Raw genomic sequence first — 103652 nt, forward strand, 5'->3', positions numbered from 1 at the left:
CCTTTTCGGATGTGTCTATAGACGGTTGAGGAGCTGACATCAAGGTTATGGGTTTTGAGAATATGATAGATGTGTTGTCCCTTTTTAACACCATCAGAAATGACTTTGTCCATATCCCAGAAGGTCTGAGAGTTGAGAGGAGTGCCTTCATGAGCTTCGACAAGAGTTTGTTCGTACTGCTTTTGAGCTTGTTTAGCGAGGTAGAAGATTTTCTGATAGCCACAGTTTTGTCTTCTTTTAGAGCAGCCATTACAGACAAAGGGAGCTTTATCAAGTAGAGGGCAAGGAAGGTTGTTAGAGGTAGAGTCTCTAACTTGTCTGTTTCGCTTGACTTCTTTAGAAACAGTAGTCGGGTCTTTTAGAATAAGTTGCCCAATAGCTTTGAAGGTTTCACCGCGTTCTAAGCCTAGTTGGATATCGTTACGGTCTGAAAGGGTAAGGTGTTTATGTTTGGTCATAGTAGGCCTCATTTCTACCACAAACGTCTCACACTTAATTCCACCATAAAAATCCGTTTTAGACTAATTTCCACTTTGGTCAGGAAAGTGGAAGTTACTTTGAGAAATTACCTTCATCGAAAAACTAACAAAATTACTTGAAAAAAAGATTCAACTATGGTAGAATGAAACTTGTCGTGTAAACGATAATACTCATTCTTGATGAATTGTGAAACTGTTGCCTTTGGGTCGTTTTGCAAGCTGAAATCAAGAAGAGGAAAAAACAAAAAGGAGAAATACTCATGGCAGTAATTTCAATGAAACAACTTCTTGAGGCTGGTGTACACTTTGGTCACCAAACTCGTCGCTGGAACCCTAAGATGGCTAAGTACATCTTCACTGAGCGTAACGGAATCCACGTTATCGATTTGCAACAAACTGTAAAATACGCTGACCAAGCATACGACTTCATGCGTGATGCTGCAGCTAACGATGCAGTTGTATTGTTTGTTGGTACTAAGAAACAAGCAGCTGATGCAGTTGCTGAAGAAGCAGTACGTTCAGGTCAATACTTCATCAACCACCGTTGGTTGGGTGGAACTCTTACTAACTGGGGAACAATCCAAAAACGTATCGCTCGTTTGAAAGAAATCAAACGTATGGAAGAAGATGGAACTTTTGAAGTTCTTCCTAAGAAAGAAGTTGCACTTCTTAACAAACAACGTGCACGTCTTGAAAAATTCTTGGGTGGTATCGAAGATATGCCTCGTATTCCAGATGTAATGTACGTAGTTGACCCACATAAAGAGCAAATCGCTGTTAAAGAAGCTAAAAAATTGGGAATCCCAGTTGTAGCGATGGTTGACACAAACACAGATCCAGATGATATCGATGTAATCATCCCAGCTAACGATGACGCTATCCGCGCAGTTAAGTTGATTACAGCTAAATTGGCAGACGCTATCATCGAAGGTCGCCAAGGAGAAGATGCTGTTGCAGCAGTTGAAGCAGAATTTGCAGCTTCAGAAGCTCAAGCAGATTCAATCGAAGAAATCGTTGAAGTTGTAGAAGGCGACAACGCTTAATTCATATAAATAGTAATTACCTAGGAGGGCGGGGCTTAGCCCGGCTCTCCTATTTTTAAAAAATATAGGAGAATCAAAATGGCAGAAATTACAGCTAAACTTGTTAAAGAGTTGCGTGAAAAATCTGGTGCTGGTGTTATGGACGCTAAAAAAGCATTGGTTGAAGTTGAAGGCGATATCGAAAAAGCGATCGAATTGCTTCGCGAAAAAGGTATGGCAAAAGCAGCTAAGAAAGCTGACCGTGTTGCTGCAGAAGGTTTGACTGGTGTTTATGTTGACGGTAACGTTGCAGCAGTTGTTGAAGTAAATGCTGAAACTGACTTCGTTGCGAAAAACGCTCAATTTGTTGAGTTGGTAAACGCAACAGCTAAAGCGATCGCAGAAGGAAAACCAGCTAACAACGAAGAAGCTCTTGCTTTGACAATGCCTTCAGGTGAAACTCTTGAAGCAGCTTATGTGTCTGCAACAGCAACTATCGGAGAAAAAATTTCATTCCGTCGCTTTGCTTTGATTGAAAAAACAGATGCACAACACTTCGGAGCATACCAACACAACGGTGGACGTATCGGTGTTATCTCTGTAATCGAAGGTGGAGACGAAGCACTTGCTAAACAAATTTCAATGCACATCGCTGCTATGAAACCAACAGTTCTTTCATACAAAGAATTGGATGAGCAATTTGTTAAAGATGAGTTGGCACAATTGAACCACGTTATCGACCAAGATAACGAAAGCCGTGCTATGGTTGGTAAACCAGCTCTTCCACACTTGAAATATGGATCAAAAGCTCAATTAACTGATGAAGTGATTGCTCAAGCTGAAGCTGATATTAAAGCTGAGTTGGCTGCAGAAGGCAAACCAGAAAAAATCTGGGATAAAATCATCCCAGGTAAAATGGATCGTTTCTTGCTTGACAACACTAAAGTTGACCAAGCATACACACTTCTTGCACAAGTTTACATCATGGATGACAGCAAGACAGTTGAAGCTTACCTTGAATCAGTTAACGCTTCAGTAGTTGAGTTCGCTCGCTTTGAAGTTGGTGAAGGTATCGAAAAAGCTGCAAACGACTTTGAAGCAGAAGTTGCAGCTACAATGGCAGCAGCCTTGAATAACTAATAAAAAAGTAAGGAAGCAAATCTGCTTCCTTTTCTTTTGTTAGAGGGGACTCATAGGAATCCTTTTTTTATTTTAAACGGTAAACAAAAAGCCCTATACAAGGGCTTAGTGTATTTAGGAGACTATACTTCGAATTCATAGAGTGCTGTAGATAGGTAACGTTCTCCGTTATCTGGTGCAAGCGCAAGGACTTTTTTACCTGCTCCAAGTTTTTTAGCGACTTCAATTGCTGCATAGATAGCTGCTGCAGAAGAAATACCGACTAAGAATCCTTCTTTTCCACCGATTTCACGGCCAAGTGCAAGAGCGTTATCTGATGTTACACGAACGATACCATCGTAAGCTTTTGTATCAAGTGTATCTGGAATGAATCCAGCAGAGATACCTTGAATTTTGTGAGGACCTGGCTTTTCACCAGACAAGATAGCTGACTCGTCTGCCTCAACAGCAAAAACTTGAATGTTTGAGTTAGCAGTTTTAAGAGCATGAGAAACACCAGAAATAGTTCCTCCAGTACCAACACCAGCAACAAAGGCGTCTAAACCATCAGCTCCGAAATCAGCTAGAATTTCAGCTCCTGTTGTTCTTTCGTGAACCTCTGGGTTAGATTGGTTATTAAACTGTAATGGTAGGAAACCATCACGCTCAGCAGCAATTTCCTGCGCTTTTGCAATTGCACCTTTCATTCCTTCGCTACCAGGAGTGAGGACTAGTTCAGCTCCATAAGCTTGGATAATTTTACGACGTTCCACGCTCATTGTTTCAGGCATAACGATGACAACTTTGTAACCTTTAGCGGCACCAACCCATGAGAGACCAATACCAGTGTTTCCACTAGTTGCTTCTACAATGGTAGAACCAGGTTTGAGTTTACCCTCTTGTTCTGCTTTTTCAATCATGCTTAGGGCGATACGGTCCTTAACTGACGATCCTGGGTTAAAAGCTTCAAGTTTTACATAAACATCTGCTGCACCTTCTGGTACAATGTTATTTAATTTAACAATCGGTGTTCTACCGATGAGTTCTGTGATATTGTTATAAATTGCCATATTAGCACCTCTTTATATAAGATGCTACTAGTATAACGCTAACTTTAACTTTTGTAAAATATAGAAATCCTATCGGAGTGATAGGATTTTTTTATATCAGTGATTCAAACCATTCATATTCAAACGATTATGATAAGCTAAGTCAAATAGATAGGTGTAAAGAGGTACAATATCAGTTTTCTTTGGAAATTCAAATTTGTGAGAATTAAAATGCTCATTGTGAGATTTTAAAAAGGCATTTTCTAAATAAGTAATCGTAATCTCGCTATCATCAATCCCAAGACCAGCGGTCTCCATCTCAACATTGACAATGTTCATGAGGAAAATTGATTTGATAGACATCTTTCGTCCAGTTGCCCCTTGTTTATCTGTAAAGATGATTCGGATATTTGTAAAGATAATTGAGTCACGAATGAGTTTATATCCGCTTTGAATGTCTTCATTTTCTAATAAATATTGTCCAAACTCTCTGGTAAGAGCTTCTTTACTTTGCTCACTGAAGTTTCCAGCGAGTCCCTGAATTAATCTTCCAAAAGCCATATGATATTTCCTTTCTTTACGATAGGTTTACAGGTACTTCAACTTCACGTAAACCTTTATCAGTTAGAGTAACTTTTCCATTGAAAAATTCAATGAGATCAGCCTTGATATCGTCCTTCATTTCTTTGTCAACGAAAATCATCGTGTCAACCTGATCTGTAAAGTTTGTCTCTAATTCTATGAGATTATGCTCTTTAAGAAAATTACCGTATTCTTGATATTGGGCATAAGACATTTGAATGGAGATGCCAGCTTGCTCTTTGATTTCGACAATCCCAATTTCCTTAACTGCTAGAGCAACGCTACCAGCATAAGCGCGAATCAAACCACCAGCCCCTAGTTTGATACCACCAAAATAACGAGTAACTACAACACAGACATTAGTAAGGTTGTGATTCTCCAGAACTCCTAGCATAGGAACGCCAGCAGTCCCACTAGGTTCTCCATCATCACTAGTTCGCTTGATTTCACTACGCTCACCGACAATAAAAGCAGAGCAGTTGTGGGTAGCTTTATAGTGTTCTTTTTTAATAGTTGTGATAAAATCACGAGCCTCTTCCTCACTATAGACACGTTTGGCATGACAGATAAAGCGTGATTTTTTGATTTCTTCTTGGACTTGTCCGTCCTCTTTTATAGTTTTGTATTCCATATTTTTATTGTACTAAAAAATAGCGTAAAGTTCTACATTTTACGAATAAAGAAATATGAAAGTAAATCCAAATTATCTCGGTCGCCTTTTTACCGAGCAAGAATTAAGTCATGAGGAGAGACAACAAGCAAAACAAATTCCATCCATGAAAAAAGAAAAGGGGCAACTATCTTGTCAGCGTTGTGGTAGTCAGATAGAAGAAGAATGGCATTTGCCTATTGGTGCTTTTTATTGTCGAGAATGCTTGATTATGAAGCGAATAAGAAGTGATCAAAAACTCTATTACTTTCCGCAAGAAAGGTTTCCACAGCAAGATGTACTAAAATGGTCAGGTCAACTGACTCCATTTCAAGAGCGGGTATCACAAGGACTCCTTCAGGCGGTAGATAAGAAGGAGGCCACCTTGGTACATGCAGTGACAGGAGCTGGTAAGACAGAGATGATCTACCAAGTTGTCGCTAAGGTGATTGATCAAGGTGGAGCTGTTTGTTTGGCCAGTCCAAGGATAGATGTTTGCTTAGAGCTACATAAACGACTACAAAATGATTTTTCATGTGAGATTGCACTATTACATGGGGAGTCGGATCCCTATTTTCGTACACCTTTAGTTGTAGCAACCACTCACCAACTATTAAATTTTTATCAAGCTTTTGATTTATTGATTGTGGATGAAGTGGACGCCTTTCCTTATGTTGATAACCCAGTACTTTACCATGCTGTCAACAATTGTGTAAAGGAAAATGGATTGAGAATATTTTTAACAGCAACGTCAACAGATGAGTTAGATAGAAAAGTTAAACAAGGGGAGTTAAAGCGTCTCAGTTTACCTCGTCGCTTTCATGGAAATCCTCTCATTGTTCCCAAGCCAATCTGGTTATCGCATTTTAATAGATATTTAGAAAAAAATGGCTTACCTCCAAAATTAAAACTTTACATTGAGAAACAGAGAAAGACGGCCTATCCCTTACTAATCTTTGCCTCTGAGATTAAAAAGGGAGAAAAGCTAAAAGAAATTTTGCAGGAGAAGTTTCCGAATGAGAAGATAGGATTTGTATCTTCAATCACAGAAGACCGATTAGAGCAGGTACAAGCCTTTCGAGATGGAGAGTTGACGATATTAATAAGCACAACTATATTAGAGCGTGGAGTTACCTTCCCTCGTGTAGATGTTTTTGTGGTGGAAGCCAATCATCAACTCTTTACCAAGTCAAGTTTAGTACAAATTGGTGGGCGAGTTGGAAGAAGCATGGATCGTCCTACTGGAGAATTGATATTTTTCCATGACGGACTCAATCTGTCCATTAAGAAAGCCATAAAGGAGATTAAGCAAATGAATCAGGAGGCAGGAGTATGAAGTGTTTATTGTGTGGTAAAAGGTTGCAAACAGAGATAACCTTTACTAACCTGCTCTGTTTTAAAAAGGAGGAGGAACTAGTCTGTGAATCCTGTATTTCGTCTTTCGAGAGCATTGGTGGTAATCATTGTCCTACTTGTTTTAAAAAAGGAATGTCAATCATCTGTCAAGATTGTCAATTTTGGTGTAAAAAAGGTGTAAAGGTTGATCATGTGGCTCTTTATTCCTATAATCAGGCTATGAAAGAATATTTTAGTCGCTATAAATTTGATGGTGATTATCTTCTTAGAAAGGTATTTTCTGAGATATTGCAAAAAGAGTTAAAGAAGTATAAGGACTATCAGATTGTGATTGTTCCTCTGAGTGACCATCGTTTAAAAAGCAGAGGCTTTAATCAAGTTGAAGGTTTGATAAAGGATACTGGGTTAGCATATCTGGATATTTTGGTTAAAAAAGAAGTGGAGGCTAGTTCTTCAAAAAATCGATCGGATCGCTTACTTGCAGAATTTCCCTTTTTGCTGAAAGATGGCGTGAAGCTTCCAGAAAATATCTTACTATTTGATGATATTTATACGACTGGTACCACGCTGAATCGTCTTAAAAGTATGCTATTAGAGGCTGGTTGTCAGAATATTAAAACTTTTTCCCTCGCAAGATGAGGAAAAAGTTTGCAAAAAAAATATGAAAGCGTTATAATATAATTAGAAAAACAAATATGTTTAGAAAGAAGGTACTTATATGATTAAATATAGTATCCGTGGTGAAAACCTAGAAGTAACAGAAGCAATTCGTGATTATGTAGTTTCTAAACTCGAAAAGATCGAAAAATACTTCCAAGCAGACCAAGAATTGGATGCGCGTGTTAACTTGAAAGTTTACCGCGAAAAGACTGCTAAAGTAGAAGTAACCATTCCGCTTGGATCTATTACTCTTCGTGCAGAAGATATTTCTCAAGATATGTACGGTTCTATTGATTTGGTGACAGATAAGATTGAGCGTCAGATTCGTAAAAACAAAACTAAAATTGAACGTAAGAACAGAAATAAAGTATCAACAAGTCAACTCTTTACAGATGCTTTAGTTGAGGACTTAGATGTAGCACAACCAAAAGTTGTTCGTTCAAAACAAATTGATTTGAAACCAATGGATTTGGAAGAAGCTATCTTACAGATGGATTTATTGGGGCATGACTTCTTTATCTATGTAGATGTTGAAGATGAAACAACAAATGTTATTTATCGTCGTGAAGATGGAGACATTGGTCTTCTAGAAGTTAAATAATCAAAAAAATTAGTTTGTAAAAGTGGTTTACACTAGTGTAAACCACTTTTTATTTTGGATGTTTTACTATTATTTGAAAATAGTGTTTCCTCTTTAAAAGTCGCATTTTGGCTACATTTATGGTATAATAATGCGCAAGAGGTTTGTAATGAAAAAAAATGAAATAAATCCCTTTTTTATGTATCTGATTGCTATGGTAACCTTTACGATTATGACCATTTTGATTGTGTCAGTAAAGGATAATCTTATCACTATAGCAAGTCTATTTTTATTTATCGTATTCTATGTTCTGCTATTTAATTTCCAGAAAAAATATTACAAAAAAACAGATATCGAGCAAATCCAGTATGTCAATCATCAGGCTACGGATAGTTTGAGTGCTCTGTTGGAGCAAATGCCTGTCGGGGTTGTTAAATTAAATATGGACAGCAGTGAGATTGAATGGTTCAATCCCTATGCGGAATTAATTTTGACAACTGAGGATGGAGAAATTGATTTTCCTCAATTTCAAAAGATTTTAAAGAGTTCGATTTCTTCCCCAGGGTCTTATGCCATTGTTGGGGAGAAACGTTATGCAGTGCATTTAGATAGAAATTCAGGTGTCTTATACTTTTTTGATGTTTCTGGTGAGTATGAGGCGACTGCTGAATTGGTAACAAGTCGTCCTGTAATTGGAGTTATTTCAGTTGATAACTATGATGATTTGGAAAATGAAACGTCTGAATCAGACATTAGTCATATCAATAGTTTTGTTGCAAATTTTGTTTCCGAATTTGCTGGGAAATATGCCATGTTTTCTCGTAGAGTAAGTATGGATCGTTTTTATCTATTTACGGATTACACTGTGCTTAATCACTTGATGCAGGATAAATTTTCTGTGATTGATACCTTTCGTGAAGAAGCCAAGCAACGGAATTTACCACTAACGATGAGTATGGGAGTTTCCTATGGTGATGGGAATCATGATCAGATTGGGAAGGTGGCTCTTCTTAATCTCAACTTAGCTGAAGTTCGTGGTGGTGACCAAGTTGTCGTAAAAGAGAATGATGAAACCAAAAATCCAATCTACTTTGGAGGAGGTTCAGCTGCATCTGTTAAACGTACTCGGACACGAACTCGTGCCATGATGACAGCTATTTCAGATAAACTTAAAAGTGTCGATCGAGTTTTTGTTGTTGGTCACAAGAATCTTGACATGGATGCTCTTGGTTCAGCAGTTGGAATGCAGTTGTTTTCGAGTAATGTACTAGAAGATAGTTATGTGGTTTATGATCCTACACAGCTGTCTCCAGATATCGCTCGAGCGATCAATTATTTGGAAGATGAGGGTGTTTCAAAACTTCTTCCTTTAAATCAAGCGATGACAATGGTTACCAAACGCTCCTTACTGGTGATGGTTGACCATTCTAAGACAGCTTTAACATTATCCAAAGAGTTTTATGACTTGTTTACACAGACAATCGTCATTGACCATCACCGTCGGGACCAAGATTTTCCAGATAATGCAGTCATTACTTATATAGAAAGTGGAGCTAGCAGTGCCAGTGAGCTGGTGACGGAGTTGATTCAATTTCAAAATTCTAAGAAAATACGTTTGAGTCGTATCCAGGCTAGTATTCTTATGGGTGGAATGATGTTGGATACAAAGAATTTCACCTCTCGCGTAACAAGTCGTACCTTTGATGTAGCAAGCTATCTCAGAACAAGAGGGAGTGATAGCATTGTCATTCAGGAAATTTCGGCCACGGATTTTGAAGAATATCGATTAGTAAATGAGTTAATTTTACAAGGGCAGATGGTACAACCATCAATTCTGGTTGCTCAAGCTTTGGAGGATAAAGAGTACGATACGGTTGTTATTAGTAAAGCTGCTGATGCTATGCTTGCCATGTCTGGTATAGAGGCCAGCTTTGTACTTGCTAAGAATAGTCAAGGAGCAATCTCCATTTCTGCACGAAGCAGAAGTAAGATCAATGTCCAGCGAATTATGGAAATGTTAGGTGGCGGTGGTCACTTTAACTTAGCTGCGGCGCGGTTGACAGATATGAGCCTGCAAGAAGCAGGAGATAAACTAAAAACAGTTATTTTTAATGAAACAAAAGAAAAGGAGTCAGAAGAATGAAAGTAATCTTTTTAGCAGATGTTAAAGGTAAAGGAAAAAAAGGTGAAATTAAAGAAGTGCCAACTGGATATGCACAAAACTTTTTAATTAAGAAAAACCTTGCTAAGGAAGCGACAGCTCAAGCTATTGGTGAGTTGCGTGGTAAACAAAAATCAGAAGAAAAAGCACATGCAGAGATGCTTGCAGAAGCTAAGGAAATTAAAGCAAAACTGGAAGCAGAAGAAACAATCGTTGAGTTTGTCGAAAAGGTTGGTCCAGATGGTCGTACATTTGGATCTATTACCAACAAGAAAATTGCTGAAGAATTGCAAAAACAATTTGGTATTAAAATTGATAAACGCCATATTCAAGTTCAATCACCAATTCGAGCAGTTGGTTTGATTGATGTTCCGGTGAAGATTTATCAGGATGTGACAAGTGTAATCAATCTCCGTGTCAAGGAAGCATAATTTACGATTGGTTGACAATTTTGTAAAAGGAAGGAAAGTCTGATGGCAGAAGTTGAAGAACTACGTGTTCAGCCTCAAGATATCCTAGCAGAGCAATCTGTCTTGGGAGCTATTTTTATTGATGAGACTAAACTCGTTTTTGTCCGGGAATATATCGATTCACAGGACTTCTTTAAGTATGCTCACCGTTTGATTTTTCAAGCTATGGTTGATTTGTCTGATCGTGGAGATGCTATTGATGCAACCACAGTTCGGACGATACTAGATAGCCAGGGTGATTTACAAACTATTGGAGGCTTGTCTTATCTGGTTGAGATTGTCAATTCGGTGCCAACCTCTGCCAATGCGGAATACTATGCTAAAATTGTAGCAGAAAAGGCTATGCTTAGACGTCTGATTGCTAAGTTGACAGAGTCTGTAAACCTAGCCTATGAAGCTTCTCAACCTGCTGACGAAATTATTGCTCGTGCAGAAAAAGGCTTGATTGATGTTAGTGAGAATGCCAATCGAAATGGCTTTAAAAATATTCGCGATGTATTGAATATCAACTTTGGGAATTTAGAAGCTCGTTCGCAACAGACTTCAGATATCACGGGTATTGCGACAGGTTATCGAGATTTAGATCACATGACGACAGGTCTGCATGAGGAAGAATTGATTATTTTGGCAGCTCGTCCTGCGGTTGGTAAGACAGCCTTTGCTTTGAATATTGCGCAAAATATCGGAACCAAACTAGACAAGACAGTTGCTATTTTCTCTCTGGAAATGGGTGCTGAAAGTTTGGTCGATCGTATGCTGGCTGCGGAAGGCTTGGTAGAGTCGCATTCTATTCGTACAGGTCAATTGACCGAGGAAGAATGGCGTAAGTATACGATTGCTCAGGGTAATCTGGCTAATGCAAGTATCTACATCGATGATACACCAGGGATTCGGATCACAGAAATTCGCTCTCGTTCCCGTAAACTGGCTCAAGAAACAGGTAATCTAGGCTTGATATTGATTGACTATCTTCAGCTGATCACAGGGACTGGTCGAGAAAATCGTCAACAAGAAGTATCTGAGATTTCCCGTCAGTTGAAAATCTTAGCAAAAGAACTCAAAGTTCCAGTTATAGCTCTTAGTCAGCTTTCTCGTGGTGTAGAGCAACGCCAAGATAAGAGACCAGTTTTGTCTGATATTCGTGAATCTGGATCTATTGAGCAGGATGCTGATATCGTAGCCTTTCTCTATCGTGATGACTATTATGAGCGCGGTGGTGAAGAGGAGGAAGGCATTCCAAATAATAAAGTAGAAGTGATTATCGAGAAAAACCGTAGCGGTGCTCGCGGAACGGTAGAATTGATTTTCCAAAAAGAATATAATAAATTTTCAAGTATTTCTAAGATGGAGGAACCAAGATGACAGACGCATTTACAGATGTGGCTAAAATGAAAAAAATTAAAGAAGAGATTAAGGCGCATGAGGGACAAGTGGTGGAAATGACCTTAGAAAATGGTCGTAAACGCCAAAAAAATCGTTTAGGAAAACTAATTGAGGTTTATCCATCGCTCTTCATCGTTGAGTTTGGAAATGTTGAAGGAGACAAACAGGCTAATGTTTATGTTGAATCTTTCACCTATTCAGATATTTTAACAGAAAAGAACTTAATTCATTATTTGGATTAAGGCTAATCATGAAAGTGAGAAGATTTCTCACTTTTTTCTTTTTCTTTCGAATGATATAGATGAGGTCAACCTCAAAAATCTAATTATTTGAAGGAGAATGAATGACATTTACTAAAGCAGGACATAAAAAGGGAACTTTTCTCAGAAAGACAGCTGTAGGATCAGCTTCACTATTACTAGCAGGAGCTTTTTTATTTGGTGGAGGAACTGTTCATGCCAACCAGGCAAACAATGGATCACTGGCACGAGGAGACGATTATCCCTATTATTATAAAAATGGAAGTCAAAAAATTGATAAGTGGCGCATGTACTCAGGACAGTGTACCTCTTTTGCTGCTTTTCGTTTAAGTAGTGTCAATGGTTTTGAGCTACCAGCTGCTTATGGGAATGCCAATCAATGGGGTTATCGAGCCCAAAAAGAAGGCTATCGTGTGGACCAGCAACCAGCAATTGGTGCGATTGCTTGGAGTACAAAAGGGCAATATGGTCACGTAGCTTGGGTATCTAACGTGATTGGAGACATGATTGAAATTGAGGAGTACAATTACGATTATACAGAAACGTATCATCGTAGAATTGTAAAGGCGAGTTCTATGACTGGTTTTATTCATTTTAAAGATGTTGGGAATGCTAGTGTAGGGCCTCATCAGTCTCTACTAGCTTTCAGTGGAACTCATCACTTCACAGAAAAATCAGCTATTATGGATCAGCCGACACTGACAGCTACTGTCATTGATTACTACGAAGCTGGAATGAGTGTTCATTATGATCAAACCTTTGAAAAAGAAGGATATAAATGGATTAGTTATATTTCACGAAGTGGAAACAGACGCTATATCCCCTTAACTAAAACAAGTAGTTCTAAAAATGGTTGGGAAAAAGAGGGAACAAGTTGGTACTACTATGACAATGGTCAAAAAGCAGTCGGTTGGAAGAAGATTAATGGGAACTGGTATCATTTGCAAGCTGATGGTAGAATGACGACAGGCTGGTTAAAAGAAGGTTCGAATTGGTATTACTTGAAGTCATCTGGTGAAATGCAGACAGGTTGGTTAAAGGATAAGGGCATTTGGTATTATCTGGAAAGTTCTGGAGCTATGAAAACCAGTCAGTGGTTCCAGGTTTCAGGAAAACATTATTATGTAAATGCATCTGGAGAATTGGCAGTAAATACGACTATCGATGGATTTCAAGTTGATGCTGATGGAGTTCGAGTAGAAAAACCAGCCTCATAAGTGTTATTCAGCATTTGGGCTCTTCCTAATGGTATTTTTCCCTGCTTTCCTTTATAATGGGTGTATGGACAAGAAAAAATTATTACTAATTGACGGTTCTTCAGTTGCTTTCCGAGCATTTTTTGCACTTTACCAGCAACTGGATCGTTTTAAAAATGACAATGGACTACATACCAATGCAATCTACGGTTTTCACCTGATGCTAAATCACCTGTTGGAACGTGTCCAACCGAGTCATATCTTGGTTGCTTTTGATGCGGGGAAAACGACTTTCCGTACAGAGATGTATGCAGACTACAAGGGTGGTCGTGCCAAGACTCCAGATGAGTTTCGCGAGCAATTCCCTTTTATTCGTGAGTTGCTAGATCATCTTGGGATTCGTCATTATGAGTTAGCCCAGTATGAGGCGGATGATATCATTGGTACCTTGGGTCGTTTGGCTGAAAAGGATTCATTTGATGTAACTATCGTCAGTGGAGACAAGGACTTGATCCAGTTGACAGATGAACATACAGTGGTTGAGATTTCTAAGAAAGGTGTAGCTGAGTTTGAGGCATTTACACCAGAATATCTCATGGAAAAGATGGGAATCACACCTGCTCAGTTTATTGATCTTAAAGCCCTCATGGGAGATAAGTCAGATAATATCCCTGGTGTAACTAAGATTGGTGAAAAGACGGGTATCAAGCTCTTGTTAGAACATGGATCGCTCGAAGGTATTTATGAAAATATCGATGGGATGAAGGCTTCTAAGATGAAGGAAAATCTCATTAACGACAAGGAACAAGCTTTCCTATCTAAAACACTGGCTACCATCGACACGAAAGCACCGATTGAGATTGGACTGGATGATTTGGTTTATAGCGGTCCAGATGTGGAAAATCTTGGGAAATTCTACGATGAGATGGGCTTTAAACAGCTCAAGCAAGCCTTGAATACTTCTCAGACTAACCAAGCTGAGACTTTGAATTTCACTATGGTGAATAAAGTGAGTCAAGATATGCTGAGTGAAGACTCCATCTTCCACTTTGAACTCTTTGGAGAAAACTACCATACAGATGACTTGATTGGCTTTGCCTGGTCTTGCGGAGACAAACTCTATGCTACAGATAAGCTGGAACTTCTGCAGGAGCCGATTCTTAAGGATTTTCTAGAAAAAACACCTCTGAAAGTATACGACTTTAAGAAAGCAAAAGTCCTCTTAAATCGCTTTGGTTTGGACTTGCAGGCTCCTGCTTTTGACAGTCGTTTGGCCAAATACCTTCTCTCTACTGTCGAGAATAATGAAATTTCAACCATTGCTAGTCTCTATGGCCAAACTTACCTAGCCGATGATGAAACCTTCTATGGTAAGGGCGTTAAGAAAGCTATTCCAGAGCGAGAAAAATTCTTGGAGCACTTGGCTCGTAAGGTTGCTGTATTAGTTGAGACGGAGCCTGTCTTACTTGAAAAATTAAGCGAAAACGGACAATTGGACCTCCTTTATGACATGGAGCAACCTCTAGCCTTTGTCCTTGCTAAGATGGAAATCGCTGGGATTAAGGTCAAAAAAGAAACACTTCTTGAGATGCAAGCTGAAAATGAGCTTGTCATTGAAAAGCTGACGCAAGAGATTTATGAGCTGGCTGGTGAAGAGTTTAATATCAATTCACCTAAGCAATTGGGCGTCCTTCTTTTTGAAAAACTAGGTCTCCCTCTAGAATACACCAAGAAAACCAAGACAGGGTACTCGACAGCCGTGGATGTCTTGGAACGTCTAGCTCCTATTGCACCAATCGTCAAGAAAATTCTCGATTACCGTCAGATTGCTAAGATTCAATCCACTTATGTGGTTGGTTTGCAGGACTGGATTTTAGCTGATGGCAAGATTCACACGCGCTATGTGCAAGATTTGACTCAGACAGGTCGTCTGTCTAGTGTGGATCCAAACTTGCAAAATATTCCTGTGCGTTTGGAGCAAGGTCGTCTCATTCGTAAGGCTTTCGTGCCAGAGTGGGAGGACAGTGTCCTTCTCAGCTCGGACTACTCACAGATTGAGTTGCGAGTTTTAGCCCATATCTCTAAAGATGAGCACTTAATTAAGGCCTTTCAAGAGGGAGCTGACATCCATACCTCAACAGCTATGCGGGTCTTTGGAATTGAACGACCTGAGGATGTAACTCCAAACGACCGTCGCAATGCCAAGGCTGTGAACTTTGGAGTGGTCTACGGAATTTCAGACTTTGGTTTATCGAATAATCTGGGCATCAGTCGTAAAGAGGCTAAAGCCTACATTGATACCTACTTTGAACGCTTCCCAGGTATTAAAAACTACATGGATGAAGTGGTGCGTGAAGCGCGTGATAAGGGTTATGTAGAGACTCTCTTCAAACGTCGTCGTGAGTTGCCAGATATCAATTCGCGCAACTTTAACATTCGTGGTTTTGCGGAACGTACAGCCATCAACTCACCTATCCAAGGATCGGCTGCAGATATTCTCAAAATTGCAATGATACAGCTGGATAAAGCATTGGTTGCCGGTGGTTATCAGACTAAGATGCTTCTACAAGTACACGATGAAATCGTTCTTGAAGTGCCTAAGTCAGAATTAGCTGCCATCAAAAAACTCGTCAAGCAAACCATGGAAGAAGCTATTCAACTCAGTGTGCCCCTCATTGCTGATGAAAATGAAGGCGCAACTTGGTATGAGGCCAAGTAGAAAATAGACTATTAAACAAAAAGAAATCCCCTTAAACGTTACTGTTCAAGGGGATTTTTGCTGATAAAATTCTTGCAAGCAGAGATAAAAGCGATTTTATCTAGCTAGTAGTAGAATTTATTTGATTTGTTTCTTTTGTTCTTTTTTGGCAAGTACTGGTAGAATAACTCCTAAACCAATCAGAATAATTGGTGTCAAGATATTTGTAAGCAAAGAGAATTGCCAAGCAGTTGGATTCTCAGCATAGCTAATTTTTGGAACCATACCAAGGATACAAGCAAAGGCAGTGAAGAGGAAACACCAAGTACCGATAACAAAACCAAGTTTAGGATTGTTCACAAACTTGTATTCGGCATTTTTGTATGTTTTCCAAGCACGGTTGAGCATCATATAGGCAAGGAATACCCAGAGATAACGCATTGGCATTACGATAGAGTTGAGGTTGGTCATCCATTTTACAAGTCCGTCAATTTCCTGAATACCAAAAATTGGAAGGATGATGATAAGGCTAACGAGGACGCCTGTAAGGAGGTAGCCGTTAATGAGGACACCTTTTTCAGTACGTTTACGAAGCCAGCTTGGGATGTAGTTTTCATCAGCGTTATTGAGAAGGATTTGCAATGGTGCGTCAATAGAGAAGGCAAGTGCCGCTATTTGTCCGACCATATTTGTAAGAGCGTAAATCACGACAAATAGGTTTCCAACTCCCCAAGAATTTCCTAACATTTGGAAGGCTTGATAAGCACCATTACGCATGAGGTCTTCAGGGATATTATTACCATCAAATAGCATTCCCATGGCAACTGAACCAAGGATAGCAGAGAGTCCTACCATGATTGCCATGACAATCATGCCTTTTGGAAATTCTTTTGCAGGATTGCGAGTTTGATTCACATAAGGAGAAATTTTTTCACAACCACCAACTGCAAAGACCAGTAGTGAGATGGTTGTAAAATAAGAAAAATCAAAGTTTGGAATGTAAGTGCTCAGTTGATCCATGTGTGGTGTCGCAAACTGGATGTCTGGTTTGATGAAAGGCAGACCGACAGCCAAAAGCACAAAGAGTAAAGACATAATCAACATGGCACTTCCTGCCAAGCTACCTATGACTTTCAGTGTTGTCAATCCTTTTGTAGAAAGGTAGAGGAAAAGTCCAAAGATTAGTAAACAAAGAATAACAATCCAGTGGATGTCAATCTGTTTTAGAAATTGTCCGTTACCCTGCAAGGCCCATCCAAGCGGAATAAGGATTCCTTGAGGCTTTTGTGCGAGGTAAGGAATGTGAACAACCCAGTAGGTCCAAGCAGCGAAGTAGGCTAGACGTTTGGTTGATGTTTTTTCGACCCATTCACTAACACCGCTTCCGCTTTCCTTAAAGGTAGAACCTAGTTGTCCGACGATGAGAGAGTAAGGGATAAAATAGAGTGCGAGGATTAAAACCCAAGATACGACGACTGAAATCCCCTGTTGAGAATAGTTGTTGACGACGTTTCCGAGCCCCCAAACCATGTTGAAAGCAATCAGAGAAACCATCAGCCAATTAAGTTGGTGTTGATCTTTTTTCATAATGTCTCCTTTTCTGATAATTTCAGTATATCATGTTTTTTTGAAAGCGCCTAACAAAATTCGAAATTTCCTATAAAAAATGTAGGCGGATTTATCAGATGGAGTTTGTACTTGAGTAAAAGTTATACACAATCTGTGGATAACTTTGTGAAATAAAAAATTGTTTTCCAAATGTTAGTTTAGAAAAAAGAGATAGAATGTGTGAGTTGGGTACTAAGCTAGTCAGTTATAAAGACTGATAGAACAGGATATTACGGTGTTTAACATTAGAATGTCAAAAAAATGGTTGAGAGAAATCGTTTGGAAGTACATGAAATTGATTTGAAAGTTGATTGAAAGTTATGCACAATCTGTGGATAACTTTGTGGAAGATTTACTATAAATCAGAAAATCCCCTTGTACATGACAAAGGGTTTTGAACTATGAGTGATTTGGTAACCAGCTGAGGGTAAAGTTGAGGGTTTGGGCGTTTAGCAAATCCTGGTGACCAATACTCTGAACTTCTTTTCCGTCAAGATGACAGTTTTTTACAAAGTGGAAGTGTTCATGATTTTGCTGAGTACGAACATCCAACCACTGATTTTTTTCTGCAAGATAAACACGAAGGTGGTCAAAGAGTGGAATTCCAAGGTCATAACTTGCTTTTCCTGGGCAGGTTGGGTAAAGTCCAAGGGCAGACCAGACATACCAGGCAGATAGACTACCGTTATCCTCATCTCCTGGATAAGCATTCCAGCCAGCTCGAAAGGCTTTTTGACGGAGAGTCTTGATTAAGAGACTGGTGTATTGAGGATAATTGCTATAGCGGAAGAGATAAGGGATGTGAAAGCTTGGTTGGTTTGAAATGGCTAGTTGACCAAATGGTGCTGTTGCCATTTCGCTCATCTCGTGAATTTCATATCCATAGCCTGTCGTTTCAAAGAGAGGGAGACTTTGACAAGCTTTTAAAAGATAGTTACTAAAGGCTTCTTTTCCACCCATTAGTTGGCTAAGTCCAGAAATGTCATGTAAGACACCTAGACTGGCTTGAATAGCTGAACATTCGGCGTAATCTCGCCCCCAACTATATGGAGAAAAGTCAGGACGGAAGTTGCCATCTACATCACGCGCCCTCATGTAACCCGTCTCAGAGTCAAATAGGTTTTGATAATTCTTAGCATATTGAGCATAGGTTTGAGCTAGATTTTCTTGACCTAATTTTGCTGCGCAGGTAGAGATGCAAAAATCACTGTAAGCATAGTCCAGTGTATGACTGACACTTTCGTGGTGGTCTGTGGATAAATAGCCCAGTTCTTGGTATTGGCTTAGGCCGTGTCGCCCGTTGATAGCTTTTGGATCTACCTTAGTAGCAGTTTCAATCATGGCTTTGAGAAATTCTTCTTCAAACTCAGGTGCCATGTTTTTGCAGGCGCTATCTGCTAGTACGCCATCAATCAAAGTGCCAGGCATCATTCCTCTTTCATCAGGGGCAAGCCACTTAGGGAGATATCCAGTATCTCGATAGCTATTGAGGAAGCCTTCGAGAAACTGACGATAGTGCTCTGGAATAATCAAGGCAAAGAGTGGGAATGAAGTGCGGAAGGTATCCCAGAAACCATTATTGGTAAAGAGAAGACCTGGTTTAATTGTTCCTGAAGCGAGGTCTATATGAATCTCTTCTCCCTGTTCACTCACCTCATAAAAGGTTTGCGGGAAGAGAAAGAGTCTGTATAGACAATGATCAAAAAATGTTCGGTCTACAGAGCCGGTTTCCACGACATCAAATCGGCCTAGAAGATCTTCCCAACTTTTTTTGGCGTCTGCTCTTGTTTCTGTAAAATCCTGTTTAGGAAGATTAAAGAAAGCTTGTTCTTTGGAAATAAATGAAGTGGCCAATTGAATCTGAGCTTCCGCTCCAGCCAAATCAATACGCCAGTCTTGCCCCTCTTGATTGATAGATAGAATATCCGTAGAGAATGTGAGGGCAGTGTACATGACGAGAGGACTTTTATTAGTTTCGGTTTCACCTTCTTGTCTCAGGGCCAGAGTTCGCTTATCGACTTGTTCAACTGTCAGTTCATCTGCTGCGTGAAGATAGAGGGAGAGGGCTTTTCCTTGTGTTTGTCTTAGTTGAATAGAAGCTCCATGGCAAGTAGGACTTAGCTGCGTTTCAATCTGATAACGCTCAGAAAAAATCTTTAGAAAATGAGGATTGAAAATAGCACGTTCAAGATTATAAGAAGACTGACGATGGAAGAGAGAGTCACCTCTGATTTCTCCTGTAACAGGTGTCAGTAGCAACCAAGAATAATCGCCAATCCAAGGACTAGGCTGATGGGTTAGTCGAATACCCTGAAAGATAGGAAGGTGAGGATCAAAAAACCATGATCCTTCTTGATCACTGGTTTGGGGGACAAAGTAATTCATGCCAAAAGGAACACCTGTGTAGGGTAGGGTGTTTCCTCGTGAAAATGCATGTTTACTGGCTGTTCCAAAACGCGTATCAATGGTTTCAAGTATCGGTTTCATAGTGGTTTCCTTCAGTAGTTTTCTACATTATATCAGAAAAAGGATACTTTTAGAAAATGACTTCAAAATATAACAATTTTGTAGAATAATGACTAACATTTGTGTATATATTTTCTGGACTAAAAGCTATATACTGAAAATGAAAATTTGTTTGAAAGAGGCAAAATAGTTTATGGTTTATTCAAAAGAAATTGTCAGAGAGTGGCTAGATGAGGTAGCGGAGCGTGCTAAAGATCATCCTGAGTGGGTTGATGTCTTTGAACGTTGCTATACAGACACCTTGGACAATACAGTTGAGATCTTAGAAGACGGCTCAACTTTTGTACTGACTGGAGATATCCCAGCTATGTGGCTTCGGGACTCGACTGCTCAGCTGAGACCTTACCTTCATGTGGCAAAAAGAGATCCTCTCTTGCGTCAGACCATTGCAGGTCTGGTCAAACGTCAGATGACTTTGATTCTCAAAGATCCCTATGCCAACTCTTTCAATATTGAGGAGAACTGGAAAGGCCACCACGAGACAGACCATACAGACTTGAATGGCTGGATTTGGGAGCGTAAGTATGAAGTGGATTCGCTTTGCTACCCTTTGCAGTTGGCTTATCTTCTCTGGAAAGAAACTGGTGAGACTAGCCAATTTGATGAAACCTTTGTCACAGCGACCAAGGAAATCCTTCATCTTTGGACGGTGGAACAAGATCATAAGAACTCGCCTTATCGCTTCGTCCGTGATACTGATCGTAAGGAAGATACCTTGGTAAATGACGGTTTTGGGCCAGACTTTGCCGTGACTGGGATGACTTGGTCAGCCTTTCGTCCAAGTGACGACTGTTGTCAGTATAGCTACTTAATCCCGTCAAATATGTTTGCAGTAGTTGTCTTGGGCTATGTGCAAGAAATCTTTGCAGAATTGAATCTAGCCGATAGTGAGAGAATCATTGCAGATGCCAAACGCCTCCAAACTGAGATTCAAGAAGGGATCGAAAACTACGCCTACACCACTAACAGCAAGGGTGAAAAGATTTATGCCTTTGAGGTAGATGGTTTAGGAAATGCTAGTATCATGGACGATCCTAACGTGCCAAGTTTGTTAGCTGTTCCATATCTTGGTTATTGTGATGTCAATGATGAAGTGTATCAAGCCACTCGTCGCACTATTCTGAGCCCTGAAAATCCATACTTCTACCAAGGAGAGTACGCAAGTGGACTCGGAAGTTCACATACCTTCTACCGCTATATCTGGCCGATTGCTCTATCTATCCAAGGCTTAACTGCTACAGATAAAGCTGAGAAAAAATTCTTGCTAGATCAACTAGTTGCCTGCGATGGAGGTACAGGCGTTATGCACGAAAGCTTCCACGTAGACGATCCGACACTTTACTCACGCGAATGGTTCTCATGGGCCAACATGATGTTCTGCGAATTAGTCTTGGATTACCTAGATATTCGCTAATGAGCTTTTGCTCGACAGATTCTTGTAAAGAATCACAAATATATTTTTAAATTTAAGTTAGAATGAGGTTTTACTCATGGAAAATGTTGTTGTACATATCATCTCTCACAGTCACTGGGATCGTGAGTGGTATCTACCTTTTGAAAGTCACCGTATGCAATTGGTGGAACTTTTTGACAATCTGTTTGATCTCTTTGAAAATGACCCTGAATTCAAAAGTTTCCACTTGGATGGCCAAACCATCGTCCTTGATGACTATTTAGAAATTCGCCCTGAAAACCGTGACAAGGTGCAACGTTATATTGACGAGGGCAAGCTTAAGATTGGTCCCTTTTATATCTTGCAGGATGATTATTTGATCTCCAGTGAAGCCAATGTCCGCAATACCTTGATTGGTCAGGCTGAATGCGCTAAATGGGGCAAATCTACGCAGATTGGCTACTTCCCAGATACCTTTGGAAATATGGGGCAAGCTCCTCAAATCCTTCAAAAATCAGGTATTCACGTAGCAGCCTTTGGCCGTGGTGTGAAGCCAATCGGATTTGATAACCAAGTCCTTGAAGATGAACAGTTTACCTCTCAATTTTCTGAGATGTACTGGCAAGGGGCTGATGGTAGCCGTGTACTCGGTATTCTTTTTGCTAACTGGTACAGTAACGGGAATGAAATTCCAGTGGATAAAGACGAGGCTTTGACTTTCTGGAAACAAAAATTGGCAGACGTACGTGACTATGCTTCTACTAACCAATGGTTGATGATGAACGGATGTGACCACCAACCAGTTCAACGAAACTTGAGTGAAGCTATTCGTGTGGCAAACGAACTTTTCCCAGACGTGACCTTTATTCACAGCTCCTTTGATGAATACGTTCAAGCAGTGGAAAGCGCACTTCCTGAACACCTATCAACAGTTACAGGTGAGTTGACTAGCCAGGAAACGGATGGTTGGTACACCCTTGCCAATACCTCTTCTTCACGTGTTTATCTCAAACAAGCCTTCCAAGAAAACAGCAATTTGCTGGAGCAAGTAGTAGAACCTTTGACCATCATCACTGGTGGACATAACCACAAGGATCAATTGACCTATGCTTGGAAAGTACTCTTGCAAAATGCACCACACGATAGTATCTGTGGATGCAGTATTGATGAAGTTCACCGTGAAATGGAAACTCGCTTTGCAAAGGTTAATCAAGTCGGGAATTTTGTTAAGAGTAACCTTCTCAATGAGTGGAAACATAAAATAGCAACTCAGGAAGCGCAAAGTGATCACCTCTTTACCGTCGTCAACACAGCCTTACATGACAAGGTTGATACAGTCAGTGTTGTGGTGGATGTTGTCACTTGTGATTTCAAAGAATTGCATCCAACAGAAGGCTACAAGAAGATGGCAGCTGTGACCTTGCCAGAATATCATGTTGAAGATTTGGATGGTCATGTCCTTGAAGCCAAGATTGAAGACTTGGGAGCGAGTTTTGGCTATACTTTGCCTAAGGATAAATTCCGTCAGCCTTATATCGCTCGTCAAGTGCGCGTGACAATCCCAGTTCACCTTGCTCCGCTTTCTTGGGCAAGCTTCCAATTGGTCGAAGGTCAAGTAGAATACCGTGATGGTATTTACCAAAATGGAGTCATTGATACACCATTCGTAACTGTGAGTGTAGATGAAGGAATCACAGTCTATGACAAGACTACAAACGAAGCTTACGAAGATTTCATCCAATTCGAGGACCGTGGAGATATTGGTAACGAGTACATTTACTTCCAGCCGAAAGGAACTGAGCCAATCTACGCTCAACTGAAAGGTTATGAAGTTCTAGAAAACAATGCTCGCTATGCTAAGGTCTTGCTCAAACACGACTTGACTATTCCAGTTAGCGCAGATGAAAAATTGGATGCTGAGCAAAGAGGCATCATCGAGTTCATGAAACGAGATGCAGGTCGTTCAGAAGAATTGACAACTATTCCTCTTGAAACTGAGATGACTGTCTTTGTAGATAGTCCACAACTTCGCTTCAAGACTCGACTTACAAATACTGCTAAAGACCACCGCATCCGTCTCTTGGTCAAAACTCACAACACACGTCCAAGCAATGATTCTGAAAGCATTTATGAAGTTGTGACAAGACCAAATAAACCGGCAGCTTCTTGGGAAAATCCTGAAAATCCACAACACCAACAAGCTTTTGTCAGCTTGTATGATGATGTTAAAGGAGTTACCGTATCCAATAAAGGATTGCACGAATACGAAATCCTTGGAGACGACACAATAGCTGTAACACTTCTTCGTGCTTCAGGTGAACTCGGTGACTGGGGCTACTTCCCAACACCAGAAGCACAATGCTTGCGCGATATCGAAGTTGAGTTTGCAGTAGAATGCCATCAAGCAGGGGAACGCTTCTCGGCCTTCCGTCGTGCTAAAGCCTTCCAGGTGCCATTTACAGCTCTTCAAGTTGCAAAACAAGAAGGTAGTGTTGCAGCAACAGGTAGTCTCTTCAACCATCCAGCACTGAACTTGCCACAAGTTTGTCCAACAGCCTTTAAGGTAGCTGAAAATGAAGAAGGTTATGTCCTTCGTTACTACAACATGAGCCAAGAAAATGTTCGTGTGTCTGACAAACAACAAACCATTCTTGACTTGCTAGAACGCCCATATCCAGTTCACTCAGGACTATTGGCACCGCAAGAAATTCGTACAGAATTGATTAAAAAAGAAGAAATTTAATTTCAAAAAGAAAACATAAACAGAAAGGAGGAGCGAAAAAGTAAGAACCAATTGCTAATTCGCTCCTTTTTACAGGTGAAAGAAATGACACTTGCAACCATTGATATTGGAGGGACTGGAATTAAGTTTGCCAGTCTAACTCCTGATGGAAAGATTTTAGATAAGGCGAGCACACCAACTCCAGAGACTCTGGAAGAGTTGCTAGCTTGGTTGGACCAACGTTTGTCAGAGCAAGACTATCGTGGGATTGCTATGAGTGTGCCAGGTGCAGTTAATCAAGAAACAGGAGTGATTGAGGGGATTAGCGCCATTCCTTACATCCATGGTTTTTCATGGTATGAGGCCCTTGCTCATTATAAGCTACCTGTCCATCTAGAAAATGATGCCAACTGCGTTGGACTGAGTGAATTACTAGCTCATCCTGAGATTGAAAATGCAGCCTGTGTCGTGATTGGTACAGGAATCGGTGGGGCTATGATCATCAATGGCAAGCTACACCGTGGTCGTCATGGTTTGGGTGGTGAGTTTGGCTACATGACAACCATCGAACCAGCAGAAAAACTCAACAACTGGTCGCAACTCGCTTCTACAGGAAACATGGTTCGTTATGTGATTGAAAAATCAGGTCAGTCTGACTGGGATGGGCGTAGGATTTACCAAGAGGCTGCGGCAGGAAATGCCCTCTGCCAAGAAGCTATTGAGCGTATGAATCGCAACCTAGCTCAAGGCCTGCTCAATATCCAGTACCTAATCGACCCAGATGTCATTAGCCTAGGTGGCTCTATCAGTCAGAACCCTGATTTTATTAAGGGTGTGCAAAAAGCAGTAGACTCCTTTGTGGAAAGATATGAAGAATATACAATTGCTCCAGTTATTCAAGCCTGCACCTATCACGCAGATGCCAATCTCTACGGTGCCCTTGTCAACTGGTTACAGGAGGAAAACCAATGGTAATTTTTACAGGACTTAGTTCCAAACAAGCGCAAGCTATCGAAGTATTAAAAAGTCACATTTCTCTATCAGATGTAGAGGTGGCAGTCGCTCAATCTGACCAAGCTTCTATCTCTATCAAGGGTGAGAAGGGGCAGTATCAACTGATCTACCGTAAACCTCATCAACTCTACCGTGCTTTATCTGTGCTAGCAACAGCTTTAGCAGAAGGGGACAAGGTAGAGATTGAAGAGCAGGCGGCCTATGAAGATTTAGCCTATATGGCGGACTGTTCGCGCAATGCCGTGCTCAATGTCGCATCTGCCAAACAGATGATTGAAGTCTTGGCTCTCATGGGTTATTCAACCTTTGAGCTCTATATGGAAGACACCTATCAGATTGAGGGGCAACCTTACTTTGGTTATTTCCGTGGAGCATACTCAGCTGAAGAGTTACAGGAAATTGAAGCATACGCCCAGCAGTTTGACATGACCTTTGTCCCATGCATCCAGACCTTGGCCCACTTGTCAGCCTTTGTCAAATGGGGCGTCAAAGAAGTGCAAGAACTCCGCGATGTAGAGGATATTCTCCTCATCGGTGAAGAAAAAGTCTACGATCTGATTGACGGTATGTTTGCTACTTTGTCTAAACTACAAACTCGCAAGGTCAATATCGGGATGGACGAAGCTCACTTGGTTGGTTTGGGACGCTATCTCATCTTAAACGGTGTTGTGGACCGTAGCCTCCTCATGTGTCAACATTTGGAGCGCGTGCTGGATATTGCAGACAAGTATGGTTTCCACTGCCAGATGTGGAGCGATATGTTCTTCAAGCTCATGTCAGCAGATGGCCAGTACGACCGTGAGGTGGAAATTCCAGAAGAAACTCGTGTTTACCTTGACCGTCTCAAAGACCGTGTGACCTTGGTTTACTGGGATTATTACCAAGATAGCAAGGAAAAATACAACCGAAACTTCCGTAATCACCACAAGATTAGCCAAGATATCGCCTTTGCAGGTGGTGCTTGGAAATGGATTGGCTTTACACCTCATAACCATTTCAGCCGTCTCATCGCTGTGGAAGCCAATAAAGCCTGCCGTGCCAATCAGATCAAAGAAGTCATTGTGACTGGTTGGGGAGATAATGGTGGTGAAACAGCTCAGTTCTCTATTCTACCAAGCTTGCAAATCTGGGCGGAGCTCAGCTACCGCAATGATTTAGAGCGTCTATCTGCCCACTTCAAGACCAATACAGGTCTATCCGTTGAGGACTTCATGCAGCTGGATCTAGCCAACCTATTGCCAGACCTACCAGGTAATATACATGGTATCAACCCCAACCGCTATGTCTTTTACCAGGATGTTCTCTGCCCAATCCTTGACAAACACATGACTCCTGAACAGGACAAACCTCACTTTGCCCAAGCAGCTGAGACTCTTGCTGCTATCAAAGAAAGAGCAGGCATTTACGCTTATCTTTTCGAAACTCAGGCCCAGTTGAACCAGATTTTAAGCAGTAAAGTAGATGTGGGCCGACGCATTCGTCAAGCCTATCAAGCAGGTGATAAAGAGAGCTTGCAACAAATCGCTAGAGGAGAATTGCCAAAACTCAGAAGCCAGATTGAACACTTCCATGCTCTCTTTAGTCAACAATGGCTAAAAGAGAACAAGGTCTTTGGCTTGGATACAGTGGACATCCGTATGGGTGGACTCTTGCAGCGGATCAAGCGAGCAGAAAGTCGTATTGAGGCTTATCTTGCTGGTCAAATTGACCGCATCGAAGAACTAGAAGTAGACATCTTGCCATTTAATGATTTCTACGGAGATAAGGACTTCGCAGCAACGACAGCCAACCAGTGGCACACCATTGCGACAGCTTCGACCATTTATACGACCTAGAGAAACTCTATTCAGGAAGAAAGTTTCTCGTGAAACACACTTCTTATTATAAAAAAAGTTCTCCACATAAAATAATTTGTGGAGTTTTTTCTATAATTAGTAGTTTAAACTATCCTTAAAATAAGAGTATACTATTTTTGTAAACGTTATCAAGTCTAAAAATTGTGAGATTATCAAGTTTTAGAAAAATAAAAAGGGAGGAAATTATGAACAAGTTTTCAAAAACTTTGAGAGATAATTGGATATTTCTCTTAATGGTTTTACCAGGGACACTTTGGTTGATCTTATTCTTCTACATCCCAGTATTTGGAAATGTGGTTGCCTTCAAAGACTACCATATGACTGGTGAAGGATTCGTCCACAGTATTATAAATAGTAAATGGGTTGGACTAGATAACTTCAGATTCTTATTTAGTTCAAAAGATGCCTTTGTCATCACTCGAAACACTGTCCTTTACAACCTTGGATTCATCTTTATTGGTTTGATTGTATCGGTTGGGATTGCCATTATCCTTAGTGAACTTCGCTCTAAGCAAATGGTTAAAATCTACCAAACTTCTATGTTATTCCCGTACTTCCTATCTTGGGTTATCATCAGTTTCTTTACAGATGCTTTCCTAAATATCGATAAAGGGCTTATCAATCACACCTTAGAAGCTCTCGGAATGAAAGGGATTAACTTCTACGCAGACATCAGTATCTGGCCTTACCTCCTCCTTTTCCTAGGTATCTGGAAAGGCTTCGGATACAGTAGTGTGATGTACTACGCTACAATCATGGGTATTGACCCAACTTATTACGAAGCAGCGACAGTGGACGGTGCTAGCAAATGGCAACGTATTCGCAACGTAACCATCCCTCAGTTGACACCACTTGTGACAGTATTGACCATCCTTGCAGTCGGAAACATCTTCCGTGCAGACTTCGGTCTCTTCTATCAAATCCCTCACAACGCTGGTCAGCTCTATAGCGTAACAAACGTATTGGACGTCTATGTCTTTAATGGTTTGACACAGACAGCAGACATCGGTATGGCTTCAGCAGCTGGTCTCTATCAGTCAGTCGTCGGTTTGATTCTGGTTATCCTATCAAACTTACTTGCAAGACGTGTTGATCCTAACTCAGCACTATTCTAGAAAGGAGGAGCATATGGCAAAAAAAATTCAAAAAGAAAAAATTGATAATGTTGGCATACACTCCTTCAGCAAGAAAGCAGATATCTTCTTTAGTATCATTTCTGGTTTGCTGGCCTTCTCTTGTATCTTGCCTTTCATCTTTGTCATCATTATCTCAGTTACAGATGAGAAGAGTATCGTTCAATATGGATATAGCTTCTTCCCATCACAGTTTGGATTAGATGGTTTTGAGTTTTTGGCTCAGTTCAAAGATAAGATTTTACAAGCACTCTTTATCTCAGTGTTTGTGACAGTTGTTGGTACATTGACAAACGTCTTTATCACGACAACTTATGCCTATGCCATCTCGCGTTCAACATTTAAGTATCGTAAATTCTTTACAATCTTCGCTCTTCTTAGTATGTTGTTCAACGCTGGTTTGGTACCAGGCTATATCGTGGTAACTCAATTGCTTCACTTAGGAGATACTATTTGGGCCTTGATTGTTCCGATGCTTCTATCACCATTCAACATCATGTTGATGCGTTCCTTCTTCAAGAAAACCATCCCAGAAGCAATCCTCGAATCAGCTCGTATCGATGGAGCTAGTGAAGCTCGTATCTTCTTCCAAATCTGTTTGCCACTGTCATTACCAGGTATCGCAACGATCACACTATTGACAGCGCTTGGATTCTGGAATGACTGGTTTAACGCCCTTCTTTATATCAAGAGTGATAACTTGTATCCATTGCAATATTTGCTCATGCAAATTCAAAACAACATGGATTACATTGCTAAGTCAGTTGGTATGTCAGGACAACTTGCGGTTGCCCTACCAAAAGAAACAGGTCGTATGGCCATGGTCGTAGTTGCGACTGTTCCGATTGCGATCCTCTACCCATTCTTCCAACGTTACTTTGTAAAAGGTTTGACTATCGGTGGTGTTAAAGAGTAAGGAAGTCTAAGAAACAATGTTTCTTCTCTAACTCTGATTTTTCTGACAAAGGAAAATCAACAATCTAATTTTGTTAATAACTTTAAAAATAAAAAAAGGAGTTTTTATAATGAAAAACTGGAAAAAATATGCTTTTGCATCTGCTAGCCTTGTCGCTTTAGCTGCTAGCCTTGCTGCTTGTGGAAACCTTAAAGGTAACAACCAAAAAGCTGCTGACTCAGCTTCAGGTGACAAAACTGTTATCAAAATGTACCAAATCGGTGATAAACCAGATAACTTGGATGAGTTGCTAGAAAATGCAAACAAAATCATCGGAGAAAAAGTTGGTGCCAAATTGGATATCCAATATCTTGGATGGGGTGACTATGATAAAAAAATGTCAGTTATCACATCATCTGGTGAAAACTATGATATCGCCTTTGCATCTAACTATGTTGTAAATGCTCAAAAAGGTGCCTATGCAGACTTGACTGATTTGTATAAGAAAGAAGGGGCAGACCTTTACAAAGCACTTGACCCAGCTTACATCAAAGGTAACAGCATTAACGGTAAAATTTACGCAGTTCCAGTTGCAGCCAACGTTGCATCTTCACAAAACTTTGCCTTCAACGGCCCACTTCTTGAAAAATATGGAATCGATATCTCAGGTGTAACTTCATACGAAACACTTGAACCAGTATTGAAACAAATCAAAGAAAAAGCTCCAGACGTAATGCCATTTGCTGTTGGTAAAAACTTTATCCCATCAGAAAACTTTGACTACCCAGTTGCAAACGGACTTCCATTCGTCATCGACCTTGAAGGCGACACTACTAAGATCGTAAACCGTTACGAAGTTCCTCGTTTCGTAGAACACTTGAAGACTCTTCACAAATTCTATGAAGCAGGATACATTCCAAAAGACGTAGCAACAAGCGAAACTTCATATGACCTTACTCAAGATACTTGGTTTGTTCGCGAAGAAACAGTAGGACCAGCTGACTACGGTAGCAGCTTGCTTTCTCGTGTTGCTAACAGAGACATCCAAATCAAACCATTTACTAACTTCATCAAGAAAAACCAAACAACACAAGTTGCTAACTTTGTAATTTCAAATAACTCTAAGAACAAAGAAAAAGCAATGGAAGTGTTGAACCTCTTGAACACTAATGCAGAACTCTTGAACGGACTTGTTTATGGACCAGAAGGCAAGAACTGGGAAAAAGTAGCAGGTAAAGAAAACCGTGTTAAAGTCCTTGATGGATACAAAGGAAACACTCACATGTCAGGATGGAACACTGGTAACAACTGGATCCTTTACATCAACGAAAACGTTACAGATGAGCAAATTGCACAATCTAAGAAAGACTTGGAAACTGCAAAAGAATCTCCAGCGCTTGGATTCATCTTTAACACTGATAACGTGAAATCTGAAATCTCAGCTATCACTAACACTATGCAACAATTCGATACAGCTATCAACACTGGTACTGTAGACCCAGAAAAAGCTATTCCAGAATTGATGGAAAAACTTAAATCTGAAGGTGCTTACCAAAAAGTATTGGATGAAATGCAAAAACAATACGACGAATTCTTGAAAAGCAAAAAATCATAAGAATAATTGATTTCGTGTATTCATTCCTAAAAATTGCAATCACTGCCTTGTCTGGTGCTTTCCAGATAAGGTGGTGATTCTTTTTATAATAAATGCATATTCTGTGTTTTTGTTTAGAGATTTGTTCTAACATTTAACATTGGTTATAGACATATGAAAAAATACCATCCATTCTTTAAAATCAGTGCAATCTTATCCTACTTATTTTTCGTATATGGGCTTTCTTATACTCTTCGAAAATCAAATTCAAACCACGTCAGCGTCGCCTTGCCGTACTCAAGTACAGCCTGAGGCTAGTTTCCTAGTTTGCTCTTTGATTTTCATTGAGTATTAGCTAACACTTAAGGTTCAAAACTACTGGCAATTTTCTTCTCAGATTGGCAATTTTTTCTGGATCCGAAACCTTATCAGTCTTGTCTTTATTAGCATCATGATAGGGATTTTAATCAAGACAGGCCATGGTTATCTTTTTGTCATTCCTAAGAAAAATGGTTGTGGTATGGACTACTAACAGTTCTTGTAGCTGTACTCCTTATAACTTTTAATTTCCAAACAGCTAGACATGTACAATCAACTTCTGAAGGTTGGGCTGTGTTGATTGGCTATAGTGAGACAAATTTTGCTGAGTTGGGTCTCTACTTGACCTTATTTTTCCTAGGTACTCTGATGGAAGAGTTGATATATAGGGGCTTGTTCCAACATGCCTTCTTTAAAGATTCGAAATTTGGGCTTGACCTGATTCTTCCTTCGCTTTTGTTTGCTCTTCCTCACTTTTCAAGTTTTCCCAGTGTACTGGATATTCTTGTTTTTTCGACATTTGGAATCTTTTGTGCTGGTTTAACTCGCTATACCAAGAGTATCTATCCTAGCTATGCAGTTCATGTTATCAATAATATCGTAGCTACCTTGCCGTTTTTGGTAACCTTTCTTCATCGAATATTTAGCTGAAACAAGATCTGAAACTGGGTCTTGTTTTCAATTTTCGGTCAAATAAATTGCATTCGCTTTCTTGGGGGAGTATACTGGTATAGTTGAATGAAAAATTCTGATAATTTAATCTTAGAAAAGAGAATTAATCTTATGTCAAAAGATATTCGTGTCTTACTATACTACCTTTATACTCCAATTGAAAATGCGGAACAATTTGCTGCAGACCATTTGGCTTTCTGTAAATCAATCGGCCTCAAAGGTCGTATCCTAGTCGCAGACGAAGGGATCAACGGAACCGTTTCTGGAGACTACGAAACAACGCAAAAATACATGGACTACGTTCACAGCCTTCCAGGTATGGAAGACCTCTGGTTCAAGATTGACGAAGAAAGTGAGCAAGCCTTCAAGAAGATGTTTGTTCGCTACAAGAAAGAGATTGTCCACCTTGGTTTAGAGGATGATAACTTTGACAACGACATCGACCCACTTGAAACAACAGGTGCTTACTTGTCTCCAAAAGAATTCAAAGAAGCTCTTCTAGACGAAGATACAGTGGTCCTTGATACTCGTAATGACTATGAGTACGACCTTGGACACTTCCGTGGGGCTATCCGTCCAGACATTCGTAACTTCCGTGAGTTACCACAATGGGTTCGTGATAACAAGGAAAAATTCATGGACAAGCGTGTCGTGGTTTACTGTACAGGTGGAGTCCGCTGTGAGAAATTCTCAGGTTGGATGGTTCGTGAAGGCTACAAAGATGTCGGTCAATTGCATGGAGGAATCGCCACTTATGGTAAAGATCCAGAAGTTCAAGGGGAACTTTGGGATGGGAAAATGTATGTCTTTGACGAGCGTATTGCAGTCGATGTCAACCATGTCAATCCAACCATTGTAGGCAAAGACTGGTTTGATGGAACACCATGTGAACGCTATGTCAACTGTGGAAATCCATTCTGTAACCGCCGTATCTTGGCATCAGAAGACAACGAAGATAAATATCTTCGTGGTTGCTCACACGAGTGTCGTGTTCACCCACGTAATCGCTATGTTTTAGAACATGAATTGACACAAGATCAAGTCATCGAGCGTTTAGCAGCAATAGGTGAGAGTTTAGACCATTCTGAAGTTGTATAATAAACATTAACAGTCCTAAAGGGCTGTTTTTCTATGCTTTTGACTAAAAAATCTTAAATTTGTTTCTGCATCTTTCAGGAAAATGGTGTATACTATATGTAAACGATTTCAAAGGAGACCATTATGGTGAAAACATTTTTTATTCCAAATAAACAAAGTATTTTAGGACAACAGGAGATTTTAACAGCTAAGTCAGTCTTGGCCCTAGTAGATGGCTTGGAATCGCATAGTTATGATGCTATCTACCTCCGTCAACCTCTCAATCGCCTTGAGTATATCGAGTGTGGAATCGTAGGTAAGTCTCAATTTCTCTTTAAAGTTCGATATCTAGATGCTCAAAAAGGCTATCAAGTGATCATTCCTGACTTAATTACAAGAGCTGACTGGGAGGTTGTAGAAGGGCTCTTGCGGGCTTTGTCTAGCAAGGTTGGTGAAGCAGTTGAAGGCTTGGCAGACTTTGATTTGGAAAACTATTTTCAAGAAACGGTTAAGAGCTATCTAGCGGATAAGGCTGCTCGTTTGGCCTTTTGCCAAGGAATTCTTTCACCTGTTTACTTTGATAAGAAGGATTTAGAAAGTTTCCTAGAAGAAGATGGACTGGCACGTTTTGAAGAATTAGTTAAGAGGGTTCAAGGGTCAGATGCCTACCCTGCAAGTGTGAAATTCTACCCAGATAGTGAGGGTAAGGTTCATGGCATCTATCACCTGGCTCAGGGGGTTAAGACTATTTTGCCGAAAGGTCCTGTTGTTCCTGTGCCTTATGTTGAGCAGTTGGCTGGTAAGGACCTTGTCTGGGAGATTGACTTGGTAAAAATCTCTGGAGATGGTTCTAAGCCTGAAGACTATGAAGCAGTAGCTAGACTGGATTATCAAACCTTCTTAGAAGTTCTTCCAAAGGAACTTTGTCAGGATTTGGATGCTAACCAAATAGTGGTAGGACCTGTTTTGGGGGAAGATTTTGAGAACTTAGTAAAAGGTAACTAGAGGCATATATGAAGGATACCAGTTTTAAATAATGTGATAAGGCAGATCGTTTGGTCTGCTTTTTGTGTACACAAAAAATCCTGTCAGAGTGACAGGATTTTATCTTACATAAAAGCTAGGATTCGGAGATAATCAGAAACCAGTGCCATTTCTGCTAGGAAGAAGAGAAATAGGACGCTTCCGTTGACGAGGACAGCCAAGAGCAGGCGATAAAAGGGATCAGTTGAGCTATCCTTACTCGGTCTTGAGATGATGTAGAGGTTGCCAAGTAGGAGCATACCAATACTAATGAGACAGAGAAGAGCCGCAAAGCGTAGGCCATTAAAGAAGGCAAAGAAGCTAGCGACGCCTGTCAGTAGGATAGGAAGGGCGAAGATCCTGCCATACTCTTGAAAGGCTCTTTCCAGTGTCCAATCGCTGTCCTGATCGACAAAACGTTTGACTACGAATCCACCCATAAGGATAGAAAAGAAGAAGAGGCTTGTCGCTACTAAGATAGAGAAGATAGAAAAGAGATTGAGAGATGGGAATTGTTCCACGAAGTTGGCATCGATACTTGCCATGTGGCCGTAGTAGCTATGTTTGGCATGGTAAACAGTAAAGAGGAAACTCGTAGCAGAAAAGATAGTTAGGAGTGCAAAGGCATTATAACTATGTTTTTTATCTGTATCAAAACGAGCTGTCGGCTCTTTCAGAGCACCTAGTAGCCAGGTCCAAAAATCAGCCAGTTCTTCTTTGAAGATTGCAGTTTTTGTAGGTGTAGGGTCTGGTAAAAATGGGCTTTCCAAAGATTTGCTGGTTAAAGGTTTGCTTGTCTGAGAAACTTCTTTAACAGGTTTTTCTGACTTGTCTGTTTTTGTTGCCAGTTCTTCTTCTTCAGCTTCTTGTTCTTCAGCCTCTACTTTTTCTAAATCAGCATCCTTATCTTCTGGAATAGCTTGGGAATTTTCCTCGACTACTGGCAACTCTTCTTTTTCTTTTAGTTCTTCCTCGGGAATGACTGGGTCAGATGGACTTTCTTTTTTATCATTGATGGCTGTTTTATCTAAATCAGCACTTTCAAACCATTCTTGAGTCATGATGAGACCTCCCTTTTGATTAGTAACTTTTTATTCATGATGTCTATAAGAAGGCGAGCGAACATCCTCTTTTGGTAGATTGATGTCTTGACCAGCTTTTGCGACAAGTAAATCTTGCGTATCTTTTTTCTCTACTTTGTAAGGATTTGAGAATTCTTCATCTTCCTTGTTTTCCTCGTTTGGATTATATCCTTCCCGACTACGATGATAGATGGAACCATGGTCAGAAGAAAGTTCTACATTAATTCTCTCAAGTTCTTTTTTAGCTAGCTTGATGACCATATCTTTTTTTGACTCTAGCTCTACCTTACCATGTACTTGAATATCCTCAGCAGAGATATGTTCATGGTCTGCTTGGATGCGGCTATCTGTTAGACTGGTTTCAAATACATTGACAATTCCAGTTGTGATCAGTTGGCTATTTTTAATCTCGCTATCAGTGATACGAAGGAGATATCCATTTGACAGAATCTTGGCATTGCTGAGTTTTGCATTAGCAATTGAAAGGATACGATGGTTTACCTGGGCAGTTAGATTTTTTAAGTCTTTTCCTCTTGGTAATGAGAGAACAACTTCATCATTGCGGCTAGAAATTCCGCTTGCGATAAAGAGGATACCTTCGATACTAGAACCTATAGAGCGACGTGTAGTAGACTTGGTGTCAGTTATTTCAAGACTTTTCTCTTTGATAGAGTGTTGAAGATTTTCTTTTTCAGAGATGGTTGGATGATACTGGAGGTGAATCTTATCATCATTTGACTCCGTAATGACGAGCGAATGTTCTGTTAGTGAGATGTTTAGATTTTCAATATCTTGATCAAAAACGAGTTCTTCCATTCGACTTTCAAAGACTGGATTTTGAGACATTGCAAGGAGGCTTCTGACTCCGTCTGTTTGGATGCCGATGATCATCATTGAAAAACCGATGATACTGGTAACAACACCAAAGATAAGAAATCCTTTTGTCCATTTACGCATGTCTTTCACCTCTCTTTCCTCTATTAAGAATCCATTGGATAAGTCGAAGGACTAGTAATCCAAAGAAACGTGCTACATAGGAAGTCGCTAGTAAGACTAGAGACGAAGCTCCGATTGCCAGTAAACCTCCACCAAAAATCAGTACAAAAGCAGATGTCGATTCAGCCAGAACGTAGAAGCTTTCAAATAGGAGAACGCCTCCTAGGATTAGTCCAGCTACTGATACAGCAAAGAAGGCTATAAGTATACTGACAGCAGCGATAAAAATCCCGATGATAGCCATGAGAATAGCAATTCCGACTGGAATTCCGATAGGGGCTGCAAGAAGGGCTAGTAGAGCGATGCGTAAAATATGGCGGTCGTTCTTACTGGAATTTTCTTCGTTGATTTTCTTATCAAGAAGTGTAGTCAGGACATCATGGGCAGCTTCTTTTGGACTTCCCAGGCTAGCGATAAGCTCCTCCTCACCTTCTGGACCCGCATCATCAAAGAGTTCTTTGAAGTAATCCATGGCTTCAATGCGATCAGATTGAGGAAGCTTCATCAGATAGGCTTCAAGCTGATTCAAATATTCAGTTCTTGTCATGGCGAATGCTCCCTTCTATGATGCCGTTGATAGTGTCAGTGTAGAGTGTCCATTCTTCTCGAAGGACAAAGAGTTGCTCCTCTCCGATTTCTGTCAAGGAGTAGTACTTCCGCATCCGACCTTGGTATTCGCGAGAGTATGTAGTCAAATAGCGGTTGGTATCCAGTTTTTTCAAGATGGGGTAGAGGGTAGATTCCTTGATTTTGGCAATGAGTTTAATGGTTTGGCTAATCTCATAACCATAGGAATCCCCTTGTTCTAGGATGGCCAAGATGAGAAATTCAATCAAGGCCGATGATGTTGGAAAATACATGGGGCACCTCCTTTTTTAGTATGTAAAAATTTTATATATAATTATTCTACACATACATCATACATCTAAATGTAAGCCCTGTCAAGTAATATGTGTAAAATTTTTATATATAAAAAATCTTCTAGTGAAAACTAGAAGATTAGAGGATTTTCTGAGAAATTTATCTGAATTTTATCGTAGATTTTTTATATTTGATATCATTATCCAATAGCTTCAGTAAAGGCGTTACATATTCTGGATTTGGAAACTTAGGACCAAAAATTACCTTCTCAATTTGAATTGGGTTTTCCCGTTCTACATAAAGTTTACCAATTCCAGATTCTTTATCAATTTTTATTTTATCGTTACTTGGGTCTAGATTAGCATAGCGTAAGATGCGCAGTTCGTTTTCATATTTGTAATCGACAGATTTAAATAAGTAGCGAATTTCTTCGATACATTCAGAAATAGCATTTTGATAGTTCTCCTCCGTGACTTTTGAACCGATATCTAGTTTTTCTTTTAAACTATTCAACAATTTTTCTAATTCTTCTATTTCCGACTTCTCAAATAGTTCAGTTCGTTCTAGTTTTAAATTTTCCTTTATATGCTTAACATAGGCAATTCGGTAGAGATAATCACGATTCCCTTTTGAATCACTAGCTTTTTCTACAGAATTCGGTTCAGTTCCTTCATCATTAACAGTATCGACTGAATTTTCGCTTTCACTCCGAGAGATAGATTTTTCAAAACCACTATTTAATTCAGATTTCAGTAAATACATCTTATCAGAGAATTCTAAAATGTTTTTTTCTTGACGCCACGAAACATCATTGAAGGAAGTAAATCTAGAAAAATCATCTTCACGAAGTACTAGACAAACACCTTTGGCATCATCACCATACTGGGACCACATGGCCAGATCATCCGTTTTGTTTGTAAAACTCATTAAAAACCATGAGCTTGGTTCTAAGATATCTCGTCTATCTAAACCTAATATCTGTTCTATGACGATTCCTTCTTCAGGATCATTCATATAATTAGCATTATACAAGCGAGTTTTCCCAGATACCGAAAAAGTACTTTTCTTCTTTTCATTCTCCTCTTGATCTAACATAATTTGGAGAGTGCTTCCCTTGGTGTAGTGGCCGAATTTAAGCATCTGATTTTTATCTTCGTCTTTTAGCCCAAGTTGATACTTGATTTTTTGAACAAGTTGATAAATAGATAGCAAGTTCTTTAGTTCACTCGAGTCTTCTTTATAACGTTTTACCCATGTTTGTAAAATAGCATATTTAGTATTCTTTAAAAGACCTTCTTTTAGGATAAAGTTGAATAGCTTGTACTCCTCTCTATAACAAACATTATCATCATGAAAAAATAGATCATCAAAATTTTGTAACATAAATTTGGAGAACTGTTCATAGAGTTTTTTAATTATTTTTGTGGTTTGCAGACGTTCGCTTAACTCTGTTTGGTGTTCAAATAAGCTTGCTAAGACCGTGCTATATATAAAAGCAATTTCTTCGGATTTTGGAAATTTTTGCTGCAATTTTTCTAATTTCTCGACAGTAGCCTCGATTTTCTTTAACTCGGTCTGCTTGATTAATAAAACGAACAAAAATCTAGCATACTGTAAAGCTATGTCATGCGATTCAAGGAATTTTTGCTGCAATTCCTGTAATTTCTCAGCAGTAGTCTCCAGTTCGTCCAATACGGTCTGCTCGAACGATAAAAGGACCAAAGTCCTAGCAAATGCTTCTGCTATATCATGTGATTCAGGGAATTTTTGTTGCAAATTCTCTAATATTTCAGCAGTAGTCTCTAGTTCCTTCAACACAGTCTGCTTAATTGATAAGTTGAACAAAATCATAGCAAATGCTTCTGCTATATCATGTGATCCAGGGAATTTTTGTTGCAAATTCTCTAATATTTCAGCAGTAGTCTCTAGTTCCTTTAACTTAGTCTGCTTATTTGATAAATTAAATAAAACCAGGGCATACGGCAAAGCTATATCATGTGATTCAGGGAATTTTTGTTGCAAATTCTCTAATATTTCAGCAACAATCTCAAGTTTATTCAACACGGTCTGTTTGCTTGATAAAATGAACAAAAACCTAGCATAGTGCAAAGCTAAATCATGCGATTCAAGGAATTTTTGCTGCAATTCTTGTAATTTCTCAACAGTAGCCTCCCGTTCCTTCAACGCAGTCTGCTCGATTGATAAATTAGCTAAAATCTTAGCATACTGCAAAGATAAATCATGCGATTCAGGGAATTTTTGCTGTAATTCCTGTAATTTCTCAACAGTAGCTTCGAGTTCCTTCAACACAGTCTGCTCGATTGATAAATTAACTAAAATCTTAGCATAGTGCAAAGCTATATCATGCGATTCAGGAAATTTTTGCTGCAATCTCTGTAATTTCTCGACAGTAGCTTCGAGTTCTTTTAATACAGATTGCTTGCTTGATAAAATGAACAAAAACCTAGCATAGTGCAAAGCTATATCATTCGATTTAGGGAATTTTTGTTGCAAATTCTCTAATTTTTCAGCAGTAGTCTCTAGTTCCTTCAATACAGTCTGCTCGAATGATAAAAGGACCAAAGTCCCAGCTAATGCTTCTGCTATATCATGTGATTCAGGGAATTTTTGTTGCAAATTCTCTAATTTTTTAGCAGTAGTCTCCAGTTCCTTCAACACAGTCTGCTTGGTAGATAAAATGAGCAAAATCCTGGCATACTGCAAAGCAATCTCTTCATATTCTGGAAATTTCTCATAAATTATTTTTGCTTTTTTTGCTAGAGCTTCACAGGCAGTCTTATCGGTCTCCTCTGCTGATAAGTCAAGGAGCTTACCTAACTCTGCTATACTTTGTTCCAAATTGTATTTCTGTTCATCCATACTATGTCCTCACTTTGAAATAGTAATTATTGCTAGTTAAAACTAATCTGCCTTTTCGTTTCTTAATTAGTTTCTACATATTTTATTATATCAAAAACCACATTTTTCTCCTAGTATATGTATGATGCTTTTTAAATATATACTCATACAAAAAAACCAGACTCAGTCTGGCTTTCAAAGTGTGTTTGTTTGTGGTAACTTCTAAAAACTTTCTAAAGGATTTTATCCGCTCGATCCACCATAAAGAGGGCGATTGTCATGATGATATCAATTACTAGAAGAATCAGTACCGCTGGAACCCAAGACTGGAACATGTTAAAACTGTAACCAAAGAGAGTTGGTCCAAAGGCAGCTAGAATGTAACCACCGGTCTGGGCAAGTCCAGATAATTGAGCCGTTTTTTCAGGCGAGCTTGTTTTAATAGAGAAGCAAACCATGAGATAGGGGAAAAGTGCGCTACAGGCCGTGCCAATCAAGAGGTGAGCCATCAGCCAATAAAAGAAATTACTACTTGGGTATAAAAGCATAGCAATTCCTAACATACCAGCCAGAGAGATGACTGCTAACATGATTTGACGGTGACGATTTGACAAACGCGTCGTTAAACTTGGAATGGTCATGGAGAAGGGAATGCTAATTAGTGAAAAGATAGAAGCCAGAAGTCCGGCATCCGTATGAGCTAGCCCTGCACTGATGGCCATGGTTGGTAACCAGGTCATGCTGGTATAGAAGAGTAGGGACTGAAGTCCACCGAAGACAATAATAGCCCAAACTTGCTTGCTTTTTAGGATATTCTCTTTTTCTTTTTTCTCTTCATGCCCTTCTAGAAAATGATTGTGGCCATGGTTGGGGAACCAGACCAATAAGGTTAGCAGGCAGACCATGGACAGACAGAGAATCAGCCCCTTCCAAGATGTTGCCTGAGTAATGGGTACAGAGAGGTAGGAAGCTAGTGCTGTCGCGATTCCCATAGTCGTCACATAAACCGTTGTCAGGAAGCTAATCTTTTGTGGGTAGTTTGCCTGAATCATACTAGGAAGAAGTACGTTAAAAATAGCGACACTTGCTCCGATGAGTAAGGTTCCCAGATAGAGAAGGGGAAGATTGAAGATACGAATCACTGAACCGATGGTTAAGACGAGGAGGCTGTAGGTAAAAAGATGCTCAAGTCCAATCTTTTGAGCCAAACGCGTCGCAAAAGAGGAGAAAAGAGCAAACATCAAGAGAGGGAGACTGGTCAAAACACCAAGTGAACTAACTTCCACGCCTAAATCTTGGGCAATATCTCCCAAAACAGTTGGTAAAGCTGTGAAAGGAGCTCTTAAGACCGCTCCGATTAAGATAATTCCTAGAATAAAAAAGAGTGATCGTTTGTTCATGTGCACCTCAATAAGCTGATTTTGATAACAGCTTATTTTAATTTTTTTTCCTAAAGATGTCAAGTTGACCTGACGTGATTCGCTACGTAGCCGATAGAAATCATAGAAAATAAGGACAATATATTTACTAGTTTTTTTCTGGGATTCAAATAAAAATAGGAAAGTCTGAAAAATTGTGATAAAATAGTGAAAGAAAATATATACATTGGAGAAAAACTGTGTCTGAAAATCGGAAATTTAGTGTCTTGATGTCAGTCTATATCAAAGAAAATCCTACCTTTCTAGAAGAAGCGGTAGAGAGTATCTTACATCAAACGCTTAAGCCTAGTGAAGTGGTTATCGTTGAAGACGGTCCATTGACACCTGAACTCTATCAAGTGTTGGAAAAATTGGTAGCACAGTCAAGTATTCCAATCAAACGTTGTCCACTGGAGCAAAACCGTGGTCTGGGCTTGGCACTACAGTATGGTGTTTTGCAGTGTCAGTATGATGTCATTGCCCGTATGGATACGGATGATATTGCTGTTGAAGATCGTTTCGAGCAACAGTTTGACTTGATGGAAAAGGGGAAATTGGATCTACTAGGCGGTCATATTGCAGAATTCATCAATCAACCTGATGAAATTGTTTCTTACCGTCGTGTGCCGATTAAGCACGAAGAGATTATCGCCTACCAACGTATGAGAAGTGCTTTTAATCACATGACTGTTATGTTTAAAAAAGAGATGGTTCTCAAGGCAGGTAACTACGAAGATGGGCTCTATATGGAAGACGATTTGCTCTGGCTCAATATGATTAGTGCTGGTGCTCGGACTGGAAATGTGGATCAGATTCTTTGTAAGGTACGCGTGGGAGCAGGGATGTTTGAACGCCGTGGTGGCCTTCGCTATCTTAAACTCTATCGTCAGGCACGTCAAAGAATGCACGCGCGTGGACAGATTTCTTATGGTGAGTATCTGAAAAGTGTTTTAATCCAAGTTGTCGTTGCCCTATGTCCAGGCTTTGTCCGACAGTTTATCTTTTTAAAACTATTGAGAAAAAGTAAATAGCTAATTAGTTTAAAAAAATGTCTTGTAATTACTAGAAAATGTGATTTTGTGTAGGAGGATACCATTCACATGAATAAAAAAATGACAGATTATGTAATTGATCTGGTTGAAGTGTTAAATAAACAACAAAAACAAGTCTTTTGGGGGATTTTTGATGCTGCCAGCATGATTTCCTCAATCATTGTTTCTTACATCTTGTTTTATGGATTGATCAATCCAGCTCCTGTGGACTATGTCATCTATACAAGCTTGACCTTCCTTTTCTATCAAATCATGATTGGATTCTGGGGGCTCAATGCTAGCATTAGTCGTTATAGCAAAATCACAGACTTTATGAAGATATTCATCGGAGTAAGTGTCAGCAGTGTCTTGTCCTATCTCCTTTGCTATGCCTTCTTGCCACTTTTCTCTGTGCGTTTCATCGTTCTCTTTATCTTGCTCAGCACCTTCTTGATCTTGCTCCCACGTATTACTTGGCAGTTGATCTATTCAAGACGCAAAAAGGGTGATGGAGAAGGGGAACATCGTCGTACCTTCTTGATTGGTGCGGGAGACGGTGGAGCTCTCTTTATGAACAGCTACCAACATCCTACGAGTGATCTTGAGTTAGTGGGTATTTTGGATAATGATGAAAAGAAAAAAGGTCAAAAACTAGGTGGAATCCCAGTCTTAGGATCTTATGAACAGTTGCCAGAACTCTCTAAACGTCATCAGATTGAAAAAGTTATCGTTGCGATTCCTTCTCTCGATCCATCAGAGTATGAGCGTATCCTAAAAATGTGTAACCAACTTGGCTTGAAGTGTTATAAGATGCCCAAGATTGAGTCGGTTGTACAAGGATTGCATCCTCAGGTAGGTGGTTTCCAAAAAATCGATATTACTGACCTTTTGGGACGTAAAGAAATTCAACTAGATGAGTCACGTCTAGGCTCAGAAATTACTGGAAAAACCATCTTAGTGACAGGTGCAGGAGGTTCTATTGGGTCTGAGATTTGCCGTCAGGTTAGTCGCTTTAATCCAGAGCGCGTGGTTCTCTTGGGTCATGGGGAAAACTCCATTTATCTGATCTATCATGAATTGATTCGAAGCTTCCAAGGAATTGACTATGTTCCTGTGATTGCAGACATCCAAGACTACGATCGCTTGCTTCAAGTATTTGAGCAGTACCAACCAGCCATTGTTTACCACGCTGCTGCCCATAAGCACGTGCCAATGATGGAACGTAATCCAAAAGAAGCCTTTAAAAATAATATCCTCGGAACTTACAATGTTGCCAAGGCAGTTGACGCCGCTAAGGTACCGAAGATGGTTATGATTTCGACCGATAAGGCCGTTAATCCACCAAACGTAATGGGAGCTACCAAACGTGTGGCAGAGTTGATTGTTACAGGATTCAACCAACGTAGTCAATCTACCTATTGTGCGGTTCGTTTTGGGAATGTTCTTGGTAGCCGTGGTAGTGTGATTCCAGTATTTGAGCGTCAGATTGCAGAGGGTGGTCCAGTGACTGTGACAGACTTCCGTATGACTCGTTACTTTATGACCATTCCAGAAGCTAGCCGTTTGGTGATCCATGCAGGAGCTTATGCTAAAGATGGAGAGGTCTTTATCCTTGATATGGGCAAACCAGTTAAGATTTATGATTTGGCCAAGAAAATGGTTCTTCTTAGTGGACGTACTGAAAATGAAATTCCGATTGTAGAAGTGGGGATTCGTCCAGGTGAGAAACTCTATGAGGAGTTGTTAGTATCTACTGAATTAGTTGATAATCAAGTCATGGATAAGATTTTTGTTGGTAAGGTTAATGTCATGCCACTTGAAGTCATCAATCAAAAGATTGAAGAATTCCGTGCCTTGCAAGGTTCAGAGTTGAAGCAAGCCATTATCGGTTTTGCCAATGAAACAACTCACGCTGATTCATAATAAAAGTAAGGTATTATCCCTAGAACTCTTTTTGACAGGAGGGAAGGGATAGTATCTTTTTTTTTAGATTTGGAGAGACTTTCAGAGTTTTTTGAACAAACTTGTTATTGAATAGATATAGTAAATAAAAAATTAGGAGTAACTTATGATTCAAGCATATAAAAATTTCTTTAAAGGCTATGCAGATTTTACAGGCCGCTCAACACGTCCAGAGTATTGGTGGGTTTGGCTGATGAATCATATCTTGTTCCTACCCCTGTATATCCTTATCTTCAATGAAGAGATAAACCAAGGTCCTGCTCTGAACTTTACTTTAGTTATATTGGTTGTCAGTATTTATGCCATTTTGGCTCTACTCCTTTTGTTGCCTACTTTAGCGTTAAAGATTCGTCGTTTGCGTGATGGAGGTTTCCACTGGGCCTTTATCTTCCTTCACTTTGTTCCAATGGTCGGACGTTTTGCTCTATTAGTTCTGCTAGCTATGCCAAGTAAGGAAGTAGAAATAGTAACAATCAATAGACCTAAAGAAGTTGAAAGCGAAGAAGTTTCCCCTTTTGAATAATTGGATGAATATGGGGAATGTCATTCTCCTCATTATGATCAGACAAAAAGCTCCCAAACCTAACTTTTAGGCTGGGAGTCTTTTGTTTTAGCGTTTTAATTGTAGATGGTGTAAAATGTCTGTTGGGTGGTGAGCAATCCAGTCAGGATGATAGGTCATGAGCTCCTTTTCATCGCCAAATCCCCAAGTAACCGCTAATTTTTTAATGCCAGTTTCTTGGGCACCAATCATATCAAACTTGGTATCTCCGATAATAATAACTGTTTCGGGAGTTAGATGATGAGTTTCCAGAGCCTGACGAATAACATCTGCCTTGTGTAGGACTTGAGGGCTTGAACCATAAATGCCATCAAAGAAGTGGTCAATCCCAAAATTTCTAGTCATGTCAACTGCGGTTGGTGTATTCTTCGTAGTAGTGATATAAAGAGGATAATGCTCAGCTAGTTCTACAAGTAAATCTTTGATATGTGGAAAGAGTTGGGCTTCGTACACACCCTTTTCCTTATAATAAGAACGATAGAGCTGGATGGCTTCCTCTATCTGCTCAGCTGGTAAACAACTAGCAAAGCTGGTTTCTAGTGGGGGCCCCATAAAACCTCGAATGGTTTTGGCACCAGGACTAGAAACTCCAAGTTGGTCAAAGGTATAGGTGAAACCATTATGGATACCGATAGAACTATCAACTAGCGTTCCATCTAAGTCAAAAAAGATAGCAGATATAGATGACATTGATTCTCCTCATAATGATGAAATTATTCGCCGAAGATTTCTTTTTGAAGGCGACGACCTGTAGGTGTGGCAGCGAGTCCCCCTTCAGCAGTTTCACGAAAGGCAGTTGGTAAGCTAGATCCTACTTGATACATGGCGTCAATGACCTCATCAACTGGAATTTTGGATTCAATACCAGCCAGAGCCATGTCGGCTGCGATGAAGGCAAAACTTGCTCCCATGGCATTCCGCTTGACACAAGGAACTTCAACCAAACCTGCAACGGGGTCACAGATAAGACCGAGCATGTTTTTGATAACGAAGGCGATAGCCTGACTCGCCTGATAAGGCGTTCCGCCTGCAGCTAGGGTTAGGGCAGCGGCACTCATGGCTGAAGCTGAACCGACTTCGGCCTGGCAGCCACCTTCGGCTCCCGAGATAGAAGCGTTGTTAGCAATCACGAGTCCAAAAGCACCTGCAGCGAATAAGAAGTCTAGTTGTTGTTCATGAGTTAAATCCAACTTTTGAATAGCAGCAGTGAGAACAGCTGGAAGGCAGCCTGCACTACCAGCAGTAGGTGTTGCACAGACCAGTCCCATCTTGGCATTGTGTTCATTAACGGCGATAGCATTACGAGCTGCAGACAAGACAGTGAAGTCTGATAGGGTCTTTCCTTTTTTGATGTAGTGGTCGAGCTTGGAAGCATCTCCACCTGTTAAGCCACTACGAGATTTTTTTTCACTAAGACCAAGCTCAACTGAAGCTTTCATGACTTCAAGGTTACGCTCCATGAGGAGAAGAACTTCTTCGCGTTCTCGGCCAGTTAGCTCAAACTCGGTCGTAATCATGAGTTCCGCAACATTTCCTTTAAAATCAAGTTCGGCTTGTTGGACTAATTCTTTGATAGAGTAAAACATATTTTCTCCTATTGAAAGAAATTGACATTATGCAAATGAGGAATTTTACGAATCTCTTCGATAGATTCTTCACAGTTGCGGCTATCAACTTCGATAATCATAATGGCTTTCTCACCAGCTTTTTCTCGAGTTACATTCATTTGAGCGATGTTAATGTCAAAGCGAGAGAGGGCCTCTGTTACGTGAGCGATCATACCAGGAACATCCTGATGAACGATGATAATGGTAGGAGTGTTCATGTTGAGGGATACGGCAAAGCCATTGAGCTCTGTTACCTGGATATTTCCACCACCGATTGAAATTCCTGTCACACTGATGGTCTTGTGCTCATTCTTAACAGTGATTTTCGTAGTGTTTGGATGAGGGGCGTTACTGTCTTTCTGGATGGTCCAGACAATTTTGATGCCACGCTTATGGGCAATTTCTAAACTATTTGGAATTTCTGGATCATCTGTGTCCATTCCTAAGATTCCAGCGACTAGGGCGAGATCAGTTCCGTGCCCTCGATAGGTTTTTGCAAAAGAATTAAAAAGCTGGAACTCGACCTCGGTTGGAGTATCGTCAAAGATAGAAGAGACGATTTTACCGATACGAACAGCTCCTGCCGTATGACTACTAGATGGGCCAATCATGACTGGCCCAATGATATCAAAGACAGATTGAAAACGAAGTGATTGCATCTGTTTCCCCTTAAAAAGATTCTTACCTCTATTATATCAAAGATTAGATGCAAGCGCTCAATTCCATGATAAAATATCTAAAATCCTCATAAAGCCTATAAAATCAAGCCTTTTGTAACAAAAAGAGGCTGTTTAAGCGAAATAAAACATAGTCTTGTAACATTTCTACATAAAACCGTCAAGAAACAGTAATAATAGTAGGGTATGATGGAAATATAAGAAAGAAGGAGAATCTTTTAATATGAAATCAACAACTAACAAAATTAAAACAGGACTTGTAGGAGTAGCAGCAGCGCTTGCTTTCCTTGCACCATCACTTACTTTTGCACAAGAAACAACAACTTACACAGTAAAATCAGGTGACACTCTATCAGGAATCGCTGAAAAATACAATACAACTGTTGAAAAATTGGCAGAAAAAAATAAGATTAAAGATATTCATTTGATTTATGTAGACCAAGTATTGGTGATTGATGGTGAAGCACCAGCAACTTCAACTACTTCAACTGCGCCAGCAGAAGCTCCAGTAGCAGCACCTGCAACTACTGAAACAACAACTTATGAAGCACCAGCAGCAAGCGTAACTGTTGCAGAAGAAACTGTTGCTACAACAGAAACTTCAGCATCAACTTCAACTGTAAGCGGATCTGAAGCAGAAGCTAAAGAATGGATTGCTCAAAAAGAATCAGGCGGTAGCTACACAGCTACAAACGGACGTTACATCGGACGTTACCAATTGACAGATTCATACTTGAACGGTGACTACTCAGCAGAAAACCAAGAACGTGTAGCAGACGCTTATGTAGCAGGACGTTACGGTTCATGGACTGCAGCTAAGAACTTCTGGCTTAACAACGGTTGGTACTAAGAACTGACGAACAAAATAAGATGCAAAAGTCGAGGGATTTCCTCGACTTTTTTATATTTCCTTTGCTTGATAATAGGTCTCCACTTCCTTTTTGAGGTAGGCTAGCATGGAGGTTTCATCAGTTAGTTCTAGAAGGGAGAAGCCCTTTTGAATAAGATGATCATTACTAGTGCAAATACCTATTCGAACATGAGTGATTGCCAAAATATCGTATCTTTTCTTTTTCTTGGCATCCTCTAGTAAGGTGTAGCAGATTTGTTGACAGGTATTTTTATCTTGATTGTACAAGTAGATGGTGGACAGATTGAGTAGGATTGTCATTCGTAATTCATATAAATGTCGATAGTTTTTATATTCTTCCAAGCGCTGCAAGATTTGTTCAGTGATGAGGTGGAGGTGTTCGATGGGAAAGCTAAAAAGTATGGTGTTGAGGATTTTTAGGTCGCTTTCATACCATGTATCTTGTTTTTCAATTTTTTCCCAAAGCTTTTTTACAGTTTGTTCCACTTGGATTGAAAGTTGCCCTGTTCCATGTTGACGGATATAAATGACAATTTCCAGCATATCTCTGATTTCCTCTATAGGGATATCGTGATGAATCTTGAGATAGTCTTGGCATGTTTCAAATAAATTGACTAGACTACTGGTACCAAAGATGGAACTCGTATTGAGATAGGTTTGCATGATTTCTGTTCGCTGGCTTGGCTGATAGAGATGGCAGATGTATTCAAACTCTTCAAAACTCATATTGATTTGACGGAGAAGAAACTCCATGTTTTCATATTTGGGAGTTGCCTTGCCACTTTCAAACTTGGAAAGGCTGGTTCTTGAAAGGACCTTTCCACAGACCTCTTCTTGGGTCAATCCTTTTGACTCACGTATGTCTTTATATACTTTTCCGAAATCATAGCGCATGATGTTCTCCTTTTCGTGAAAAAAGTTAACAATAAATTGAATTCTATTAAACATATTGTATCATAAGAATATAGAAAGTAAATAAGAGGTATCATGTAGCTAGAAAATAATAGATTGGAGGTTGTTTCAATGCGTAAAAATAAAGATCTATTTCGGGTAATCATTGTCTTTGTGGCAGGGGTTATTTTGATTCTAGCAACACCAGTGTTATTTAGAGTTGTTATAGAACTACTGTCAAAATAAAATCTGCATTGATTAGATTCATTAGGATTTAAAATCATTACATGAGAGCTTCTGGATAAATTTAATTTGCTGTAAGATTTGCTTATTTCATCAATTGCTTTTAGTTAGAATCCTGATTTTTCATTTACCATATTTATATTCACAGAAGTTCTAATCAAGACATTAAAGTGGATATCATGAGAAGAAAATAAGAAAGGTGATTTTATCTATAGTGGGTAGAATCTAAAAAATAAATTATGACTCATTTAAAATTTTATATCAAATCCGTTCTTTGTTCATTGGTATTGTTTATCCTTTTAATTCTTTTTATTAAAAATATATATTACCCTGCTCTAAAGATAACTATTGAAGTTATTCTGTCATTTTCGATAGGTAGTCTTTGTTATGCCATTTTTTGTAAAACAAATCGTGCTGCTTTCCTGCCAATTTCGGTTGTTTTATTTTTGCTGACACTCTATTTGATGGGAGCATAGTGTTTTAGCAGGAACTTTGTCAGTTTGCATTTTTTGATGATTGAAATTGCTACATTTGTATTAGGTTTATAATCAAGGAGTTAGGATAATTTTTTGCCTTGTGCGAACTAGAATAAGGATATTGTAAAATTATAATGCGTAAACTAATTATTTTCTTACTAATGCTCCCTCTTTTGGTCTTGTGGTTAGAGTTGTATGTCTTAGTGAATAATTTACCTTTGAATCGAGAAATTCCCCTTGATTTTATGATCAGTATGTGTCTTACTTTCTGTAGTTTGCTTATCTCAAAAATAGTTTTAGATCTACTATATGCATTGAAAGATGTATACAAGAAAGAAGGTCTTATTACGATTTTTCCTTTTATTTTTATAGGAAAGAAGAAAGTAAATGCGAGATTCTCACCCTATTTTTCATTCCATCGTAAAAGCTTGTCTACGGATGATTTAAAATTTAGAATTATATGGAGTTTCTTTCTTGAGATAGCCATTATCCTAGCATTTATTTTAAAAATTCCTTTTGCTATCATCATGCTTACTACAATATTTTTCTGGACTATAATGGATATCAACCATCTCGTTTTTAATAAGACGGAATTTCTTTTCAATCAAAATAAATGGCAAAAAGAAGATTCGTTTGACAGGGATTTGACCAATGCGTTAAAGGATAAAATACAAAAATCAGATTTAAGTTATTCTGATTTAATGTGTATTCTGCTGTATGATGCGATCAACCAATCCACCTTTTTAGCGAATAGTGACCTCTTTGAGGATATTTTGAAAACAATTGAAGATTTTCATAACACCCTTCTGTGTACAGCTCTTGTCGAGTTACTGATGTATGAGATTTCTATTAGTAACAATAACAACTGGTCCAACAAGCTTGATAAAATTAAGATACAGCTCATCAGAATCAATCAATTAAATTTTTTCTATTATACAAGTTGGTTAAGAAATAATTTTAATTTCTGTATGAACAGAGAGTATCATAAGATGAAATCACGAAGGATATTTATTAGCAATAAGAAGATAATCTAGATTCGTCTTGTGAGTTCAATAAATGAAAATATTTCAACAAATTAGTTTTACAAATTTGTTCATTTATAAAACATGATTAGGCAAAAAAGAGCATCTTATCTAGGTGATGAAGAGATGAAAAGTAAGCTGTCTATAGTTAGGACACTATCCTAACCATGCCACGTTCAAGAAGGGAAATCTTATGAAGTTAGTATTACCAAATAATAATAGAAGTTGTGATATTAACGGGAACTTTTATCCCTGGGAAGGATTAGACAGATGAGTAATGTAGATAAGATTCGAAAAATACATATTATCGTTTGTTGGATGTATATATTTTTGTCATTTAAGCCGATAATCAGTAACACGGAGTATTTTTTACTTATTTTTTTAGCTTTTATCTACTCAATAGTATCGCTACCTCTATATTCTGTGAAAAATAAAATAGTATCTATCTGTCTAGCCATAAATTCGGTTCTGTTAATGAGTTTCCCCATTTTAATCAATAAATTTTTCCCAGAAAATTTTTTCACTTATATCGTATTAATAAGTGTTTTTATTACAGAGTTGATAATTTTTCATTTAATTGATAAAGGTTTTGCTACTAAATTGACTAACGAATATAAGAAAATTAGTCAGTTTAGAAGCGAGGTGTATCAATTTCCTTGGATAAAATATTTAGAGATTTCTAGTTTCATATTAGCTATATTTCCTTTTATTCTTCATGGTACAGTTGATATTTCTGTACTGACTCTTATCTTTTTGATAAAAATTTGTATAGATACTATGATAAAATTTTTATTTATCAGATTATTTGATGCAAGTACTTTAATGAAGAGGAGAATATTTTTTCTTTTCGCATTGGATGCTATAGCTTACTTAGTTTTAGGATATCTTTTAGTGATTCAAAAAGCAGGTTATTTGTTTTCGGTTTTACTTCTTTTCTCTAATTTTTCAATTCCCTTTATCAGAGAAAAAGAGTATGAATTATTTAAAAATAGCAAGTAATAGAAATATGGGTGAAATCTTAGAATGGCTTAAAATCAGATATGATAAAGGGAAATAGTCTTATCTAGGTAACTAAGTACTACAAACACAGTCGAGGATCACTTATTAGGATTACACTTTAATTAGGCTTAATAAGAATGGAGTATTCCTATGGAAATCGTATGACTCTTAAGCTTCGAATACCTTAGTTCTCGTGATTTTGAGCTATTCTAGCTTTAGAATCCTTCAAAAAGTAAAATGTTAGGCAATAAAAGACTTAGAACAACCTCAAAACATTTATTTTATAGCAATTCTAAACTTAGAATCGTATGGATTCAATCTGTTCGATGGTTAGGACAGCTCTATTCTGGAAAATCTGGATGATCAATGGTTTAGAATAGTATTTCGCCAATGGTTTTTGTGGAAGGATTGATTGTTTTATGATAGTCTAAAATAAAACTGATTTAATGGAGCAAATGGAGAATCGTTACATGAAACATTTTTTTGCAGGAATTGGTGAGATTCATTTTTTGTTATTTTTATTATATCTAAGTATGTCTACTAGTCCAATTATTGGACTAGTGATTGGACATACTAAAATAAATCTAATAAATTCTATTATTATAGTTCTTGGTATGATATTGGCATTAATTTTGGTATTATCAAGGGTGTATAGAAAATATTTTTATAGAGACGAAGATGACTAAAGTTTTAATCAATAATTGGCTCCATAATATCTATAGGGAATTTACCTACTACAAATATCATAGAGCCCTAAAAAAGAGCCTGGAATGGCTCTTTTTATGTACTATTATTTTTATTTGATGTAAACATTAGTGGTAGCAGATTTATTAAGGCTCTGACAAGTTTATGGATTTTCTACACCTGAATTAGTAGGTTGATGACTATTTGTATTGCTATCTTCAGCATTATTACTATTGGTATTAGCCTCTGCTTGATCTCCTGTATTGACAACATTATTTCCACCACTACCAGATGAATATTGCTCAGCTGCAGGTGCTTGGGAATTATTCAGGTTTCCATATGATTCAGAGTAGGTTGGAGTGTAGTTGCTATCTTCTGAATTGTAGGATTCTACTCTCTGAACGCTACTAGTCGTTTCAGTCTGGTTAGACTTTTGTTCTTCTTTTTTAGTCAAGACTTCAATTTGTTTTTGAAATTTAGAGATTAGTTCTTGAATTGGTTTAATCTTTTCTTCAAGAGCAGTTTGATCGTTTGCAGAATTGATATTTTTAATGATTTCTAGTATTTTTTGTAAGGAAGTAATGGCTGTTTCGAGTGTTTGTTTATCTTGAAACTGGCTATCAGAATCTTTTATATCTAGTTTTAAAGCTTTTTCACTATAATGATTTGTGACTTTATCGGCAGTAGAAGTAAGAAAGTCTGCTAGTGTTTTTTTGCCTTCATCAGTAGTTGGTTTCAATTCTTGGATTTTTTTCCAATCTTCTATAATGGTTTCAGAATCAATATTGAAGTTTTTAATAGCGTTTTTTACTTGTTCAACATCTTGATGATTCTTTTGATGGTTGACGAGAGCAACATTCCCTCTCTCTGCTTGGATTTTTTCTTGATGGAGGACTAAGCCTGTCAAAAGTCCAAAACCTGCAATAATTATAATAGTAAACAGGGTATTTTTTGATTTTAGTATATCTTTGTAGTTGTTCACAATAGTTATACGCACATGGATGATGGTATATGTAAGGAATCATGTGCGCGTTCCTCCTTATTATAGTATATCATTTTTAGCTGATTTTAAAAGTAAGTTTATAAAGAGAATAGGGGGTTAGGTATGAATTGCCTTTTTGTATCCTTATCTTCATGTATTTACATAAGAGCTTGGTAGATTATCAGCCTCTTCCTTGTCTTCTCTATCTAAGCATGTTATAATGAAAACTGCTCAAACGACCTTCAATCGTGGATGCAAACACGACCTTCAATCGTGAATAAACGAATAGATGGGAGACTTACCATGAGTGATAACTCTAAAACACGTGTTGTCGTGGGGATGAGTGGTGGTGTCGATTCGTCGGTGACGGCTCTTCTTCTCAAGGAGCAGGGCTACGATGTGATCGGTATCTTCATGAAAAACTGGGATGACACAGATGAAAACGGCGTCTGTACGGCGACCGAAGATTACAAGGATGTGGCTGCAGTGGCAGATCAAATCGGTATTCCTTACTACTCTGTCAATTTTGAAAAAGAGTACTGGGACCGTGTTTTTGAGTATTTCCTAGCGGAATACCGTGCAGGACGCACGCCAAATCCAGATGTTATGTGCAACAAGGAAATCAAGTTCAAAGCCTTTTTGGACTATGCCATGACCTTGGGTGCAGACTATGTAGCAACTGGGCATTATGCCCGAGTGGCGCGTGATGAGGATGGCACTGTTCACATGCTTCGTGGCGTGGACAATGGCAAGGATCAGACCTATTTCCTCAGCCAACTTTCTCAAGAACAACTCCAAAAAACCATGTTCCCTCTGGGGCATTTGGAAAAGCCTGAAGTTCGCAGACTAGCAGAAGAAGCAGGTCTTGCGACTGCCAAGAAGAAAGACTCGACAGGGATTTGCTTTATCGGAGAAAAGAACTTTAAAGAATTTCTCAGCAACTACCTGCCAGCCCAGCCAGGTCGCATGATGACCGTAGATGGACGCGATATGGGGGAGCATGCAGGCCTTATGTACTATACGATTGGTCAGCGTGGCGGACTCGGTATCGGTGGGCAACACGGTGGGGACAATGCCCCTTGGTTCGTTGTCGGAAAAGATTTGAGCCAGAATATCCTATATGTCGGACAAGGATTCTACCATGATTCGCTCATGTCAACCAGCCTAGAAGCCAGTCAGGTTCACTTTACTCGTGATATGCCAGAGGAATTTACATTAGAATGTACGGCTAAATTCCGCTACCGTCAACCTGACTCGAAGGTGACTGTACATGTCAAAGGAGATAAGGCAGAAGTCATCTTTGCGGAGCCACAACGCGCCATTACACCAGGACAGGCAGTTGTCTTTTACGATGGTGAAGAATGTCTCGGTGGTGGTTTGATTGATAATGCCTACCGCGATGGCAAGGTTTGTCAGTATGTCTAACTGGAGTTAAGTAAAAACGATGAGTTCTCAATTTTTTTATGCATTTATGGCATTTTTCGCTATAATGAACCCAATTTCAAATCTTCCTGCTTACATGGCTTTAGTAGCAGATGATAGTCAAAAAATTTCACGAAAAATTGCTTTTAGGAGTCTTTTGATTGCCTTTGTTATTGTAACTGTTTTTATCTTTTCAGGAGATTTCATTTTTAAAGTATTTGGAATTACAATTGTTTCTTTCAGAATTGCTGGTGGAATATTAGTGGCCGTTATCGGTTATCATATGATTAATGGTAATCATTCACCCAGCTATAAAGGAATGGAGCAGCAAGCAGTAAATTCAGATCCAATGTCTATTGCTATTTCTCCTCTTGCAATGCCACTTTTTGCGGGACCAGGTACAATTACAACTGCTTTAAGTCTGGCTAATGGAGGTTTGCAGAATCAACTGATAACCGTAGTTGCTTTTGCTCTACTATGTGTCATCACTTATCTCCTGTTAAGAAGTGCAAAACAAATTGCAGGCTTCTTGGGAGAAAATTTGATGAAAATTATAACGAAAATGATGGGACTTTTACTATTCTCGATAGGAATACAGATGATTATCGTCAGTGTGCAGACCTTGCTCAAACAGTGATTTGCATTGACAAAACGATTTGATTTGATAAAATAACTTTAACAATAGTCATGATGGTCAAAGCTCATGGATGTTGCAGGCTTTTTTGTCCTGCCCTTCTTTGGAGTTTTGACTGTTTTTGTGTCATTTAGAGGAAAGGAAAAAAGATGATTCAACAAGACTTTCGGACAAAAGTAGAAAATACGGTTTTTGGCGTTCGGGCGACAGCCTTGATTCTCCAAAATCGTAAACTTCTAGTCACCAAAGATAAGAACCAGTATTACACCATTGGTGGCGCTATTCAAGTCAATGAAAGAACGGAAGAAGCGGTAGTCCGTGAAGTGAGGGAAGAACTGGGTATCAAAGCTCAAGCTGGGCAATTAGCTTTCGTGGTTGAAAATCGTTTTGAAGAAGACGGCGTTAATTACCACAATATCGAGTTTCATTATCTGGTGGACTTACTTGAGGATGCCCCATTGACCATGCAGGAAGATGAGAAAATGCAGCCCTGTGAGTGGATTGACTTGGATAAGCTTGAGGGTATTCAGCTGGTTCCAGCCTTTTTAAAAACAGCCCTACCAAATTGGGACGGACAATTACGACACATCCATCTTAACGAATAGGAGAGAAAATGATGGTTAAGCTTATTGCTCATGTGCTTGTTCATAGTGGTGGTGATTATTTGCTCATTCAGCGTTCGGAAATTAAAAGAGGACAACCCAACGTTTATCCAACTTACTGGGATATTCCTGGTGGTGGGGTTGAAAAGGGTGAACTTCCGCGAGATGGAGCTCTTAGAGAATGTATTGAAGAAGCGGGAGTTAGGCTAGACAGCAGTTCGCTCAAGATTCTTCACGAAGATAGTCAACTGGATACCTCTAAGGATACTGTCTTTACTCGCTTAGTTTATAAAGCAGAGTGGGTTGGGGAGAAGCCAATTATCAGATTAGATCCTGAAGAGCATACGCACTTTAAATGGGTTACTATGGCTCAAGCTCTAGAGGAGGAGAAGTTAGTTCCTTATTTGCGAGAAATTTTTGAAAGGTTAAGAAATGACATATAATTTTACTGAAGAATACGATATTATTGTAATTGGTGCGGGACATGCTGGGGTCGAGGCTTCCCTAGCTGCTAGTCGTATGGGTTGTAAGGTCTTACTTGCGACCATCAATATTGAAATGCTGGCCTTCATGCCTTGTAACCCCTCTATCGGTGGTTCTGCCAAGGGGATCGTTGTGCGTGAAGTTGATGCCCTTGGTGGAGAGATGGCCAAAACCATTGACAAGACTTACATCCAGATGAAGATGCTCAACACAGGGAAGGGGCCAGCTGTCCGTGCCCTTCGTGCGCAGGCTGACAAGGAGCTCTACTCTAAGGAAATGCGCAAGACAGTTGAAAATCAAGAGAATCTGACCCTTCGTCAAACCATGATTGATGAGATTTTGGTGGAAGATGGCAAGGTTGTCGGTGTTCGTACAGCGACTCATCAAGAGTATGCTGCAAAGGCTGTTATCGTGACGACAGGAACTGCCCTCCGTGGGGAAATCATCATCGGAGACCTCAAGTACTCATCAGGTCCTAACCATAGCCTAGCTTCTATTAACCTCGCTGACAATCTCAAGGAACTTGGTCTCGAAATCGGTCGTTTCAAGACGGGAACCCCTCCACGTGTCAAGGCTTCCTCTATCAACTACGATGTGACAGAGATTCAGCCAGGAGACGAAGCGCCTAATCACTTCTCATACACTTCACGTGATGAGGACTATGTTAAAGACCAAGTACCGTGCTGGTTGACCTATACCAATAGTACCAGTCATGAGATTATCCAAAACAACCTCCACCGTGCGCCTATGTTTACAGGTGTGGTTAAGGGAGTGGGACCTCGTTACTGTCCGTCGATTGAGGACAAAATTGTACGCTTTGCAGACAAGGAACGTCACCAACTCTTTCTTGAGCCAGAAGGGCGCAATACAGAAGAAGTTTATGTCCAAGGTCTCTCAACCAGCCTTCCTGAGGATGTACAACGTGACTTGGTACATTCCATTAAAGGTTTGGAAAATGCAGAGATGATGCGAACTGGTTATGCTATCGAGTACGACATGGTCTTGCCTCATCAATTGCGTGCGACTCTGGAAACCAAGAAAATCTCAGGACTTTTCACAGCTGGCCAGACAAATGGAACGTCAGGTTACGAAGAAGCAGCTGGCCAAGGGATTATCGCTGGTATCAATGCGGCTCTGAAGATCCAAGGCAAGCCTGAGTTGATTTTGAAGCGCAGTGACGGTTATATCGGAGTGATGATTGATGACTTGGTGACCAAGGGGACCATTGAACCCTACCGTCTCTTGACCAGTCGTGCTGAATATCGTCTCATTCTCCGTCATGATAATGCCGATATGCGCTTGACTGAGATGGGACGCGAGATTGGGCTTGTTGATGATGAACGTTGGGCACGCTTTGAGATCAAGAAAAATCAATTTGACAATGAGATGAAGCGCCTAGACAGCATCAAACTCAAGCCGGTCAAGGAAACTAACGCCAAGGTTGAAGCAATGGGGTTCAAACCATTGACAGATGCGGTGACAGCCAAGGAATTCCTCCGTCGTCCAGAAGTCTCTTACCAAGATGTGGTTGCCTTCATCGGACCTGCCGCTGAAGAGTTAGATGACAAAATTATCGAATTGATTGAAACAGAAATCAAGTATGAAGGTTACATTTCAAAAGCCATGGATCAGGTTGCCAAGATGAAACGCATGGAAGAAAAACGCATTCCAGCCAACATCGACTGGGATGACATTGACTCTATCGCGACTGAGGCTCGCCAGAAGTTCAAACTTATTAATCCAGAAACCATCGGTCAAGCCAGCCGTATTTCTGGGGTTAACCCAGCAGATATTTCTATTCTGATGGTGTATCTGGAAGGTAAAAATCGAAGCATTTCAAAAAATCTAGAAAAAAAGGCTGACTAATTACAAATCGCTGAATTCTCGTTTGGGGAATTCAGCTTTTTTAGATTTTTCTTCTTTTTTCGAATAAAGAGAAAAGGAGGAATGATTATGCTGACGGTAGAAGAAAAAAATTTTTTAGACCACTATAAAAATGCTTCCTATCATCGTTTTTATGAGATTGAGCGCTTCGCTAATCTCTGTCAAAAGTTAGACAAATGGCCACCACAGGCTGACAAGCTCTAGACTTTTTGATATACTAGAACAAATTAAAACATAGGAGAGAATGAATGAACGTATATGGCAGATTAGAAGAGGAACCAACTCCATCTTGGACGGGAATTCAGGATGATTTAGTTGGGAGAGAGGAGCGCTTCGAGGATGAACCAAGTTCATTTGCTCCCTTACCATTATTTAAGATCCTAATCTGGAGCACTCTAGTTGTACTTGTATCTGTAGTTCTTCCTTTCTTGCTAGGACTAACTAGCCCAGAGCAGGCACAAGATTTTTATATGGGATGGGCGATGCACCAGGGGGGAGATATCTACACAGACTATTTTGGAACGAGTGGTCTTCTCTATTACTTTTTACAGTATCTAAGCAAGGGTAGTATTTTGTTTGCAGCCTTTACTTGGCTTGCTCTAGTGGGTGCTGGGATTTTTCTTTTCCGTTCAACTTATACCTTGACGGAGGAGAACAAGCAGTCGCAACAAGTGTTGACCATCTTTTATCTTCTTGCTGGAGGACTTAGCTTTGGCGGTGGTTATGCCACCATTTTGGCCCTTCCATTCCTGTTTTACGCTCTTAGTTTAGTAACAAGGTATTTGGTAGAGTATAATCATGACAAAGGTTTCGTGCGTATTGGGATTAGCCTGGCTCTAGCGTTTTTCTTTGCCCCGCTAGTCACAACTTTATATGCTCTGATCTTATCCTTTGCTTTGTTAGCCTTTAATATTGGGCGTGGTCGCTTGGTTCATGGGTTCTATCAATTCTTTGCAGCTGGTCTTGGGTTCTCACTTTTCTTTTATCCAATTGGTTACTATACGGCTTATAGTGGGAGTTTCGGGAATGCTATTAGTCAAATTCTCTATCCAGTAGATAGTTTGAAGTTTATGTCCAATCCGTCCTTACTGGACAACCTCCTTTTTTATGGATTGTTAACAATTGGTCTTGGAGGATTAAGATTCGTATTTACAGGGCTTTTCCAGTCTAAGCCAAGCAAGCAATACGTCTTATCTATTTTTGCTTCAGTAGCTATCTTATTGTTACTAGGATTGGAAATTTTCTCTACAGAGCCGATTCACGGTAGTCGTCTAGTTACTTTTCTTCCTTTCTTGTCCATTCTTCTATTGACTCACATTCGAATTGGGGAATTAGAAGGAGCCAATCGCCGTAGAAGACATCGAGAAGTTCCTTCAATATGGGCAATATTTCTTCAGGGTAATGTCTATTTGCCGATTTTAGCTTTGGCCTACCTATTTTTGGCTCCTCTAGTCGCCCGTTATGTCCTTCACTCAGAACAATATCAAGAACGAACTCGCATAGAAACTACGGTTAAAGGACAAACGCAGGCAACAGATCGTATTTATCTATGGGATGATTTTACTAATGGTTATAAGACTAGTGAACGTTTAGCAGCTAGTCAGTTGCTATCACCAAAATTATATACTGGCCTTGATGTAAATCGTAGCAAACTTGTCAATGATTTACGTGATAATCAGCCTAAAGTGATTGTGGTCAATACCAAAACAGCTCTCTGGACAGAAGTAGAACAGCTTCTGGCAGAAAGTTATCAACCAGTTCAAAGTGAATTCAAAGACTTTAAACTTTACAAATTAAAATAAAATAATCAATATCTAGTGTAAATTTTATAAAAATATGAATTTTGCTACTAGATATTGATTTTTATTTTTATAGTGATATAATACTTTAAGAAAGAAAATTTAAGAAAAGAGCCTGGATATGATTGTATTAGAAGAGAAAACAAACCCTGATCCAACCTTATTCGTCGAAAAGCGTGACGGTAGACGCGTCATTTTTGATGTAGATAAGATTGACAAAGCCTTGCACAAGGCTGCGGAAAAAGTCATGGATGTAACCCCCTTGGTAGAAAAGCGTCTTAATACTCTAGTTGAACGTATTGTAGAAGAGATTCATAGTCGCTTTCCTCAAGGTGTAAAAATCTATGAAATCCAAAATATAGTAGAACATGAGTTATTGGAAGCTAAAGAATATGCTTTGGCAGAGGAATATATCACTTACCGAACTCAAAGGGATTTTGAGCGCTCAAAAGCAACAGATATCAACTTCAGTATCCATAAACTTCTCAACAAAGACCAGGCAGTTGTCAATGAGAATGCTAATAAAGATAGTGATGTTTTTAATACCCAGCGTGATTTGACGGCGGGGATTGTTGGGAAATCAATCGGTCTTCAAATGCTTCCTAAGCATGTGGCTAATGCCCACCAAAAAGGGGATATCCACTATCACGATTTGGACTATAGCCCTTACACCCCGATGACCAACTGCTGTCTGATTGATTTCAAGGGTATGTTGGAAAATGGTTTTAAGATTGGGAATGCTGAGGTAGAGAGTCCGAAGTCTATTCAGACTGCAACTGCTCAGATATCGCAAATCATCGCTAACGTTGCATCAAGCCAGTATGGAGGCTGTTCAGCAGACCGTATTGATGAAGTCTTGGCTCCTTATGCAGAAAAAAATTACCAAAAACACCTCAAGGATGCTGAGGAATGGGTCCTACCTGATAAACGCGAAGAATATGCTTGGAAGAAAACCCAAAAAGACATCTATAATGCTATGCAATCATTGGAGTATGAAATCAATACCCTCTTTACATCAAATGGACAAACACCTTTTACTTCACTTGGTTTCGGTCTAGGAACCAATCGTTTTGAACGAGAAATTCAAAAGGCGATTTTAAACATTCGTATCAAGGGGCTTGGTTCAGAACACCGTACAGCCATCTTCCCGAAACTTATCTTTACTCTTAAAAGAGGTCTTAACTTAGAGGAAGGCTCTTCTAACTACGATATCAAGCAGTTGGCCCTTGAGTGTGCAACTAAGCGCATGTATCCAGATGTCTTGTCTTATGATAAGATTGTCGAGCTAACAGGTTCTTTCAAAGTTCCGATGGGATGTCGTTCTTTCCTTCAAGGATGGAAAGATGAAAATGGAGTAGAAGTCAATTCAGGTCGCATGAACCTAGGTGTGGTAACAGTCAATCTTCCTCGTATTGCCCTTGAATCTGAAGGCGACTTGAACAAGTTCTGGGAAATTTTCAACGAACGTATGAATATCGCAGAAGATGCTCTAGTTTATCGTGTGGAAAGAACCAAGGAAGCCACTCCAGCTAATGCACCAATTCTTTATCAATATGGAGCCTTCGGACGTCGCCTTGGTAAGGAAGAAAGTGTTGACGAGCTCTTTAAGAATCGCCGTGCTACTGTTTCGCTTGGCTACATTGGACTTTATGAAGTAGCGACAGTATTCTTTGGCAACAATTGGGAAACCAATCCAGAAGCTAAAGAATTCACCCTTGATATCATTCGAGATATGAAACATCGAGTAGAAGAGTGGTCAGACCAATATGGCTATCACTTCTCTATTTATTCGACACCATCTGAAAGTTTAACAGACCGCTTCTGTCGTTTGGACACAGAGAAATTCGGTTCTATTCCAGATATAACGGATAAAGAGTACTACACAAATTCCTTCCATTATGATGTCCGCAAAAATCCAACACCGTTTGAAAAGTTAGACTTTGAGAAGGTTTATCCAGAAGCGGGTGCGTCAGGTGGCTTTATCCACTACTGTGAGTATCCAGTTCTTCAACAAAATCCAAAGGCCTTGGAAGCTGTTTGGGACTATGCTTATGATCGAGTAGGTTATCTAGGAACTAATACTCCGATTGATCGTTGCTACAAGTGTGATTTCGAAGGAGATTTTGATCCAACTGAGAGAGGTTTTGCATGTCCTAACTGTGGCAATAGCGACCCTAAAACAGTAGATGTTGTCAAACGGACCTGTGGCTATCTTGGAAATCCGCAAGCTCGTCCAATGGTTAATGGTCGTCACAAGGAAATTGCTGCGCGTGTGAAACACATGAACGGTTCTACTATCAAAGCAGCAGGACATGAAGTAAGAAATTAGAAAGAGATAGAATGGGAAAATATCAATTAGATGATAAGGGCAAGGCCTTGGTACAACGATTCCACGAAAAACATTCAAAGGGTGGAGTTAATAAAAAAGACCGAGTAGCTATCCTTAGAGAGCAATTTTTAAATAAGAATAAGAAAAAGTGAGAGTCCGCTCTCGCTTTTCTCATAGTTGGAGGTAAAGATGATATTACGCAGACCAAGATTGGCAGATAAAGAAACAATTTTAGAGATGATGTCAGAGTTTGAGCAGACTCAATCAGCCCACGACGGTGGCTTTTGGGATGCTGAGGGTTTTTCTTACGAGAATTGGCTAGAAACTAACCTTAATAAAGAAATGGGAATAAACTTGCCTGAAAATCGCGTCCCATCAATTCAGTTCGTTTTGTTTGATGAATCAGGCCGTGCTTTAGGTTTTTTGAATCTAAGGCTGAGACTAAATGAAGGCTTGCTGAATCATGCTGGCCATATTGGCTATTCCATTCGTCCATCTGAAAGAGGTAAGGGCTATGCCAAAGAGTCCCTCCGCCAAGGTCTACAAGTGGCTAAAGAAAAGAACATCCATCGTGCTCTGGTGACTTGTAGCACGGAAAATCCAGCAAGCCGAGCTGTTATTTTAGCTAATGGTGGAGAGTTGGAGGATGTTCGAAATGGAACGGAGCGCTACTGGATAGAGTTGGAGTAGAAAGCATGACATGGAATACACCAAAACCAGGCGAGTGGAAGAGTGAGGAGCTTAGTCAAGGGCGTATCATTGACTATAAGGCTTTTAACTTTGTGGATGGAGAAGGAGTGCGCAATTCTCTCTATGTAGCAGGCTGTATGTTTCACTGTGAAGGTTGCTACAATGTAGCGACCTGGTCTTTCAAGGCAGGAATTCCTTATACGCCAGAATTGGAAGAACAAATCATGGCAGACTTAGCCCAGCCCTATGTTCAAGGATTGACTTTGCTAGGAGGAGAGCCATTCCTCAATACAGGTATTCTTTTGCCCCTTGTAAAACGCATTCGGAAAGAATTGCCAGAAAAAGACATCTGGTCTTGGACGGGATACACCTGGGAAGAAATGATGTTGGAGACGCCTGATAAACTAGAACTTTTATCCCTGATTGATATCCTGGTAGATGGTCGCTATGATAAAAGCAAGCGTAATCTTATGCTTCAATTCCGCGGCTCTTCCAATCAACGAATTATCGATGTACAAAAGTCTCTCCAAAGTGGAAAGGTAGTCATTTGGGACAAGCTAAACGATGGGAAAGAAAGCTATGAACAGGTGAAGAGAGAATGAAGAAAAAAGAGTTAATAGAAAGACTAGTATCAGAAATAGAGTTTGGAAAAGTAAAAACACTGGGTATCTACGGTCACGGCGCTTCAGGAAAATCAACTTTTGCTCAAGAATTGTACCAAGAACTTGATTCCCAAAAGGTAAATTTACTAGAGACAGATCCCTACATTACTTCGGGACGACATTTAGTGGTACCTAAAGAGACACCAGACCAAAAGGTGACAGCATGTTTACCAGTAGCACATGAGCTGGCAAGTTTACAAAGAGATATTCTTGCTCTGCAAGCGGGTATGGATGTCTTGACAATAGAAGAACCTTGGAAAGCTAGTGAGATCTTATCTGGAGAAAAAATGATTTTGATTGTTGAAGGGATGTCTGTGGGTTTTCTACCAAAGGAACTCTTTGACAAAACCATTTGTTTCTACACAGATGAGGAGACCGAATTAAAGAGGCGACTAGCTCGAGATACGACTGTGAGAAATCGTGATGCATCCTTTATATTAGCTAGTCAGCAGATGAGACGGGAGCAGTATCTACAATACTATAAAGAAACCGAGTCAAGAGCTGATATCTTGGTAGATCAATCAGATGATAAATTTCAAATTAAAACTAACATTATATAGAAGAAAAGTCAGATAATCCAGCACTTAAATATGCAAATTTATTAAAATGGAATAAGAAAACAGTTTCATCTAAAAAATTTAAAAAAAAACTGTCAAATCCCTTGCAATCGCAGGGGCTTTGTGTTATTCTATTATGGTGCTGTAAATTACAGCTTTAGCTTTGATGCAAGAGGTTGCGACACGCTCGGTTGCATTGCCACGCAACGCGCGTCGGTTTTCTTGTGGAGCTAGCCTATTATCTTAAATAGACGAAAAGGAGAAAAAGATGGCAAACAAAAAAATCCGTATCCGTTTGAAAGCTTACGAACACCGTACGCTTGATACAGCGGCTGCAAAAATCGTAGAATCAGCTACTCGTACAGGTGCACAAGTTGCGGGTCCAATCCCACTTCCAACTGAGCGTAGCCTCTACACAATCATTCGTGCGACTCACAAATACAAAGACTCTCGCGAACAATTTGAAATGCGTACACACAAACGTTTGATCGATATCGTTAACCCAACTCAAAAAACAGTTGACGCTTTGATGAAATTGGATCTTCCAAGTGGTGTAAACGTAGAAATCAAACTTTAATTTAAAGCTTGATAACTTGAGCATAAAAAACGCTCGTTAAAAACTTTTTGAATAAAAAAATATAGAAAAGGAACTATTTTCTCATGACAAAAGGAATCTTAGGGAAAAAAGTGGGAATGACTCAAATCTTCACTGAAGCTGGCGAATTGATCCCTGTAACAGTTATTGAAGCAACTCCAAACGTTGTTCTTCAAGTTAAAACTGTTGAAACAGACGGATACAACGCTATCCAAGTTGGTTTCGATGACAAACGCGAAGTATTGAGCAACAAACCTGCTAAAGGACATGTAGCAAAAGCTAACACGGCTCCTAAGCGCTTCATTCGTGAATTCAAAAACGTTGAAGGCTTGGAAGTTGGTGCTGAAATCACAGTTGAAACTTTCGCAGCTGGAGATGTTGTTGACGTAACTGGTACTTCTAAAGGTAAAGGTTTCCAAGGTGTTATCAAACGCCACGGACAATCACGTGGACCTATGGCTCACGGTTCTCGTTACCACCGTCGTCCAGGTTCTATGGGACCTGTTGCACCTAACCGCGTATTCAAAGGTAAAAACCTTGCAGGACGTATGGGTGGCGACCGTGTAACAATTCAAAACCTTGAAGTTGTACAAGTTGTTCCAGAAAAGAATGTTATCCTTATCAAAGGTAACGTACCAGGTGCTAAGAAATCTCTTATCACTATCAAATCAGCAGTTAAAGCTGGTAAATAATAAGGAAAGGGGAATACAGTCAAAATGGCAAATGTAACATTATTCGACCAAACTGGTAAACAAGCGGGCGAAGTTGTTCTTAACGATGCAATCTTTGGTATCGAACCAAACCAATCTGTTGTGTTTGATGTCATCATCAGCCAACGTGCTAGCCTTCGTCAAGGAACTCACGCTGTTAAAAACCGTTCAGCCGTTTCAGGTGGCGGACGCAAACCATGGCGTCAAAAAGGAACTGGACGTGCTCGTCAAGGTTCTATCCGCTCTCCACAATGGCGTGGTGGTGGAATCGTCTTCGGACCAACTCCACGTAGCTATGCGTACAAACTTCCTCAAAAAGTTCGTCGCCTTGCACTAAAATCTGTTTACTCAGAAAAAGTTGCTGAAAACAAATTTGTAGCCGTTGATTCTCTTGAATTTACAGCTCCAAAAACTGCTGAATTTGCAAAAGTTCTTGCAGCTTTGAGCATCGATTCTAAAGTCCTTGTTATTCTTGAAGAAGGAAACGAATTCGCAGCTCTTTCAGCTCGTAACCTTCCAAACGTGAAAGTTGCGACTGCTACAACTGCAAGTGTTCTTGACATCGCAAATAGTGACAAACTTCTTGTTACTCAAGCAGCTATCTCTAAAATCGAGGAGGTTCTTGCATAATGAATTTGTATGATGTTATCAAAAAACCTGTTATCACTGAAAGCTCAATGGCTCAACTTGAAGCAGATAAATATGTATTTGAAGTTGACACTCGTGCGCACAAACTTTTGATCAAGCAAGCTGTTGAAGCTGCTTTCGAAGGTGTTAAAGTTGCAAATGTTAACACAATCAACGTAAAACCTAAAGCTAAACGTGTTGGACGTTACACTGGTTTTACTAACAAAACTAAAAAAGCTATCATCACACTTACAGCTGATTCAAAAGCAATCGAGTTGTTTGCTGCTGAAGCTGAATAATCTAAGGAGGAAATATCGTGGGAATTCGTGTTTATAAACCAACAACAAACGGTCGCCGTAATATGACTTCTTTGGATTTCGCTGAAATCACAACAAGCACACCTGAAAAAACTTTGCTTGTTGCTTTGAAGAACAAGGCTGGTCGTAACAACAACGGTCGTATCACAGTTCGTCATCAAGGTGGTGGACACAAACGTTTCTACCGTTTGGTTGACTTTAAACGTAACAAAGATAACGTTGAAGCAGTTGTTAAAACTATCGAGTACGATCCAAACCGTTCTGCAAACATCGCTCTTGTACACTACACTGACGGTGTGAAAGCATACATCATCGCTCCAAAAGGTCTTGAAGTTGGTCAACGTATCGTTTCAGGTCCTGAAGCAGATATCAAAGTAGGTAACGCTCTTCCACTTGCTAACATCCCAGTTGGTACTTTGGTTCACAACATTGAGTTGAAACCAGGTCGTGGTGGTGAATTGGTTCGTGCTGCTGGAGCTTCTGCTCAAGTATTGGGACAAGAAGGTAAATACGTTCTTGTTCGTCTTCAATCAGGCGAAGTTCGTATGATTCTTGGAACTTGTCGTGCTACAGTTGGTGTTGTCGGAAACGAACAACATGGACTTGTAAACCTTGGTAAAGCAGGACGTAGCCGTTGGAAAGGTATCCGCCCAACAGTTCGTGGTTCTGTAATGAACCCTAACGATCACCCACACGGTGGTGGTGAAGGTAAAGCACCAGTTGGTCGTAAAGCGCCATCTACTCCATGGGGCAAACCTGCTCTTGGTCTTAAAACTCGTAACAAGAAAGCGAAATCTGACAAACTTATCGTTCGTCGTCGCAACGAGAAATAATTTAAAACTAGTCGCTTAAGCAACTAGGACATTCCGCCAGCTCGGTAGCGCTCCTTGAGAGCGCAAGCCGCTGTGGTACAACATTTAAAGGAGAAAATATAAAAATGGGACGCAGTCTTAAAAAAGGACCTTTCGTCGATGAGCATTTGATGAAAAAAGTTGAAGCTCAAGCTAACGACGAAAAGAAAAAAGTTATTAAAACTTGGTCACGTCGTTCAACGATTTTCCCAAGTTTCATTGGTTACACTATCGCAGTTTATGATGGACGTAAACACGTACCTGTTTACATCCAAGAAGACATGGTAGGTCACAAACTTGGTGAATTTGCACCAACTCGTACTTACAAAGGTCACGCTGCAGACGACAAGAAAACACGTAGAAAATAAGGAGAACATAAATGGCAGAAATTACTTCAGCTAAAGCAATGGCTCGCACAGTACGTGTTTCACCTCGTAAATCACGTCTTGTTCTTGACAACATCCGTGGTAAAAGCGTAGCCGATGCTATTGCAATCTTGACATTCACTCCAAACAAAGCTGCTGAGATCATCTTGAAAGTTTTGAACTCAGCTGTAGCTAACGCTGAAAACAACCTTGGTTTGGATAAAGCTAACTTGGTAGTATCTGAAGCATTCGCAAACGAAGGACCAACTATGAAACGTTTCCGTCCACGTGCGAAAGGTTCAGCTTCACCAATCAACAAACGTACAGCTCACATCACTGTAGCTGTTGCAGAAAAATAAGGAGGTAAAATCGTGGGTCAAAAAGTACATCCAATTGGTATGCGTGTCGGCATCATCCGTGATTGGGATGCCAAATGGTATGCTGAAAAAGAATACGCGGATTACCTTCATGAAGATCTTGCAATCCGTAAATTCGTTCAAAAAGAACTTGCTGACGCGGCAGTTTCAACTATTGAAATTGAACGTGCAGTAAACAAAGTTAACGTTTCACTTCACACTGCTAAACCAGGTATGGTTATCGGTAAAGGTGGTGCTAACGTTGATGCACTTCGTGCTAAACTTAACAAATTGACTGGAAAACAAGTACACATCAACATCATCGAAATCAAACAACCTGATTTGGATGCTCACCTTGTAGGTGAAGGAATTGCTCGTCAATTGGAGCAACGTGTTGCTTTCCGTCGTGCACAAAAACAAGCAATCCAACGTGCTATGCGTGCTGGAGCTAAAGGAATCAAAACTCAAGTATCAGGTCGTTTGAACGGTGCAGATATCGCCCGTGCTGAAGGATACTCTGAAGGAACTGTTCCACTTCACACACTTCGTGCAGATATCGATTACGCTTGGGAAGAAGCAGACACTACATACGGTAAACTTGGTGTTAAAGTATGGATCTACCGTGGTGAAGTTCTTCCAGCTCGTAAAAACACTAAAGGAGGTAAATAACCAATGTTAGTACCTAAACGTGTTAAACACCGTCGTGAATTCCGTGGTAAAATGCGCGGTGAAGCTAAAGGTGGAAAAGAAGTAGCATTCGGTGAATACGGTCTTCAAGCTACAACTAGCCACTGGATCACTAACCGCCAAATCGAAGCTGCTCGTATCGCCATGACTCGTTACATGAAACGTGGTGGTAAAGTTTGGATTAAAATCTTCCCACACAAATCATACACAGCTAAAGCTATCGGGGTTCGTATGGGATCTGGTAAAGGGGCACCTGAAGGTTGGGTAGCACCAGTTAAACGTGGTAAAGTAATGTTTGAAGTTGCTGGTGTATCTGAAGAGATCGCTCGCGAAGCGCTTCGTCTTGCAAGCCACAAATTGCCAGTTAAATGTAAATTCGTAAAACGTGAAGCAGAATAAGGAGAAGGCATGAAACTTAATGAAGTAAAAGAATTTGTTAAAGAACTTCGTGGTCTTTCTCAAGAAGAACTCGCGAAGCGCGAAAACGAATTGAAAAAAGAATTGTTTGAACTTCGTTTCCAAGCTGCTACTGGTCAATTAGAACAAACAGCTCGCTTGAAAGAAGTTAAAAAACAAATCGCTCGTATCAAAACAGTTCAATCTGAAGCGAAATAATAGACTAGGGAAGGAGAAATTTCAATGGAACGCAATAATCGTAAAGTTCTTGTTGGACGTGTTGTATCTGACAAAATGGACAAGACAATCACAGTTGTAGTTGAAACAAAACGTAACCACCCAGTCTATGGTAAACGTATTAACTACTCTAAAAAATACAAAGCACATGATGAAAACAATGTTGCCAAAGAAGGCGATATCGTACGTATCATGGAAACTCGTCCGCTTTCAGCTACAAAACGTTTCCGTCTTGTAGAAGTCGTTGAAGAAGCGGTTATCATCTAATCAAACCTGAAAGGAGAAAACTGAAATGATTCAAACAGAAACTCGTTTGAAAGTCGCAGACAACAGCGGTGCACGCGAAATCTTGACTATCAAAGTTCTTGGTGGTTCTAAACGTAAATTTGCGAACATCGGTGATGTTATTGTGGCATCTGTAAAACAAGCTACTCCTGGTGGTGCGGTTAAAAAAGGTGACGTTGTTAAAGCAGTTATCGTTCGTACTAAATCAGGTGCTCGTCGTGCTGATGGTTCATACATCAAATTTGATGAAAACGCAGCAGTTATCATCCGTGAAGATAAAACTCCTCGCGGAACACGTATCTTTGGTCCAGTTGCACGTGAATTGCGTGAAGGTGGCTTCATGAAGATCGTGTCACTTGCTCCAGAAGTACTTTAATTTTCACAGAGCAAAAACAAACAAACACAGTCCCCTGGCTTAGCCAGGGTGCCCATTGGGCGTAAGAATAAAAGGAGAAAAAAATGTTTGTAAAAAAAGGCGACAAAGTTCGCGTAATCGCTGGTAAAGATAAGGGAACAGAAGCTGTTGTCCTTACTGCCCTTCCAAAAGTAAACAAAGTTATCGTTGAAGGTGTTAACATCGTTAAGAAACACCAACGTCCAACTAACGAACTTCCTCAAGGTGGTATCATCGAGAAGGAAGCAGCTATCCACGTATCAAACGTTCAAGTTTTGGATAAAAACGGTGTAGCTGGTCGTGTTGGTTACAAATTTGTAGACGGTAAAAAAGTTCGCTACAACAAAAAATCAGGCGAAGTGCTTGATTAATCACGAAGGAAAGGAGAAGTATAATGGCAAATCGTTTAAAAGAAAAATATCTTAATGAAGTAGTTCCTGCTTTGACAGAACAATTCAACTACTCATCAGTGATGGCTGTGCCTAAAGTAGATAAGATCGTTTTGAACATGGGTGTTGGTGAAGCTGTATCAAACGCTAAAAGCCTTGAAAAAGCTGCTGAAGAATTGGCGCTTATCTCAGGTCAAAAACCACTTATCACTAAAGCTAAAAAATCAATCGCCGGCTTCCGTCTTCGTGAAGGTGTTGCGATCGGTGCAAAAGTTACCCTTCGTGGTGAACGTATGTACGAATTCTTGGATAAATTGGTTTCAGTTTCACTTCCACGTGTGCGTGACTTCCATGGTGTTCCAACAAAATCATTTGATGGACGCGGAAACTACACACTTGGTGTGAAAGAACAATTGATCTTCCCAGAAATCAACTTTGATGACGTTGACAAAACTCGTGGTCTTGACATCGTTATCGTAACTACTGCTAACACTGACGAAGAGTCACGTGCATTGCTTACAGGCCTTGGAATGCCTTTTGCAAAATAATATAGGAGGTATAACTAATGGCTAAAAAATCTATGATTGCTAAGAACAAACGCCCAGCGAAGTTCTCTACTCAAGCATACACTCGCTGTGAACGTTGTGGACGTCCACACTCAGTTTACCGCAAGTTTAAACTTTGCCGTGTTTGCTTCCGTGAATTGGCATATAAAGGTCAAATCCCTGGTGTAACAAAAGCATCTTGGTAATTTAAGATATCAAGGGCGTCAAAACTCCAAGTGAAAATAGGAAACTTGACGAAGAAACTTTAGTTTCTAGAAAAGTTTATCTTTTTCACACAGAGTTTAGCCCGGGTTCAGTTGGGCTTGCCAATTTGAACACGAGCTACAGCTTTGGCAAAAAAGATCAATTTGCTTTGGAGCATCGCTCCTGCATCAAATTGCCTATTTTTGCTCTTGCTGTTACGCTCTTTGTATCATGTATTAACTAGCAAGTGCAACTTGCAAACTACTAGTAAGAGGAGAAAAATAAAATGGTTATGACTGACCCAATCGCAGACTTCCTAACTCGTATTCGTAACGCTAACCAAGCAAAACACGAAGTACTTGAAGTACCTGCATCAAACATCAAAAAAGGGATTGCTGAAATCCTTAAACGCGAAGGTTTTGTTAAGAACGTAGAAATCATCGAAGATGACAAACAAGGCATCATCCGTGTATTCCTTAAATACGGACCAAACGGTGAAAAAGTTATCACAAACTTGAAACGTGTTTCTAAACCAGGACTTCGTGTCTACAAAAAACGTGAAGACCTTCCAAAAGTACTTAACGGTCTTGGAATTGCTATCCTTTCAACTTCAGAAGGTTTGCTTACTGATAAAGAAGCACGCCAAAAGAACGTTGGTGGAGAAGTTATCGCTTACGTTTGGTAATTGATGATGTGAGAGCGTTAAAAGAATGCAGTGAAAATAGGAAGTTTGTAGCAGGAGCGATACTCCAAGACAAACTTATCTTTTTCACCAAATTCTTAGCTCGAACTCAAATCAAGATACAAAGTTCTTAGAGCGTGTTCAGTTCAGCTCTTGAACTAAATAAGTATCTTAACCCCGTGAAAACTGGCCGTTCTGGCCTGACAATTTAACAGGAGAATAAAAACATGTCACGTATTGGTAATAAAGTTATCGTGTTGCCTGCTGGTGTTGAAATCACTAACAATGACAACGTTGTAACTGTAAAAGGACCTAAAGGAGAACTTACTCGTGAGTTCTCAAAAGATATTGAAATTCGTGTGGAAGGTACTGAAGTAACTCTTCACCGTCCAAACGATTCAAAAGAAATGAAAACTATCCACGGAACTACTCGTGCTCTTTTGAACAACATGGTTATTGGTGTATCAGAAGGATTCAAGAAACAACTTGAAATGCGTGGGGTTGGTTACCGTGCACAACTTCAAGGATCAAAACTTGTTTTGGCTGTTGGTAAATCACATCCAGACGAAGTTGAAGCTCCAGAAGGAATTACTTTTGAACTTCCAAACCCAACAACAATCGTTGTTAGCGGAATTTCAAAAGAAGTAGTTGGTCAAACAGCTGCTTACGTACGTAGCCTTCGTTCACCAGAACCATACAAAGGTAAAGGTATCCGTTACGTTGGCGAATATGTTCGTCTTAAAGAAGGTAAAACAGGTAAATAATATTGAGTGGTTGATTTTCAGCCACCAATATCATTTCCAACTTTGTGCATAGCACACGATTTAAAACTAAAGAGGTGAAAACTGTGATTTCTAAACCAGATAAAAACAAACTCCGCCAAAAACGCCACCGTCGCGTTCGCGGAAAACTCTCTGGAACTGCTGATCGCCCACGTTTGAACGTATTCCGTTCTAATACAGGCATCTACGCTCAAGTTATTGATGACGTAGCGGGTGTAACGCTCGCAAGTGCTTCAACTCTTGACAAAGAAGTTTCAAAAGGAACAAAAACTGAACAAGCCGTTGCTGTCGGTAAACTCGTTGCAGAACGTGCAAACGCTAAAGGTATTTCAGAAGTGGTGTTCGACCGCGGTGGATATCTATATCACGGACGTGTGAAAGCTTTGGCTGATGCAGCTCGTGAAAACGGATTGAAATTCTAATAGGAGGACACTAGAAAATGGCATTTAAAGACAATGCAGTTGAATTAGAAGAACGCGTAGTTGCTGTTAACCGTGTTACTAAAGTTGTTAAAGGTGGACGTCGTCTTCGTTTTGCAGCTCTTGTAGTCGTTGGTGACCACAACGGTCGCGTAGGATTTGGTACTGGTAAAGCTCAAGAAGTTCCAGAAGCAATCCGCAAAGCAGTAGAAGATGCTAAGAAAAACTTGATCGAAGTTCCTATGGTTGGAACAACAATCCCACACGAAGTTATTTCAGAATTCGGTGGAGCTAAAGTATTGTTGAAACCAGCTGTAGAAGGTTCTGGAGTTGCCGCTGGTGGTGCTGTTCGTGCCGTTATCGAGTTGGCAGGTGTAGCTGATGTTACATCTAAATCTCTTGGCTCAAATACTCCAATCAACATTGTTCGCGCAACTGTTGAAGGTTTGAAACAATTGAAACGCGCTGAAGAAGTTGCTGCCCTTCGTGGTATTTCAGTTTCTGATTTGGCATAAGAAAGGGGATAAAATGGCTCAAATTAAAATTACTTTGACTAAGTCTCCAATCGGACGCATTCCATCACAACGTAAAACTGTTGTAGCACTTGGACTTGGCAAATTGAACAGCTCTGTTATTAAAGAAGATAACCCAGCAGTACGTGGTATGATCACTGCAGTATCTCACTTGGTAACAGTTGAAGAAGTAAACTAATTAAATTTTAGGGGATGTGCAGTATACCATCCCCTAAAACTAGATATAGTCATCTTTGATGACAAACGTATAGGCGAGTTGATAGGAGAGACAACCTTTTCTCTCTTATCGGCGCTAGCATTTTACAAAAGAGGAGAAAATATATAATGAAACTTCATGAATTGAAACCTGCAGAAGGTTCTCGTAAAACTCGTAACCGTGTTGGTCGTGGTACTTCATCAGGTAACGGTAAAACATCTGGTCGTGGTCAAAAAGGTCAAAAAGCTCGTAGCGGTGGCGGAGTACGTCTTGGTTTTGAAGGTGGACAAACTCCATTGTTCCGTCGTCTTCCAAAACGTGGATTCACTAACATCAACGCTAAAGAATACGCAATTGTTAACCTTGACCAATTGAACGTCTTTGAAGATGGTGCAGAAGTAACTCCAGTTGTTCTTATCGAATCAGGAATTGTTAAAGCTGAAAAATCAGGTATCAAAATTCTTGGTAACGGTGAGTTGACTAAGAAATTGTCTGTAAAAGCAGCTAAATTCTCTAAATCAGCTGAAGAAGCTATCACTGCTAAAGGTGGTTCAGTAGAAGTCATCTAAGAGAGGTGACCTATGTTTTTTAAATTATTGAGAGAAGCCTTCAAAGTCAAGCAAGTTCGATCAAAAATTCTTTTTACAATTTTTATCGTCTTTGTCTTCCGTATCGGGACTAGCATTACGGTTCCATGGGTGAATGCCAATAGCTTGAATGCTTTGAGTGGTCTATCTTTTCTAAATATGTTAAGTTTGGTGTCTGGTAATGCCATGAAAAACTTTTCAGTTTTTGCACTTGGTGTTAGTCCATACATTACTGCTTCTATCGTTGTCCAACTCTTACAAATGGATTTATTACCGAAGTTTGTAGAGTGGGGCAAACAAGGGGAAGTTGGTCGTAGAAAGTTGAACCAGGCAACTCGATATATTGCCCTTGTTCTTGCATTCGTGCAATCTATCGGAATTACTGCTGGTTTTAATGCTTTATCTGGAGCCAAACTTTTGACTGTTCCTTTAACACCACAAGTTTTCCTTGTGATTGGAGCAATCCTAACAGCGGGTAGTATGATTGTAACTTGGTTGGGAGAGCAAATTACTGATAAGGGTTATGGAAATGGTGTTTCCATGATCATCTTTGCGGGGATTGTTGCTTCAATTCCTGATATGATCAAGGGAATTTATGTTGACTACTTTGTCAATGTACCAAGCAGTCGCTTGACTTCATCCCTCATTTTTGTTGCTATCTTAATCATAGCAGTCTTATTGATTGTTTACTTTACAACTTATGTTCAACAAGCTGAATATAAGATACCAATTCAGTATACTAAGGTAGCACAAGGAGCACCGTCAAGTTCCTATCTTCCATTGAAGATTAACCCTGCAGGAGTTATTCCAGTTATCTTTGCTAGCTCGATTACTGCAGCACCAGCGGCAATTTTACAATTTGTAAGTGCATCTGGTCTTGATTGGGCCTGGGTACGTAGTGCTCAGGAGTTGCTATCTACAACAGCCCCTACAGGTATCGCTCTGTACGCTCTGTTGATTATCCTCTTTACATTCTTCTATACATTTGTACAGATTAATCCAGAGAAGGCAGCAGAAAATTTGCAAAAGAGCGGTGCTTATATCCACGGTGTCCGTCCTGGTAAAGGGACAGAAGAGTATATGTCAAAACTTCTTCGTCGTCTCGCAACAGTCGGTTCCCTATTCCTAGGTGTTATTTCTATTTTACCTATTGTAGCTAAGGATTTATTCGGTCTTTCAGAAGTCGTTGCTTTTGGGGGAACAAGTCTTTTGATCATTATCTCAACAGGTATTGAAGGAATTAAACAGTTGGAAGGTTATTTATTGAAACGTAAGTATGTTGGTTTCATGAATACAACAGAATAATTGTAATAGAAAAGAAAATTCACTATTGCTCAGAGAGTGGAGTTTAAAAATCAAAGACCTTGTCAGATTTTTATCTCCTCTCTTCTATTTTGTTTTTAAATAGGAGTTGAAATGAATTTTTGCTTCTATTTAAAAACAAAAAAGGAGTTTGAATCATGAATCTTTTGATTATGGGCTTACCTGGTGCAGGTAAGGGTACACAAGCAGCAAAAATTGTTGAACAATTCCATGTTGCTCATATCTCAACAGGTGATATGTTCCGTGCGGCAATGGCTAACCAAACTGAAATGGGTGTCTTAGCTAAGTCTTATATCGACAAAGGCGAGTTGGTTCCAGATGAAGTTACAAATGGTATCGTGAAAGAGCGTCTCTCACAAGATGATATTAAAGAAACTGGTTTCTTGTTGGACGGGTACCCACGTACAATTGAACAAGCTCATGCCTTGGATAAAACTTTAGCTGAATTAGGGATTGAGCTTGAAGGTGTTATTAACATCGAAGTAAATCCAGATTGTCTTTTGGAGCGTTTGAGTGGTCGTATCATTCACCGTGAAACTGGCGAAACTTTCCACAAAGTTTTCAACCCACCAGTTGATTACAAAGAAGAAGACTACTATCAACGTGAAGATGACAAACCTGAAACAGTAAAACGTCGTTTGGATGTTAATATTGCCCAAGGTGAACCAATTATTGCCCACTATCGTGCAAAAGGTTTAGTACATGATATCGAGGGAAACCAAGATATCAATGATGTCTTTGCAGATATCGAAAAAGTATTGACAAAATTGAAATAAAAGCGTTTTTCATGCTTGCAAAATGTCTCTACAAATGTTATACTGAATTAGTCTGACTTATAATTGTTGTCTCTGTGTCTAGAGGCATCAAATCGAAATTTATGGAGGTACTTTTGCGTGGCAAAAGACGATGTGATTGAAGTTGAAGGTAAAGTAGTTGATACTATGCCGAATGCAATGTTTACGGTTGAACTTGAAAATGGACATCAGATTTTAGCAACAGTTTCTGGTAAAATTCGTAAAAACTATATTCGTATTTTAGCGGGAGATCGTGTTACTGTCGAAATGAGTCCATATGACTTGACACGTGGACGTATCACTTACCGCTTTAAATAATCGAAAAACTTGGAGGGATAAGAAATGAAAGTAAGACCATCGGTCAAACCAATTTGCGAATACTGTAAAGTAATTCGTCGTAATGGTCGTGTTATGGTAATTTGCCCAGCAAATCCAAAACACAAACAACGTCAAGGATAAGATAGAAAGGAGAAAACATGGCTCGTATTGCTGGAGTTGACATTCCAAATGACAAACGCGTAGTAATTTCATTGACTTATGTGTACGGTATCGGACTTCCAACATCTAAGAAAATCTTGGCAGCTGCTGGAATTTCAGAAGATGTACGTGTTCGCGACCTTACACCAGATCAAGAAGATGCTATCCGTCGTGAAGTGGATGCAATCAAAGTTGAAGGTGACCTTCGTCGTGAAGTTAACTTGAACATCAAACGTTTGATGGAAATCGGTTCATACCGTGGTATCCGTCACCGTCGTGGACTTCCTGTCCGTGGACAAAACACTAAAAACAACGCTCGCACTCGTAAAGGTAAAGCTGTTGCGATTGCTGGTAAGAAAAAATAATATAGGAGGTAAAAGTCTTGGCTAAACCAACACGTAAACGTCGTGTGAAAAAGAATATCGAATCTGGTATTGCTCATATTCACGCTACATTTAATAACACTATTGTTATGATTACTGATGTGCATGGTAATGCAATTGCTTGGTCATCAGCTGGTGCTCTTGGTTTCAAAGGTTCTCGTAAATCTACACCATTTGCTGCTCAAATGGCTTCTGAAGCTGCTGCTAAATCTGCACAAGAACACGGTCTTAAGTCAGTTGAAGTTACTGTTAAAGGTCCAGGTTCTGGTCGTGAGTCAGCTATTCGTGCTCTTGCTGCCGCTGGTCTTGAAGTAACAGCAATTCGTGATGTGACTCCAGTGCCACACAATGGTGCTCGTCCTCCAAAACGTCGCCGTGTATAATCATAACCTTACACTGCTTTTCGTTTAAGAGGGAGTAACTAAATGATCGAGTTTGAAAAACCAAATATAACAAAAATTGATGAAAATAAAGATTATGGCAAGTTTGTAATCGAACCGCTTGAACGTGGTTACGGTACAACACTTGGTAACTCTCTTCGTCGTGTACTTCTAGCTTCTCTTCCAGGGGCTGCTGTAACATCTATCAATATCGAAGGTGTATTGCATGAATTTGATACAGTTCCGGGTGTTCGCGAAGACGTGATGCAAATCATTCTGAACATCAAAGGTATTGCAGTAAAATCTTACGTTAAAGACGAAAAGATCATTGAACTAGATGTGCAAGGTCCTGCTGAAATTACAGCTGGAGATATCTTGACAGATAGCGACATTGAAATTGTAAATCCAGATCATTATCTCTTTACAATCGGTGAAGGTTCTTCTCTAAAAGCGACAATGACTGTTAACAGTGGTCGTGGATATGTACCTGCTGATGAAAACAAAAAAGATAATGCACCAGTTGGAACACTTGCTGTAGATTCTATTTATACACCAGTTACAAAAGTCAACTATCAAGTTGAACCTGCTCGTGTAGGTAGCAATGATGGTTTCGACAAATTAACCCTTGAAATCTTGACTAATGGAACAATTATTCCAGAAGATGCTTTAGGGCTTTCAGCACGTATCTTGACAGAGCACCTTGATTTGTTTACAAATCTTACAGAGATTGCTAAGTCAGCAGAAGTGATGAAAGAAGCTGATACTGAATCGGACGACCGTATTTTGGAACGTACGATTGAGGAACTTGACTTGTCTGTGCGTTCATACAACTGTTTGAAACGTGCCGGTATCAACACTGTGCATGATTTGACAGAAAAATCTGAAGCAGAGATGATGAAAGTAAGAAATCTTGGACGCAAGAGTTTGGAAGAAGTGAAAGTCAAACTCATTGATTTGGGTCTTGGATTAAAAGATAAATAAAGGAGGAATAAATGGCTTACCGTAAACTAGGACGCACTAGCTCACAACGTAAAGCAATGCTTCGCGATTTGACAACTGACCTTTTGATCAACGAATCAATCGTGACAACTGAAGCTCGTGCTAAAGAAATCCGTAAAACTGTTGAAAAAATGATTACTCTAGGTAAACGTGGTGATTTGCATGCACGTCGTCAAGCAGCTGCTTTCGTACGTAATGAAATCGCATCTGAAAACTATGATGAAGCAACTGATAAGTACACTTCTACTACAGCACTTCAAAAATTGTTCTCAGAAATCGCACCTCGTTATGCTGAGCGTAACGGTGGATACACTCGTATCCTTAAGACTGAACCACGTCGTGGTGATGCAGCGCCAATGGCGATCATCGAATTAGTATAAAATCATCAATTTTGTTGAGTGTTATGATGATGGAGTCTTGTGCTCTTAGTCTAGCTCTGGTCTACCGCTAGGACTTATGTCCTAGCGGGAACACTCATCATAAGATGGTAAGGTAGACGCTTGTTTACGAAATTGTTTTTTACTTAAGAACAATTTCGTAAGCAGGCGTTTTTGAGTATTTTAGTAAGAAATATGCTATACTATTGAAAAAGAAAATCAACAATGTTCATTTTTTCAAAAATATTCTATAAAGAGATTATGTGCCAATAAATTATCAGTTTTAAGTTCTAAACTAGCGACTTGGTAAAAAATATTAGCCTGGTACAAGATCAACTAAGAGATTTTTTTTAGGGTTTCAACTTGGATAATTATTCACTATTAAGTGATTTAGTTACTCTATCCTCCTTTTTCATTTTATTTTTGTCCAAAATGGATATCGTTCTGTGTTAGAAATGGAGTTTAATCATGAAAGCTATTATTACTGTTGTTGGTAAAGATAAATCTGGAATTGTTGCAGGTGTTGCGACAAAAATTGCTGAATTAGGCTTAAATATTGATGATATCTCACAAACAGTCTTGGACGAATTCTTTACTATGATGGCTGTGGTATCTAGTGATGAAAAACAAGATTTTACTCATCTTAGAAACGAATTTGAGGTTTTTGGTCAGACTTTGAATGTCAAAATCAATATTCAAAGTGCGGCTATTTTTGATGCTATGTACAATATCTAGGAGGTATTTATGGATATTAGACAAGTTACCGAAACAATCGCAATGATTGAGGAGCAAAACTTTGACATTAGAACCATTACCATGGGGATTTCCCTTTTGGACTGTATCGATCCAGATATCAATCGTGCTGCGGACAAAATATATGAAAAGATTACTACAAAAGCAGCTAATTTAGTGGCTGTTGGAGATGAAATTGCGGCTGAGTTAGGAATTCCTATTGTGAATAAACGTGTGTCAGTAACTCCAATTTCCTTGATTGGTGCTGCTACCGATGCGACGGATTATGTAGTCTTAGCTAAAGCACTAGATAAAGCTGCGAAAAAAATTGGTGTTGACTTCATTGGTGGTTTTTCAGCCTTGGTACAAAAGGGTTATCAAAAAGGCGATGAGATTCTCATCAACTCTATTCCTCGTGCCTTAGCAGAAACGGATAAGGTTTGTTCATCAGTAAATATCGGTTCTACAAAATCGGGCATCAATATGACTGCAGTAGCGGATATGGGGCGCATTATCAAGGAAACAGCTTCTTTATCTGATATGGGGGCGGCTAAATTGGTTGTATTTGCCAACGCGGTAGAGGACAATCCTTTTATGGCAGGCGCTTTTCATGGTGTAGGAGAAGCAGATGTCATCATCAATGTCGGTGTTTCTGGTCCAGGTGTTGTTAAACGTGCCTTGGAAAAGGTTCGTGGTCAGAGCTTTGATGTTGTTGCCGAAACTGTTAAAAAGACAGCCTTCAAGATTACCCGCATTGGTCAATTAGTCGGTCAAATGGCTAGTGAGCGACTTGGAGTTGATTTTGGAATTGTCGATCTGAGTTTGGCTCCAACTCCAGCAGTAGGTGATTCTGTAGCCCGTGTCCTTGAGGAAATGGGGTTAGAGACAGTTGGGACTCATGGAACGACTGCTGCCTTGGCTCTCTTGAACGACCAAGTTAAAAAAGGTGGAGTTATGGCCTGCAACCAAGTTGGTGGTTTGTCTGGTGCCTTTATCCCAGTTTCTGAAGACGAGGGGATGATTGCTGCTGTGCAAAATGGATCCCTTAATTTGGAAAAGCTAGAAGCTATGACGGCTATCTGTTCAGTTGGTTTGGATATGATTGCCATTCCTGAAGATACACCTGCAGAAACAATTGCGGCGATGATTGCGGATGAAGCTGCTATCGGAGTCATCAATATGAAAACAACTGCTGTACGTATTATTCCAAAAGGAAAAGAAGGCGATATGATTGAATTTGGTGGCCTTCTAGGAACGGCTCCGGTCATGAAAGTTAACGGTGCCTCGTCTGTTGACTTCATTGCACGTGGAGGACAAATCCCAGCTCCAATCCATAGTTTTAAAAATTAAAAAGAAGTAGAATCTATTTAAGCTGGATTTAAGGATAGACCTGTATACTACTATCATTAAATAAAGACCTCCTAACTTTATTTAATTAAAATCCTAACTTTTTCATAATAATCTCCTACAAAAGTCACTCTTTGGAGTGACTTTTGTTTTATATCAAGAGAAAATAAAGAAAGTAGCATGTTCAAATTTGTAAATTTGTTCAAAAATAAGATGATTTAAAGGATAAAACCAGTTTTTTCATTCTGTAAAATGGGCTAAAACCTTGCTATGATTGGCTTTTTTAAAAATTATGGTATAATAGTAGTAGTTTTAATAGATGGAGTTGAATTTTGAAAAAACGCTTTCGTGTAAAAAAAGAGAAAGATTTTAGTGCAATATTTAAAAAAGGGGAGAGTTTTGCTAATCGTAAATTTGTTATTTATCGATTAGAAAATAATGAACAGCATTTTCGAGTTGGTCTATCTGTCAGTAAAAAATTAGGAAACGCTGTCACGAGGAATCAGATCAAGAGAAGAATTCGACATATTTTGATTGAACATAAAAATCAGCTGGTTGAAAATGTAGATTTTGTTGTGATTGCTCGAAAAGGTGTTGAAATCTTGGACTACGCGGAAATGGGAAAAAATCTACTTCACGTATTAAAGTTATCAAAGATTTACCAGGAAGGAAATGGGAGTGAAAAAGAAATTACAGTTGACTAGCTTAATGGTGCTTGCTTTATTTGTGATGAGCGCCTGCACGACTAGTGGTACGACGAGTGAGATTACAGCTGAATCAACAGGTTTTTGGAGTAAATTTGTTTATTTTTTTGCTGAAACCATTCGCTTTTTATCATTTGATACAAGTATTGGTCTGGGGATTATTTTATTTACCCTTCTAATCAGAACCATTCTTTTACCAGTCTTTCAGATACAAATGGTGGCATCTAGAAAGATGCAAGAAGTACAACCACTGGTTAAGGAGTTGCGAGAACGTTATCCGGGACGGGATATGGAGAGCCGTACCAAGTTGGACCAAGAAATGCGTCAGTTGTTCAAGCAACATGGTGTCAAACAGTCAGCTTCTCTTTGGCCAATCTTAATCCAAATGCCAGTCTTGTTGGCCTTGTTTCAAGCTTTGAGTAGGGTAGAATTTCTAAAAACGGGTCATTTCTTATGGATTAACCTTGGTGGTGTTGATACGACTTTTGTTTTGCCTATTTTGGCAGCTATCTTTACTTTCCTTAGCACCTGGTTATCCAATAAGGCCATGGTTGAGAAAAATGGCGCCATGACAGGGATGATGTATGCAATGCCAGTCATGATTTTCTTCTTTGCCATGTATTCACCAAGTGGGGTTGCCTTATACTGGGCGGTATCCAATGCTTATCAGGTGCTCCAAACCTATTTGCTCAACAATCCATTTAAGATTATTGCAGAGCGTGAGGCGGGAGTACAGGCTAAGAAGGATTTAGAAATCAAGAAGAGAAAAGCTCTCAAGAAAGCACAGAAAAAGAAAAAGTAAGGAGGAATCTTGTAATGGTATTATTTACAGGTTCAACTGTTGAGGAAGCAATCCAAACGGGATTGAAGGAATTGGGGATTCCTAGAATGAAGGCGCATATTAAGGTTGTCTCAAGGGAGAAAAAAGGTTTCTTTGGCCTTTTTGGGAAGAAACCAGCGCAAGTTGATATCGAAGCAATTAGTGAGACAACTGTTGTGAAGGCAAATCAGCAAGCAGTCAAAGGAGTTCCAAAGGAAGTTAATGCTAAGAACGAACCCGTTAAGACTGTTAGTGAGGCAACAGTAGACTTAGGTCATGTTGTTGAAGCAATCAAAAAAATCGAGGAAGAAGGACAAGGAATCTCTGAAGAGGTTAAGGCCGAAATTCTAAAAAATGAGAAAGAGGCTAGTACAATTTTAGAGGAGACTGGTCATATTGCCATTCTAAAAGATTTACTGCCAGAAGAATCTAAAGAGCAGGAAGAAGTCGAGCAGAATGATGATTTAGAAAATCTAGGTTTGAAGATTGAACCGACCTATGATATTGACCAGGTGGTCGAAGAAGTGACCAACTATGTTCAAGGTATTATTGATGATATGGATGTTGAGGGAGCAATTTCAAGTACCTCAAATCGCCGTTCTATCAATATGCAAATTGATACCAATGAACCGGGTCGTATTATAGGTTACCATGGTAAGGTTTTGAAATCTCTCCAGCTTTTAGCGCAAAATTATCTTTATAACCGCTATTCAAGAACCTTCTATATTACCATCAATGTTAATGATTATGTAGAGCACCGTGCAGAAGTCTTGCAGAGCTATGCACAGAAGTTAGCTACACGTGTCCTAGAAGAGGGGCGTAGTCAGGTGACTGATCCAATGTCTAGTAGCGAACGTAAAATCATCCATCGTATTATTTCACGTATGGAGGGTGTCACTAGTTATTCAGAAGGTGATGAACCAAATCGTTACGTTGTGGTTGATACAGAATAATCAAAGCAAAATCAGGGGCACCCTGATTTTTTGCTAGCTAAGGGAGGTTGAGCCTATGTTGAATACAATGAGAGAATATCTAGCTTACTCTGGTTTACAGTATCAAAAACCCGAGAAGGCAGGTCAAGAAGCTGAAAAAATGCTTTATTTGAGGAGCAAGGGGCAGGAGGCTAGAAAGGTCTTTACACACTTAGCCAAGGCTTTTCAAGAAAGACATCCAGAATGGGATCTCCAAGGGACGAGTCAATGGATGAATCAAGCCCAACGTTTGCGACCCCATTTCTGGGCCTATCTACAGCGTGAGGGAAGAGTGACAGAACCTATGTTGGCCCTTCGTTTGTATGGAAGCCCTTCTGATTTTGGAGTTTCACTAGAAGTGAGTTTTATCGAACGTAAGAAGGATGAGCGAACATTAGACAAACAAGCCAAGGTCTTAGAAGTTCCAGTGGTAGAAGGGATTTACTATCTAGTCTACTCAAATGGAGAAAGTCACAAGATGGAGGCTACTGAGGAAAATCGTCAAATTTTAAGAGAAAAACTATCCCATCAAGAAGTCCGAAAGGTTTTAGTTAAGGTAGATGTTCCAGTGACTGCAAATTCATCTGAAGAAGAAATCGTAAAAGCTCTACTGAAGTCTTATTCTACAATTCTTCCCTATTATCTAGCTACGAGAAAATCAGATAATCCGTAAAATATTATAAATCATACAGTCCAAGAGTGAACAGTCCGCTGTGTAATTCTTGGTCTTTTTGTTTCCGTTTTCACATTATATAATAAACTTACAAAAACAATTCAAAAGGAGAACAATTATGGAAGTCATTTCAAGTGTTCTAAATTGGTTTTCTAGCAATATTTTGCAGAATCCCGCATTTTTCGTAGGTTTATTGGTGTTGATAGGATACGCACTGTTGAAAAAACCTGCTCATGATGTTTTCTCAGGTTTCGTTAAAGCAACAGTAGGATATATGTTGCTCAACGTGGGTGCTGGTGGTTTGGTTACAACCTTCCGTCCGATCTTAGCAGCCCTTAACTACAAATTCCAAATTGGTGCAGCGGTTATCGACCCTTACTTTGGCCTTGCTGCAGCAAACAACAAAATTGCAGCTGAGTTTCCAGATTTCGTCGGAACTGCAACTACAGCTCTATTGATCGGTTTTGGAGTAAATATCTTGCTTGTAGCTCTACGCAAGATTACGAAAGTAAGAACCCTCTTTATTACTGGTCACATCATGGTACAACAAGCTGCGACTGTATCTCTTATGGTTCTATTCTTAGTCCCACAATTGCGAAATGCTTATGGTACAGCGGCTATCGGTATCATCTGTGGCCTTTACTGGGCAGTTAGTTCAAATATGACTGTTGAGGCAACTCAACGCTTGACTGGTGGTGGCGGATTTGCAATTGGTCACCAACAACAATTTGCAATCTGGTTTGTAGATAAAGTAGCAGGACGCTTTGGTAAGAAAGAAGAAAGTCTAGACAATCTTAAATTGCCTAAGTTCCTCTCAATTTTCCACGATACAGTTGTTGCATCTGCTACCTTGATGCTCGTATTCTTCGGAGCCATTCTTTTAATCTTGGGTCCAGACATTATGTCTAATAAAGAAGTCATCACTTCAGGAACTCTATTCAATCCTGCAAAACAAGATTTCTTTATGTACATTATCCAAACAGCTTTCACCTTCTCTGTTTACTTGTTCGTTTTGATGCAAGGTGTCCGCATGTTCGTATCTGAGTTGACAAATGCCTTCCAAGGTATTTCAAACAAATTGTTGCCTGGTTCATTCCCAGCGGTTGACGTTGCAGCTTCTTATGGATTTGGTTCTCCAAACGCGGTCTTGTCAGGATTTGCCTTTGGTTTGATTGGTCAATTGATCACAATTGTCTTGCTCATCGTCTTTAAAAACCCTATCCTTATTATTACAGGATTTGTACCAGTGTTCTTTGATAATGCAGCCATCGCGGTCTATGCTGATAAGCGTGGCGGATGGAAAGCAGCCGTTATCCTATCCTTCATTTCAGGTGTCCTCCAAGTTGCTCTAGGAGCTCTCTGTGTAGCCCTTCTCGACTTAGCATCTTACGGTGGTTACCATGGAAATATCGACTTTGAATTCCCATGGCTTGGATTTGGTTATATCTTCAAATACCTCGGTATTGTTGGTTATGTACTTGTATGTCTCTTCTTGCTCGTTATTCCTCAACTTCAATTTGCAAAAGCAAAAGATAAAGAGAAATATTACAAGGGTGAAGTTCAAGAAGAAGCTTAGTGTCTAGAAAAGGAGAAATAAAATGGTTAAAGTATTAGCAGCGTGCGGAAATGGAATGGGTTCATCTATGGTTATCAAGATGAAGGTTGAAAATGCCCTCCGTAAGCTTAATCAAACAGACTTTACAGTCAATTCATGCAGTGTTGGTGAAGCAAAAGGTTTAGCAGCAGGCTATGACATCGTAATCGCTTCTCTTCATTTGATCCAAGAATTGGAAGGTCGGACTAATGGGAAGTTAATTGGACTTGACAACTTGATGGATGATAAAGAAATCACTGAAAAACTCAGTCAAGCACTACAGTAAAAGGTTGGAGGGGGCTGGACAGAAACTGAGAGTTATCGTTTCTGTCCTTCTCCCTCTTTAAATAAAGGAGGCAGATATGAATTTAAAACAAGCTTTAATTGACAATGACTCGATCCGACTAGGGTTAGAGGCTAACGATTGGAAAGAAGCAGTCAAGGTAGCAGTAGATCCCTTGATTGAAAGTGGGGCAATTTTGCCAGAGTATTACGATGCTATCATCGAATCAACTGAAGAGTATGGCCCTTACTATATCTTAATGCCAGGTATGGCCATGCCTCATGCTAGACCAGAGGCTGGAGTGCAAAGAGATGCCTTTTCATTGATTACATTACAAAATCCTGTTGTATTTTCAGATGGGAAAGAGGTCTCTGTTTTGCTTGCACTAGCAGCAACAAGCTCAAAAATTCACACGAGTGTAGCTATTCCACAAATCATTGCCTTGTTTGAATTAGAAGATTCTATCGCACGTTTACAGGCTTGTCAGACTAAAGAAGATGTCTTGGCGATGATCGAAGAATCTAAGGATAGCCCTTATCTTGAAGGATTGGATTTGGAAAGTTAGAAAGAGGAACAAAGAGATGACAAAAAGAATACCTAATTTACAAGTTGCATTAGACCATTCAGACTTGCAAGGAGCGATTAAAGCAGCTGTTTCTGTTGGTCACGAAGTAGATATTATCGAAGCTGGAACTGTTTGCTTGCTTCAAGTTGGAAGTGAACTGGTTGAAGTCTTGCGTAGCCTTTTCCCAGATAAGATTATTGTGGCAGACACAAAATGTGCCGATGCTGGTGGAACAGTTGCCCAAAATAATGCCGTTCGTGGAGCAGATTGGATGACTTGTATCTGTTGTGCAACCATCCCTACTATGGAAGCAGCTCTAAAGGCTATCAAGGCTGAACGTGGGGACCGAGGCGAAATCCAGATCGAGCTTTATGGTGATTGGACTTTTGAACAAGCTCAGCTTTGGCTAGATGCAGGTATCTCACAAGCTATCTATCACCAATCTCGTGATGCCCTTCTTGCTGGTGAAACTTGGGGTGAAAAAGACCTTAATAAGGTTAAAAAACTCATTGACATGGGCTTCCGAGTTTCTGTAACAGGTGGTCTAGATGTAGATACTCTCAAACTCTTTGAAGGCGTTGATGTCTTTACCTTTATCGCAGGTCGTGGAATTACGGAGGCTGCGGATCCAGCAGGAGCAGCGCGTGCCTTCAAGGATGAAATCAAACGAATTTGGGGGTAAACCATGGCACGTCCAATTGGAATTTATGAAAAGGCAACCCCGACACACTTTACTTGGCTAGAACGTTTAAATTTTGCTAAGGAGTTAGGCTTTGATTTTGTCGAGATGTCTATTGATGAACGTGACGAGCGTTTAGCAAGACTTGACTGGAGCAAGGAAGAGCGCTTGGAAGTTGTCAAAGCGATTTATGAAACTGGAGTTCGTATTCCTTCTATCTGTTTTTCAGGTCATCGTCGTTACCCATTGGGATCAAATGATCCAGTTCTAGAGGAAAAATCTCTGGAACTCATGAAAAAATGTATCGAATTAGCTCAGGATTTGGGAGTTCGTACGATTCAATTAGCTGGTTACGATGTTTACTATGAGGAAAAGTCACCCCAGACACGCCAACGTTTTATCAAAAATTTGAGAAAAGCTTGTGACTGGGCTGAAGAAGCTCAGGTGGTACTTGCCATTGAAATTATGGATGATCCTTTCATCAATAGCATCGAAAAATACTTGGCTATAGAGAAAGAAATTGACTCTCCATACCTCTTTGTCTATCCAGATATTGGTAATGTGTCTGCATGGAATAATGATGTTTACAGTGAATTTTATCTCGGCCATCATGCAATTGCAGCTCTCCATCTCAAGGATACTTATGCAGTGACAGAAAGTTCAAAGGGCCAATTCCGAGATGTACCTTTCGGGCAAGGTTGTGTCAAATGGGAAGAAGCTTTCGATATTTTAAAGCAAACCAATTATAATGGACCTTTCCTAATCGAAATGTGGTCTGAAAATTGTGAAACTGTAGAAGAAACACGCGCAGCCATTCAAGAGGCGCAAGCTTTTCTCTACCCACTTATTAAGAAAGCAGGTCTGATGTAAGATGAATCAAGTAATTAATGATATGCGTAAACGGGTCTGTGATGCCAATCAATCATTGCCAAAACATGGACTTGTTAAATTTACCTGGGGCAATGTATCGGAAGTCAATCGCGAACTCGGTGTCATTGTTATCAAACCATCAGGTGTAGATTATGACGAATTGACACCTGAAAATATGGTGGTAACTGACCTGGATGGCAAGGTTCTAGAAGGAGATCTAAGACCATCTTCGGACCTTCCAACTCATGTGCAGTTATATAAGGCTTGGCCAGAGATTGGTAGTGTGGTCCATACCCATTCGACTGAAGCCGTTGGTTGGGCTCAGGCAGGTCGTGATATTCCTTTCTACGGAACAACCCATGCAGACTACTTCTACGGTTCAATCCCTTGCGCTCGTAGTTTGACTAAGGATGAAGTAGAAGTAGCCTATGAAAAAGATACTGGCCTAGTTATCGTAGAAGAGTTTGAACGTCGTGGTCTCAACCCTGTTGAAGTACCAGGGATTGTCGTACGTAATCACGGTCCATTCACCTGGGGCAAAAACCCAGAGAATGCTGTCTATCACTCTGTTGTATTAGAGGAAGTATCTAAGATGAATCGCTTTACAGAGCAAATCAATCCAAGAGTTGAACCTGCCCCTCAGTACATCCTAGAAAAACACTACCAACGTAAACATGGACCAAATGCTTATTACGGTCAAAAGAAATAAGAAATTGAATTGAAAAGAGGCTAGGAGCTTTCGATCCAAGCCTCGCTTTTGTAGTTGTCAGTATCCACTGTTCGGAGTTTACAGCATATAATTGCAAAGTCTGTACGAATGTGATACCATTATAAAGTTGTTTTGGAAGCGATTGACAAATAGAGGAGTATGAATTATGGTTTTAGATAAGGCGAGCTGTGACTTGCTTCAATATTTGATGGATCAAGAAACATCCAAAACGATTATGACGATTTCAAAAGATCTAGTTCAATCTCGAAGAAAAATCTACTATCACATTGATAAAATCAATGATGCTTTGGACGATGAGAATTTGCATATCATCAGTCTGCCTCGGATTGGTATTTACTTGACCGATGAACAAAGAGAAGCTTGTCGTCAATTATTAGACGAAGTTGATTCTTATGATTACATCATGAGTGCCAACGAGCGGATGCAGCTGATGCTCCTTCTGATTGGTATTTCTAAAGAGAGAATCACGCTTGAAAAACTCATGGAATTAACAGAAGTCTCTCGAAATACGGTCCTAAATGATTTAAATACCATTCGTTACCAGCTAACATTAGAGCAGTATCAAGTAACGCTTCAAGTTAGTAAATCTCGCGGTTACTATCTAAATGCACATCCTCTTAATAAAATCCAGTATCTTCAATCCCTTCTCTATCATATCTTTATGGAGGAAAATCCAGCCTTTGTTGCTATTTTAGAGGAAAAAATCAAGGAAAGATTAGACGGTGAGATGCTTCTTTCCGATGAGGTCAATCAATTTCTCAAAAAACAGGTTCCGTTGGTTGAGCAAGATTTGGGGAAAAAAATAAACCATCACGAAGTCACTTTTATGTTACAGGTCCTCCCCTATCTTCTACTTGGATGTGATACCGTTACTCGTAATCAGGACAAACACCAAGAAATTGAGCAAGAGTTTTCATTGATTCGAAAGAGAATTGAATATCAGGTATCCAAAAAACTAGGAGAGCGCTTGTTTGAAACATTTGGAATCTCATTTTCAGAATTAGATAGATCTCTGTTAGCCATTCTTTTGTTATCCTATCGAAAAGATCGAGACATCCATGCAGAAAGTAAAGATTTTCAGCATTTGAGAATGGCTTTAGAAGAGTTTATTTGGTATTTTGAATCCCAAACCAGAATGGAGATTGAACAGAAAGAAGACTTATTGAGGAATCTTGTGATTCATTGTAAGGCGCTATTATTCAGAAAGAACTATGGTATTTTCTCAAAAAATCCTTTGACACGTCAGATTCGTTCTAAGTATAGTGAACTTTTCGTAATTACAAAAAAATGTGCAGAAGTGTTAGAAGAGGCTTGGCAGATTCGATTGACGGATGATGAGATTGCCTATCTGACCATTCATGTTGGAGGTTTTTTAAAGTATACTCCATCGATTCAAAACAATACCAAGAAGATTTATATTGTGTGTGATGAAGGAGTGGGCGTCTCTAAACTTTTACTCAAACAGTGTCGATTCTATCTTCCAAATGAACAGATAGGGGCAGTCTTTACAACTGAGCAGTTCAAAAGTGTAGAGGATATTACTCAGGTTGATTTACTAATCACAACCAACGATGAACTTGAGAGTCATTTCCCAGTTTTAAAGGTAAATCCTATACTTGAGGCAGAAGATATTTTACGCATAACAGACTTTATGAAGAATAAGGTCCTCAGAAAAGACGGTCGAACCTTCAAGGAAAATCTATCAACCATTATCGGCACCTATATATCTGATAAACATGCAGCGGCAAAATTACAAGAAGAAATTCAACTTTTAATCAACCAAGAATTAGTCATCCAAGCTTTTTTAGATGAATCATAAACATCACAGTCCAATGATGAACACAAACCTGTGTTTTTCTTGGTCTTTTTTAATATATCGGTCGGTGTTATACTAAGTATGAAATAAATACTTGAACAAAATATGGAGGATTTCAAATGCCAAACGTAAAAGAAATTACGAGAGAATCATGGATTTTAGCTACTTTCCCAGAGTGGGGAACATGGTTGAATGAAGAAATCGAAGAAGAAGTCGTGCCTGAAGGCAACTTCGCCATGTGGTGGCTAGGCAACTGTGGTACTTGGATTAAAACACCAGGCGGTGCTAACGTTGTCATGGACCTTTGGTCAAACCGTGGAAAATCAACCAAAAAAGTGAAAGATATGGTTCGTGGGCACCAAATGGCAAATATGGCAGGTGTTCGTAAGTTGCAACCAAACTTGCGTGTTCAGCCAATGGTTATTGATCCATTTGCTATCAACGAACTCGACTACTACTTGGTTTCACACTTCCACAGTGACCATATCGATCCATACACAGCTGCAGCGATTCTCAACAATCCTAAGTTAGAGCATGTTAAGTTTATCGGTCCTTACCATTGTGGTCGAATCTGGGAAAGCTGGGGTGTTCCAAAAGAACGAATCATCGTTGTCAAACCAGGTGATACTATTGAACTAAAAGACATGAAGATTCATGCAGTAGAATCATTTGACCGTACTTGCTTGGTAACTCTACCAGTAAATGGAGCTGACGAAACAGGTGGTGAACTTGCTGGGTTGGCTGTTACAGATGAAGAAATGGCTCAAAAGGCTGTTAACTATGTCTTTGAAACACCAGGTGGAACCATCTATCATGGTGCGGATTCTCACTTCTCAAACTACTTTGCAAAACATGGTAAAGACTTCAAAATTGATGTTGCTTTGAATAACTATGGTGAAAATCCAGTAGGTATCCAAGATAAAATGACTTCTATCGACCTTCTTCGCATGGCAGAAAATCTTCGTGCAAAAGTCATTATTCCAGTTCACTATGATATCTGGTCTAACTTCATGGCTTCTACAAATGAAATCCTAGAACTTTGGAAAATGAGAAAAGATCGCTTGCAATACGATTTCCATCCATTTATCTGGGAAGTTGGTGGTAAATACACTTATCCTCAAGACCAACACTTAATAGAATACCATCACCCACGTGGTTTTGATGACTGCTTCGAACAAGACTCAAATATCCAATTCAAAGCCTTGCTTTAATATAAAAATTTTTTCTGGAGGTTATCCGTATGTTGCACGATACGGATAATTTTCATATAATAGTACAAATAGAATATGTGATAGACCTATCACCTCAAAGAGAAAGGAAATTCTATGTCAAATCTATCTGTTAATGCGATTCGTTTTCTAGGTATTGACGCTATCAATAAAGCGAGCTCAGGTCACCCAGGGGTGGTTATGGGAGCTGCACCGATGGCCTACAGCCTATTCACTAAAGAACTTCGTATCAATCCAGCTCAACCAAACTGGATTAACCGCGACCGTTTTATTCTTTCAGCTGGTCATGGTTCAATGCTTCTTTATGCCCTTCTCCACCTTTCTGGTTTTGAAGATGTGAGTATGGATGAAGTGAAGAACTTCCGTCAATGGGGCTCTAAAACTCCAGGTCACCCAGAATTTGGTCATACAGCAGGGGTTGATGCAACAACAGGTCCTCTAGGACAAGGGATTGCGACTGCGACAGGTTTTGCACAAGCAGAACGTTTCCTTGCGGCTAAGTACAACCGTGAAGGTTATAACATCTTTGACCACTACACTTACGTTATCTGTGGAGATGGTGACTTGATGGAAGGTGTCTCAAGCGAAGCTGCTTCTTATGCAGGCTTGCAAAAGCTTGACAAGTTGGTTGTTCTTTATGATTCAAATGATATCAACTTGGATGGTGAGACAAAAGATTCATTCACAGAAAGTGTTCGCGATCGTTACAATGCCTACGGTTGGCATACAGCCTTGGTTGAAGATGGTACAGATTTAGAAGCTATTCATGCTGCTATTGAAGAAGCTAAGGCTTCAGGAAAACCATCTTTGATCGAAGTGAAAACTGTTATTGGTTATGGTTCTCCAAACAAACAAGGGACTAATGCCGTACACGGTGCCCCTCTTGGAGCAGATGAAACTGCAGCAACTCGCCAAGCACTTGGTTGGAACTATGAACCATTTGAAATTCCAGCAGAAGTTTATGTTGATTTCAAAGAAAATGTTGCAGATCGTGGTGCATCGGCATATGAAGCATGGACAAAACTAGTCGCAGATTATAAAGAAGCTCACCCAGAACTTGCTGCAGAAGTGGAAGCAATTATCGACGGACGCGATCCAGTTGAGGTGACTCCAGAAGACTTCCCAGCTTTAGAAAATGGCTTCTCTCAAGCGACTCGTAACTCAAGTCAGGATGCTTTGAATGTAGTGGCTGCTAAATTGCCAACCTTCCTTGGCGGATCAGCTGACCTTGCTCATTCAAATATGACTTACATCAAAACTGATGGACTTCAGGACGATGCAAATCGCTTAAATCGTAACATCCAGTTTGGTGTTCGTGAATTTGCTATGGGTACTGTCTTGAACGGAATGGCTCTTCACGGTGGACTTCGTGTTTATGGTGGAACATTCTTCGTGTTCTCAGACTACCTGAAAGCGGCTATACGCTTGTCTGCCTTGCAAGGTCTTCCTGTAACTTATGTCTTCACCCACGATTCAATCGCAGTCGGAGAAGATGGTCCAACTCATGAACCAATTGAGCACTTGGCAGGTCTTCGTGCGATTCCAAACCTCAATGTTTTCCGTCCAGCAGATGCGCGTGAAACTCAAGCAGCTTGGTACCTTGCAGTGAAGAGCGAGAAAACACCAACTGTTCTTGTCTTGACTCGTCAAAACTTGACTGTTGAAGAAGGAACAGACTTTGACAAGGTTGCGAAAGGTGCTTATGTTGTCTATGAAAATGCAACTGACTTTGACACTATCTTGATTGCAACAGGTTCAGAGGTTAATCTGGCTGTTGCAGCTGCTCAAGAATTGGCAAGTCAAGGTGGCAAAGTTCGCGTAGTCAGCATGCCATCTACAGATGTATTTGATGCACAAGATGCAGCCTACAAAGAAGAGATTCTACCAAATGCAGTTCGTCGCCGTGTAGCAGTTGAAATGGGAGCAACTCAAAACTGGTATAAATACGTTGGTCTTGATGGAGCAGTTCTTGGTATTGATACCTTTGGAGCATCTGCCCCAGCACCAAAAGTTTTAACCGAATATGGATTTACAGTTGAAAACTTAGTAGAACTTGTAAACAACTTGAAATAAGAAAAATCAGGGCATTTGCTCTGGTTTTTTATTGACCTAAAATCAAGGTGCAATCTTGTAAAAATAAGTGAAATTTGATATAGTAGTTTTATCTGAATTACAAAGGAGAAAAAATAATGGGTGGGAATTTAACATTCTTGATTATGCTTGTTTTGATGTTTGGCTTGATGTTTTTCATGCAACGTTCTCAAAAAAAACAAGCTGAAAAACGTATGGAGAGCCTCAACAAACTTCAAAAAGGCTACGAAGTCATCACTATCGGTGGTCTCTACGGTACAGTTGACGAAGTTGATACTGAAAACAAAACGATTGTACTTGATGTAGACGGAGTATACTTGACTTTCGAATTAGGTGCAATTAGAACAGTTTTGCCAGTCAAAGAAGCTGTCACACCTGAAGGTGCAGTTATCGAAGAAGGCAGTGCTATTGAAGAATAAAACGGGGTTAATCTTATACCCCTTTTTCTATGAAGATGAGGGACAATGATGAAAAAAGTTGTTTTTGTTTGCCTTGGTAATATTTGTCGCAGTCCTATGGCGGAATTTGTGATGAAATTCTTGACCGATAAGTATGAGGTTCAAAGCCGAGCGACTTCTTCCTGGGAACATGGTAATCCGATCCACAAAGGGACACAAGAAATCTTTCGAAGCCATGGCGTTCCTTATGATACTTCGAAAACTTCCCAACAAATTTCTAAAAATGACTTTGAGTATTTTGACTATATCATTGGGATGGATGAGTCTAACCTTGCTGACTTATATCAGATGTGCCCACAAGATCAACAAGATAAGATCCAAGCGTTTGCATCTGAAAGCGTTCCAGACCCATGGTATACAGGTGATTTTGAAGAAACTTATGACCGAGTTTTAACTGGTTGCCAGGCTTGGTTAGGTCGCTTAGAAAATGAGAGTGAAAATGGAAAATATAAAGAAACTCTATGAAAAATACAGTGTCTATTTGACACGTCCTCGACTAGAAATTGCGACAGTAATCGTCATTGTTGTCTGCGCAGGTCTCGTATTTCTGACAAATCTTCCAAAACAGGGCGTTCTTAAGCTTGATAACGATGCTATTATTTATGACGGGAGCCTAGTTCGTGGTAAGATGAATGGTCAGGGCACTGTTACCTTCTCAAACGGTGATACCTATACTGGAGAATTTAGCAATGGTGCCTTCAATGGTAAAGGTACCTACCAAGCTAAAGCAGGTTGGGTATATGAGGGAGACTTTGTAAATGGCCAAGCTGAAGGAAAAGGAAAACTGACTACCGAACAAGAAGTAGTCTATGAAGGGGACTTCAAACAAGGTTTATTTCAACAAGCACAATAACCTCCTCCTAGAAGGAGGTATTCTTCCAGAATAACAGAAAGCGCTTACACGGAAATAAAAACGGCTTACAAGACTGTTTTACAACTAAGTTTGTGAAAAATAAAACTTTCATGGAATAATTCACAAACTTTAAGTGAAAAAGTGCATGTGTGGGTATGTTTGAAATTGTTTTCACAAACAAATAAAAAAAGTTTGTGAAATACTCATGAAACTGTTTACAAATGTTTAAAAAAGAGTTATAATAGACTTGTGAAAAAATTAACAAAGGATAAAATCCTTAAAGGCTATGGAGGATAATATGGCTGATAAAAAAACAGTAACACCTGAGGAAAAACAACTTGCTGCTGAAAAGCATGTCGATGGTCTCGTGAAAAAAGCCTTGGTTGCGCTTGATGAGATGCGCAAGTTGAACCAAGAGCAAGTTGACTATATCGTGGCAAAAGCTTCGGTTGCAGCACTTGATGCACACGGAATTCTTGCACAACATGCAGTTGAAGAAACTGGACGTGGGGTATTCGAAGATAAGGCAACAAAAAACCTTTTTGCCTGTGAGCACGTAGTAAACAATATGCGTGGCGTTAAAACAGTTGGAGTTATTGAAGAGGACCCAATTACAGGTTTGACTAAAATTGCAGAACCTGTAGGTGTAATCTGCGGTGTCACTCCAACAACAAACCCAACTTCAACAGCTATCTTCAAATCATTGATTGCTTTGAAAACACGTAACCCAATCGTTTTCGCTTTCCACCCATCAGCACAAGAATCATCAGCACACGCAGCACAAATTGTTCGTGACGCAGCGATTGCAGCTGGTGCTCCTGAAAACTGTGTTCAATGGATTACAGAACCATCAATGGAAGCAACTGGAGCACTTATGAACCACGAAGGTGTTGCGACTATCCTCGCAACTGGTGGTAATGCCATGGTTAAAGCTGCTTACTCATGTGGTAAGCCAGCACTTGGGGTAGGTGCCGGGAATGTTCCTGCTTATGTAGAAAAATCTGCCGACCTCCGTCAAGCTGCTCACGACATCGTTATGTCTAAATCATTTGATAATGGTATGGTCTGTGCGTCAGAACAAGCAGTTATCATTGATAAAGAAGTTTATGATGAATTTGTTGAAGAATTCAAGTCATATCACACTTATTTCGTAAACAAAAAAGAAAAAGCTCTTCTCGAAGAATTCTGCTTTGGTGTGAAAGCTAACAGCAAAAACTGTGCTGGTGCTAAACTAAATGCAAACATCGTTGGTAAACCAGCTGCATGGATTGCTGAGCAAGCTGGATTCTCTGTTCCAGAAGGAACAAACATCTTGGCTGCAGAATGTGCAGAAGTAGGACCAAAAGAACCATTAACTCGTGAAAAATTGTCACCAGTTATCGCTGTCCTAAAAGCCGAAGATACAGAAGATGGTCTTAGAAAAGCTCGCCAAATGGTTGAGTTCAATGGACTTGGTCACTCAGCAGCTATCCATACAAAAGACGAAGAGCTTGCTAAACGTTTTGGTACAGAAATCAAAGCTATGCGGATTATCTGGAACTCTCCATCTACTTTCGGTGGTATCGGTGACGTTTACAATGCCTTCATCCCATCATTGACACTTGGATGTGGTTCATACGGACGCAACTCAGTTGGTGATAACGTGAGCGCGATCAACCTTCTAAACATCAAGAAAGTAGGGAAACGTAGAAATAATATGCAATGGTTTAAAGTTCCTTCAAAAATTTACTTCGAACGCAATTCTATCCAATACCTTCAAACATGTGAAGATATTGAACGCGTTATGATTGTTACAGACAAATCTATCGAAAAACTCGGTTTCGTTCAACGCATTATCGACCAATTGAACAAACGTAGCAACCGTGTAACTGTCCAAGTCTTCTCAGACGTTGAACCAGATCCAGATATCACAACTGTAGAACGTGGAACTGAAGTGATGCGAAAATTTGAACCAGACACAATCATCGCACTTGGTGGTGGTTCTCCAATGGATGCGGCTAAAGTAATGTGGCTCTTCTACGAACAACCACAAATCGACTTCCGTGACTTGGTTCAAAAATTCATGGATATCCGTAAACGTGCCTTCCGCTTCCCATCACTTGGTAAGAAAGCGAAATACATTGGTATTCCAACAACTTCAGGTACAGGTTCAGAAGTAACACCATTTGCCGTTATCTCTGATAAGAAAAACAACCGCAAATACCCATTGGCTGACTACTCATTGACACCGACTATTGCCATTGTTGACCCTGCTTTGGTTGAGTCAGTTCCTGACTTCATCGCTGCCGATACAGGTATGGACGTGTTGACTCACGCTACCGAAGCTTACACTTCAAACTTCGCTAATGATTATACAGATGGTATCGCTCTTCAAACAATCAAGCTTGTCTTCGAATGGTTAGAAAAATCAGTTAAGACAGCTGATCCAGAAGCTCGCGAAAAAATGCATAATGCTTCTACAATGGCTGGTATGGCCTTCGCCAATGCCTTCCTTGGTATGAGTCACTCAATGGCCCATAAGATTGGTGCGGTTCACCACACTGTTCACGGACGTACAAATGCAATCTTGCTTCCATACGTTATCCGTTACAACGGAACTCGTCCATCTAAGACTACTACATGGCCTAAATATAACTACTGGAAAGCTGATGAGAAATTCCAAGACATCGCGAAAATGCTTGGCTTGCCTCACTCAACTCCAGAAGAAGCAGTTGAAGCATACGCTAAAGCGGTTTACGAACTTGGTGTTGCAGTAGGTATCAAGATGAACTTCAAGGATCAAGGAATTGATGAAAAAGCTTGGAAAGACAGCTTGCATGAAATTGCCTTGCTTGCTTATGAGGATCAATGTTCACCTGCTAACCCACGCTTGCCGATGGTAGCTGACATGGAAGAAATCATGGCAGATGCTTATTATGGTTATGCAGAACGTCCAGGACGTCGTAAATAATTGATTATCAGCCAAAACCGAGGGTAAACCTCGGTTTTTATGCTTAGAGAATATATTTTTATTAAGAAATGCATAGAATTGGAGTAGGTTGCAAGGCTAAGTAAAGAAATGAAAATATTACCAAAGCTTATCAGAAAAACAAGGCCAGCGCTTGCAATTAAACTCAAATAGTTATATAATAGGTATGTTGAAAGGTGATTTGTAGTGATTCAAGTTACTCTTTTCACAATAAAATTTTCATGATTTTCATAAGGAGGAAATCACTAATGGTAGTTAAAGTTGGTATTAACGGTTTCGGACGTATCGGTCGTCTTGCTTTCCGCCGTATCCAAAACGTAGAAGGTGTTGAAGTTACTCGCATCAACGACCTTACAGATCCAGTTATGCTTGCACACTTGTTGAAATATGACACAACTCAAGGTCGTTTCGACGGAACTGTGGAAGTTAAAGAAGGTGGATTTGAAGTTAACGGTAAATTCGTTAAAGTTTCTGCTGAACGTGATCCAGAACAAATTGACTGGGCTAACGACGGTGTAGAAATCGTTCTTGAAGCAACTGGTTTCTTTGCTACTAAAGCAGCTGCTGAAAAACACTTGCACCCAGGTGGAGCTAAAAAAGTTGTTATCACTGCTCCTGGTGGATCAGATGTTAAAACAGTTGTATTTAACACTAACCACGACGTTCTTGACGGTACTGAAACAGTTATCTCAGGTGCTTCATGTACTACAAACTGCTTGGCTCCAATGGCTAAAGCTCTTCAAGATAACTTCGGTGTTGTTGAAGGATTGATGACTACTATCCACGCTTACACTGGTGACCAAATGATTCTTGATGGACCACACCGTAAAGGTGACCTCCGTCGTGCTCGCGCTGGTGCTGCTAACATCGTACCTAACTCAACTGGTGCTGCTAAAGCTATCGGTCTTGTAATCCCAGAATTGAACGGTAAACTTGACGGAGCTGCACAACGCGTTCCTACACCAACTGGTTCAGTAACTGAATTGGTAGTTGTTCTTGAAAAGAACGTTACTGTTGATGAAGTGAATGCAGCTATGAAAGCAGTAGCCAATGAATCATACGGTTACACAGAAGATCCAATCGTATCTTCAGATGTTGTAGGTATGTCTTACGGATCATTGTTTGACGCAACTCAAACTAAAGTTCTTGACGTTGACGGTAAACAATTGGTTAAAGTTGTTTCATGGTACGACAACGAAATGTCATACACTGCACAACTTGTACGTACTCTTGAATACTTCGCTAAAATTGCTAAATAATTCTTGAGTCGATAAAAGCAAGGCCAACTGGTCTTGCTTTTTTTGATATCTATAAGAAAAAATGGATGATAGTGTCATCCATTTTGGTTTAATTCTCTTTCAAATGTGTCTGATAGCGCAGTAAAGCTTAATTTGTTTAAAGTCAGAGGATGGACAAAGGAAAGTTTAAATGCATGAAGCATTAGTCTTTTAGTTTTTGAATGTGGATTGTAGAGAGGGTCTCCAAGGATTGGATGTCCGTGGTGAGATAGATGAACTCGAATCTGATGAGTTCGCCCTGTTTTTAATCTACAACGAACGAGACTAGTTTTGTTTTGAAATTGTTTCAATCGAGTTACATGAGTTTCAGCATATTGACCATTTTTGAAATCCACCACCCGTTTTCTACGATCGTGACGATCGCGACCGATTTTGTCTCGAAAGACAAGCTCTTTAGTTCCTATTTTTCCCTCAACCAGAGCCCAGTACTCGCGGGAGATTTCTTTTTTCTCCAATAATCGATTGAGGATAGGCAGTATAAATGGATTTTTAGCAAATAGTACGAGTCCACTTGTTTCTTTGTCTAGTCTATGAACGACATAGCAAGTCCGGCCTACATAGGCGGTGACATGGTTGAGAAGAGTAATCTCATCTGGTTGATTCCCGTGAGTCTTCATACCTTCAGGTTTGTTAACGATAATCAAATGTTGGTCTTGGTAGACTTCTTGGACAAGATTAGGATTCCCCCAAACAATTTCTTTTGTAGGATAATCCTCCTCATCGAAAATCAGTTGACATTCATCTCCGGATTTGACAGTTTGATGCCAGTGGACTTCTTCTTGATTGATGAGAATGTGCTTTTTAATTCTCAAGAAATGCCGTATTTTTCTCGGAATGAGTAGTTGCTCCTCCAAGAAGATTTTGACAGTCATTTCAGGAAGAGAATCAGGGATAACAAAGGTAAATTTCATACAGATATTGTAACAAAAAATAGATTATTTGGATAGAGAAACTAGCTAAATTCTTGTCTTCCTATGGGGAAGATGATAAAATAAACGCATGAAATTAGATACATTATTTGAAAAGTTTCTTTCTTTATTTAAAAAAGAAGAAGCTGAGATGGAAAAAATAGAAATCGACGAAGCTAATAATGAAGAAAATATCTCAACTAATTTAAGACGGTCAAGAGGTGGGCGAAAGAAAGTTGGGCAAGTCGGACCTATTCGAAAATTTTGGCGTCGCTATCATTTGACCAAAATCTTTCTAATTCTTGGACTAAGTGCAAGCTTGTTTGTTGGGGCCTATCTATTTGCCTTGGCTAAATCGACAAATGTTACAGACTTGCAGAATGCTTTGAAAACACGAACGGTGATTTTTGACAGAGAAGAGAATGAGGCTGGTGCCTTGTCAGGCCAAAAAGGGACCTATGTTGAGCTCTCGGAAATTAGTGAAGATTTGCAGAATGCTGTTATTGCGACAGAAGATAGAAGCTTCTATAAAAATAGTGGAATTAACTATGGTCGCTTTTTCCTAGCTATCCTAACAGCTGGTCGCTCGGGTGGTGGATCTACAATTACTCAACAGTTGGCGAAAAATGCTTATCTTTCACAAGACCAAACTGTTCAGAGAAAGGCTAAAGAATTCTTTCTTGCTTTAGAATTAACCAAAAAATATAGTAAAAAAGAAATTCTAACCATGTATTTGAACAATGCCTACTTTGGTAATGGAGTTTGGGGTGTTGAGGATGCTAGTAAAAAGTACTTTGGTGTTTCAGCATCGGAATTAACTCTTGATGAAGCCGCCACTTTAGCAGGTATGCTTAAAGGCCCAGAATTGTACAATCCTCTGAATTCTATTGAGCATTCAACTAATCGAAGAGATACTGTCTTGCAAAATATGGTGGCTGCTGGCTACCTTGATAAAAATAAGGAAGCAGCAAGTGTTGATATGGCTTCTCAATTGAAAGATAGTTATGAAGGGAAAATATCAGACTACCGTTATCCTTCTTATTTTGATGCAGTTGTTAATGAAGCTATTGAAAAGTATAATCTAACAGAGGAAGAAATCGTTAATAACGGTTATCGAATTTATACGGAGCTAGATCAAAATTACCAAGCAAATATGCAGGTTATCTATCAAAATACTTCGCTCTTTCCGACAGCTGAAGATGGGACACATGCAGAGTCTGGTAGTGTCGCTTTGGAGCCAAAAACGGGTGGAGTTCGAGGAGTTGTTGGTCGAGTGGCAGGGGATGATAAGACAGGTTTCAGGAATTTTAACTATGCAACTCAATCAAAAAGAAGTCCAGGGTCGACTATTAAACCCTTGATAGTGTACACGCCAGCGGTTGAAGCGGGTTGGTCTCTTAATAAGGAGTTGGATAATCATACCATGCAATATGGTGATTATAAAGTAGACAACTACGCAGGAATCAAGACATCACGAGAAGTACCCATGTATCAAGCTTTGGCTAAATCTCTAAATTTACCTGCAGTAGCTACTGTTAAAGAACTTGGAATTGATAAAGCCTTTGAAGCGGGTGAAAAGTTTGGTCTCAACATGAGCGATGTAGATCGTGTGCTTGGAGTAGCTTTAGGTGGCGGCGTAGAGACTAACCCTCTTCAGATGGCCCAAGCCTACGCAGTGTTTGCAAATGAAGGACTCATGCCGGATGCTCACTTTATCACCCGTATTGAAAATGCTAGTGGTCAAGTGATTGCTACTCATAAAAATACTCAAAAACGAGTGGTTGACAAATCGGTAGCTGATAAAATGACTAGTATGATGTTAGGTACTTTTACAAATGGTACAGGAGTCAGTTCGTCTCCGGATGATTATGTCATGGCAGGAAAAACAGGAACAACAGAGGCAGCCTTTAACCCAGAATATACCAGTGATCAATGGGTGATTGGGTATACCCCTGATTTAGTGATTAGCCACTGGCTTGGTTTCCCTACTACTGATGAAAATCATTATCTAGCAGGTTCGACTTCGAATGGTGCTGCACACATTTTTAGAAGTATGGCAGAAACAATTCTTCCTTATACACCAGGCAGCACTTTTACAGTTGAAAATGCTTATAAAATGAATGGTATTGCACCAGAAAATACACCTAAACAAACTACCAGTGATACTAGTGCACAGTCTGATGATATCCTATCAGATATTCGTGGACGGGCGCAAAATCTGGTCGATGAAGCAGGAAAAGCTATTTCAGATGCTAAGATTAAAGAAAAAGCTCAGACAGTTTGGGATACCATTGTAGATCTCTTTCGCTAATACGTTTATAAGCTAAAAGACAAGGATTCAAATCTTTGTCTTTTTTTACTCTCACATGTCAGTATTCACAATTGCCATAACATTAGAGAGTAAAAACAGCACAAGACAGAAACCAAAACCCCTCTTTCCCCCTTTCTCTGCTATACTACAAGCAGAGAAAGGGGGAAAGCAAATGCTTGAGAAATATTATGCAAAGGTAAAAGGAATTGTTCATAAATGTAGAAAAGACTACTATCTCCACCTGTGGGAGAAAGAGGATTGGGACCAAGAAGGCATGATCTGTCTCCATGAACTTCTAGAAAAGCATCCAGAACTAGTGGAAGAAGAAAAGAAACTCTACGTCTACTTCAAAACAAAATTTCGCAATCGAATCCTTGATAGTGTCAGAAAACAAGAGAGTCAAAAACGTCGCCTAGACCGGATGGCCTATGAAGAAGTAGGGGAGATTAGCCATCGACTACCAGAAGGAGGATTGTGGTTGGATGATTACTACGCCCTTCATGAATTGTTGGATACATATAGAAGAAAATTACCACAAGATAAACAAGAAGCCTACGAACGCCTCTGGGCAGACGAACGTTTTAAAGGCCGCAAAGCCCTTCTCAGAGAGCTGAAGGAAGTAATTCAGGAGAAATGAAAAAAAATTAAAAAAGGTGTTGACAAAGTAAGAAAAGTCGGTATAATAGTAAGAGTTGAAAATAACAACTCCGGTCCGTTGGTCAAGGGGTTAAGACACCGCCTTTTCACGGCGGTAACACGGGTTCGAATCCCGTACGGACTATAGTATATTGCAGATGAAACACTAGATGAAAAAAATTAAAAAAAGTTTCAAAAAAGTGTTGACAAGCGAAAGCGGCTGTGATATACTAATATAGTTGTCACTTGAGAGAAGTGAGTGACAAAGACCTTTGAAAACTGAACAAGACGAACCAATGTGCAGGGCACTACAACTAAGGTTGTAGTACTGAACAATGAAAAAAACAATAAATCTGTCAGTGACAGAAATGAGTGAGAACTCAAACTTTTAATGAGAGTTTGATCCTGGCTCAGGACGAACGCTGGCGGCGTGCCTAATACATGCA

The 103652-nt window shown here is 39.7% G+C and carries 108 protein-coding genes, 1 tRNA gene, 1 rRNA gene and 1 pseudogene; 93 read left to right on the plus strand and 18 right to left on the minus strand.

Translation table 11 applies throughout. From position 1 onward, the window contains the following. Positions 1–458: helix-turn-helix domain-containing protein (locus QM374_RS02420; protein WP_414310762.1), on the minus strand; the 458-nt coding region annotated here is incomplete at its 3' end. A gap of 281 nt (positions 459–739) precedes the next feature. Between QM374_RS02420 and rpsB the strand changes: the two genes are divergently transcribed. Next, complete coding sequence (rpsB, locus tag QM374_RS02425) at positions 740–1522, plus strand: 30S ribosomal protein S2 (protein ID WP_000268462.1); 783 nt, start codon at positions 740–742, stop codon at positions 1520–1522. A 78-nt stretch (positions 1523–1600) separates the two neighbouring features. Then, a complete protein-coding gene (tsf, locus tag QM374_RS02430) occupies positions 1601–2641 on the plus strand; it encodes a translation elongation factor Ts (RefSeq protein WP_000808094.1) in 1041 nt (346 codons plus the stop codon). A 122-nt stretch (positions 2642–2763) separates the two neighbouring features. Here the strand turns inward: tsf and cysK are convergent, their stop codons facing one another. The 3 genes from cysK to QM374_RS02445 all read right to left on the minus strand — a co-directional run bounded on the left by cysK (position 2764) and on the right by QM374_RS02445 (position 4882). Continuing rightward, entirely contained in the window at positions 2764–3690 is a 927-nt protein-coding gene (gene cysK, locus QM374_RS02435) for a cysteine synthase A (protein WP_414310763.1), read from the minus strand. 96 nt (positions 3691–3786) lie between these two features. Further along, positions 3787–4230, minus strand: coding sequence for a PH domain-containing protein (locus QM374_RS02440; protein WP_311522908.1), 444 nt, complete (start codon positions 4228–4230; stop codon positions 3787–3789). A 16-nt stretch (positions 4231–4246) separates the two neighbouring features. Then, positions 4247–4882 carry a YigZ family protein gene (locus QM374_RS02445; RefSeq protein ID WP_311522906.1) on the minus strand — a complete coding sequence of 212 codons (636 nt, stop codon included), beginning with the start codon at positions 4880–4882 and terminating at the stop codon, positions 4247–4249. 55 nt (positions 4883–4937) lie between these two features. Between QM374_RS02445 and QM374_RS02450 the strand changes: the two genes are divergently transcribed. The 9 genes from QM374_RS02450 (at position 4938) to polA (ending at position 15685) form a co-directional block, all read left to right on the plus strand. Further along, on the plus strand, positions 4938–6236 hold the full coding sequence (locus tag QM374_RS02450; RefSeq protein ID WP_414310764.1) for a DEAD/DEAH box helicase: 1299 nt from the start codon (positions 4938–4940) through the stop codon (positions 6234–6236). Beyond that, complete coding sequence (locus QM374_RS02455) at positions 6233–6895, plus strand: ComF family protein (RefSeq protein WP_045762428.1); 663 nt, start codon at positions 6233–6235, stop codon at positions 6893–6895. The genes QM374_RS02450 and QM374_RS02455 overlap by 4 nt, the downstream gene beginning before the upstream one ends. Before the next feature lie 79 nt (positions 6896–6974). After that, entirely contained in the window at positions 6975–7517 is a 543-nt protein-coding gene (hpf, locus tag QM374_RS02460) for a ribosome hibernation-promoting factor, HPF/YfiA family (protein WP_045762429.1), read from the plus strand. A gap of 148 nt (positions 7518–7665) precedes the next feature. Then, on the plus strand, positions 7666–9639 hold the full coding sequence (locus tag QM374_RS02465) for a DHH family phosphoesterase (RefSeq protein WP_414310765.1): 1974 nt from the start codon (positions 7666–7668) through the stop codon (positions 9637–9639). Beyond that, positions 9636–10088: a 50S ribosomal protein L9 gene (gene rplI / locus QM374_RS02470; RefSeq protein WP_000864204.1), complete on the plus strand. Its 453-nt coding sequence runs from the start codon at positions 9636–9638 to the stop codon at positions 10086–10088. Before QM374_RS02465 ends, rplI begins: the two co-directional genes overlap by 4 nt. Positions 10089–10130: 42 nt before the next feature. Further along, complete coding sequence (dnaB, locus tag QM374_RS02475) at positions 10131–11489, plus strand: replicative DNA helicase (RefSeq protein WP_000852500.1); 1359 nt, start codon at positions 10131–10133, stop codon at positions 11487–11489. Further along, positions 11486–11752, plus strand: a complete 267-nt coding sequence (locus QM374_RS02480) for a Veg family protein (RefSeq protein WP_000128621.1) — start codon at positions 11486–11488, stop codon at positions 11750–11752. The genes dnaB and QM374_RS02480 overlap by 4 nt, the downstream gene beginning before the upstream one ends. A 101-nt stretch (positions 11753–11853) precedes the next feature. Continuing rightward, a complete protein-coding gene (locus QM374_RS02485) occupies positions 11854–12987 on the plus strand; it encodes an SH3 domain-containing protein (RefSeq protein WP_414310766.1) in 1134 nt (377 codons plus the stop codon). A 64-nt stretch (positions 12988–13051) separates the two neighbouring features. Then, entirely contained in the window at positions 13052–15685 is a 2634-nt protein-coding gene (gene polA, locus QM374_RS02490; RefSeq protein WP_414310767.1) for a DNA polymerase I, read from the plus strand. Positions 15686–15802: 117 nt separating this feature from the next. Here the strand turns inward: polA and QM374_RS02495 are convergent, their stop codons facing one another. Together QM374_RS02495 and QM374_RS02500 are read right to left on the minus strand one after the other, a co-directional pair. Beyond that, positions 15803–17251 (minus strand): APC family permease, encoded by a 1449-nt coding sequence (locus tag QM374_RS02495; RefSeq protein ID WP_414310768.1) that lies wholly within the window; start codon positions 17249–17251, stop codon positions 15803–15805. A gap of 420 nt (positions 17252–17671) precedes the next feature. Continuing rightward, positions 17672–19759, minus strand: coding sequence for a GH92 family glycosyl hydrolase (locus QM374_RS02500; protein WP_414310769.1), 2088 nt, complete (start codon positions 19757–19759; stop codon positions 17672–17674). A 172-nt stretch (positions 19760–19931) separates the two neighbouring features. Between QM374_RS02500 and QM374_RS02505 the strand changes: the two genes are divergently transcribed. The 10 genes and pseudogenes from QM374_RS02505 (at position 19932) to QM374_RS02550 (ending at position 33477) form a co-directional block, all read left to right on the plus strand. Continuing rightward, a complete protein-coding gene (locus QM374_RS02505) occupies positions 19932–21212 on the plus strand; it encodes a glycoside hydrolase family 125 protein (RefSeq protein ID WP_414310770.1) in 1281 nt (426 codons plus the stop codon). Between the two features lie 76 nt (positions 21213–21288). Further along, positions 21289–23934 carry an alpha-mannosidase gene (locus QM374_RS02510; protein WP_414310771.1) on the plus strand — a complete coding sequence of 882 codons (2646 nt, stop codon included), beginning with the start codon at positions 21289–21291 and terminating at the stop codon, positions 23932–23934. Positions 23935–24018: 84 nt separating this feature from the next. Then, positions 24019–24888: an ROK family protein gene (locus QM374_RS02515; RefSeq protein WP_414310772.1), complete on the plus strand. Its 870-nt coding sequence runs from the start codon at positions 24019–24021 to the stop codon at positions 24886–24888. Beyond that, positions 24882–26762 carry a beta-N-acetylhexosaminidase gene (locus QM374_RS02520; RefSeq protein ID WP_414310773.1) on the plus strand — a complete coding sequence of 627 codons (1881 nt, stop codon included), beginning with the start codon at positions 24882–24884 and terminating at the stop codon, positions 26760–26762. Before QM374_RS02515 ends, QM374_RS02520 begins: the two co-directional genes overlap by 7 nt. Before the next feature lie 206 nt (positions 26763–26968). Continuing rightward, positions 26969–27898, plus strand: coding sequence for an ABC transporter permease (locus QM374_RS02525; protein ID WP_001032156.1), 930 nt, complete (start codon positions 26969–26971; stop codon positions 27896–27898). Positions 27899–27911: 13 nt separating this feature from the next. Continuing rightward, positions 27912–28832: a carbohydrate ABC transporter permease gene (locus QM374_RS02530; protein ID WP_006149055.1), complete on the plus strand. Its 921-nt coding sequence runs from the start codon at positions 27912–27914 to the stop codon at positions 28830–28832. Between the two features lie 109 nt (positions 28833–28941). Beyond that, complete coding sequence (locus QM374_RS02535; RefSeq protein WP_414310774.1) at positions 28942–30426, plus strand: ABC transporter substrate-binding protein; 1485 nt, start codon at positions 28942–28944, stop codon at positions 30424–30426. Positions 30427–30760: 334 nt separating this feature from the next. Next, a pseudogene (locus tag QM374_RS02540) lies at positions 30761–31374 on the plus strand (lysostaphin resistance A-like protein); the annotation flags it as partial. Between the two features lie 132 nt (positions 31375–31506). Next, the gene (locus QM374_RS02545; protein WP_414310775.1) at positions 31507–32493 is read left to right on the plus strand and encodes a rhodanese-related sulfurtransferase; all 987 of its coding nucleotides are present in this window, start codon (positions 31507–31509) and stop codon (positions 32491–32493) included. A gap of 123 nt (positions 32494–32616) precedes the next feature. Beyond that, positions 32617–33477 (plus strand): DUF4299 family protein, encoded by an 861-nt coding sequence (locus tag QM374_RS02550; protein WP_414310776.1) that lies wholly within the window; start codon positions 32617–32619, stop codon positions 33475–33477. A 104-nt stretch (positions 33478–33581) separates the two neighbouring features. Here the strand turns inward: QM374_RS02550 and QM374_RS02555 are convergent, their stop codons facing one another. The 6 genes from QM374_RS02555 to QM374_RS02580 all read right to left on the minus strand — a co-directional run bounded on the left by QM374_RS02555 (position 33582) and on the right by QM374_RS02580 (position 40693). Continuing rightward, positions 33582–34556 (minus strand): DUF6574 domain-containing protein, encoded by a 975-nt coding sequence (locus QM374_RS02555; RefSeq protein ID WP_414310777.1) that lies wholly within the window; start codon positions 34554–34556, stop codon positions 33582–33584. Positions 34557–34586: 30 nt separating this feature from the next. Beyond that, on the minus strand, positions 34587–35534 hold the full coding sequence (locus QM374_RS02560) for a DUF4097 family beta strand repeat-containing protein (RefSeq protein WP_414310778.1): 948 nt from the start codon (positions 35532–35534) through the stop codon (positions 34587–34589). Continuing rightward, positions 35527–36120 carry a DUF1700 domain-containing protein gene (locus QM374_RS02565; RefSeq protein WP_414310779.1) on the minus strand — a complete coding sequence of 198 codons (594 nt, stop codon included), beginning with the start codon at positions 36118–36120 and terminating at the stop codon, positions 35527–35529. The genes QM374_RS02560 and QM374_RS02565 overlap by 8 nt, the downstream gene beginning before the upstream one ends. Further along, positions 36107–36433 carry a PadR family transcriptional regulator gene (locus QM374_RS02570; protein WP_000273853.1) on the minus strand — a complete coding sequence of 109 codons (327 nt, stop codon included), beginning with the start codon at positions 36431–36433 and terminating at the stop codon, positions 36107–36109. The genes QM374_RS02565 and QM374_RS02570 overlap by 14 nt, the downstream gene beginning before the upstream one ends. 160 nt (positions 36434–36593) lie before the next feature. Further along, positions 36594–39314 carry a hypothetical protein gene (locus tag QM374_RS02575; RefSeq protein ID WP_414310780.1) on the minus strand — a complete coding sequence of 907 codons (2721 nt, stop codon included), beginning with the start codon at positions 39312–39314 and terminating at the stop codon, positions 36594–36596. 212 nt (positions 39315–39526) lie between these two features. Further along, entirely contained in the window at positions 39527–40693 is a 1167-nt protein-coding gene (locus tag QM374_RS02580) for a CynX/NimT family MFS transporter (protein ID WP_414310781.1), read from the minus strand. Between the two features lie 218 nt (positions 40694–40911). On the opposite strand from QM374_RS02580, the gene QM374_RS02585 reads away from it, so the two are divergent. The 3 genes from QM374_RS02585 (at position 40912) to QM374_RS02595 (ending at position 44227) form a co-directional block, all read left to right on the plus strand. After that, positions 40912–41742, plus strand: coding sequence for a glycosyltransferase (locus tag QM374_RS02585; RefSeq protein WP_414310782.1), 831 nt, complete (start codon positions 40912–40914; stop codon positions 41740–41742). Between the two features lie 69 nt (positions 41743–41811). Then, complete coding sequence (locus QM374_RS02590) at positions 41812–43665, plus strand: nucleoside-diphosphate sugar epimerase/dehydratase (RefSeq protein ID WP_315640169.1); 1854 nt, start codon at positions 41812–41814, stop codon at positions 43663–43665. 145 nt (positions 43666–43810) lie between these two features. After that, a complete protein-coding gene (locus QM374_RS02595) occupies positions 43811–44227 on the plus strand; it encodes a DUF805 domain-containing protein (RefSeq protein ID WP_414310783.1) in 417 nt (138 codons plus the stop codon). 87 nt (positions 44228–44314) lie between these two features. On the opposite strand, the gene QM374_RS02600 is transcribed toward QM374_RS02595, so the two are convergent. Genes QM374_RS02600 through sdaAB form a run of 3 tightly spaced genes read right to left on the minus strand, consistent with a single transcriptional unit; the run spans position 44315 to position 46532 of the window. Further along, positions 44315–44956 (minus strand): HAD hydrolase-like protein, encoded by a 642-nt coding sequence (locus tag QM374_RS02600; protein ID WP_414310784.1) that lies wholly within the window; start codon positions 44954–44956, stop codon positions 44315–44317. Between the two features lie 23 nt (positions 44957–44979). After that, positions 44980–45852: an L-serine ammonia-lyase, iron-sulfur-dependent, subunit alpha gene (sdaAA, locus tag QM374_RS02605; RefSeq protein WP_414310785.1), complete on the minus strand. Its 873-nt coding sequence runs from the start codon at positions 45850–45852 to the stop codon at positions 44980–44982. A gap of 8 nt (positions 45853–45860) precedes the next feature. After that, entirely contained in the window at positions 45861–46532 is a 672-nt protein-coding gene (gene sdaAB, locus QM374_RS02610) for an L-serine ammonia-lyase, iron-sulfur-dependent subunit beta (RefSeq protein ID WP_414310786.1), read from the minus strand. A 241-nt stretch (positions 46533–46773) separates the two neighbouring features. Between sdaAB and QM374_RS02615 the strand changes: the two genes are divergently transcribed. Then, complete coding sequence (locus tag QM374_RS02615) at positions 46774–47400, plus strand: LysM peptidoglycan-binding domain-containing protein (RefSeq protein WP_414310787.1); 627 nt, start codon at positions 46774–46776, stop codon at positions 47398–47400. A gap of 51 nt (positions 47401–47451) precedes the next feature. Here QM374_RS02615 and QM374_RS02620 read toward each other — a convergent pair whose 3' ends face one another. Next, on the minus strand, positions 47452–48315 hold the full coding sequence (locus QM374_RS02620) for a helix-turn-helix domain-containing protein (protein WP_414310788.1): 864 nt from the start codon (positions 48313–48315) through the stop codon (positions 47452–47454). An 847-nt stretch (positions 48316–49162) separates the two neighbouring features. Here QM374_RS02620 and QM374_RS02625 point away from each other — a divergent pair. The 3 genes from QM374_RS02625 (at position 49163) to QM374_RS02635 (ending at position 51738) form a co-directional block, all read left to right on the plus strand. Further along, positions 49163–50065, plus strand: a complete 903-nt coding sequence (locus tag QM374_RS02625) for a hypothetical protein (protein ID WP_414310809.1) — start codon at positions 49163–49165, stop codon at positions 50063–50065. 258 nt (positions 50066–50323) lie between these two features. Next, positions 50324–51052, plus strand: coding sequence for a hypothetical protein (locus tag QM374_RS02630; RefSeq protein ID WP_414310789.1), 729 nt, complete (start codon positions 50324–50326; stop codon positions 51050–51052). Between the two features lie 470 nt (positions 51053–51522). After that, a complete protein-coding gene (locus QM374_RS02635) occupies positions 51523–51738 on the plus strand; it encodes a hypothetical protein (protein WP_414310790.1) in 216 nt (71 codons plus the stop codon). A 161-nt stretch (positions 51739–51899) separates the two neighbouring features. Here the strand turns inward: QM374_RS02635 and QM374_RS02640 are convergent, their stop codons facing one another. Continuing rightward, entirely contained in the window at positions 51900–52718 is an 819-nt protein-coding gene (locus QM374_RS02640) for a hypothetical protein (protein WP_414310791.1), read from the minus strand. 303 nt (positions 52719–53021) lie between these two features. Here QM374_RS02640 and mnmA point away from each other — a divergent pair, with 303 nt between their 5' ends. The 61 genes from mnmA (at position 53022) to gap (ending at position 99312) form a co-directional block, all read left to right on the plus strand. Continuing rightward, positions 53022–54143: a tRNA 2-thiouridine(34) synthase MnmA gene (gene mnmA, locus QM374_RS02645; protein ID WP_414310792.1), complete on the plus strand. Its 1122-nt coding sequence runs from the start codon at positions 53022–53024 to the stop codon at positions 54141–54143. Between the two features lie 19 nt (positions 54144–54162). Continuing rightward, positions 54163–54777, plus strand: a complete 615-nt coding sequence (locus QM374_RS02650) for a MarC family protein (protein ID WP_002894248.1) — start codon at positions 54163–54165, stop codon at positions 54775–54777. A gap of 146 nt (positions 54778–54923) precedes the next feature. Beyond that, positions 54924–55379 (plus strand): NUDIX hydrolase, encoded by a 456-nt coding sequence (locus tag QM374_RS02655; protein WP_414310793.1) that lies wholly within the window; start codon positions 54924–54926, stop codon positions 55377–55379. Between the two features lie 8 nt (positions 55380–55387). Further along, on the plus strand, positions 55388–55819 hold the full coding sequence (locus tag QM374_RS02660) for an NUDIX hydrolase (protein WP_414310794.1): 432 nt from the start codon (positions 55388–55390) through the stop codon (positions 55817–55819). Continuing rightward, a complete protein-coding gene (gene mnmG / locus QM374_RS02665) occupies positions 55809–57725 on the plus strand; it encodes a tRNA uridine-5-carboxymethylaminomethyl(34) synthesis enzyme MnmG (protein ID WP_320692747.1) in 1917 nt (638 codons plus the stop codon). The genes QM374_RS02660 and mnmG overlap by 11 nt, the downstream gene beginning before the upstream one ends. Before the next feature lie 87 nt (positions 57726–57812). Beyond that, the gene (locus QM374_RS02670) at positions 57813–57947 is read left to right on the plus strand and encodes a hypothetical protein (RefSeq protein ID WP_000958549.1); all 135 of its coding nucleotides are present in this window, start codon (positions 57813–57815) and stop codon (positions 57945–57947) included. A gap of 44 nt (positions 57948–57991) precedes the next feature. Then, positions 57992–59545 (plus strand): damage-inducible protein CinA, encoded by a 1554-nt coding sequence (locus tag QM374_RS02675; protein ID WP_414273496.1) that lies wholly within the window; start codon positions 57992–57994, stop codon positions 59543–59545. Positions 59546–59663: 118 nt separating this feature from the next. Beyond that, entirely contained in the window at positions 59664–61871 is a 2208-nt protein-coding gene (nrdD, locus tag QM374_RS02680) for an anaerobic ribonucleoside-triphosphate reductase (RefSeq protein ID WP_414310795.1), read from the plus strand. A gap of 11 nt (positions 61872–61882) precedes the next feature. Further along, entirely contained in the window at positions 61883–62023 is a 141-nt protein-coding gene (locus tag QM374_RS02685) for a hypothetical protein (protein WP_414310796.1), read from the plus strand. Positions 62024–62060: 37 nt separating this feature from the next. Next, positions 62061–62561 (plus strand): GNAT family N-acetyltransferase, encoded by a 501-nt coding sequence (locus QM374_RS02690; protein WP_414310797.1) that lies wholly within the window; start codon positions 62061–62063, stop codon positions 62559–62561. Positions 62562–62566: 5 nt separating this feature from the next. Beyond that, entirely contained in the window at positions 62567–63163 is a 597-nt protein-coding gene (gene nrdG, locus QM374_RS02695; protein ID WP_414310798.1) for an anaerobic ribonucleoside-triphosphate reductase activating protein, read from the plus strand. Next, positions 63160–63783, plus strand: coding sequence for a uridine kinase family protein (locus QM374_RS02700; RefSeq protein WP_414310799.1), 624 nt, complete (start codon positions 63160–63162; stop codon positions 63781–63783). Before nrdG ends, QM374_RS02700 begins: the two co-directional genes overlap by 4 nt. Positions 63784–64048: 265 nt before the next feature. Further along, positions 64049–64357 carry a 30S ribosomal protein S10 gene (rpsJ, locus tag QM374_RS02705; protein WP_001284513.1) on the plus strand — a complete coding sequence of 103 codons (309 nt, stop codon included), beginning with the start codon at positions 64049–64051 and terminating at the stop codon, positions 64355–64357. A gap of 83 nt (positions 64358–64440) precedes the next feature. Beyond that, the gene (gene rplC, locus QM374_RS02710; RefSeq protein WP_000160197.1) at positions 64441–65067 is read left to right on the plus strand and encodes a 50S ribosomal protein L3; all 627 of its coding nucleotides are present in this window, start codon (positions 64441–64443) and stop codon (positions 65065–65067) included. 24 nt (positions 65068–65091) lie between these two features. After that, positions 65092–65715: a 50S ribosomal protein L4 gene (gene rplD / locus QM374_RS02715; protein ID WP_000024549.1), complete on the plus strand. Its 624-nt coding sequence runs from the start codon at positions 65092–65094 to the stop codon at positions 65713–65715. Beyond that, positions 65715–66011: a 50S ribosomal protein L23 gene (locus tag QM374_RS02720; protein ID WP_414310800.1), complete on the plus strand. Its 297-nt coding sequence runs from the start codon at positions 65715–65717 to the stop codon at positions 66009–66011. Before rplD ends, QM374_RS02720 begins: the two co-directional genes overlap by 1 nt. Positions 66012–66028: 17 nt before the next feature. After that, the gene (gene rplB / locus QM374_RS02725; protein WP_000512914.1) at positions 66029–66862 is read left to right on the plus strand and encodes a 50S ribosomal protein L2; all 834 of its coding nucleotides are present in this window, start codon (positions 66029–66031) and stop codon (positions 66860–66862) included. Positions 66863–66966: 104 nt separating this feature from the next. After that, positions 66967–67248 carry a 30S ribosomal protein S19 gene (gene rpsS / locus QM374_RS02730; protein WP_000533766.1) on the plus strand — a complete coding sequence of 94 codons (282 nt, stop codon included), beginning with the start codon at positions 66967–66969 and terminating at the stop codon, positions 67246–67248. Positions 67249–67259: 11 nt separating this feature from the next. Next, positions 67260–67604, plus strand: coding sequence for a 50S ribosomal protein L22 (rplV, locus tag QM374_RS02735; protein WP_049548847.1), 345 nt, complete (start codon positions 67260–67262; stop codon positions 67602–67604). 12 nt (positions 67605–67616) lie between these two features. Further along, on the plus strand, positions 67617–68270 hold the full coding sequence (gene rpsC / locus QM374_RS02740) for a 30S ribosomal protein S3 (RefSeq protein ID WP_000529936.1): 654 nt from the start codon (positions 67617–67619) through the stop codon (positions 68268–68270). A 3-nt stretch (positions 68271–68273) separates the two neighbouring features. Then, on the plus strand, positions 68274–68687 hold the full coding sequence (gene rplP / locus QM374_RS02745) for a 50S ribosomal protein L16 (protein WP_000960948.1): 414 nt from the start codon (positions 68274–68276) through the stop codon (positions 68685–68687). A gap of 9 nt (positions 68688–68696) precedes the next feature. Then, a complete protein-coding gene (gene rpmC, locus QM374_RS02750; protein ID WP_000772918.1) occupies positions 68697–68903 on the plus strand; it encodes a 50S ribosomal protein L29 in 207 nt (68 codons plus the stop codon). A gap of 24 nt (positions 68904–68927) precedes the next feature. Beyond that, a complete protein-coding gene (rpsQ, locus tag QM374_RS02755; protein WP_000440801.1) occupies positions 68928–69188 on the plus strand; it encodes a 30S ribosomal protein S17 in 261 nt (86 codons plus the stop codon). 25 nt (positions 69189–69213) lie between these two features. Next, a complete protein-coding gene (gene rplN / locus QM374_RS02760) occupies positions 69214–69582 on the plus strand; it encodes a 50S ribosomal protein L14 (RefSeq protein ID WP_000616548.1) in 369 nt (122 codons plus the stop codon). Positions 69583–69665: 83 nt separating this feature from the next. After that, positions 69666–69971 (plus strand): 50S ribosomal protein L24, encoded by a 306-nt coding sequence (gene rplX, locus QM374_RS02765; RefSeq protein ID WP_000497691.1) that lies wholly within the window; start codon positions 69666–69668, stop codon positions 69969–69971. 23 nt (positions 69972–69994) lie between these two features. Then, complete coding sequence (rplE, locus tag QM374_RS02770) at positions 69995–70537, plus strand: 50S ribosomal protein L5 (RefSeq protein ID WP_000013542.1); 543 nt, start codon at positions 69995–69997, stop codon at positions 70535–70537. Positions 70538–70554: 17 nt separating this feature from the next. Then, positions 70555–70740, plus strand: coding sequence for a type Z 30S ribosomal protein S14 (locus QM374_RS02775; protein ID WP_001085699.1), 186 nt, complete (start codon positions 70555–70557; stop codon positions 70738–70740). 284 nt (positions 70741–71024) lie between these two features. Next, positions 71025–71423, plus strand: a complete 399-nt coding sequence (rpsH, locus tag QM374_RS02780) for a 30S ribosomal protein S8 (protein WP_000245504.1) — start codon at positions 71025–71027, stop codon at positions 71421–71423. A 224-nt stretch (positions 71424–71647) separates the two neighbouring features. Continuing rightward, positions 71648–72184 (plus strand): 50S ribosomal protein L6, encoded by a 537-nt coding sequence (gene rplF / locus QM374_RS02785; protein ID WP_000086625.1) that lies wholly within the window; start codon positions 71648–71650, stop codon positions 72182–72184. Positions 72185–72267: 83 nt separating this feature from the next. Then, complete coding sequence (gene rplR, locus QM374_RS02790) at positions 72268–72624, plus strand: 50S ribosomal protein L18 (RefSeq protein WP_000624044.1); 357 nt, start codon at positions 72268–72270, stop codon at positions 72622–72624. A 17-nt stretch (positions 72625–72641) separates the two neighbouring features. After that, the gene (gene rpsE, locus QM374_RS02795; RefSeq protein ID WP_000874203.1) at positions 72642–73136 is read left to right on the plus strand and encodes a 30S ribosomal protein S5; all 495 of its coding nucleotides are present in this window, start codon (positions 72642–72644) and stop codon (positions 73134–73136) included. A 13-nt stretch (positions 73137–73149) separates the two neighbouring features. Continuing rightward, positions 73150–73332, plus strand: a complete 183-nt coding sequence (gene rpmD / locus QM374_RS02800) for a 50S ribosomal protein L30 (protein WP_000057243.1) — start codon at positions 73150–73152, stop codon at positions 73330–73332. Between the two features lie 146 nt (positions 73333–73478). Beyond that, complete coding sequence (gene rplO / locus QM374_RS02805) at positions 73479–73919, plus strand: 50S ribosomal protein L15 (protein WP_000766079.1); 441 nt, start codon at positions 73479–73481, stop codon at positions 73917–73919. Positions 73920–73931: 12 nt separating this feature from the next. After that, a complete protein-coding gene (gene secY, locus QM374_RS02810) occupies positions 73932–75242 on the plus strand; it encodes a preprotein translocase subunit SecY (protein ID WP_315640121.1) in 1311 nt (436 codons plus the stop codon). Positions 75243–75397: 155 nt separating this feature from the next. After that, on the plus strand, positions 75398–76036 hold the full coding sequence (locus tag QM374_RS02815) for an adenylate kinase (protein ID WP_001050432.1): 639 nt from the start codon (positions 75398–75400) through the stop codon (positions 76034–76036). 117 nt (positions 76037–76153) lie between these two features. Then, positions 76154–76372, plus strand: coding sequence for a translation initiation factor IF-1 (gene infA / locus QM374_RS02820; RefSeq protein WP_001029883.1), 219 nt, complete (start codon positions 76154–76156; stop codon positions 76370–76372). A 24-nt stretch (positions 76373–76396) separates the two neighbouring features. Then, the gene (gene rpmJ, locus QM374_RS02825) at positions 76397–76513 is read left to right on the plus strand and encodes a 50S ribosomal protein L36 (protein WP_001808836.1); all 117 of its coding nucleotides are present in this window, start codon (positions 76397–76399) and stop codon (positions 76511–76513) included. Positions 76514–76530: 17 nt separating this feature from the next. Further along, complete coding sequence (rpsM, locus tag QM374_RS02830) at positions 76531–76896, plus strand: 30S ribosomal protein S13 (protein WP_000090783.1); 366 nt, start codon at positions 76531–76533, stop codon at positions 76894–76896. A gap of 17 nt (positions 76897–76913) precedes the next feature. Beyond that, positions 76914–77297 carry a 30S ribosomal protein S11 gene (gene rpsK / locus QM374_RS02835; protein WP_001118385.1) on the plus strand — a complete coding sequence of 128 codons (384 nt, stop codon included), beginning with the start codon at positions 76914–76916 and terminating at the stop codon, positions 77295–77297. 42 nt (positions 77298–77339) lie between these two features. Further along, positions 77340–78275: a DNA-directed RNA polymerase subunit alpha gene (locus tag QM374_RS02840; protein ID WP_000568996.1), complete on the plus strand. Its 936-nt coding sequence runs from the start codon at positions 77340–77342 to the stop codon at positions 78273–78275. 11 nt (positions 78276–78286) lie between these two features. Then, positions 78287–78673 (plus strand): 50S ribosomal protein L17, encoded by a 387-nt coding sequence (gene rplQ, locus QM374_RS02845; protein WP_000331493.1) that lies wholly within the window; start codon positions 78287–78289, stop codon positions 78671–78673. Positions 78674–79138: 465 nt separating this feature from the next. Further along, complete coding sequence (locus tag QM374_RS02850; RefSeq protein WP_000644115.1) at positions 79139–79405, plus strand: ACT domain-containing protein; 267 nt, start codon at positions 79139–79141, stop codon at positions 79403–79405. A 9-nt stretch (positions 79406–79414) separates the two neighbouring features. Beyond that, positions 79415–80752, plus strand: a complete 1338-nt coding sequence (locus tag QM374_RS02855; protein WP_045762468.1) for a PFL family protein — start codon at positions 79415–79417, stop codon at positions 80750–80752. A gap of 329 nt (positions 80753–81081) precedes the next feature. Beyond that, a complete protein-coding gene (gene rnpA / locus QM374_RS02860; protein ID WP_248035754.1) occupies positions 81082–81453 on the plus strand; it encodes a ribonuclease P protein component in 372 nt (123 codons plus the stop codon). Continuing rightward, positions 81428–82255 (plus strand): YidC/Oxa1 family membrane protein insertase, encoded by an 828-nt coding sequence (locus QM374_RS02865; protein WP_414310801.1) that lies wholly within the window; start codon positions 81428–81430, stop codon positions 82253–82255. Before rnpA ends, QM374_RS02865 begins: the two co-directional genes overlap by 26 nt. A gap of 14 nt (positions 82256–82269) precedes the next feature. Then, the gene (gene jag, locus QM374_RS02870; RefSeq protein WP_049504883.1) at positions 82270–83226 is read left to right on the plus strand and encodes an RNA-binding cell elongation regulator Jag/EloR; all 957 of its coding nucleotides are present in this window, start codon (positions 82270–82272) and stop codon (positions 83224–83226) included. A gap of 55 nt (positions 83227–83281) precedes the next feature. Then, positions 83282–83917 carry an HI_0552 family protein gene (locus QM374_RS02875; RefSeq protein ID WP_414310802.1) on the plus strand — a complete coding sequence of 212 codons (636 nt, stop codon included), beginning with the start codon at positions 83282–83284 and terminating at the stop codon, positions 83915–83917. 118 nt (positions 83918–84035) lie between these two features. Then, entirely contained in the window at positions 84036–85493 is a 1458-nt protein-coding gene (locus QM374_RS02880) for a PTS ascorbate transporter subunit IIC (RefSeq protein ID WP_049548841.1), read from the plus strand. A gap of 22 nt (positions 85494–85515) precedes the next feature. Then, positions 85516–85797: a PTS sugar transporter subunit IIB gene (locus tag QM374_RS02885; RefSeq protein WP_000241466.1), complete on the plus strand. Its 282-nt coding sequence runs from the start codon at positions 85516–85518 to the stop codon at positions 85795–85797. A gap of 76 nt (positions 85798–85873) precedes the next feature. Then, positions 85874–86359: a PTS sugar transporter subunit IIA gene (locus QM374_RS02890; protein WP_061863925.1), complete on the plus strand. Its 486-nt coding sequence runs from the start codon at positions 85874–85876 to the stop codon at positions 86357–86359. A gap of 16 nt (positions 86360–86375) precedes the next feature. Next, positions 86376–87041 carry a 3-keto-L-gulonate-6-phosphate decarboxylase UlaD gene (locus QM374_RS02895; RefSeq protein ID WP_371559975.1) on the plus strand — a complete coding sequence of 222 codons (666 nt, stop codon included), beginning with the start codon at positions 86376–86378 and terminating at the stop codon, positions 87039–87041. Positions 87042–87044: 3 nt separating this feature from the next. Continuing rightward, positions 87045–87908, plus strand: coding sequence for an L-ribulose-5-phosphate 3-epimerase (locus QM374_RS02900; protein ID WP_414310803.1), 864 nt, complete (start codon positions 87045–87047; stop codon positions 87906–87908). Position 87909: 1 nt separating this feature from the next. Continuing rightward, positions 87910–88617, plus strand: a complete 708-nt coding sequence (locus tag QM374_RS02905; protein ID WP_061863928.1) for an L-ribulose-5-phosphate 4-epimerase — start codon at positions 87910–87912, stop codon at positions 88615–88617. Positions 88618–88783: 166 nt separating this feature from the next. Continuing rightward, positions 88784–90457 carry a BglG family transcription antiterminator gene (locus tag QM374_RS02910; protein ID WP_414310804.1) on the plus strand — a complete coding sequence of 558 codons (1674 nt, stop codon included), beginning with the start codon at positions 88784–88786 and terminating at the stop codon, positions 90455–90457. Positions 90458–90573: 116 nt separating this feature from the next. Then, complete coding sequence (gene ulaG / locus QM374_RS02915; RefSeq protein ID WP_126420124.1) at positions 90574–91665, plus strand: L-ascorbate 6-phosphate lactonase; 1092 nt, start codon at positions 90574–90576, stop codon at positions 91663–91665. Positions 91666–91779: 114 nt separating this feature from the next. Beyond that, a complete protein-coding gene (gene tkt / locus QM374_RS02920) occupies positions 91780–93756 on the plus strand; it encodes a transketolase (RefSeq protein WP_414310805.1) in 1977 nt (658 codons plus the stop codon). 116 nt (positions 93757–93872) lie between these two features. Beyond that, entirely contained in the window at positions 93873–94193 is a 321-nt protein-coding gene (gene yajC, locus QM374_RS02925; protein ID WP_000509386.1) for a preprotein translocase subunit YajC, read from the plus strand. Between the two features lie 48 nt (positions 94194–94241). Continuing rightward, positions 94242–94697 carry a low molecular weight protein-tyrosine-phosphatase gene (locus tag QM374_RS02930; RefSeq protein WP_414310810.1) on the plus strand — a complete coding sequence of 152 codons (456 nt, stop codon included), beginning with the start codon at positions 94242–94244 and terminating at the stop codon, positions 94695–94697. Next, complete coding sequence (locus QM374_RS02935; protein ID WP_075230982.1) at positions 94672–95085, plus strand: MORN repeat-containing protein; 414 nt, start codon at positions 94672–94674, stop codon at positions 95083–95085. The genes QM374_RS02930 and QM374_RS02935 overlap by 26 nt, the downstream gene beginning before the upstream one ends. Positions 95086–95383: 298 nt before the next feature. Further along, positions 95384–98035 (plus strand): bifunctional acetaldehyde-CoA/alcohol dehydrogenase, encoded by a 2652-nt coding sequence (gene adhE, locus QM374_RS02940; protein ID WP_414310806.1) that lies wholly within the window; start codon positions 95384–95386, stop codon positions 98033–98035. Positions 98036–98301: 266 nt separating this feature from the next. Next, a complete protein-coding gene (gene gap, locus QM374_RS02945; RefSeq protein ID WP_045762475.1) occupies positions 98302–99312 on the plus strand; it encodes a type I glyceraldehyde-3-phosphate dehydrogenase in 1011 nt (336 codons plus the stop codon). A gap of 74 nt (positions 99313–99386) precedes the next feature. Here the strand turns inward: gap and QM374_RS02950 are convergent, their stop codons facing one another. Next, positions 99387–100262, minus strand: coding sequence for an RluA family pseudouridine synthase (locus tag QM374_RS02950; protein ID WP_414310807.1), 876 nt, complete (start codon positions 100260–100262; stop codon positions 99387–99389). A gap of 88 nt (positions 100263–100350) precedes the next feature. Between QM374_RS02950 and pbp2a the strand changes: the two genes are divergently transcribed. From pbp2a to QM374_RS02970, 4 genes are all read left to right on the plus strand, one after another. Beyond that, positions 100351–102570, plus strand: coding sequence for a penicillin-binding protein PBP2A (pbp2a, locus tag QM374_RS02955; protein ID WP_414310808.1), 2220 nt, complete (start codon positions 100351–100353; stop codon positions 102568–102570). A 172-nt stretch (positions 102571–102742) separates the two neighbouring features. Continuing rightward, positions 102743–103207 (plus strand): sigma-70 family RNA polymerase sigma factor, encoded by a 465-nt coding sequence (locus tag QM374_RS02960; protein ID WP_311523487.1) that lies wholly within the window; start codon positions 102743–102745, stop codon positions 103205–103207. A gap of 72 nt (positions 103208–103279) precedes the next feature. Further along, positions 103280–103351, plus strand: a tRNA-Glu gene (locus QM374_RS02965). 242 nt (positions 103352–103593) lie between these two features. Then, a 16S ribosomal RNA gene (locus tag QM374_RS02970) occupies positions 103594–103652 on the plus strand; the annotation flags it as partial.

Source organism: Streptococcus infantis, assembly GCF_047465525.1.
Lineage (GTDB): Bacteria > Bacillota > Bacilli > Lactobacillales > Streptococcaceae > Streptococcus > Streptococcus infantis_R.

Coding starts and splice junctions, on each gene's coding strand:
- rpsB (WP_000268462.1), top strand. CDS start 740: ATGGCAGTAATTTCAATGAAACAACTTCTTGAGGCTGGTGTACACTTT.
- tsf (WP_000808094.1), top strand. CDS start 1,601: ATGGCAGAAATTACAGCTAAACTTGTTAAAGAGTTGCGTGAAAAATCT.
- cysK (WP_414310763.1), bottom strand. CDS start 3,690: ATGGCAATTTATAACAATATCACAGAACTCATCGGTAGAACACCGATT.
- QM374_RS02440 (WP_311522908.1), bottom strand. CDS start 4,230: ATGGCTTTTGGAAGATTAATTCAGGGACTCGCTGGAAACTTCAGTGAG.
- QM374_RS02445 (WP_311522906.1), bottom strand. CDS start 4,882: ATGGAATACAAAACTATAAAAGAGGACGGACAAGTCCAAGAAGAAATC.
- QM374_RS02450 (WP_414310764.1), top strand. CDS start 4,938: ATGAAAGTAAATCCAAATTATCTCGGTCGCCTTTTTACCGAGCAAGAA.
- QM374_RS02455 (WP_045762428.1), top strand. CDS start 6,233: ATGAAGTGTTTATTGTGTGGTAAAAGGTTGCAAACAGAGATAACCTTT.
- hpf (WP_045762429.1), top strand. CDS start 6,975: ATGATTAAATATAGTATCCGTGGTGAAAACCTAGAAGTAACAGAAGCA.
- QM374_RS02465 (WP_414310765.1), top strand. CDS start 7,666: ATGAAAAAAAATGAAATAAATCCCTTTTTTATGTATCTGATTGCTATG.
- rplI (WP_000864204.1), top strand. CDS start 9,636: ATGAAAGTAATCTTTTTAGCAGATGTTAAAGGTAAAGGAAAAAAAGGT.
- dnaB (WP_000852500.1), top strand. CDS start 10,131: ATGGCAGAAGTTGAAGAACTACGTGTTCAGCCTCAAGATATCCTAGCA.
- QM374_RS02480 (WP_000128621.1), top strand. CDS start 11,486: ATGACAGACGCATTTACAGATGTGGCTAAAATGAAAAAAATTAAAGAA.
- QM374_RS02485 (WP_414310766.1), top strand. CDS start 11,854: ATGACATTTACTAAAGCAGGACATAAAAAGGGAACTTTTCTCAGAAAG.
- polA (WP_414310767.1), top strand. CDS start 13,052: ATGGACAAGAAAAAATTATTACTAATTGACGGTTCTTCAGTTGCTTTC.
- QM374_RS02495 (WP_414310768.1), bottom strand. CDS start 17,251: ATGAAAAAAGATCAACACCAACTTAATTGGCTGATGGTTTCTCTGATT.
- QM374_RS02500 (WP_414310769.1), bottom strand. CDS start 19,759: ATGAAACCGATACTTGAAACCATTGATACGCGTTTTGGAACAGCCAGT.
- QM374_RS02505 (WP_414310770.1), top strand. CDS start 19,932: ATGGTTTATTCAAAAGAAATTGTCAGAGAGTGGCTAGATGAGGTAGCG.
- QM374_RS02510 (WP_414310771.1), top strand. CDS start 21,289: ATGGAAAATGTTGTTGTACATATCATCTCTCACAGTCACTGGGATCGT.
- QM374_RS02515 (WP_414310772.1), top strand. CDS start 24,019: ATGACACTTGCAACCATTGATATTGGAGGGACTGGAATTAAGTTTGCC.
- QM374_RS02520 (WP_414310773.1), top strand. CDS start 24,882: ATGGTAATTTTTACAGGACTTAGTTCCAAACAAGCGCAAGCTATCGAA.
- QM374_RS02525 (WP_001032156.1), top strand. CDS start 26,969: ATGAACAAGTTTTCAAAAACTTTGAGAGATAATTGGATATTTCTCTTA.
- QM374_RS02530 (WP_006149055.1), top strand. CDS start 27,912: ATGGCAAAAAAAATTCAAAAAGAAAAAATTGATAATGTTGGCATACAC.
- QM374_RS02535 (WP_414310774.1), top strand. CDS start 28,942: ATGAAAAACTGGAAAAAATATGCTTTTGCATCTGCTAGCCTTGTCGCT.
- QM374_RS02545 (WP_414310775.1), top strand. CDS start 31,507: ATGTCAAAAGATATTCGTGTCTTACTATACTACCTTTATACTCCAATT.
- QM374_RS02550 (WP_414310776.1), top strand. CDS start 32,617: ATGGTGAAAACATTTTTTATTCCAAATAAACAAAGTATTTTAGGACAA.
- QM374_RS02555 (WP_414310777.1), bottom strand. CDS start 34,556: ATGACTCAAGAATGGTTTGAAAGTGCTGATTTAGATAAAACAGCCATC.
- QM374_RS02560 (WP_414310778.1), bottom strand. CDS start 35,534: ATGCGTAAATGGACAAAAGGATTTCTTATCTTTGGTGTTGTTACCAGT.
- QM374_RS02565 (WP_414310779.1), bottom strand. CDS start 36,120: ATGACAAGAACTGAATATTTGAATCAGCTTGAAGCCTATCTGATGAAG.
- QM374_RS02570 (WP_000273853.1), bottom strand. CDS start 36,433: ATGTATTTTCCAACATCATCGGCCTTGATTGAATTTCTCATCTTGGCC.
- QM374_RS02575 (WP_414310780.1), bottom strand. CDS start 39,314: ATGGATGAACAGAAATACAATTTGGAACAAAGTATAGCAGAGTTAGGT.
- QM374_RS02580 (WP_414310781.1), bottom strand. CDS start 40,693: ATGAACAAACGATCACTCTTTTTTATTCTAGGAATTATCTTAATCGGA.
- QM374_RS02590 (WP_315640169.1), top strand. CDS start 41,812: ATGAATAAAAAAATGACAGATTATGTAATTGATCTGGTTGAAGTGTTA.
- QM374_RS02595 (WP_414310783.1), top strand. CDS start 43,811: ATGATTCAAGCATATAAAAATTTCTTTAAAGGCTATGCAGATTTTACA.
- QM374_RS02600 (WP_414310784.1), bottom strand. CDS start 44,956: ATGTCATCTATATCTGCTATCTTTTTTGACTTAGATGGAACGCTAGTT.
- sdaAA (WP_414310785.1), bottom strand. CDS start 45,852: ATGTTTTACTCTATCAAAGAATTAGTCCAACAAGCCGAACTTGATTTT.
- sdaAB (WP_414310786.1), bottom strand. CDS start 46,532: ATGCAATCACTTCGTTTTCAATCTGTCTTTGATATCATTGGGCCAGTC.
- QM374_RS02615 (WP_414310787.1), top strand. CDS start 46,774: ATGAAATCAACAACTAACAAAATTAAAACAGGACTTGTAGGAGTAGCA.
- QM374_RS02620 (WP_414310788.1), bottom strand. CDS start 48,315: ATGCGCTATGATTTCGGAAAAGTATATAAAGACATACGTGAGTCAAAA.
- QM374_RS02630 (WP_414310789.1), top strand. CDS start 50,324: ATGAGTAATGTAGATAAGATTCGAAAAATACATATTATCGTTTGTTGG.
- QM374_RS02635 (WP_414310790.1), top strand. CDS start 51,523: ATGAAACATTTTTTTGCAGGAATTGGTGAGATTCATTTTTTGTTATTT.
- mnmA (WP_414310792.1), top strand. CDS start 53,022: ATGAGTGATAACTCTAAAACACGTGTTGTCGTGGGGATGAGTGGTGGT.
- QM374_RS02650 (WP_002894248.1), top strand. CDS start 54,163: ATGAGTTCTCAATTTTTTTATGCATTTATGGCATTTTTCGCTATAATG.
- QM374_RS02655 (WP_414310793.1), top strand. CDS start 54,924: ATGATTCAACAAGACTTTCGGACAAAAGTAGAAAATACGGTTTTTGGC.
- QM374_RS02660 (WP_414310794.1), top strand. CDS start 55,388: ATGATGGTTAAGCTTATTGCTCATGTGCTTGTTCATAGTGGTGGTGAT.
- mnmG (WP_320692747.1), top strand. CDS start 55,809: ATGACATATAATTTTACTGAAGAATACGATATTATTGTAATTGGTGCG.
- QM374_RS02670 (WP_000958549.1), top strand. CDS start 57,813: ATGCTGACGGTAGAAGAAAAAAATTTTTTAGACCACTATAAAAATGCT.
- QM374_RS02675 (WP_414273496.1), top strand. CDS start 57,992: ATGAACGTATATGGCAGATTAGAAGAGGAACCAACTCCATCTTGGACG.
- nrdD (WP_414310795.1), top strand. CDS start 59,664: ATGATTGTATTAGAAGAGAAAACAAACCCTGATCCAACCTTATTCGTC.
- QM374_RS02685 (WP_414310796.1), top strand. CDS start 61,883: ATGGGAAAATATCAATTAGATGATAAGGGCAAGGCCTTGGTACAACGA.
- QM374_RS02690 (WP_414310797.1), top strand. CDS start 62,061: ATGATATTACGCAGACCAAGATTGGCAGATAAAGAAACAATTTTAGAG.
- nrdG (WP_414310798.1), top strand. CDS start 62,567: ATGACATGGAATACACCAAAACCAGGCGAGTGGAAGAGTGAGGAGCTT.
- QM374_RS02700 (WP_414310799.1), top strand. CDS start 63,160: ATGAAGAAAAAAGAGTTAATAGAAAGACTAGTATCAGAAATAGAGTTT.
- rpsJ (WP_001284513.1), top strand. CDS start 64,049: ATGGCAAACAAAAAAATCCGTATCCGTTTGAAAGCTTACGAACACCGT.
- rplC (WP_000160197.1), top strand. CDS start 64,441: ATGACAAAAGGAATCTTAGGGAAAAAAGTGGGAATGACTCAAATCTTC.
- rplD (WP_000024549.1), top strand. CDS start 65,092: ATGGCAAATGTAACATTATTCGACCAAACTGGTAAACAAGCGGGCGAA.
- QM374_RS02720 (WP_414310800.1), top strand. CDS start 65,715: ATGAATTTGTATGATGTTATCAAAAAACCTGTTATCACTGAAAGCTCA.
- rpsS (WP_000533766.1), top strand. CDS start 66,967: ATGGGACGCAGTCTTAAAAAAGGACCTTTCGTCGATGAGCATTTGATG.
- rplV (WP_049548847.1), top strand. CDS start 67,260: ATGGCAGAAATTACTTCAGCTAAAGCAATGGCTCGCACAGTACGTGTT.
- rplP (WP_000960948.1), top strand. CDS start 68,274: ATGTTAGTACCTAAACGTGTTAAACACCGTCGTGAATTCCGTGGTAAA.
- rpmC (WP_000772918.1), top strand. CDS start 68,697: ATGAAACTTAATGAAGTAAAAGAATTTGTTAAAGAACTTCGTGGTCTT.
- rpsQ (WP_000440801.1), top strand. CDS start 68,928: ATGGAACGCAATAATCGTAAAGTTCTTGTTGGACGTGTTGTATCTGAC.
- rplN (WP_000616548.1), top strand. CDS start 69,214: ATGATTCAAACAGAAACTCGTTTGAAAGTCGCAGACAACAGCGGTGCA.
- rplX (WP_000497691.1), top strand. CDS start 69,666: ATGTTTGTAAAAAAAGGCGACAAAGTTCGCGTAATCGCTGGTAAAGAT.
- rplE (WP_000013542.1), top strand. CDS start 69,995: ATGGCAAATCGTTTAAAAGAAAAATATCTTAATGAAGTAGTTCCTGCT.
- QM374_RS02775 (WP_001085699.1), top strand. CDS start 70,555: ATGGCTAAAAAATCTATGATTGCTAAGAACAAACGCCCAGCGAAGTTC.
- rpsH (WP_000245504.1), top strand. CDS start 71,025: ATGGTTATGACTGACCCAATCGCAGACTTCCTAACTCGTATTCGTAAC.
- rplF (WP_000086625.1), top strand. CDS start 71,648: ATGTCACGTATTGGTAATAAAGTTATCGTGTTGCCTGCTGGTGTTGAA.
- rpsE (WP_000874203.1), top strand. CDS start 72,642: ATGGCATTTAAAGACAATGCAGTTGAATTAGAAGAACGCGTAGTTGCT.
- rpmD (WP_000057243.1), top strand. CDS start 73,150: ATGGCTCAAATTAAAATTACTTTGACTAAGTCTCCAATCGGACGCATT.
- rplO (WP_000766079.1), top strand. CDS start 73,479: ATGAAACTTCATGAATTGAAACCTGCAGAAGGTTCTCGTAAAACTCGT.
- secY (WP_315640121.1), top strand. CDS start 73,932: ATGTTTTTTAAATTATTGAGAGAAGCCTTCAAAGTCAAGCAAGTTCGA.
- QM374_RS02815 (WP_001050432.1), top strand. CDS start 75,398: ATGAATCTTTTGATTATGGGCTTACCTGGTGCAGGTAAGGGTACACAA.
- rpmJ (WP_001808836.1), top strand. CDS start 76,397: ATGAAAGTAAGACCATCGGTCAAACCAATTTGCGAATACTGTAAAGTA.
- rpsM (WP_000090783.1), top strand. CDS start 76,531: ATGGCTCGTATTGCTGGAGTTGACATTCCAAATGACAAACGCGTAGTA.
- QM374_RS02840 (WP_000568996.1), top strand. CDS start 77,340: ATGATCGAGTTTGAAAAACCAAATATAACAAAAATTGATGAAAATAAA.
- rplQ (WP_000331493.1), top strand. CDS start 78,287: ATGGCTTACCGTAAACTAGGACGCACTAGCTCACAACGTAAAGCAATG.
- QM374_RS02850 (WP_000644115.1), top strand. CDS start 79,139: ATGAAAGCTATTATTACTGTTGTTGGTAAAGATAAATCTGGAATTGTT.
- QM374_RS02855 (WP_045762468.1), top strand. CDS start 79,415: ATGGATATTAGACAAGTTACCGAAACAATCGCAATGATTGAGGAGCAA.
- jag (WP_049504883.1), top strand. CDS start 82,270: ATGGTATTATTTACAGGTTCAACTGTTGAGGAAGCAATCCAAACGGGA.
- QM374_RS02875 (WP_414310802.1), top strand. CDS start 83,282: ATGTTGAATACAATGAGAGAATATCTAGCTTACTCTGGTTTACAGTAT.
- QM374_RS02880 (WP_049548841.1), top strand. CDS start 84,036: ATGGAAGTCATTTCAAGTGTTCTAAATTGGTTTTCTAGCAATATTTTG.
- QM374_RS02885 (WP_000241466.1), top strand. CDS start 85,516: ATGGTTAAAGTATTAGCAGCGTGCGGAAATGGAATGGGTTCATCTATG.
- QM374_RS02890 (WP_061863925.1), top strand. CDS start 85,874: ATGAATTTAAAACAAGCTTTAATTGACAATGACTCGATCCGACTAGGG.
- QM374_RS02895 (WP_371559975.1), top strand. CDS start 86,376: ATGACAAAAAGAATACCTAATTTACAAGTTGCATTAGACCATTCAGAC.
- QM374_RS02900 (WP_414310803.1), top strand. CDS start 87,045: ATGGCACGTCCAATTGGAATTTATGAAAAGGCAACCCCGACACACTTT.
- QM374_RS02905 (WP_061863928.1), top strand. CDS start 87,910: ATGAATCAAGTAATTAATGATATGCGTAAACGGGTCTGTGATGCCAAT.
- QM374_RS02910 (WP_414310804.1), top strand. CDS start 88,784: ATGGTTTTAGATAAGGCGAGCTGTGACTTGCTTCAATATTTGATGGAT.
- ulaG (WP_126420124.1), top strand. CDS start 90,574: ATGCCAAACGTAAAAGAAATTACGAGAGAATCATGGATTTTAGCTACT.
- tkt (WP_414310805.1), top strand. CDS start 91,780: ATGTCAAATCTATCTGTTAATGCGATTCGTTTTCTAGGTATTGACGCT.
- yajC (WP_000509386.1), top strand. CDS start 93,873: ATGGGTGGGAATTTAACATTCTTGATTATGCTTGTTTTGATGTTTGGC.
- QM374_RS02930 (WP_414310810.1), top strand. CDS start 94,242: ATGAAAAAAGTTGTTTTTGTTTGCCTTGGTAATATTTGTCGCAGTCCT.
- QM374_RS02935 (WP_075230982.1), top strand. CDS start 94,672: ATGGAAAATATAAAGAAACTCTATGAAAAATACAGTGTCTATTTGACA.
- adhE (WP_414310806.1), top strand. CDS start 95,384: ATGGCTGATAAAAAAACAGTAACACCTGAGGAAAAACAACTTGCTGCT.
- gap (WP_045762475.1), top strand. CDS start 98,302: ATGGTAGTTAAAGTTGGTATTAACGGTTTCGGACGTATCGGTCGTCTT.
- QM374_RS02950 (WP_414310807.1), bottom strand. CDS start 100,262: ATGAAATTTACCTTTGTTATCCCTGATTCTCTTCCTGAAATGACTGTC.
- pbp2a (WP_414310808.1), top strand. CDS start 100,351: ATGAAATTAGATACATTATTTGAAAAGTTTCTTTCTTTATTTAAAAAA.
- QM374_RS02960 (WP_311523487.1), top strand. CDS start 102,743: ATGCTTGAGAAATATTATGCAAAGGTAAAAGGAATTGTTCATAAATGT.